General features: G+C 45.0%; 105 protein-coding genes and 7 pseudogenes. 59 read left to right on the forward strand and 53 right to left on the reverse strand.

Annotated features, from left to right (window positions below):
* The 11 genes from AB5903_RS03300 to AB5903_RS03350 form a co-directional block, all read left to right on the forward strand.
* On the forward strand, window positions 1-471 hold a 471-nt coding region (locus AB5903_RS03300), incomplete at its 5' end, for a transposase (protein WP_368117649.1).
* A gap of 476 nt (window positions 472-947) precedes the next feature.
* Window positions 948-1112, forward strand: coding sequence for a hypothetical protein (locus AB5903_RS03305; RefSeq protein WP_272709930.1), 165 nt, complete (start codon window positions 948-950; stop codon window positions 1110-1112).
* A 188-nt stretch (window positions 1113-1300) separates the two neighbouring features.
* A complete protein-coding gene (locus tag AB5903_RS03310) occupies window positions 1301-2344 on the forward strand; it encodes a DUF3871 family protein (RefSeq protein ID WP_272198110.1) in 1044 nt (347 codons plus the stop codon).
* Window positions 2345-2440: 96 nt separating this feature from the next.
* A complete protein-coding gene (locus tag AB5903_RS03315) occupies window positions 2441-2935 on the forward strand; it encodes a hypothetical protein (protein WP_272198109.1) in 495 nt (164 codons plus the stop codon).
* An 8-nt stretch (window positions 2936-2943) separates the two neighbouring features.
* Window positions 2944-3225, forward strand: coding sequence for a hypothetical protein (locus AB5903_RS03320; RefSeq protein ID WP_272709931.1), 282 nt, complete (start codon window positions 2944-2946; stop codon window positions 3223-3225).
* Window positions 3226-3469: 244 nt separating this feature from the next.
* On the forward strand, window positions 3470-3970 hold the full coding sequence (locus tag AB5903_RS03325) for a hypothetical protein (protein WP_272198106.1): 501 nt from the start codon (window positions 3470-3472) through the stop codon (window positions 3968-3970).
* 157 nt (window positions 3971-4127) lie between these two features.
* On the forward strand, window positions 4128-5741 hold the full coding sequence (locus tag AB5903_RS03330; protein ID WP_368117650.1) for a hypothetical protein: 1614 nt from the start codon (window positions 4128-4130) through the stop codon (window positions 5739-5741).
* Window positions 5710-6693, forward strand: coding sequence for a hypothetical protein (locus AB5903_RS03335; RefSeq protein ID WP_272198104.1), 984 nt, complete (start codon window positions 5710-5712; stop codon window positions 6691-6693). The genes AB5903_RS03330 and AB5903_RS03335 overlap by 32 nt, the downstream gene beginning before the upstream one ends.
* Before the next feature lie 134 nt (window positions 6694-6827).
* The gene (locus AB5903_RS03340) at window positions 6828-7181 is read left to right on the forward strand and encodes a hypothetical protein (RefSeq protein WP_272198103.1); all 354 of its coding nucleotides are present in this window, start codon (window positions 6828-6830) and stop codon (window positions 7179-7181) included.
* Window positions 7182-7348: 167 nt separating this feature from the next.
* On the forward strand, window positions 7349-8035 hold the full coding sequence (locus AB5903_RS03345) for a recombinase family protein (RefSeq protein WP_272198102.1): 687 nt from the start codon (window positions 7349-7351) through the stop codon (window positions 8033-8035).
* 4 nt (window positions 8036-8039) lie between these two features.
* Window positions 8040-8273, forward strand: coding sequence for a hypothetical protein (locus AB5903_RS03350; protein WP_272198101.1), 234 nt, complete (start codon window positions 8040-8042; stop codon window positions 8271-8273).
* A gap of 485 nt (window positions 8274-8758) precedes the next feature.
* On the opposite strand, the gene AB5903_RS03355 is transcribed toward AB5903_RS03350, so the two are convergent.
* Both AB5903_RS03355 and AB5903_RS03360 read right to left on the reverse strand, forming a co-directional pair.
* Window positions 8759-10657 (reverse strand): ATP-binding protein, encoded by a 1899-nt coding sequence (locus AB5903_RS03355; RefSeq protein WP_272709933.1) that lies wholly within the window; start codon window positions 10655-10657, stop codon window positions 8759-8761.
* A gap of 623 nt (window positions 10658-11280) precedes the next feature.
* Window positions 11281-12231: a hypothetical protein gene (locus AB5903_RS03360; RefSeq protein WP_272709934.1), complete on the reverse strand. Its 951-nt coding sequence runs from the start codon at window positions 12229-12231 to the stop codon at window positions 11281-11283.
* Window positions 12232-12610: 379 nt separating this feature from the next.
* Here AB5903_RS03360 and AB5903_RS03365 point away from each other — a divergent pair, with 379 nt between their 5' ends.
* The 9 genes from AB5903_RS03365 (at window position 12611) to AB5903_RS03405 (ending at window position 20887) form a co-directional block, all read left to right on the forward strand.
* Window positions 12611-12919 carry a hypothetical protein gene (locus AB5903_RS03365; RefSeq protein WP_272709935.1) on the forward strand — a complete coding sequence of 103 codons (309 nt, stop codon included), beginning with the start codon at window positions 12611-12613 and terminating at the stop codon, window positions 12917-12919.
* Window positions 12920-14552: 1633 nt separating this feature from the next.
* Window positions 14553-16058, forward strand: coding sequence for an energy transducer TonB (locus AB5903_RS03370; protein ID WP_368117651.1), 1506 nt, complete (start codon window positions 14553-14555; stop codon window positions 16056-16058).
* Window positions 16055-16846, forward strand: a complete 792-nt coding sequence (locus AB5903_RS03375) for a TonB family protein (protein WP_368117652.1) — start codon at window positions 16055-16057, stop codon at window positions 16844-16846. The genes AB5903_RS03370 and AB5903_RS03375 overlap by 4 nt, the downstream gene beginning before the upstream one ends.
* A complete protein-coding gene (locus tag AB5903_RS03380) occupies window positions 16813-17322 on the forward strand; it encodes an immunoglobulin-like domain-containing protein (RefSeq protein ID WP_272709938.1) in 510 nt (169 codons plus the stop codon). Before AB5903_RS03375 ends, AB5903_RS03380 begins: the two co-directional genes overlap by 34 nt.
* Before the next feature lie 53 nt (window positions 17323-17375).
* Window positions 17376-18731 carry an immunoglobulin-like domain-containing protein gene (locus AB5903_RS03385; RefSeq protein ID WP_272709939.1) on the forward strand — a complete coding sequence of 452 codons (1356 nt, stop codon included), beginning with the start codon at window positions 17376-17378 and terminating at the stop codon, window positions 18729-18731.
* Between the two features lie 85 nt (window positions 18732-18816).
* Window positions 18817-19083 (forward strand): HU family DNA-binding protein, encoded by a 267-nt coding sequence (locus AB5903_RS03390; RefSeq protein WP_272709940.1) that lies wholly within the window; start codon window positions 18817-18819, stop codon window positions 19081-19083.
* 11 nt (window positions 19084-19094) lie between these two features.
* Window positions 19095-19973: an urea transporter gene (locus AB5903_RS03395; protein ID WP_272709941.1), complete on the forward strand. Its 879-nt coding sequence runs from the start codon at window positions 19095-19097 to the stop codon at window positions 19971-19973.
* A gap of 250 nt (window positions 19974-20223) precedes the next feature.
* Window positions 20224-20517 (forward strand): type II toxin-antitoxin system HigB family toxin, encoded by a 294-nt coding sequence (locus tag AB5903_RS03400; protein WP_272709942.1) that lies wholly within the window; start codon window positions 20224-20226, stop codon window positions 20515-20517.
* Between the two features lie 4 nt (window positions 20518-20521).
* Window positions 20522-20887 (forward strand): type II toxin-antitoxin system HigA family antitoxin, encoded by a 366-nt coding sequence (locus tag AB5903_RS03405; RefSeq protein ID WP_272709943.1) that lies wholly within the window; start codon window positions 20522-20524, stop codon window positions 20885-20887.
* Between the two features lie 160 nt (window positions 20888-21047).
* Here AB5903_RS03405 and AB5903_RS03410 read toward each other — a convergent pair.
* A pseudogene (locus AB5903_RS03410) lies at window positions 21048-21355 on the reverse strand (peptidase domain-containing ABC transporter); the annotation flags it as partial.
* 106 nt (window positions 21356-21461) lie between these two features.
* Here AB5903_RS03410 and AB5903_RS03415 point away from each other — a divergent pair.
* The 3 genes from AB5903_RS03415 to AB5903_RS03425 all read left to right on the forward strand — a co-directional run bounded on the left by AB5903_RS03415 (window position 21462) and on the right by AB5903_RS03425 (window position 24554).
* Entirely contained in the window at window positions 21462-22994 is a 1533-nt protein-coding gene (locus AB5903_RS03415) for a hypothetical protein (protein WP_007843127.1), read from the forward strand.
* Window positions 22995-23235: 241 nt separating this feature from the next.
* Window positions 23236-23724: a helix-turn-helix domain-containing protein gene (locus AB5903_RS03420; RefSeq protein ID WP_130054151.1), complete on the forward strand. Its 489-nt coding sequence runs from the start codon at window positions 23236-23238 to the stop codon at window positions 23722-23724.
* An 11-nt stretch (window positions 23725-23735) separates the two neighbouring features.
* Window positions 23736-24554: a hypothetical protein gene (locus AB5903_RS03425; RefSeq protein ID WP_007843124.1), complete on the forward strand. Its 819-nt coding sequence runs from the start codon at window positions 23736-23738 to the stop codon at window positions 24552-24554.
* A gap of 56 nt (window positions 24555-24610) precedes the next feature.
* On the opposite strand, the gene AB5903_RS03430 is transcribed toward AB5903_RS03425, so the two are convergent.
* From AB5903_RS03430 to AB5903_RS03445, 4 genes are all read right to left on the reverse strand, one after another.
* Complete coding sequence (locus AB5903_RS03430; protein ID WP_007843122.1) at window positions 24611-25132, reverse strand: hypothetical protein; 522 nt, start codon at window positions 25130-25132, stop codon at window positions 24611-24613.
* Window positions 25133-25250: 118 nt separating this feature from the next.
* Window positions 25251-25784, reverse strand: coding sequence for a hypothetical protein (locus tag AB5903_RS03435; protein ID WP_007843120.1), 534 nt, complete (start codon window positions 25782-25784; stop codon window positions 25251-25253).
* A 22-nt stretch (window positions 25785-25806) separates the two neighbouring features.
* A complete protein-coding gene (locus AB5903_RS03440) occupies window positions 25807-27066 on the reverse strand; it encodes a hypothetical protein (protein ID WP_007843118.1) in 1260 nt (419 codons plus the stop codon).
* Window positions 27063-27512, reverse strand: a complete 450-nt coding sequence (locus AB5903_RS03445) for a hypothetical protein (RefSeq protein ID WP_007843116.1) — start codon at window positions 27510-27512, stop codon at window positions 27063-27065. Before AB5903_RS03445 ends, AB5903_RS03440 begins: the two co-directional genes overlap by 4 nt.
* Window positions 27513-27534: 22 nt before the next feature.
* On the opposite strand from AB5903_RS03445, the gene AB5903_RS03450 reads away from it, so the two are divergent.
* Window positions 27535-27672 (forward strand): hypothetical protein, encoded by a 138-nt coding sequence (locus AB5903_RS03450; RefSeq protein WP_281695827.1) that lies wholly within the window; start codon window positions 27535-27537, stop codon window positions 27670-27672.
* Window positions 27673-27792: 120 nt separating this feature from the next.
* On the opposite strand, the gene AB5903_RS03455 is transcribed toward AB5903_RS03450, so the two are convergent.
* The 8 genes and pseudogenes from AB5903_RS03455 to AB5903_RS03490 all read right to left on the reverse strand — a co-directional run.
* Entirely contained in the window at window positions 27793-28239 is a 447-nt protein-coding gene (locus AB5903_RS03455) for a hypothetical protein (RefSeq protein WP_258885749.1), read from the reverse strand.
* A 283-nt stretch (window positions 28240-28522) separates the two neighbouring features.
* On the reverse strand, window positions 28523-29014 hold the full coding sequence (locus AB5903_RS03460) for a hypothetical protein (RefSeq protein WP_270593262.1): 492 nt from the start codon (window positions 29012-29014) through the stop codon (window positions 28523-28525).
* A 36-nt stretch (window positions 29015-29050) separates the two neighbouring features.
* Complete coding sequence (locus tag AB5903_RS03465; RefSeq protein ID WP_032948138.1) at window positions 29051-29284, reverse strand: excisionase family DNA-binding protein; 234 nt, start codon at window positions 29282-29284, stop codon at window positions 29051-29053.
* A gap of 309 nt (window positions 29285-29593) precedes the next feature.
* Window positions 29594-30526 (reverse strand): hypothetical protein, encoded by a 933-nt coding sequence (locus tag AB5903_RS03470; RefSeq protein ID WP_007843104.1) that lies wholly within the window; start codon window positions 30524-30526, stop codon window positions 29594-29596.
* Between the two features lie 15 nt (window positions 30527-30541).
* Window positions 30542-31693, reverse strand: a complete 1152-nt coding sequence (locus AB5903_RS03475; RefSeq protein WP_007843103.1) for a site-specific integrase — start codon at window positions 31691-31693, stop codon at window positions 30542-30544.
* Between the two features lie 19 nt (window positions 31694-31712).
* A complete protein-coding gene (locus tag AB5903_RS03480) occupies window positions 31713-32825 on the reverse strand; it encodes a site-specific integrase (RefSeq protein WP_007843101.1) in 1113 nt (370 codons plus the stop codon).
* Window positions 32826-33044: 219 nt separating this feature from the next.
* Window positions 33045-33284: pseudogene (locus tag AB5903_RS03485) on the reverse strand (conjugative transposon protein TraK); the annotation flags it as partial.
* 27 nt (window positions 33285-33311) lie between these two features.
* Window positions 33312-33770, reverse strand: a pseudogene (locus AB5903_RS03490) (hypothetical protein); the annotation flags it as partial.
* A gap of 191 nt (window positions 33771-33961) precedes the next feature.
* On the opposite strand from AB5903_RS03490, the gene AB5903_RS03495 reads away from it, so the two are divergent.
* From AB5903_RS03495 to AB5903_RS03540, 10 genes are all read left to right on the forward strand, one after another.
* Window positions 33962-35332 (forward strand): site-specific integrase, encoded by a 1371-nt coding sequence (locus AB5903_RS03495; RefSeq protein WP_272194177.1) that lies wholly within the window; start codon window positions 33962-33964, stop codon window positions 35330-35332.
* 10 nt (window positions 35333-35342) lie between these two features.
* Window positions 35343-36536 (forward strand): hypothetical protein, encoded by a 1194-nt coding sequence (locus AB5903_RS03500; protein ID WP_272194178.1) that lies wholly within the window; start codon window positions 35343-35345, stop codon window positions 36534-36536.
* A 170-nt stretch (window positions 36537-36706) separates the two neighbouring features.
* The gene (locus AB5903_RS03505) at window positions 36707-37018 is read left to right on the forward strand and encodes a helix-turn-helix domain-containing protein (protein ID WP_055256885.1); all 312 of its coding nucleotides are present in this window, start codon (window positions 36707-36709) and stop codon (window positions 37016-37018) included.
* Window positions 37019-37051: 33 nt separating this feature from the next.
* Complete coding sequence (locus AB5903_RS03510; RefSeq protein ID WP_272194179.1) at window positions 37052-37771, forward strand: hypothetical protein; 720 nt, start codon at window positions 37052-37054, stop codon at window positions 37769-37771.
* Between the two features lie 176 nt (window positions 37772-37947).
* A complete protein-coding gene (locus AB5903_RS03515; RefSeq protein ID WP_117596317.1) occupies window positions 37948-38298 on the forward strand; it encodes a mobilization protein in 351 nt (116 codons plus the stop codon).
* Complete coding sequence (locus tag AB5903_RS03520) at window positions 38295-39368, forward strand: relaxase/mobilization nuclease domain-containing protein (RefSeq protein WP_272194180.1); 1074 nt, start codon at window positions 38295-38297, stop codon at window positions 39366-39368. The genes AB5903_RS03515 and AB5903_RS03520 overlap by 4 nt, the downstream gene beginning before the upstream one ends.
* Complete coding sequence (locus AB5903_RS03525; protein ID WP_272194181.1) at window positions 39365-40153, forward strand: hypothetical protein; 789 nt, start codon at window positions 39365-39367, stop codon at window positions 40151-40153. The genes AB5903_RS03520 and AB5903_RS03525 overlap by 4 nt, the downstream gene beginning before the upstream one ends.
* A gap of 5 nt (window positions 40154-40158) precedes the next feature.
* Complete coding sequence (locus AB5903_RS03530) at window positions 40159-41370, forward strand: site-specific integrase (protein ID WP_272194182.1); 1212 nt, start codon at window positions 40159-40161, stop codon at window positions 41368-41370.
* Window positions 41371-41621: 251 nt separating this feature from the next.
* On the forward strand, window positions 41622-42638 hold the full coding sequence (locus tag AB5903_RS03535) for a restriction endonuclease subunit M (RefSeq protein ID WP_272194183.1): 1017 nt from the start codon (window positions 41622-41624) through the stop codon (window positions 42636-42638).
* Between the two features lie 6 nt (window positions 42639-42644).
* Window positions 42645-46646 carry an Eco57I restriction-modification methylase domain-containing protein gene (locus tag AB5903_RS03540; protein ID WP_272194184.1) on the forward strand — a complete coding sequence of 1334 codons (4002 nt, stop codon included), beginning with the start codon at window positions 42645-42647 and terminating at the stop codon, window positions 46644-46646.
* Window positions 46647-46717: 71 nt separating this feature from the next.
* Here AB5903_RS03540 and AB5903_RS03545 read toward each other — a convergent pair whose 3' ends face one another.
* From AB5903_RS03545 to hxsD, 25 genes and pseudogenes are all read right to left on the reverse strand, one after another.
* A complete protein-coding gene (locus AB5903_RS03545; RefSeq protein WP_272194185.1) occupies window positions 46718-48568 on the reverse strand; it encodes a UvrD-helicase domain-containing protein in 1851 nt (616 codons plus the stop codon).
* The gene (locus tag AB5903_RS03550; RefSeq protein WP_272194186.1) at window positions 48546-50744 is read right to left on the reverse strand and encodes an ATP-dependent endonuclease; all 2199 of its coding nucleotides are present in this window, start codon (window positions 50742-50744) and stop codon (window positions 48546-48548) included. The genes AB5903_RS03545 and AB5903_RS03550 overlap by 23 nt, the downstream gene beginning before the upstream one ends.
* A 28-nt stretch (window positions 50745-50772) precedes the next feature.
* Window positions 50773-51381, reverse strand: coding sequence for an RloB family protein (locus AB5903_RS03555; protein ID WP_272194187.1), 609 nt, complete (start codon window positions 51379-51381; stop codon window positions 50773-50775).
* A gap of 4 nt (window positions 51382-51385) precedes the next feature.
* The gene (locus tag AB5903_RS03560; RefSeq protein WP_272194188.1) at window positions 51386-52684 is read right to left on the reverse strand and encodes an ATP/GTP-binding protein; all 1299 of its coding nucleotides are present in this window, start codon (window positions 52682-52684) and stop codon (window positions 51386-51388) included.
* Window positions 52685-53045: 361 nt separating this feature from the next.
* Window positions 53046-53729 (reverse strand): annotated as a pseudogene (locus AB5903_RS03565) (hypothetical protein); the annotation flags it as partial.
* A gap of 13 nt (window positions 53730-53742) precedes the next feature.
* Window positions 53743-54504 (reverse strand): DUF5045 domain-containing protein, encoded by a 762-nt coding sequence (locus AB5903_RS03570; protein ID WP_149923446.1) that lies wholly within the window; start codon window positions 54502-54504, stop codon window positions 53743-53745.
* A 76-nt stretch (window positions 54505-54580) separates the two neighbouring features.
* Complete coding sequence (locus AB5903_RS03575) at window positions 54581-55339, reverse strand: site-specific DNA-methyltransferase (RefSeq protein ID WP_149923445.1); 759 nt, start codon at window positions 55337-55339, stop codon at window positions 54581-54583.
* Window positions 55340-55495: 156 nt separating this feature from the next.
* Complete coding sequence (locus tag AB5903_RS03580) at window positions 55496-56218, reverse strand: hypothetical protein (RefSeq protein WP_007569256.1); 723 nt, start codon at window positions 56216-56218, stop codon at window positions 55496-55498.
* The gene (locus AB5903_RS03585; protein ID WP_192910180.1) at window positions 56215-58770 is read right to left on the reverse strand and encodes a hypothetical protein; all 2556 of its coding nucleotides are present in this window, start codon (window positions 58768-58770) and stop codon (window positions 56215-56217) included. The genes AB5903_RS03580 and AB5903_RS03585 overlap by 4 nt, the downstream gene beginning before the upstream one ends.
* Before the next feature lie 33 nt (window positions 58771-58803).
* Window positions 58804-59214: a DNA-directed RNA polymerase subunit alpha C-terminal domain-containing protein gene (locus AB5903_RS03590; RefSeq protein WP_149923443.1), complete on the reverse strand. Its 411-nt coding sequence runs from the start codon at window positions 59212-59214 to the stop codon at window positions 58804-58806.
* 23 nt (window positions 59215-59237) lie between these two features.
* Window positions 59238-61943, reverse strand: coding sequence for a DUF87 domain-containing protein (locus tag AB5903_RS03595; RefSeq protein WP_149927841.1), 2706 nt, complete (start codon window positions 61941-61943; stop codon window positions 59238-59240).
* Between the two features lie 106 nt (window positions 61944-62049).
* Window positions 62050-62346 carry a DUF4133 domain-containing protein gene (locus tag AB5903_RS03600; protein WP_007569249.1) on the reverse strand — a complete coding sequence of 99 codons (297 nt, stop codon included), beginning with the start codon at window positions 62344-62346 and terminating at the stop codon, window positions 62050-62052.
* Between the two features lie 12 nt (window positions 62347-62358).
* Window positions 62359-62724, reverse strand: coding sequence for a DUF4134 domain-containing protein (locus AB5903_RS03605; protein ID WP_149923442.1), 366 nt, complete (start codon window positions 62722-62724; stop codon window positions 62359-62361).
* Window positions 62725-62798: 74 nt separating this feature from the next.
* The gene (locus AB5903_RS03610) at window positions 62799-63125 is read right to left on the reverse strand and encodes a DUF4134 domain-containing protein (RefSeq protein WP_149923441.1); all 327 of its coding nucleotides are present in this window, start codon (window positions 63123-63125) and stop codon (window positions 62799-62801) included.
* Window position 63126: 1 nt separating this feature from the next.
* A complete protein-coding gene (locus tag AB5903_RS03615) occupies window positions 63127-63576 on the reverse strand; it encodes a hypothetical protein (protein WP_149923440.1) in 450 nt (149 codons plus the stop codon).
* A gap of 241 nt (window positions 63577-63817) precedes the next feature.
* Window positions 63818-64705, reverse strand: coding sequence for a toprim domain-containing protein (locus tag AB5903_RS03620; protein WP_149923439.1), 888 nt, complete (start codon window positions 64703-64705; stop codon window positions 63818-63820).
* Window positions 64706-64786: 81 nt separating this feature from the next.
* Window positions 64787-65911, reverse strand: a complete 1125-nt coding sequence (locus AB5903_RS03625) for an AAA family ATPase (protein ID WP_022347367.1) — start codon at window positions 65909-65911, stop codon at window positions 64787-64789.
* Window positions 65889-66263, reverse strand: coding sequence for a helix-turn-helix domain-containing protein (locus AB5903_RS03630; protein ID WP_004294465.1), 375 nt, complete (start codon window positions 66261-66263; stop codon window positions 65889-65891). Before AB5903_RS03630 ends, AB5903_RS03625 begins: the two co-directional genes overlap by 23 nt.
* A gap of 197 nt (window positions 66264-66460) precedes the next feature.
* Window positions 66461-67105, reverse strand: a complete 645-nt coding sequence (locus tag AB5903_RS03635; protein ID WP_149923438.1) for a hypothetical protein — start codon at window positions 67103-67105, stop codon at window positions 66461-66463.
* A gap of 257 nt (window positions 67106-67362) precedes the next feature.
* A complete protein-coding gene (locus tag AB5903_RS03640) occupies window positions 67363-68493 on the reverse strand; it encodes a site-specific integrase (RefSeq protein WP_007569236.1) in 1131 nt (376 codons plus the stop codon).
* 210 nt (window positions 68494-68703) lie between these two features.
* Window positions 68704-69390 (reverse strand): glycosyltransferase family 2 protein, encoded by a 687-nt coding sequence (locus AB5903_RS03645; protein ID WP_368117653.1) that lies wholly within the window; start codon window positions 69388-69390, stop codon window positions 68704-68706.
* A gap of 78 nt (window positions 69391-69468) precedes the next feature.
* Window positions 69469-69717 (reverse strand): His-Xaa-Ser repeat protein HxsA2, encoded by a 249-nt coding sequence (gene hxsA2, locus AB5903_RS03650; protein ID WP_007843129.1) that lies wholly within the window; start codon window positions 69715-69717, stop codon window positions 69469-69471.
* A 37-nt stretch (window positions 69718-69754) separates the two neighbouring features.
* Window positions 69755-70894: a His-Xaa-Ser system radical SAM maturase HxsC gene (gene hxsC, locus AB5903_RS03655; protein ID WP_007843130.1), complete on the reverse strand. Its 1140-nt coding sequence runs from the start codon at window positions 70892-70894 to the stop codon at window positions 69755-69757.
* Window positions 70895-70900: 6 nt separating this feature from the next.
* Window positions 70901-72325: a His-Xaa-Ser system radical SAM maturase HxsB gene (gene hxsB, locus AB5903_RS03660; RefSeq protein WP_007843131.1), complete on the reverse strand. Its 1425-nt coding sequence runs from the start codon at window positions 72323-72325 to the stop codon at window positions 70901-70903.
* A gap of 2 nt (window positions 72326-72327) precedes the next feature.
* A complete protein-coding gene (hxsD, locus tag AB5903_RS03665; RefSeq protein ID WP_007843132.1) occupies window positions 72328-72660 on the reverse strand; it encodes a His-Xaa-Ser system protein HxsD in 333 nt (110 codons plus the stop codon).
* A gap of 495 nt (window positions 72661-73155) precedes the next feature.
* Here hxsD and traK point away from each other — a divergent pair.
* From traK to AB5903_RS03735, 14 genes and pseudogenes are all read left to right on the forward strand, one after another.
* A pseudogene (gene traK, locus AB5903_RS03670) lies at window positions 73156-73557 on the forward strand (conjugative transposon protein TraK); the annotation flags it as partial.
* 13 nt (window positions 73558-73570) lie between these two features.
* The gene (locus tag AB5903_RS03675; protein ID WP_149923624.1) at window positions 73571-73954 is read left to right on the forward strand and encodes a hypothetical protein; all 384 of its coding nucleotides are present in this window, start codon (window positions 73571-73573) and stop codon (window positions 73952-73954) included.
* A gap of 72 nt (window positions 73955-74026) precedes the next feature.
* Window positions 74027-75175: a conjugative transposon protein TraM gene (gene traM / locus AB5903_RS03680; protein ID WP_055171907.1), complete on the forward strand. Its 1149-nt coding sequence runs from the start codon at window positions 74027-74029 to the stop codon at window positions 75173-75175.
* A 4-nt stretch (window positions 75176-75179) separates the two neighbouring features.
* Entirely contained in the window at window positions 75180-75974 is a 795-nt protein-coding gene (locus AB5903_RS03685) for a site-specific DNA-methyltransferase (RefSeq protein ID WP_149923623.1), read from the forward strand.
* Between the two features lie 25 nt (window positions 75975-75999).
* The gene (locus AB5903_RS03690; protein ID WP_149923622.1) at window positions 76000-76575 is read left to right on the forward strand and encodes a tRNA (adenine-N(6)-)-methyltransferase; all 576 of its coding nucleotides are present in this window, start codon (window positions 76000-76002) and stop codon (window positions 76573-76575) included.
* Between the two features lie 34 nt (window positions 76576-76609).
* Window positions 76610-77455 carry a conjugative transposon protein TraN gene (gene traN, locus AB5903_RS03695; protein ID WP_054350256.1) on the forward strand — a complete coding sequence of 282 codons (846 nt, stop codon included), beginning with the start codon at window positions 76610-76612 and terminating at the stop codon, window positions 77453-77455.
* On the forward strand, window positions 77452-77964 hold the full coding sequence (locus tag AB5903_RS03700; protein WP_054350257.1) for a hypothetical protein: 513 nt from the start codon (window positions 77452-77454) through the stop codon (window positions 77962-77964). Before traN ends, AB5903_RS03700 begins: the two co-directional genes overlap by 4 nt.
* 7 nt (window positions 77965-77971) lie before the next feature.
* Complete coding sequence (locus AB5903_RS03705) at window positions 77972-78643, forward strand: DUF1566 domain-containing protein (protein WP_149923621.1); 672 nt, start codon at window positions 77972-77974, stop codon at window positions 78641-78643.
* Between the two features lie 13 nt (window positions 78644-78656).
* Window positions 78657-79400 (forward strand): DNA-directed RNA polymerase subunit alpha C-terminal domain-containing protein, encoded by a 744-nt coding sequence (locus tag AB5903_RS03710; RefSeq protein ID WP_149923620.1) that lies wholly within the window; start codon window positions 78657-78659, stop codon window positions 79398-79400.
* Window positions 79401-79404: 4 nt separating this feature from the next.
* Entirely contained in the window at window positions 79405-81591 is a 2187-nt protein-coding gene (locus AB5903_RS03715; protein WP_149923619.1) for a type IV secretory system conjugative DNA transfer family protein, read from the forward strand.
* 229 nt (window positions 81592-81820) lie between these two features.
* The gene (locus AB5903_RS03720; RefSeq protein WP_149923618.1) at window positions 81821-82585 is read left to right on the forward strand and encodes a type IV toxin-antitoxin system AbiEi family antitoxin; all 765 of its coding nucleotides are present in this window, start codon (window positions 81821-81823) and stop codon (window positions 82583-82585) included.
* Window positions 82578-83489, forward strand: coding sequence for a nucleotidyl transferase AbiEii/AbiGii toxin family protein (locus AB5903_RS03725; protein ID WP_149923617.1), 912 nt, complete (start codon window positions 82578-82580; stop codon window positions 83487-83489). Before AB5903_RS03720 ends, AB5903_RS03725 begins: the two co-directional genes overlap by 8 nt.
* 72 nt (window positions 83490-83561) lie before the next feature.
* Complete coding sequence (locus tag AB5903_RS03730; protein WP_117858349.1) at window positions 83562-84011, forward strand: GNAT family N-acetyltransferase; 450 nt, start codon at window positions 83562-83564, stop codon at window positions 84009-84011.
* Window positions 84008-84871: an AraC family transcriptional regulator gene (locus tag AB5903_RS03735; RefSeq protein WP_149923616.1), complete on the forward strand. Its 864-nt coding sequence runs from the start codon at window positions 84008-84010 to the stop codon at window positions 84869-84871. Before AB5903_RS03730 ends, AB5903_RS03735 begins: the two co-directional genes overlap by 4 nt.
* Before the next feature lie 14 nt (window positions 84872-84885).
* Here the strand turns inward: AB5903_RS03735 and speD are convergent.
* From speD to AB5903_RS03760, 5 genes and pseudogenes are all read right to left on the reverse strand, one after another.
* Window positions 84886-86397 (reverse strand): annotated as a pseudogene (gene speD, locus AB5903_RS03740) (adenosylmethionine decarboxylase); the annotation flags it as partial.
* Window positions 86398-86674: 277 nt separating this feature from the next.
* Window positions 86675-87052, reverse strand: a complete 378-nt coding sequence (locus AB5903_RS03745; RefSeq protein WP_149923614.1) for a hypothetical protein — start codon at window positions 87050-87052, stop codon at window positions 86675-86677.
* 32 nt (window positions 87053-87084) lie between these two features.
* Window positions 87085-87357, reverse strand: coding sequence for a hypothetical protein (locus AB5903_RS03750; RefSeq protein ID WP_007569311.1), 273 nt, complete (start codon window positions 87355-87357; stop codon window positions 87085-87087).
* A gap of 10 nt (window positions 87358-87367) precedes the next feature.
* Entirely contained in the window at window positions 87368-87640 is a 273-nt protein-coding gene (locus tag AB5903_RS03755; protein ID WP_172681100.1) for a hypothetical protein, read from the reverse strand.
* An 11-nt stretch (window positions 87641-87651) separates the two neighbouring features.
* Window positions 87652-87849 carry a hypothetical protein gene (locus AB5903_RS03760; RefSeq protein ID WP_032953696.1) on the reverse strand — a complete coding sequence of 66 codons (198 nt, stop codon included), beginning with the start codon at window positions 87847-87849 and terminating at the stop codon, window positions 87652-87654.
* Window positions 87850-88219: 370 nt separating this feature from the next.
* On the opposite strand from AB5903_RS03760, the gene AB5903_RS03765 reads away from it, so the two are divergent.
* The gene (locus AB5903_RS03765) at window positions 88220-88534 is read left to right on the forward strand and encodes a helix-turn-helix domain-containing protein (protein WP_149923613.1); all 315 of its coding nucleotides are present in this window, start codon (window positions 88220-88222) and stop codon (window positions 88532-88534) included.
* Window positions 88531-89811 carry a type II toxin-antitoxin system HipA family toxin gene (locus tag AB5903_RS03770; protein WP_149923612.1) on the forward strand — a complete coding sequence of 427 codons (1281 nt, stop codon included), beginning with the start codon at window positions 88531-88533 and terminating at the stop codon, window positions 89809-89811. The genes AB5903_RS03765 and AB5903_RS03770 overlap by 4 nt, the downstream gene beginning before the upstream one ends.
* Window positions 89812-89880: 69 nt before the next feature.
* On the opposite strand, the gene AB5903_RS03775 is transcribed toward AB5903_RS03770, so the two are convergent.
* Window positions 89881-90357: a hypothetical protein gene (locus AB5903_RS03775; protein WP_149923611.1), complete on the reverse strand. Its 477-nt coding sequence runs from the start codon at window positions 90355-90357 to the stop codon at window positions 89881-89883.
* A 137-nt stretch (window positions 90358-90494) separates the two neighbouring features.
* On the opposite strand from AB5903_RS03775, the gene AB5903_RS03780 reads away from it, so the two are divergent.
* Window positions 90495-90692, forward strand: a complete 198-nt coding sequence (locus AB5903_RS03780; RefSeq protein ID WP_162487389.1) for a hypothetical protein — start codon at window positions 90495-90497, stop codon at window positions 90690-90692.
* Window positions 90693-90816: 124 nt separating this feature from the next.
* Here the strand turns inward: AB5903_RS03780 and AB5903_RS03785 are convergent, their stop codons facing one another.
* From AB5903_RS03785 to AB5903_RS03810, 6 genes are all read right to left on the reverse strand, one after another.
* Complete coding sequence (locus AB5903_RS03785) at window positions 90817-91332, reverse strand: DUF4313 domain-containing protein (protein WP_149923610.1); 516 nt, start codon at window positions 91330-91332, stop codon at window positions 90817-90819.
* Between the two features lie 412 nt (window positions 91333-91744).
* Window positions 91745-91912, reverse strand: coding sequence for a hypothetical protein (locus AB5903_RS03790; RefSeq protein ID WP_165450460.1), 168 nt, complete (start codon window positions 91910-91912; stop codon window positions 91745-91747).
* A 60-nt stretch (window positions 91913-91972) separates the two neighbouring features.
* Complete coding sequence (locus AB5903_RS03795) at window positions 91973-93727, reverse strand: ParB/RepB/Spo0J family partition protein (protein WP_149923609.1); 1755 nt, start codon at window positions 93725-93727, stop codon at window positions 91973-91975.
* Window positions 93728-93778: 51 nt separating this feature from the next.
* The gene (locus AB5903_RS03800; RefSeq protein WP_149923608.1) at window positions 93779-94030 is read right to left on the reverse strand and encodes a hypothetical protein; all 252 of its coding nucleotides are present in this window, start codon (window positions 94028-94030) and stop codon (window positions 93779-93781) included.
* A gap of 466 nt (window positions 94031-94496) precedes the next feature.
* Window positions 94497-94748: a plasmid partition protein ParG gene (locus AB5903_RS03805; RefSeq protein WP_149923607.1), complete on the reverse strand. Its 252-nt coding sequence runs from the start codon at window positions 94746-94748 to the stop codon at window positions 94497-94499.
* Between the two features lie 6 nt (window positions 94749-94754).
* Window positions 94755-95510: a ParA family protein gene (locus AB5903_RS03810; RefSeq protein ID WP_149923606.1), complete on the reverse strand. Its 756-nt coding sequence runs from the start codon at window positions 95508-95510 to the stop codon at window positions 94755-94757.
* Window positions 95511-96565: 1055 nt separating this feature from the next.
* Between AB5903_RS03810 and AB5903_RS03815 the strand changes: the two genes are divergently transcribed.
* The 8 genes and pseudogenes from AB5903_RS03815 to AB5903_RS03850 all read left to right on the forward strand — a co-directional run.
* Window positions 96566-96859 (forward strand): hypothetical protein, encoded by a 294-nt coding sequence (locus AB5903_RS03815; RefSeq protein WP_149927842.1) that lies wholly within the window; start codon window positions 96566-96568, stop codon window positions 96857-96859.
* A gap of 10 nt (window positions 96860-96869) precedes the next feature.
* Complete coding sequence (locus AB5903_RS03820; protein WP_013616425.1) at window positions 96870-97046, forward strand: hypothetical protein; 177 nt, start codon at window positions 96870-96872, stop codon at window positions 97044-97046.
* Window positions 97047-97059: 13 nt separating this feature from the next.
* Window positions 97060-97389: a molybdenum ABC transporter ATP-binding protein gene (locus AB5903_RS03825; protein WP_149927875.1), complete on the forward strand. Its 330-nt coding sequence runs from the start codon at window positions 97060-97062 to the stop codon at window positions 97387-97389.
* A gap of 700 nt (window positions 97390-98089) precedes the next feature.
* Window positions 98090-98470: a single-stranded DNA-binding protein gene (locus tag AB5903_RS03830; protein WP_087397948.1), complete on the forward strand. Its 381-nt coding sequence runs from the start codon at window positions 98090-98092 to the stop codon at window positions 98468-98470.
* 361 nt (window positions 98471-98831) lie between these two features.
* Entirely contained in the window at window positions 98832-99146 is a 315-nt protein-coding gene (locus AB5903_RS03835; protein ID WP_087397947.1) for a hypothetical protein, read from the forward strand.
* A gap of 11 nt (window positions 99147-99157) precedes the next feature.
* A complete protein-coding gene (locus tag AB5903_RS03840; RefSeq protein WP_149927844.1) occupies window positions 99158-99679 on the forward strand; it encodes a hypothetical protein in 522 nt (173 codons plus the stop codon).
* 406 nt (window positions 99680-100085) lie between these two features.
* Window positions 100086-100400 (forward strand): hypothetical protein, encoded by a 315-nt coding sequence (locus AB5903_RS03845; RefSeq protein WP_149927845.1) that lies wholly within the window; start codon window positions 100086-100088, stop codon window positions 100398-100400.
* A 23-nt stretch (window positions 100401-100423) separates the two neighbouring features.
* Window positions 100424-100558 (forward strand): annotated as a pseudogene (locus AB5903_RS03850) (LPD11 domain-containing protein); the annotation flags it as partial.
* Between the two features lie 243 nt (window positions 100559-100801).
* On the opposite strand, the gene cysK reads toward AB5903_RS03850, so the two are convergent.
* Complete coding sequence (gene cysK, locus AB5903_RS03855; protein ID WP_368117654.1) at window positions 100802-101713, reverse strand: cysteine synthase A; 912 nt, start codon at window positions 101711-101713, stop codon at window positions 100802-100804.
* Window positions 101714-101715: the final 2 nt, after the last annotated feature.

Genomic DNA, 101715 nt, shown 5'->3' on the forward strand with positions numbered 1-101715 from the left:
ACCAAACGTGACAAGACAGCGAGTGGATACATCACCGAAAGTGCCCGGTATAAAGCAAAAAGATGCGAAGGTTGCCCTTTGCGTGGCAGTTGTTTTAAAGCTCGGGGGAACCGTATTATAGAAGTCAACCACCGATTAAATCAATACAAACGGCAGGCACGGGAAAGATTGCTCTCAGAAGAAGGTATCAAGCATAGAGGCAGGAGGTGTATAGAACCAGAAGCTGTGTTTGGACAAATGAAATACAACATGGCATACAGAAGATTCCGGCATGTGGGAGAAGACAAGGTTACAATGGACTTTGCTTTCTTTGCTATAGCCTTTAATATCAAAAAAATGTGTGCTAAACTGATAAAAGAAGGAAAGGGGCTCATTACAGTTGCCAAATATATGTTTATGGGACTATTTATAACCCGATATAATTGGAATATAGCAACTTGTTGCCAAATGCATGAGGAAAAAGTAGCATAGCCAAAAGAAAATATAGCAGAACTTAAAATATAAATGAGGTTGTGCCAACGTTTTGACACAACCTCGTCTTGTTTTCCCTCTCCAAAGCCTTCAAACTCTTATATATGAGAAAAAAGCTTGGAGCATTATTCAGCACTGCAATGAAAAGTGCGTACGGCTTCAAGCATTAATGATAAAAACAATTACCGGGTCACGCTTATTTTCAGACGATGGATAAGATGGCGATTCGATGATGCGTAGCAATTCCAGTATGTGGACAAGACATAAAAGTTCCCCACGAACGAATGTATGCCGCATGATAGGCCAAGTAAATGCGAGGAGCTATTTACAACGGTTCAACTATCACAGCCAGTCGAAAGATTGGTTTATTTTTTTCTTCTTCTCCCCTTCCTTGATTTCCCCTCAAAGCCTTATATATGAGAAATATATATATAAGAATAGAAATAATAACTAACAATTTAAAACAACTAAGAGACATGGGAAATTTAATTAAAGGATTGAAGGTCGCAGCTTATGTGGCCGAGATTATCGTGGCAGGTTCCGTAGTAATCGAGCTTGCGGAGAAGTATAGTGGCAAATTCGGAAAAAAGAAGATTGCCACGGGTGAAGTCAAGGCCGTTGATGTTGCGACTGAAAACTGATAGTACGTCTGATGAATGGATTATGACAAGAAAGCAGACGTAATAATAACCGTATTGGAGGTAGCAACTTCAATACTCAAAGGGATAAAGAAGCTAAGAGGTATATTCATAAAAGCAAAGAAATGACACCTCTTGGCTTTTTGTTTTTTCATCGCATTTTATTAACCGACCAAAAAATAACAAAGAGTATGGAAACAATGACTAATGAACTTACTGTCATTCCAGGGACAATCGGAATGATGGGCGGAATGGGTATGCTTAAACCTGAATTTATCGAAGACGCAGTAATCGTATCGGAAGAGGAACAGGAGGAGCATCCCAATTTTATTGAAAGTAACACTTCGGGTATTACGCTTGAAGAACTTGAAAGAAACTGTATCGTACCCAGCTTCAGTGACAACCAGCTAACAATCAGCCACCAGACATTCATACACCGGATCGAGGATGCTGCAAGGAGCTATTTTACAGGTGAGAACATTGGAAACACAGAGATCAGAGTTTCACATAAAATCCTGGGCAGGGTGCCGAGTGCATTGACCAAAAGGAAGGAGGAGCTTAAACCTGAGGACGAGACCATCTATTATCAACGTATGGCTTTCTGTTTTCATATCCGTTCCATGAGCAGAATGATGAACGGCGAGGAGGTACATTTATGTATCGGCGGTGTAAGAAGTCTGAACGAGGAGAACCTGTATACCCGAAAATCACCTGAAAAATTCAAGATATTCATAGGTTGGCGTGTGCGTGTATGTTCAAATCTAATGCTGACAAATGATGGCTTGACCGGACGACTGGAAGTGATGAGTGACACTGATATTTACAATTCGGCGCTACGGTTATTCCAGGACTTCAATCCGGAACACAATTTGAGACTACTTGAGAACTTGGGAAGAACCAAGGTTTCACAGGAACAGTTCTGTCAGATTATAGGCAGATTGAGATTGTATCAAGTCTTGCCTGCATCACAACTTAGAGAACTGCCGAAGGTGATTTTAGGTGATTCCAATGTCAATGCGGCAACCAAAAACTACGTGGATAATCCTAATTTCGGGTTACGTGGCAGAGAGAATATTACCTGTTGGGATTTGATGCAACTTCTTAATGACGCCGCCAAACAATCCTACATAGACAAGTTCCTGGAGCGAAATCAGAACTGCACTGATTTTGCAGTTGGTATCCAGAAAGCCTTGAACGGTGAGGATACGGAGAATTACGGATGGTTTTTGAGTTAGGCCTGAAAATAAATTAACTCACAAGGGAGAAAGATCAGAATATAACAAACATGGTCTTTCTCCCTTTTTTGTTGAACCCTTTTAAAAATAAATGATATGAGCAGATTGGATATACTTAAAGCTTCCCTGGAAAAGAAGCAGGCTAGATTTAATAGAAAACTGAACGAGCATTTTTCCGATGTGAAGAGTGCCAACGGACAACCCCTTAACGACAAGAGAAACGGATATTCAACGATGAAACGTTGGGACAGGCAGAATGAAACCCTTTCCAAAATACAGAAAGAGATTGAAAAGACCCGTACAGCGATTGAACGTGAAGAAAGCAGAATAAGATGTATTGACCGTAACAGAAATTCAATGCCCGAAGAGATTCAAAAGCTTATCAATGACGGCACTTTAAAGCAATGGGGCAAATATCCCCATATCATGTTTGTGGAAGGTGTGGATAAAGCACGTATCATATGGGATGACAGGAAGAAAGTGGTGATGCACAAGTTCGTAAGTTCCATTACCGATACAGAGCAGAGAAGGAAGTTTGCCCGGGTGTATAACTCACTCAATGCATCAATCAATAAACAAAACAAGAAATAAAAAACACTATGGAAAGACAAGAATTGGAAAACAGCAGGGAATTCAAGGCTGCAAAAGAACTTGAACATGCCCTGAACGATTACGGGTGGAATGAAAAGAGGTTCGCTTCGGCAGTAACTACATTCCACAGGACCCTGCAACAGACCTTATTCAGAAGTATGGTTGAAGTGATAAGGATCATGGGAAGTGAAGGTTACGGATATGACCTGAGAAACAAGTCTTCCCATGAGATATGTAAGAAGATAGTTGAGTCCGGAGCTTTGGAGGACTGTCATTTACCTTTTATTTAGACCATGGTTTATGAGTGTTGCTGTTCCGATATGACCCTGGCGGAATGGAACAGGAAAATGAAAGGAATAAAGCCTGTCAATTACAGATGGCTGATTAATAAGATCAGGAAGCATGTACCTCAGTTGTACGGGATGCTTGCTTTACAGTTTTATAACCCCTATGAGAACAGATGTGGAGTGACGAAAGACTACTATATTCTGGTTCATTCCGGCATTGAGTATTTCATAAAAAAATAGAGACAATATGGCAATTAATATCAATGACGAGCTTTTCAAGAGATATGCTCCAAAGAAGAAAATAGAGATCATAAAGAATCTTACTTCTTCCGAACTCCTGGCAACAACTCCTGCTACTATGGAAAGAATCATAAAAGAAGCAGGTCGGTATCAATATAAATCCGTAGACAAACGCCTGTTCATCAGCCGGGACAGACAGGAAGGTAATTCCTGGAACAGTATGGTCGAGGCGGTAGAACTGATGAAAGGCAAGCTCTATCTGGACATTTATTTTCAGACGGATTCGACGGACGGAAACATTACGGAACAATACAACAGCTTTTTCAACCGTGGAGAATACAGGGGGAAGGTCATTCTTACAAACAGATATGGTGATCAGGAACCCTACTACTTCATCTACTCTGAAAAAGACAAGACGATGGTTTTAAAAAGTATTCTTCTTGAATACGTTTACACCAGGTACTCTTCAAATCTACAAGAAGATGGCCGAAAAGGAAGTTTACTATAAGATTTCCAGAGAGATAATGGGATCAGGAATACTGGATAACGACAGTATTTCATAACGGTTGAAACATACCGAACTAATATTCCGGGGAGGGATATTTCCGATTAAAAGGAAGTATCCCTCCTTTTTTATTTACTGACAATTTAAAATTCAGAAGATTATGTTATACTATAATTTTTATGGTTACGAAGGATTCAAGGCCTGTTTCGGCCTTGAAAAGAGAGACAATGGCACGGTGGTAAGAAAGAACAGGATACTGCTGGGCCATCTGAAAAACCCTGCACTACTCAAGTATTGCAGGGAACATAACGACTATGCCCTGCTGCGTATATGTGATATGGCTGACCTACAGAAGAAAACGGTTGAAGCCATTTTGAGTTCGGGAAAGAATGATGAAAAGCTGCCCCATAAAGTGGAACTGATAGGTGAAACATACTATTCCTCCAAATATGAGACCGACGAATTCAGAGGCTTGTGTGAGGACCTTGACAAACATTCAATCCGTTATATCAACGTTGAACGTAACCGAGTCTTCAAGATGAGGGCCGGCAAGTTCATGAGGGAGCTTATCCTTGAGACAGAGATAGGGAAACTTCTTTCTCCCTGTGTGGTAAACTGGATTGCCGGGGATGTGTTCACCCAGCATTGGTGCACTTATACTCATGGCTATACTTCCGGTATAGAATTACATGTCAACGATGAGTTTGAGAAGATCTATGACAGTGATTACTGTAAAGGTGATTTCAATTCATGTATGGTGGACAGGAACCGTACTTCATTCTATCGTGATTCGGTAAAGTCCAAGGCTGCTTACATAACTGATAAAACAGGTCTGATTGTAGCCAGGTCCATTCTGTTTACCGAGGTTACGGATCAGGATGGCAGGAAATGGAGGCTGCTTGAAAGACAGTATTCCTCGGAAGGCGATGATGCATTGAAACGCCTGCTGGTGGATAAACTTATTCAGGAAGATTATATTGACGGCTATAAGGTGATTGGCGCTTCCTGTCATGATGCAAATTCCTTTGTGGATGTTTGTGGCAACTCTCTGTCTGATAGAAAATTTGAAATAGATTGTGATTTGGACATGGAAGACACGCTTTCCTATCAGGATTCTTTCAAATGGTATGGTTATAATCAGAACAAAGCCTATAACTACGAAAACTCCAGCTTCTCATATACCCTTGACACCACAGACCTGAACCTTTATGGCGATACTGATGAAGATGAGGATGAAAGTCTATGGGATGAATATCACCAATACGACTGTGATGATACCACACTCTGCTACCTGCATGGAAATGAGATAAATGTAGATTCCGAAAACCTGGATGATTTTGTATGGATAGAATCCAAAGAGGAATACCACCATAAGGATGACTGTGTATGCTGTGACAATTGTGGGGAGAACCTGCTGGAAGATGATGCGGAGTACTCCGAAGTGACAGAAGAGCATTATTGCTGCAAGGAGTGTATGGAAAAAGCGGAGGATGAGTTCAAGCGGAAGAACTGGTACTATTCAGAATATGACGGTGAATGGTACGAGGATTACACCGATATAACCCGGATTAATATCTGGAATGAATCGGAAGGTATCTATGAGGAGAAGTCCATTAGTATAGACACATTGGATGGATTGATTGAGAATGAAGATGTATGGGAGTTCGGTGAGGATGTATTTGACAAAGTAAATCCGAGTACCAATCTCCCGTATGGTTATAAACTTAAAAAAGAGATGAATCATGAATACGCAACTGTTGAAGAGACTGTATAGTATCTACAGTCCCAGTGGAAAGGAGCGGAAGATGGTGAAGTTCCTCTGTTCCTATATAAGACAACTGCCCGGAGACATATCCGTGTCAAAGGATAAATTCGGGAACCTGTATGTAGTAAAGGGAGAAGCTGAGACCTATCCTTGCTTGGTGAGCCATATCGACCAGGTATCACACTGCAACCATTCAAAGGATTTCAAGGCGTTAGAGACAAGGGAAATCATATTCGGTTATTCGCCAAAGAACAGGAGGTTTGAGAATTTGGGAGCCGATGACAAGAACGGAGTGTTTATCTGCCTTGAATGCCTGAAGAAATATGATGCCGTTAAAGTAGCCTTTTTCAGGGAAGAGGAAACGGGATGCAGGGGAAGTTCTGAAGCGGTGATGTCTTTCTTCGAGGATGTAAGGTTCGTTATCCAGCCTGACAGAAAGGGTGATTCGGATCTGATTACAAGTATCGGATATTCTGACTTGTGTTCCGAAAAGTTTATAGAAGCCCTTGAACCTGAAAAATGGGGTTACATGGAGGAGAACGGCTTGATGACCGATATTCTGACTTTGAAAGAGAAAGGGCTTGGGGTCTCCTGCATCAACGTCTCATGCGGTTATTATAATCCTCATACTGATGAAGAAATCACTGTCAAGAAGGACCTGATGAAGAGCCTGCTGTTTGTAGAGCATATCATAGAGGAGTGTACCGATGTATATCCCCATACGCAAAGTGACCCGTATTTCAGTCCTTATGAATTTGAGGATGAGATTTACGATATGCTGAACTATGACCCGACTTTAACTCCCGAAGACCTTTATGAAATGTATTCCACAGATTTTCCACACTTGAGACTGGATGATTACGAGAGGATATGCAGGGATTACCGGATGCTTTGGAAAGAATATGACGAATATAAACTGATAAACGGCAACGGATATGAAAACGAGAAGGTTCTGTCCTAAATGCGGACGTATGCTTTTAAAATCAAGGATTGAAGGCTATGTATTCCAGTGTATGAACTGTGACGAGGATTTCTACAGGTTTGAAGTCCTTACGAAAAAGCAGAAAAGAATGATGGATTTAAAAACACAGAGTCATGGAAAGAGACAAGAATAATGATTTGGAATTGGCCGTATATATCTGGTCAATCCTGAAATCCAATCTCCCCGTCCTTATGTCTTGGGGAGTTGAGATTGAAACAGTGAAAGTAATAACATGTGGTCTTGAATTCAAGGTCAGCGGATTCAAGCACACCGGAAAAGTTCAGATAGTATTGAATGAAGGTGTGGACCTGTTTGAAGTCTGTCTTCTTGGTGAGGATGGGGAAATCAAAGACAAGAGAGAGGGCATCTGCTTTGACATGCTTGTTTCTGAGGTGGATGAACTTGTAGAGAAAACGGACGATTATGAAAGGAGGATTGCTGAAACATACAACATCATAAGGTATTAGCTGTTCTCTGAGAAATCGGAATATGTGATAATAGGCTTTCTGGGAGGGAGTAGAATTTATAAGAACTCGAAATCTCATGGAAAGCCTTTTTTATGAACCAATGTGAATGGTTCCATAGATTAGACGAGCATCTAACTTGTGGAACTATTGTTAAAAAACGAATAACAATGAAGAACAACAACCAATACGTGGCTTATCTCCGGGTAAGTACACAAAAGCAAGGATATTCAGGATTGGGAATTGAGGCACAGAGGGAGATAATACAAAAACATCTTCATGACAAAACTCCGATTGCTGAATATGTTGAAATAGAATCGGGTCGGAAGAAAGACAGACCCAAACTTAAAGAGGCGTTGATACTTTGCAGGAAAACAGAAGCCATATTGATAGTAGCCAAACTGGACCGGCTGGCAAGAAATGTTTCATTCCTATCCAACCTATTAGAAAGTGATGTGGATATAGTCTTTTGCGATTTCCCTGAGGCTAACAAAATGGTGCTGCATATTCTGTCTGCAATATCTCAATACGAAGCTGAATTAATAGCAGCCAGAACGAAAGCATCATTGCAGGCTAAGAAAAGCAGAGGATTTAAATTGGGTAATCCTGAGCACTTGATGGATAAGCATAAGCAAGCCATCCGGAACAGTATCAGAAGTTGTAAGGAGAAAGCTGACAACAACCCTAATAACAAAAGAGCCGTTGCGATGCTTCGGACATTAATCAAGGAAGAATATACCCTGAAAAGCATGGCGGATACTTTGAACAAGGAGGGTTTCGTTACTTCTCAGGGGTGTAGTTTTTCAAAATCAACTGTATATAAACTGATTAAAAGGTATAACTTAAAAGAAGATTGAAATTATGGAACCCAAGTATGTATTGATTTTAGATTTTTGTGTCGGCTGTTTGAATATCATAAAGCTGACGGATGAAGAACTGAGAGAATCGGAGAATTACGAGGATTTTGAAGATTTTCTCTCAACCATCGAGGAGAAATACGGATTCAGACTTAATAATTGCCAATGGATGACTACTGAAAATTTAGACATCTATTGCTATCAGAACGGAGAAGAGACAGACCCTAATCTGTTATAACCAAATTAAGAAGAGAAACTGAGGTAATACTTGGTTTCTCTTTTTTTCTTTTTTTGGAGTTGGTCGGAGACGAAAGTATGAAACGGAGTGTAATGTAATACATAACTGGAAGACAAGGTGGAATAAATATGAATTATTTTATTAAGCTCTGAAGTAAATAAATTGTGTCATGCGCTGGCTCATTGGTCTATTACTGATTTTACATATGCAACATTTTTGGTATTCAATTTGAACAATGGAGAGTTAGCATTTAACTTTAGCATTGTTTGGCAACAACTTGAATAAGTCACATTTACCTCAAGAATAACCTTTATAGATATAAGGAATGCTTTGTTGGGTTAAGCTGAAAATTGCTTTTAACCGCTTAATACTCACAAACATTGAAAATTAGAGGCTTTTTTAAATGAATTATATTATTTATGCATGCAAATATAACTGATTCATACTTGTCTTTATTGTTAAAATTAACACTTTTAATTATTAAATTATATGTTTAACTTAATTTGTGCGTATAAATCCATGCCAGGGACATCGTCATACCGAGATGCTATCTTTTGTCTAAGCCCAAACATTCGCCTTTCTGCTGTATCCACTAATTGATCAAATGTTGTAACAAAAAGAGTACCTCTACCATTTTCTCCGATTTTAGTAGGTGATGTTAAATTGTCAGCAATAGAATCACCAACAACATAAGCTGTAATCTGGCAGTCAACACCTAAATTAGAACTTAATAAATCCTCTACATATCCTTGTGCTTGATTGCGTTCTTCTCTTTTAATCTTAAATCCTCCTTTTTTAAGTTCAATAAGTAACAACTTACGCACCTTGACTAATCCTAGGTCTGATGGTATGTCTTCTATTCCAGTTACTCCAACAGTACTATCAGGCAAACAAATTAAATCTGGTCTCTTTTTGTAATTTGCATCTGACGTTAAATATTTGACATCTGTAAATATCTTCTCAACAGCAGTCTTCATTTGTTGATTGAATATATATTCAGATGACTCATATTCAGGGCCAAATAACCATCTTGATTCAGCGATCATTGGATGTAAAACATGTAGTTCATCCGTTGTTTTGTCTTTTCCGAGTTTTCTAATAGCTGTTATTATTGAAAGTCTTCTGTCAATTTCATTAAGAACAACTAACGCGTCACTTACTGTCCATTTGCTTAACAAACTATTTAAACCATCAATATCATCTGAACTTAATGTAGATAGTTTCTCCAATAATTCATGTCCGTTTTTGGAGTTTTCCATATTGATAATAGTCTGAACAACAAGATTAACAGATTCTTGTTTAACTTTAGGATTCGTCTTAACTATTTCTGTTATTACACTTTTTACCTCCTCTCGGACTAAAGGATTAACTTTTTTAAGTGACTGCTTAATAGGAATATCCAGATTTTCTGTTACATTTGAAATTGTAGCGAGGGCAACACTCTCAAACGAATCATTTATAAAGTTTTCTACTACTTGATACACCTTTTCAATTTCATCTGATACTTTAAAACCGCTCCAATCTTCTTTTATGTATTCTGCTAAATCGTTTGACTTTATAATAAATGTGTATCTTTTAGCTAAAGAGGTTCTTCCGTCTAAAACTAAATTTCGACCAAGGGACCAAGATGGCTCACCCACAAGTCTTCCTGACTGCCAAAAAGCAATTCCTTGAAATATGCTTTTTCTTCCAGCTTTTGTAGAGTCAATAAAGTATGCTGTAAGGTGAATGTTTGTTCCTTCTATGTCTATCTCCGCAGGTTCTGTTTCTCTTGTCAAGTCTTCCAATTCTAAGGTTCTGTGATTTACGGTAATCTTAAACTGTGGATCGTGAAGAAATCTTGCAGATAAAATTTCAGAGATTTTGTTAATTGCAGGAAGATTCTTGGTAACAACGACCTCCAGTCTTGTTCCATTTCCCGTACTAGATTCTTCATTCTTTTCTATAACCGCAAATGGTTGAGACTTTACATTAGGCTTTATTTTAAATGTTAGTTTTTTACCATCTTTTATGGTAATTACTTTGTATTCATTTCCGAAACAGAATAAACCATGTCTTCCAACACCATTTCGGCCAAAGGCACATCTATTACCCTTTTCTCCATTAGGGAATATTACATTCCGCCCTTGCTCTTTCAAACGGTTATAACGCAGTGTCATCCAATGGTGTTGAAATTCTGATTCAGACATACCAACACCATCATCCTCAATATATAGTAATTGATTCTTTTCCTCAGGGATGGATAATGTAACATGCGATGCACCAGCATCCCATGCATTTGCAACGAGCTCTGTCAATGCCACATCTGGCTGAGTTACAATGCTTCCCAATGAGCGAAGAATATAATCTTCTTCATATAGTGAAGGGAATAAAACATTATCCATATGCTACTTTTACTATGATTTACTGAACAATAAATTTAATACTACTACAAAGTTAATGATTTTTAGGGTTTGTGAATTGTGTGTACCTATGTTTTTTGTTAAGGTTGTTTCTTTTTATTAAATTCGCTGTTTAATTCAAAAAAGATATTTATCTTTGTATTAATAATAAAGCGTTCTTTTCAATAATGCAGAATAAGACAGATAAGGGAACTTCGCTTGTTTCTAAATCGTTACCTGCCGTAATTTATGATTCTGTAAATCGTTTGTTATCAGCGAAAAAAATCAATAATATGTCTCGCAAGATGATAGCTGATGTTTTATCTATTTTGGCTTTTACCGCCATCTTCTTAAGATGTTTGTTACAATTGCCGATCCCTGTCAATCTAAAAAACTTTATCCTGGCTTGTTTCCGTTCCTTTCCGGCAACCATTTCAATGCAGACTAGTTCAGTGGAATTGTCACTTGTTTCCCTGTATTTTGCATTGCATGGATTGAAAAGTAAACTGGAAGCAGATTATATGATTCACTATTGTTTATATCTTAATAATACTCACTCAGGCGGCGTGAGCCTACAACTAATGCAGTATGTCCCAAAATCAATTTTTTTCTCAAAAATAGGGAAATTACTTATAAATGATATGTTTCAAAGGAAAAGGTTCTTCCGTTATAGGTTGTTTTTCAGACTTGGCAGAAGAAAGAGAAACAGAAGCCTTCTTATCCTTCTTTTTAGGAAGTGGTTCAACAGTATACAAACCATTTTCATCTTTGACCAACTGATAGTTGCCGGTATTCAGCCATTGATTCCACTCTTTAAATAAGGATTGTATAAACAGAAATAAATCATCTGATATATTCAAATCTTTACCACGTTGACAAGGGAAAATTACATGCCCATTCTCTATGGATATTTTCTTTCTTGCTCTATCCAAAGCTTTGAGATAAACGACTTGATTATAGGCATAATGCGGATTAAATCCGTTGCCATTCATAGCATCAATAGCGACATAAGACATTATACCTTTGGTTTTCAAAAAGGTCGTGTCCGTAAGAGTCTTTTTAAATTCTCTCGCTTCCTTCCATAACCGGACAGTAGCAAGTCCTGTCAAACTATCCGAGTAAGAAGGATTGATTTCCTTATTCAGTTCCTCATAAATTCCCGGCAGTAGAGTGTCACAATAAGAGGTTATGGCAAAATTACCACTCTCAATCCTTATATTTACAGTGGGGTTGCTTATCACTGAATCATTAAACACAAAAGCGATCTGTTTTCCAATGGCTTTTTCTGTTTCTTCCGCCCATCGGTTCATATAATATGGATTTATCTGTCCAGAAATTACATATTTACCAAAAGCATCCGAATCTAATCGTAAAACACTGAAATCTTTCGTAGTAACGATAGGCTCTAAAGAAAGGCTGTCATTGGGATTGCCTGTTACATGATACCATCCGTTTTTACGGTGGGTTGCAACAGATTTATGCTGACATCCAGCCAATAAAAGTAGTATGGCAAGCATCGACACGACTGACGGAAGTGTTAATAGGGTTACATGGCAAAAAGGTATTTGCGTTTTCATAGGCTGTATATTGATAGTTTGTCGGTAAAGATACGTAATTTGACGAAAGGCGGATAACCGATTGGCTGATTTATTTCGCCTCAAGGAGGAAAAGAGATAGGGAAATGGGGGAAAAGACTATTTTTTATAACTTTCTCAATTTCATCTATCCAGAAATCAGTAAAAAATTAGGTTTTAGAGGTTCCCCTTTCCGCTTTCCCCTCTTCTCTTGAGGGAGGGAAGAAAGAAGAGAATGAGCCAACTCTAATGTTATAATTCCCAAACTCCGGAATGGATACGAAGCTTTGCAGGTTGAACTATAACAGAAGACCTTATCCATCATCCCCGTTAACATAAAAAATTATTATCTTTGTCTCCCGTTATGGTTACAGTCGGAGATATGAATGAATTGATGTCGGCTTTTAGGATGAGGGCTGACAGTATAATAGTTTCTGACAAGGTTGTCGGAAATTCATTGTTGATAGCCGGAAGGATTCAGAACAGAGTTTTTCCCGAAATTGTTCTTGAAAGGATTGCTGCTACCGGAGGCGTTTGTAAGGTATCTGTCGGTGAAGGTGTTGTGATAGAGATAGATAAGGAGGTTGCTGAAGAAACGGTTGAACTATTGGCTTGTCTTGGGGAGCAGAACATAGAACTTGATATTGAGGAAGTGGGAAAAAGAAAGATCAACCTGTATTATGGGGGCTGATCTTTTTCCGGTTATTTCAGTCCATGATAGCTTTGCCTCAGTACTGGTCGGACGGATGATGTATTTTAATGATATGGCTGCCGAATAATATAACTTAAGAAAATGATATTCAATTAACTCCTCTTATTACCAAAAATCCATTACTCTATATATTAGAAATGATAGGCAAGAAGAAAAAGTAATTCCGTTTCTCCTTAGAAAAATCTATAAATTATAAGTAAAGGGGTAAGGCGGAGCCAATGTAGTGAGAATGTAATACATGACTGGAAGACAATGTGTTATAAATATGAATTATTTTATTAAGCTCTGAAGTAAATAAATCGTGTCATACTGGTCTATTAAATAGTGTAAAATAAACTGTGTCATGTGCTGGCTCATTGGTCTATTACTGATTTTACATATGCAACATTTTCGGTATTCAATTTGACCAATGGAGAGTTAACAGAATGCATCAATATTTTTCCTTATGCAATCTATTCCTTTTAAGTAAAATCTCTCATTTTAAGAAAAAAAGTTGCATGAAATTATTGTATATCTTTCTTCTTTCGTTTGTTGTAGGCTCACGCCGCCTGAGTGAGTAGTATAATAGACATCTTATAGTTATTATACAATTGGCTTTCAGTTAACTCTTGCATGAAGAAGCTATCAATGTTTATTGATGAGGTAGAGGATATTCTGTTCTGGGTGTGTGAATACTAATTCCAAGGGGGTAAATATAGCTTTCAGGGGTGTAAAACCTTCAAAGTATCAGTTGTCGCAGAATTCAGCATACTACGGTTATTGGATTACACACCAATGATTTACATAATAAAAGCTATCTATCCTTAGAGTGTGTAAAACGCATACACACCATATATGACATAGAGAAGCCTGTTCCTTCATGATTCATCGGGTACATACGGCATGGAAAGGATGATAAAATATTCAACAACACACTATGTATCCGTTCCGGTCCATGATGAACAGTTACAATAGAGAGTCCGGTTAAAAGTCCATAATCCGGAAGTATACAGTATCATATTTTCATAGCCTTTTTTATGACCAGCCGTAGATACCATAAATCCTGACCTGCTGCAAATATCGGATAGGACAGCAGAAAACCATTGTATTTTATCGGCTGAAGACAGGAAGGCATGGGACATTATGTGATTATTGCATTCCCATCCATCAGGTAGAAACAGTTGAGGAAAGAGAATAAATGTCAATTGGAGAATAGAGGTCTTAGGGTACTTCGTTCCTTCTACAGTGGAGAAGATGAGGAGGTCGTTTTGTCTGTTTGCTGTTTAATTGGATATAATAAGTCAAGCCTGCAATGTTTTTGGTTAAATCTGTATATGATTTGTAACCTCTTAGAATAAAAAAGATTAGAATAATCACCCCATTTCAGGTAATGAGTTGGCAACCGTCTCTGTTGCCTTGTTCTGCTTTGTTTTACTTCTGATGGTTATGTATTACATTCCACTTCGTTCCATACTTCAGGCTCTGCCAAACTCTTGATTATATCTTATTCCTGCTAAAAAAAGAACTGTTTTAAAGCAGGATATTGAGAAATAGAAATTAAAATTCAGATAATATCTCTATCTTTAAGGACGTTTCATAGATCAATGGGAGGTAGCATTAATACTATAGACATATGAAAACAGAGATGCTATATATTCTAGTATGTTGTCTTTTTCTGACCGGTTGTAATGGAAAAAGTAATAAAGAGAACCACGCTGATGTTACCGACACGCTCTTTGAGGAAATATCTCTTATAGATGATGAAACGGACAGCCTGATAAAACTGGAGGGAGAGAATTTATGGAAAGAGGCGAACAGGTATAAGGCTTCCATAACCGATACCACTTTCCTTAGAATAAGAGGGATAATGTCCTATGCTGCAATAGATATGTATACAGGAGAAGGTTTCAATAAGAACTACGCCTTTAACCAGATTGTTTATCTGAAAGCGTTGGATAGATGCAGGAAGTTTCTTACTGTAAAGAATGACAGACTGAAATTCAATATCAAATCCGGTAAAGATATTCATATTTCAGAAGAGTTGTACCTGTTCATATCCGATTTGTTCAATGAGTGGAACAAATGGCTGGAATCGGGCAGTCATAAAGTATTGAAAGATGAACAGGGGCTCTATACTGTATTACCTGAAGGAAACAGCCGGACTCAACCCATAATAGTTGAAGAAGGGCCTAAGCAAGTTCCCCAAGATACAGTTGTAGAGATTAAGTATATCCCTTCTGCAAATGCTACCCCTTCCACAGAGAAAGCAGTATCAGGCTTGAAATGGGGTTATCTAATAGATGATACAGAAGGAGTGTTCAAAGCTTCTTTTGGCAAGCATAAAAACCGGATAAACCGTGAAAGAAGTGAGGATATCATAGTAAATGGTACAAGCATTTCCGGAGGCAAGGTTTATATTTCCATTGTCAGTCTTAAATATAATCTGATATATAAAGGTGAAGCTGATTTCTATCTGGAGGGCAAACAGAAGAATTTACATAAGATTCTCGATAAGGACGTGGATAAGGAGTCTGTCGTCCTTTGTCTTGAAAAAGGGGAAACAGCAGAGATAGATGTTGATTTCCCTGATAACTGTCAACCGGGTGATTATCTTCTGAAAATCAGGGTCTATAATGAGAACGAGGAATGTTATTATACAGTCCAACAATGGTTTGAAGCCTATACCGCTCATCAGGTTTCATACAGAAACAAACCTGTTCCAGTAGGCCCCGCACGGTCTTCGGATTATAAGGCACCTTCAGGCGAGGATGATATATTTGATGTTGTTCGGAATATGCCTGAGTTTCCTGGTGGTATGCCTGGACTGATGGAGTTTATAAGACAGAATATCCGGTATCCACAAGCTGCAAGACAAAGCAGACTGGAAGGCAGGATTATTGTACAGGTTGTTATAGACAAGGATGGAAGTGTGATACAGCCCAAAATTCTCCGTAGCATCAATCCTGTACTGAGTGCTGATGCTGCTTTATGTGAAGAGGCATTACGTATCGTTTCGATAATGCCAAAATGGAAACCCGGTAATCAGCATGGAGTGAATCTGAAAGTAAGGTTCACGTTCCCGATAAGATTTGAATCTCCCACCAGTCAAATTACCCGAAATAATGAAAGTATGCCATGAAAACGATATTTGTAATCATACTGCTCTGTGTTTTGATGGTCGGGTGTACAAGCAAGCCTAAACATAATCCGATTGTAGATACTATAAACAATAGCATAGGAATAAATGATACCCTCGGATTGTCATTGCATCCCGAATACCCTGTATATTCCACCAGACAGAAACAAGTGACTTTTGTATTACATAACAATAGTGGTACTGACATTAGCTTTGGGGGATATTACAACTACACTTATGAGGATGAAAAAGGTACATGGAGAGAAGCTCCCATGCAGCTTGTTGCATTTGATGTAGAAACTGTACTTTTTCAGGGCAATACACATTATTATAATGCGTATTTGTTCAGACATGCTCCCGGCCGTTATCGCTTCTTTCTTACAATAAGAAGATATAACAGGAAATATACTTTAATGGCTGAATTCCAATTGCAGAATAATACTATTGAATTTTTGGGAAGGCATTCCGATAACCGGCAGAAAGATACTTTACCGCCGGAAGAGGAAATTGTAGGGCAACCAATCTATAATGTAGTCGACCAAATGCCAGAATTTCCCGGTGGTATGGATAAACTGTTGCAATTCATCAACGGTAATATGCAATATTCGGCAGAAGCACGAAAGAAAGGAATACAAGGAAGGGTTACTGTTCAATTTATTGTAGATGAATACGGTCACATAACAGAACCTAACATAGTGAGAAGTGTTGATCCTTTTTTAGATAAAGAGGCATTACGTATCATAAAAACGCTTCCTCAATGGAAACCCGGAACATTGAAAGGGAAGCTGTAAAGGTGAAATATACAGTTCCGGTAACTTTCAGGCTGGATAAAACAAAAGAGATTCCCCAAACCCCACAATCAATGACACAGACATTGCATCCGGTACCCCGTAATATTCCAATCGGGAAAAACATGAATCCCGATTCGCTTTCCATGAAAACTGAATATGCCTGCTATCCGCCGTCAACTACAGAAGTGAGGATATTTGTCACCAATCACTCCCGGCAAAAGTACACTTGTGGAAATGACTACAGCCTTGCTTTTTATAATGGCAGCAAACGACAATGGGAAATATTATCTGCCAATCCAACTATTGAGGATATTGGTTGGGCATTGCTTCCCCAATATCCCCCTCATCAGCAGACAATCAAACTCCATACTTCTGAAATACCCAATCGTCCGGGGAAATACCGAATTTATAAAACATTCTGTAGAGATGCCAAAGAAGTAGCCTATGCGGAATTTGAAATAACCTCATCCGGGTGACATCAGAAATAACTTGATAAGGCGATGTGATATTAACCCAATGGAAGATAACGATGAAATATTTACTCTTTATATCATTGATACTATTTTGCTCTTGCCATTCCGGTTCTTCCAGGAAAGGACAGGGAGATAAAACAGACAGCATTCGTTTGCAAAAGGAACTATGTGCTTTACATCGGTATGTGGACAGCATTATTAAATCCGATACCATCCTGCAACAACGCTTTCATTGTTCAGGAGCAGGTCTGACCAAAGACAAAGTAACCATTGACTTCCTGGATATACCGGAAGATTCTTTTGAGGTTTTTAAATCGGCATTCAAGAAGAACGTTTTTGCTTCCCCACTGTTGGAATTCAATATAATGTCGGATATCACATTCGGCCCTGAAATCATTCCGATAAAAGAGGATTCTCTCGGACGGACTGCAAATATAGTGTTGAGTCCTATACCACGGGATATTCCTCGAGGAGAAGCCATAAGCCCTGTTTTCCTTTCAATGCGTGCTGAATATGACTATTATCCGTTATCGACAACAGAAGTAAAAGTATTCATAACCAACCACTCCCGTTATGAATATGGCTGTGGTGAAGATTACAGTCTTACCTATTACAATGAAAGGCTGAAAAAATGGGAAGCACTACCGACCAACCCAATCAGGAATGATGTTTTATGGATATTTCCATTGGACTATCCCACTCATGAGCAGACAATCAGGCTTTATACTTCTGAAGTGCCCAATCGTCCAGGGAAATATCGTGTTTACAAATCCTTCAATAGGAATACGAAAGTGGCTTATGCTGAATTTGAAATGGTGGATACGAAAGGAGTTGAACAAATCAGAAAACGGATTGATGATTATTGGATGGACAGAATGAATGATGAAAAAGATACTACAGCACAAAACATTCAAAGTACAAGTATTTATGACAATGATACTATTGGAGTATCATTAATGAACAATTCACTGTATTTTCAGGAAATGTTCAGGCGAAAAGTTGTTAGTTATTCGGCTGTCAATCATGGAAGAATTCAATCGGCAACACCTTTTACAGCACCTGCATTCTTGGATACTCTGCAAATATCTATGAAAGCAGACAGAGCTGTTTATCCGGTAGGCACGAAAAATGTGTCGGTGAGTCTGAATAATAATAATTCCAAAGTCCTGTTCTTTGGAGAAGATTATATGGTGGCACGTAAAGAAGGCAATCAATGGCTGTTACTGAATGGCAACAATGCTTGGACTGATATAGGCATTGGAGTTGGACAAGGGGAAAAATATCAATTTACAGCAAGTCTTTATCCTCTTTTTAATGATAACAGACCTGGAAACTATAGGGTATATAAGGAAATAGGTTTTTATGATTCTAAAGAAAAATGGTTTATGGTGGCAGAATTCAGAATAGAGTAAGTAAAACCCTTATCATATCCGGATATTTTCTGGTATTGGATGAAATTCAGTATCTTTGCAATCCCTTTTAATGTAGAACTTGATTATGACAAAAGCAGAAATTGTAAATGAGATCTCCCTGAAAACGGGAACAGACAGAAAAGAAGTACTTCAGATAGTGGAAGGATTCATGGAGAGTGTTAAAAAGTCACTGGTCAACGGAGAAAATGTATACCTGAGAGGGTTCGGTTCCTTTACATTGAAACACCGTGCTGAGAAAGTGGCCCGGAATATTGCAAAGAATACTACCATAATTGTTCCGGCCCATGATATTCCCCATTTCAAACCATCCAAAGACTTTTCTTTAGATTGATTAATTGATCTATGAAAATAGTTTCGGTGGATAACTCATTGCTTGTTTTGGGTCGTGGAATAGGGCAAGTGATGTTCCAGAATAATGCGTTGTCCGGTCTGTTGATGCTGATCGGGATATTCCTGAATTCATGGGAAATGGGAATATTGGCTTTGGGTGGTAATATAATAAGTACATTGACAGCTTATTTCTCCGGTTATGGACGTGATGATATAAAGAACGGTCTGTATGGTTTTAACGGTACATTGGTGGGAATAGCAGTCGGAGTTTTCATGGAGTTGTCGATTGGTTCCTTATTATTGATGGCAGTGGCTTCATGTATTTCAACCTGGATATCACGACTTTTCAACCTGCAAAGCTCACTTCCCGGATTTACAGCACCCTTTATCCTTTCTGTATGGGGATTATTGGGACTTTGCGCCTGGATAATGCCTGATATTCTGTTGGTTTCTGATGCGGTTAATGATACTACACAAAGGATTAATTACTTTCAGACCCTCTGTTTTAGCATCGGTCAGGTAATGTTTCAAGGGAATATCTGGACCGGCCTGTTCTTTCTTGTCGGTATTCTTGTAAATTCGCGGACTGCTGCTTTCTATACTGTAATTGGAGTACTTCTCCCTATCCCTTTGGCTATCTTGCTAGGAATAGATGCTGATACGGTGAATATGGGCTTGATGGGCTATAACTGTGTATTGTGTGCCATTGCGCTAGGAGATAGAACTCTGAAAAGTCTTGTATGGGCTTCATGCTCAGTCTTGCTGTCCGTTATCTTACAGATTATAGGGATGAACTTGGGGATTACCACTCTGACCGCCCCTTTTGTCGTATCTGTATGGATCATAATGGGAATACAGAAATTGGTGAGTGTCAGAATAGAAAAGAGTTGATTCAGGTATTACGATTAATAATAGAATAAGGAAGCTGGATAATGAAGTACTGTCTCCTTTTTTGTAATCAGCTTCTTAGCCCAAAAGATTATGAGGCTTATAATTTTGTAACAAGAGAAATAGAATAATTAGCGGTGATTTCTCGGAGTGGCCGCTATTTTTTTTGCACCTCAAATTATAAATATTAGAATATTATTTTGAATTATAGAATTATATCATATATCTTTGTCCTTGGATAATTGAGTAACCAATGAGAATATTTACCGAACAAGCATTAAAAGAATATGCAGAGAATCATCCTGATTCAAGGGTTGCTTTGCAAGAATGGACTACTATTGTGAAAAGAAGCAAATGGACTTGTTTTGCCGATATTAAGAAAACGTTTAATAGCGTTGATAATGTAGGTAATCAACGTTATGTTTTCAATATCAAAGGTAACAACTATCGCTTGGTAGTAGTGATTAAATTCACCATTCAGTTTGTGTATATTCGCTTTATTGGTACTCATAAAGAATATGATAAAATAGATTGCTCTAATATTTAGGATTATGACAAAGATAGAAAATCAAACCCAGTATGAATGGGCAGTGAAAAGAGTGGAGGAACTTCTTCCATTGGTGAAAGATGATACTCCTTTGAATGACCCAAACAGCATAGAATTAGGACTTCTGTCTAATTTAGTTGCCGATTATTCCGAAGAACATTTTTCTTTAGGAGAACCTTCACTTGTTGATGTTCTTAAGCTTCGTATGTATGAAATGGGGTTGAATCAGAAGTCACTTGCAAAATTAGTAGGTGTCAGCCCTTCACGTCTCAGTGATTATATTTCCGGGAAGTGTGAGCCAACCTTGAAAGTTGCGAGAGAAATAAGTCGGAAGTTGAATATTGATGCAAATATAGTATTGGGAGTATAAGGGAAAGAATAAACCTCTTTGTATAACGCTTTTCATAAACTGGAAAATTATATTGCTTTCTTCAACATCCAATACCTGTAGCCTTATTTTTGAGGAGAAGTTGGATAAATGGTCTATAATTTCTGAACTGGTTAAATAATTTTGTCTATATAAAGAATAAGGGATCATACTTAAAATCTATATTTTCTATTCGAATAGATTTCTCAAAGTCAATTTTTTTCGCCTGATACATTTGTGACTCTTCATCTTTACTTTCATGAATTTCGTTGATTCGTTCAAGAGAAATTTTTACATCTTGTAAGGAGTATATTAAAGACATAAACTGTTCAATGGGAGAATTTAATTGCCCTATTATGTACTCATTGCACCGAGTGTCATCTGTCCATTTATTACAGACGTTGCAGCAAGTACAGTTATAAGTATGTTCTTTGCTTCATTAATAAGAATAGCGCTAGCTTCCTAAGAACGATAAAATAATATTTTGCGATAGTTTATTATTGCATTTCTTGCTGATTATCGTCGATTTGCGATAATAGTCATTATACAATAAAGCAATTATTGAAAGGGAAATAATATGGAGCAGTATTATATATGCGTAGTTCTGATTGTATTTTTATTCCTCCTATTTTTTCATGAAATTATAAGAGATTATAAGTCTATAAAGCATCCTTTTAGACGTATATTGTTATGTTTGGTTCTCACTCTTGTATTCAAATATAATTATGGCATATTCTTTTATGGATTAGAATATGAGGATGCTTATGTTTTTAGTTTTTGTGCAAGGCAATTTTCATATGATATATTTCCAACTTCTTTTTTAATTGACGCTGTTTCAGTTGGAAGTCTTACCGAACCTTTACTAACCTCAACTTACGGCGGTCATTTTATAATGTACCCAACATATTTATCTCTTTTTACCAAAGTATTGGGATGGTCTCCAACAATTTTGAGTTTAGCAAATACAATCATCGCATTTTTCGTTTTACTCATATTGTCAGTATTCTCTAAGGAACAGAAATTTTGGTTTATACCTCCTATTATTTATTGCTGCGCTCCTATAATAAATTTGTTTGCAACCTGCTTTTTATCTGAAATATTTTCAAGTTTCATTTGTCTGATATTCGTATATACTTATTTTAGAGAGAAAGGAGTATATAACTATATTTTATGCCTCATTTCATTTCTTGTAGCTATTATGTGTAAAAGGGAAAATTTGGCATTATTGTCTTTACCTGCTATTGAATTTATTTATTTGACATTTTTGAAATACAGATGTAATATCAAAAATCACATTACAGAGTTACTGAAATATATTCCATTCTTATTTATCCTATGTATATATTTTATGTGTATTCAGAATGTCTTTAATATAGAAACAATTGAATCTAAAGATATAGAAAATGCTACTTTTTCAACTCGCTATATGGCCATCTTACTGCCTGCTTTTATCAAAGCAATGTTTGGTTTTGAGGCATTCACTTTAGTTCTTATAATTACAATTGCATGGATTGTATATTTCTATATACGTTACAAAAGAATAACAAAAAGTATTGCATTTCCACTCATTTTATTTTGTGCGTATCTTATATTATATACTGCACATTATAGAGGGTACTTTTTTATTCAAGAAAAACAGGTCTCCTCATTTGAAACTTATAGATATATCAATAATTTTTTCTACTTAATACCACTTGTATTTATATCTTTGAGATGCAAGTTCATTAGGCAAATAAAACTAATAGCTTGCATTGTATTGGCTATTTCATTATTTAATACCTACTCACTTCGATTAAAAATGTCTGAGACTGAATATCGGGATCGATTTTATGAAGCACAAACAGTTCGTGATTACATACAGGCAAATTCTACAAAGAGTGTACTTATCTGTGAGAACATTCTTTTATACCAAAATATATGTGATGACAACTTTGATGTATGCGATATTAGACTTTATGATAAACTGGACAAAAACCATCACACGGATTACTATATATTACTGTCGGATTTGAATTACCTTAAAGAAAGATATTCACTAAACATAGATTTACATGATGTTTATCCAGTAATGAGCTTAGGAGAACGAAAATACCTATATAAATGTAAGTAATTTAATATGCAACAGATGATAAACCTCTATCTGTAAGCATTCCAAAAATTCAGGGGGGGGGATTTACGGAATACTTCCAAATTTCCCCTCCTGATATTTTTATGCGATTGCGATTATAATGATTGGTGTATAGACAAAATTTTAATTGTATTATTTGCCAATTAGAAAACTGTTTTATAACTTTGCATCGAGTCAATTTTTTAGAAGTGGCGGCAACACTTGAAAATACGGCATTAAAACGATGAATAAAGAACTTAAAAGGTTTATGAACGCGGAATTCAAATCCAAAGCACGGATTGTGGATTCTAAAATGGTGGAAGTGACTGCGCCAGATGGTGAGGTCTTTCAAGTCCTTTGCCAAGTTGGAGCATATCTAAGTGAAGAAACCCGAAAATTTGAATTGCATCTTATTGAGGCAATCTTTGATAAGAACTTTTCAGAGGACAAGGAACAGATGACTAATAATATCTGGCGTGAATCTTTTGCTCGTGGCGTAGCTTTTCTTGGCATTAGTTCAGGAGATAGACAGGGAGAACGTGTAAGAATAGGTGGGCGTATTCGACAAATCAGAGAAGAAAGGAATATGGAAGCTCGTGATTTGGCTAAACTGGCAGGAATAGATGCTGCCAATCTTAGTAGAATAGAGAACGGCAAATACTCCGTTGGCATTGACATTTTATCCAAAATCGCCGCTGTTCTGGGGAAGAAAATAGATTTAGTTGACCTTTAATTGACATGACTATGACAAAAGAACAAATTATAGAAACCATCCTTTCGATTTCAAGAAATCTAAAACTTGAAGTGGCCACAAAGTGCAAAAGCGAAAAATGGAGTGCTGATATTGTCGTAAATTGTGGCACTTATAAAGTAGCTTTTAATATATGCAAAAGTCCTCGTAACGTAGAAGAAACTTATAAAGCCATGAGAGAGGAACGTATATGCGGATGCTGGCTACTGATGCCTGCGAAAAATAGCGTTTTTCTCCCCAATAATATGCCGTGCTTCAAGTTGTCAGAAAAATCCGATGTCATTCAAGTGTTTCTCAATTCTGAATTTGACGTTGTTAATTCTAATGTTATTGCACTCGACGTTTTTATTCCGTCATTGATAAAAGGAAACATCAGGTTCGCACAAAGAATACTGGTCAAATATATTGAGGTATGCTTTGTTGATATGCAATGTTGGAAATGCCATAAAGAAAACCAAATGTATTTCATCAACCGCTTGCGTTCTTCAAACGGAATATCAGTCCCATATAATAGTGCTTCAATGGATGAATTGGAGTTTAATCCACTGATAATAAAGTCCATTGAGCAATATATAACCGCACATCCGGAATTAGGAATCAAAATGGGTAAAATAAAGCCTCGATTCAGCAAAACTGTTGGAAAATCTTATCCATCGTTTGGTTGTGCTTATTGTGACAGTATTTTTGGAAATCATTTTGTCCAGGAAGCAATGATGGAAATGAGGTATTACTCAAATAGCTTGCCGAAAGCCCAAATAGAAATTCAAGATGAAATCTACATGCCTGCAGATTGTTGGTATATAAAGGAATAAATTCAGGAGGAAATCTTCCTCCTGAACCTATTTGGTGTTGCCCACAGCTTATATGTCTATTTAACTTTCCAGCGGATATAATCTTGAACACACCATTTTTCAATTCTTGCTGTCAGGTATTCATATAATCCGTAAAAGAGATTCGGGAAATAAGTAACACTTACCTTGAATGAAATATTGCACCCTTTTAAGTACACAACTTTTCTGCTGACTTTCTTTATCATAGACACAGGAAGAAACACATCACGGCTTATTTTCAAGAAACGTGGTTCTTTGGAATCGCTAAGAAGTATTTCCAATCCATGAGTGCCAAAAGGCAATGCTATCGTTTCTCCGTTCTTCATGTGCAGGGAAGAATGCTCTGCATTAATTCCTTCAGCCCACAAAATGTCAGAGAATGAAATTTCCGTATCACAGACTTCATCCATTGAAAAACTGTAGCCGTCTGATAGATGTTGTATTGGGCTGTACCTTACCAATTCATCCATTCGAGCCTGCATTTGCGCGATATGACGCAACTCCTCGATTGATACAAGTCTGTCTGTAAGTGCAAATCGCTTGAAATACTTTGTTTTCATAAACATTTGAATTATTATTGTTTTGCATTATTGCTGAACAAAAATAATTATGATGTAAATGGCGCACCCAAACTGTTTTACGAACAACCGAAATTCTTTGCAAACGACAAATTCCATCTTATTTCAAATACGACCACAGCACTATAACGAGAAAACAAATGGCCTGTGTGATTATCATGAACACGATCCAACGACTGGAAAGCCAAATGCCTTCGTTATTACGGAGGTGTTTGGTTAACTTTTTACTATGTTCCTCCAATAATTCCTTCTCGGCTTTGATGTGGTCGGCTGTACATTGATGCACTTTCGTCAGTTCTTCGGTGCAGACTGTGGCACGGATGACAGTGTGTTGTTCCGCCTTGACAATGGCACAGTTGATGCCGTTTACGATATTGTCCGCACTGTCCTTTGCCGCAACCAAGGCATTAAAAGCTGTCCGCTCCCGTTGGACAGTATGCTTCAAGCTGCCGTGTATGTCGTGCAGTTCTTCTTTGAGTGCGTTGATTTCTTTCATCAGATTGCGAAACTCGATTAGCTGATAATTGACTTCCTGAAGCAGTCCGTCAAGTTCCTGTTTGTCCTGTTCCAACTCATCTTCGGGTGTATAATTGGCAAGCCTCTCACGGAGAGCCGCCGTATCGGGTTGTTTCATTGCATTGCTGTTTTTAAGTTTGTCATTTCCGTTTTATTCCGCCCTTTGGATGTCTGCCGATTCTGTTTGAAGCGGCTTGCGCACATCTACGGGCAAACTCAATCTCATCTTCTTTCGGGTCGCGTCCCCATTTCAAGTCTGACTGCGAACCGCCGCCACCTCCGCCTGATGATACCTCATAAGGTGAGGTTATAAGGGTGAAGTAAGCCATCGCAAGATTTTGCAGGGCTTGCCAGTTGGCCAGTTCCCGGTAGTCAAATTCATCGTTGAAGAAGTCCAGCACCTCGTCCGGAAGATAACGCTTGTAGGTCTTGCCATCATGCTCAAACTCCGTGGGCTGACAGTTCGGTTTGTAGGATGTGTAGTCCTCGAATACCGGATTGTTCTGCCGTATAACAGGCTGCGGCTTTTGCATTGTACCATTGGGAACGGACGTTTTCTGTGTCGGTACAACTGGCTGTTTGGCAGTAGTGCGGACTTGTTGCGCCTTGTCCTGATGCAGTTTCTCCCATGTCTGCCTGATGCGGGATGCGGTCAGGTTGCGCCCCTTCCCAAGTTCCGATGCCTTGAACTTCGTGTTGCCTTTGAGAAGCACATAGCCACGAATGACATTTTTCTTATCCTTGCGTAAATATAAGTCATAACCTTTGGCGGCAAGCCGTTCTTGGTAGCCATTCCATGACCATTCGTCAAGCTCGCGCAGGGCTTCCATGCAATCTGCACTGACTTTGGGAATGTTGGTCTCGTGTATGTGCTGTGCCGTAGTCCATCCCCTTTGCCGTGCTATCATTTCCGCCGCCCGTTGTGCGCGGAGGTGTATGGCGTGGTCGTTGTTGATGTTCCCTTTCTCGTCCACACGGCTGACAATGGCATGGAGGTGCGGTATGCCGCTCTTGGATTCCTCATGCAGCCATATGGAGGACTTGCTGCCCGATATGTTCGTCTGCGCGGAAACCACTTTGCCGTCCTTGTCGCGGATTTCTTGAATGTCGAAAGCGGCGGCGAAGTCCCGCCACAGTTCCTGCCAATCGTCCAAAGTGAAGTTTTCGGTATGCTCCATCGCCGGGCTTATCTCTATTCGGATAGCATTGTTCCTGATGTTCGGGTGGTTCATCGTGGCAAACTTCATTTCCGTCCAAATACCCGACGCATCCATACCCTGCGGCATGAAGTTGTCACAGATACGGGTAATCCTTTCGGGATGCTTCTTGTTCCTTGATTCTCCCGACACATAGAGCATCGCCCTTATGCCGTGGGCTACGGCCTTTGCCTTGGCTATCATACGCCGTCCTCCTTTGCTTCTTCGTCTGTTGTTCCTGCCGGATAGCTGTTGGCCGTCTGTGCGGACTGCAAGAAATCGGTGACACGGTCTGTGACATACGCCACTTTCTCGTACCAGTCAAGCATGGTCGGCTGGTGCCGGAAAAGTTTTATCTTCTCGTTGTCGGTCAATCCGTGCAGGGCGTTGGCGAAGTTCACCATGTCCGTCCTGCAAGCCGCAAGCAGGCGCAATCCGTCCAGTTCCGTTTCGGAGAGCCGTTGCCGTGGCTTGTAGCCGAGTGCTCTCGCACGGATGAAGTCGCTGCGCGTCATGCCGCATTGTCCGGCGGAACTCTTGATTTGGGCAAGCTCCTGTTCCGTGACCTTGGTGACAACCACCTTGTCACGCCTTATAACGGGCTTCTCCTGCTTGGCTTTTCGTTGGGAAGTATCTTTATCATTTGCCATAACTAATGTCGTTAAAATAGTCGTGAAACGGTATCTACAAAAGGGATGGTGCGAGCCTGCGAGCGGCAAGGACAACAGCCTGAAAGGGTGTTGCGAGAGTGCCGGGGTGTTACTGTCCGAAGGCGGTAATACCTCGGCATATCTCGTAACTCAACGCTGACGCTCCACGCCATTCCTCCCTTACGTTTGACATTGGATTAGCAAACCTTTGCCAGACGGCTTGCAGATTGGGGAACAACGGGAAAGCGGAAAATCTGCCTGTCAGCCCATTTATTGCCATTCAGAGCGGTTCTATCCTTTCCCTTTGCTTGTGGATGAACGGGTTGGAAACTACGCTGCCATCCTTTGCCATCCATTGCAGGAGGCACGGAAAGGTCATCACGGATGCAACCCTTGAACGGCAGGTGTCTATGAGTTCCAGCCTTGCCAGTTCGTCCAACAGGCGGCGTATGCGCTTCCTACCCATGCACCATTGGGTTGATAGCTGTTCTTCGGAATACTGCGCCTGACCGACTGAAAGCGTGAGCGGTCGGTGGAAACCTTTGGCAGTACCGTCCGCAAGAGCCATCCTTGCCAATAGGTCGGCAAACAATGTGAAGTTGCTGATTTCCCTGCCGTCATCATCGGTTGTTGTTCCGTGCAGCCATTGTAGACCACCCTCGGAAAAGATGAAAGCAAATGTTTCAATTCCTGCCGGGCGCAAGAAACTGTATTTTTCCTTGTCCATAAAATCTTGTTGTTATAAGTGTGATATAAATGTGGTGCTTCTGTTGCAAGAGTGGAATGAAGCCGTACAAGTGTATGCACGGATTTACCTGTTAGGTATTTTGTTGTACCCCTGCACGGCTTCATCCTTTTGCGTAATGCGTAAGCGGAAAACTGTTTTGCCGATAAGCAGCACCCATTCCCAAATATGTTCCAACCCGAAATAAGGGAAGAAAAGGAACGGGATGCAGCCATACCCCTATTGGATTTTACATCGACCATTTGCATTTTTCCATAGCATACGGTCACTTTCCTGCGCCATTGATGCCAGTGCTGTTAGAAAACGGTTGTCCCGGTGCAGGACGCTTGTCAAGTGAGGAAACGGCACGACTGATGTCCGCCGCATCCACGGCGATGGATAGCAACGACCTGTTTACCGTGACCAACTGACGCTTGTCGCAAAACTCAGCCACACGCTCCAGCAGTTGGAACGCACGGTTCAGACGATGTTCCTGCGCATTGTCCGCAGTCATCCGCTCGTTGTCCTTTCCGCTGTTGAGATAGCGGTTGAGCGCAAGGCGGTCGTCCGATGAAATGTTTGTTGCGGTGGTCTTGCCGTCGGCGATGGCGATGCTCACACGCAATGCGTCTGCCTCGTAAACGCTCAGGCTTTCCAGAAACGAGCGGATGGCCAACACATCCTTTCCGCTTGCTTCACGTTTTCTACTCTCGTACTTCTTCTCGGTGGGAACGACCGAAACTGCTCCGGCCTGTTCCATGTTTCTAATCTGTTCCATAATTACATTGGTTTTTGATGTGAATAAAAAGGTTGTTTACTTCCTGCCTGTAAGATAGCGGTCAGCTTCTTCCGCGATTTCCTCTTGGGATGAGATACGGACACCTGTAAGGAAAGCGTCCAAATCCTCTTTCTTGAAGAAACACAGCTTACCGCACGGCTTGTACATCGGGATAACCCGGCGCATCATCAGCTTGCGGAAGTAGGACAGCTTGAAGCCGCAATACTCGGCCGCCTCCTTGGTGCTTAAAAGTTTTCGTTGCTCTGTCATATGCGTATATTTTTAATGGATAATCGACTGCGCCCTTGTCGTGGCGACAATGCAAAGGTATGGCGGCAGATTTCAAGAGCAATCAATGTAAATGACACTATGACAACACTTTGCAGATTATAAATGCGAGTATAAATGAGGCCAAAACGATGTATAAAGGAACTCTAAACACTCCATAATCCTAAATCATCCATACAAGGCAAGCCATCGGTGCGTAAAGAAACGCGGGCGTTCACGGACGGGCATAAAAAAAACCGCCATCGGCTTGCAATGACGGGAACAAGAAAAGTGGGTTATGAAAGTATGCGGTCAGAGTTTCTTGAACTCTTCAAGGTCGTATGTGTCAAGTCTCGGACGCAGCCGCGTGGCCTTGCGCAACAACTTGGCGATATGCCTTTGGTGTTCGGACGGATTGTCTTTGGTGGCGGCTTTGAGGTTGCTCGCCAACTGTGCGCCGTTGTTGAGCGGCCAGAACTTTTCAAAGATTACCCATTTGCCTTTTCTGATTTTGAGGGCGGCACACAAGGCATTGGCGATGTAGGCATAGAGTGTCTGGTTGATTTCGTCATCTTCCTTTTTCATTAGCGGTTGGAAGTCCGCACCCAAATAACCGTCCTCCCGGAACAGCACGAGCAAGAACAGCGCATCGTTGGTCTGCAACGCTTCGGGCAATTTCTTAATCTTTTCCGGCTGAACTTGTGAAATAAGATGGTCGTAGTGCCGGATTTCATCTACCTGCTTCATTGAAACTGGCGGTGTAGGTGTTGAAATCACAGCTCCAATTTGCTTCTCCACTTGTTTGTCAACAGCCTGTCGCTTGCCGGGAACAAACCTGTTCCACCGTTGACGCAACCACGATTTTATCCGTTCCCCGTAAGCCATACCAATGATGCAGGGTAACAGGAAAAGCACGGCAAAGAGTGAAGCCATGACGATGAACGTACTCCAGTCCATGTGTTTGTCAGGCGTGAGGATGAAGGCAATCAACAGTGAAACCACAAACCAAGAGGCGGTCAAAACAGAGCGGTCTTTGGAAAGCCACTTGTCTATGATGATGTCGTACAAAAGGAAAAATTCCACAACCAACCCAATCCATCCGACTATTGACAAGGCGGTAAAGACAAATGCAGCCGTGGTTGCTTCCATACGGAAAGCAACGGCGGCTACCAACCCGAATGCGGTTGCGGCTACCACCGTAAGCGGCAATAGCATCGTTAGAAAGTTATCGGACAATCGTTTCATCGCATACAACAGGGATTAGTCTTTGAAAATGTCATTGACGCGGTTGACAGCCTCGTCTTTCTTTTGGTCGATAATCTTCGCGTAAATCTGCGTGGTGGAAATGTTCTTATGGCCGAGCAGCTTGCTCGTGGTATAAATGTCAACATCCAAAGTCAGCATCATGGTCGCGAAAGTGTGTCTGCTGACATGGTAGGTCACGTGCTTGTTTATGCCAGCCGCCTTCGCCCATTTGTCAAGGATGATGCAGATACGGCTTTCAGACGGAAGGTCGAAAACCTTGTCCTCGTCCTTTGCATCGCCACGTTCCGGCAGCCACTTCATCGCCTGTTTGGATAACGGAAGATAAATAGGGTCGTTGGTCTTTTCCATTACGGTGAACACCCTCCACTGGTCGCCGTCCTTGTGTATGTCGCCCCATGTCAGACCGATAACATCGCTGATGCGCAAGGCGCAATAACAGGAGAACAGGAAAGCCTGCTTCACGGCTGGACGGGTGGGACATTCCGTTGCAATCAGCTTTTTCAGTTCGTCAATCTGCAGAAACTCGCGCTTGCTTTCGGGTCGGTGGATGCGGTCGGCGGCTGCAATATGTGTGAACGGATTTTCTGAAAGATAGTCATTCCGCACTGCCCAATTCAGCATAGCACTAAGCACCGTGACATACCCGGTGGCGGTGGTCATGGAGATAGTGCGGTTCGTCCGTGCCTTGTAATCGTTCCGTAGGAAATTCATAAAAGCCATGCAATAATCCTTGTCAAGCATCCTGATGGGAACATCGCCACGGAATTGGAATGTCGCTTTCCGTATGGAATTGACCCCACGAATGGAAGATTTTTTACCGTTGTCCTCCAGCCATCTTGCATAGAGGTCGAGCAATTCAGACAACTTGATGCGCCCACGCAATGTGGCGTTTGAAACTCCCTTTTCGCTGTTGGTAAGTTCTATGATACGGTCTGCCTTAATCTTGTTCGCCAAGGCCATGTTGTGTTGGTTCATGGCGCGGCTTGCCGGGTCAATCTCCGGCACGATATACAATTTAAGGAACTCATACGTCCGCTTCCCATTGCGGTAAATATCCAGGTAGATGGACTTGTTTCCGTTCTGCAACTCCTTGAATCGGATGCGGACAGGCTCTTTCGCCTTGATAACTTTCTTCGGTCTGGGCATGGTGTTATGTTTTTGTTGATTATTCGATTTCTACGGTTTCTCCCTTATTCTCAATGCGAGTAGCGGCAACCATTTTCATATATCCTTTCATCGTCTTGGGTGTCATTCCAAGCATACAACTGATAGTTCCGATGTCGGTGCCAGTGGTGAGCAACAGATATATAAAGGTATTTTGCGCAAGCCTGAAACTCAATGGCTGTTTTATTCCGGCGTTCTTCCCCCATTTCAACAGGATGTTCCTGATTTCAGTACCTTTCGGCAGACCTTTGAATACAAGCCCTCGATGGTTTGTTGTTTCGGGTAGCCAGCGCATTGATACGGAAGTAAGGGGAATGGATGACTTCCTTGAATGTACTTCGATGGTTGCCCTGTCTCCATCCGTCTTAATGTCTTTCCATTTGAGAGAGAGGACATCGGCAGAAGACAAGTATGTGAAGATGCTCAGCATGAAAGCCTGTTTGACTTGCGGCCTTGACATTACAGGGCATGGGGTATTCATCAAAGAGCGTATTTCATCAACGGTCAGAAACTTTTTTAGCGGACGTTCCCTTGTGATACGACCGTGGATGTTCACGAAGCGGAGCGGGTTTACACATATCATACCATCGGCCACCGCTTTGTTGAGCGTGCTGCTGAAAAGATAGATGAACGCCCTTGCTGTGGTCATGCTGATTTTTCCGAATTGTGCCGTGTAGTCCTTATGCAGGAAGTCAACCAAGCCGTCACAATAGTTTTCGTCAATGTCAACCACTTTCGTGTCCAATCCCCGGTAAGCGTTTACAGCCTTTTTCATACACCTTATATTATTGGCTGTGGAAACATCGCCCTTGCCAAGGATGAATTTCTCGTATTCGTCAATGGCCTCTCCAATACGTATGGTTGACGGCTCTTTGGTATCTATACCGAATCGTACTGCAAGCAGTTCATCTTCCTTGGCGGCACGGGCAGCTTCGGCTTCCTTCATCGTCCGTTTGTTTGCTGCGATATTCCTCTTGGAAGTTTCGGGTAACAAATAGAGGTGGAGGGCTTCGCGGATGCGTTTGCCGTCCTTGTAATAGTCAAGGTAGGCAGACTTCTTCCCGTTATCTATCTCCTTGTATTTAAGTGTGATATGCGATTTCTGTGTGGTCATAAAACTCTATTTTGTTACTATATGGTCATTTTACAGATACAAAACTACAAACTATTTTTCAAAGTAACAAAATAGTCGCAAACAAAGTAACAAAATTAACCCGATTTAGCGAAAATGAGAATCTATAGTCTTTTGAGATAAATCACATAAAGTATTGATATATAGCAATAATAAGTTCTTTTCAGTTCTCATCTATTCCAATGGAAAACTAATATAAAGATAATGGTGGAACATCTCGACATGGCTCTTGGCTTCCACGTCAAGCGTTTCCTCCATCGTCGTGCGGCGTACCAGTATAGGCACGTTGCTGTCCAGCACATACACCTTCTTTTGAGCGTCCGTAACCATCATGCGGGCCGTCCAGATACTCGACACGCTGATGATGACGCACCCCACGAGAAAGGCGGTGCAGATAATTCCGACCAGTTTGATTTTGTTCTCTAAATTCTTGATGACCATTTTGTTTGAATATTTATCGTTACTTTGTTATCTCATTACCGTACCCATTGCGCCCGTCGCCGTCATTTTGGCCTGCTGCGCCACGCCCTCGCCGAAGTTTCGGGTCGAGAACGCCGTGTCACCCTCCGGTATCATCCATGCCGCAAGGTCGGGGACGAGGTTCAGGCATTTCAGGGCCACGATGCTTGCCGCCATCAGATAGCCGGCGGAGAAGAAGCTGTTTTGCAGGTAAGCCGCCATCGTCTGCTCGCTCGCCGTGATTGCCGTCAGGTTCTCCACCTGTATGCACAGCACGATGTCGAACAGCAGCAGCACGTAGAAGCCCACGAAGTAGAGCATCGCCCCGTAGAAATGCACCGTCAGATACCTCGTGAGCCACTTCGCCCATGCACCTTCCCACTTGGGCAGGAGTGAGAACGCCCATTGGATAGGTCCGAACACGGTGAGCATTCCCAAAAGAATTTGCTGACAATAGATGGTCGCCCACTATTCACTAAATATATTCAGTGAAATTCAGTTTTGCAAGTTATCTTTGTATATCAGTTATTTGCATATGTTTTCATTTGGTTTGAATACTCACGGAATTTCACGGTTTTAGAAAATATTGGTACTATTTGATACCATATTTCGGGATATATTTTGTACCTTTGCATCACAGTAACCAAGATATATCGCGTATGGATTTCATCTTCATCAAATCATCCAAGGCAGGAAAGGAGGACTATGGTTCCATCTATGCCCGTGTGCGCAGCGGAAAGGCGAACATGAAAGTCGTGACAGGCTTCACCATCAAACAGCTTGAATGGGAAAAGTACCGCAGCCTGCAATACACCTCGTCAGCCCTGATGTCGAGCATCGGGATAAAGTACGGGCAGTTCGCCCAAGTCCTCGCGAGGATAAAGGCGGCATTCGAGGCGAACGGCTTCAACCCCAAGGAGGCCAAGAACATCATCGAGAGCGTGAAACACGACGTGCTCAACGGAATGATGCAGATTGTGGAGGTCAAGCCCAAAGGCAGGATGCTGTTCGAGGATTTCCTCACCTCTTATATAGAAGACATGGAAACCGGACGGCGCACCAAGAAAGGCCGTACCGTGAAAGTATCACCTGCCTATATAAAAGGTCTGCGCATTATCCAAAAACAGATTCGCAACTACCAAAAGGAAACCCACCGCAAACTCGGACTGGATGACATGACGATGGAGACACGCAACAGCCTTGTCGGTTACTGGAAGGAACGGAGCTTGATGCCCAACGCCATCAACTCGTACATGACCGATGTCCGCACGGTGGCAAAGGCGGCCTACGAGGACAAGCTGACCAAATGCGATGACTTCCGTCATTCCGACTTCGTGCCGAAAAAGGAGGAAGTGGACAACATCTATCTCACACCGGAACAGATACAGGAAATGCTCGACCTTGACCTTTCCACCAAGGAAGCTGTGAAAAAGAGATTGGAATCACTTGACATCAGCGAGGACGAGAAATTGGCACAACTTTCCAAATGCCGCATCACCCATATCAGGACACTGGAGCACGTAAGGGACATTTTCATCGTGGGCTGTCTGACCGGGCAGCGTGTTTCCGACTATTCAAGGATATGCGAGGACATGATAACGGAAATCGGCGGCACGGAGTTCATACTCATCACTCAGCAGAAGACGGAAAAGAAAGTCTATATCCCCGTTGACAGGCGCGTGAGAGCCATTCTCGCCAAGTATGACGGCAAACTGCCCCCGGTTCATCCCAATGAAATGAACAAGCTGGTGAAGACCATCGGCCTGTTGCTCGGCTGGACACATGACTGCGGCTTTGACGAGAAGCGTCTCAACCCCAAACGGGGAAGGAGGTTCTGCGACATGCTCCTTTCCCATACAGCCCGGAGAAGTTTCGCCACCAACGCGTACAAGGCTGGTGTCCCTCTGCCTTCCATCCAAGCCATCACCGGACACAGCAGCGAGGCGCAACTGCGCCGCTACCTGAAACTGGACGCGGAGGAAAAGGCCGTCATAGCATTAAAGGACTTCAAGGGTATCATCAAAATATAAGAAGGTGCTTATGGAAAAATCAAGGTTTGACATCATCAGCGATCTGTTCAAGCTGTCCAACGTAATCAGTGGTAGCCTGAAACTTGCGGAATCGCTTGCCGACAAGTCTTCCGGCAGTGACGAAACGGATTGCAAGGATATTTGCCGGAACATCAGATACAACTTAAAGCCCCTGTCTTTTCTTTTGGCCGGCATCAGGGAATATGTCACCGAACACGAGGATAAGGATCTGGCACGGAAATTCGTCGGGCTGCACGATGACACGAAAAGACTTCATGGCATCTGCTCCAAATATGCGGACTTGAACAAGGCGGCTTTCCGTACAGGGGTGGCTTACCTGAGCATGGAAGTCATAAGTCAATACTTCTTTCCCGAAAAAGAACAGGAGCAAGTATCGCCGGAAGGTTCTGATATTTCTCCCAAACCAATGACACGTACCGAAGCCACCGACTGCATCGACACCATCCGTGCCGCCATACGGAAGTGTGCAAAGGATTCAGACGGGAACAGAGGGAAAGAAATGTATGCCATGCTTGCCAAAGTGGACAAGGCGAAAATCCAAGCCGTCAAGGAGTATATTGTCAATGCCAACGACAAGGATTTGGCGCAACTCTTCACGGAATATTTTGCGGAAGCCGTCCACCTTTCCATGCTGCCCCAAAATGATGATGTGAAAGCGCAGTCCGCAGGAATAAAGATGTTCCATATCGCAATGACGATGGGATATGTCAAGAGGAACGTGCTGCATGAGAACGAGTCCAAGTCGGCAACATCACAAACAATACCCTCTTGTACGGAAGAAGCGTCATCCGGTTTTACCGCCACAGATACAATGCAAGGCGGTACGTTCAGCACGACCGCGCAAGTTCCCGTTTTAAGGCTGTACCGTTTCCTTACCACCTATACCGTACAGAGTGGCCCCGACAAGGGCAAGCCTCTATTGGACGGCAATGCCGTTTCCGACCGGGACTTCCTCCGTGCCGTCATGCGTGCCGACTATTCCACGATATACGGCAGTTGCGTGAAGGGCAAGATGCGCTGTGTCGCCATCCTGCTGTCCAAAGCATACTTCAAGGACTGGAAAGGTTACAGGGCATCCGCTGCCCGTTCCATGGGGCTGACCCCCGAAAGCCTCGCCAAGTATAACGTGGAGAAAACCTTTATAGCGAAGCTCAAAGAGTTGCTTCCCATGATAAAATCGTGACATAACCCACAGGTGGCTACAATTCACCACAACCCACAGACTTCCACAAGCCGTTAAGCACCAGTTGTTTGACGGCTTTTTTCATGCGGTGTCATTTCACAGAATACCACAAATTCACAGGTTTTATTATTGCCATACCTTTGCCTCCATGAACTTAAAATCAGTGAATTATGACAGATAAGACAGAAATGGTACTGGTATCGCGCGACGAGCTTCAACAGCTTATCGGCGCAAGCGTGAGGTGCGCGTTTGAGGAATACCGGCAGGAACAGGCACCACAGGACACGTCGGAGTATTACACCATCCGGCAACTGGCGGAGAAATGGGGCGTAAGCATAGCGACCATCTGGCGGCACGAGAAGTTAGGACACATCAAAGGACAGCGGATAGGACGGCGTGTCCTGTTTCCCAAGGAACAGATAGACCGCATCAAGAGCCTGAAAGCCACCAACAGGAAGGCCGACAAGAATACCAAGGAATAATTTGTAAAACGCACAACAAAAGAATCAAGACTTATGAAGAATTTGAAGCAGCTTGTTTTGCCGTGCTACAAATTGGAGATGGTAATGCCTGTGGAGGCATGGTACTTCCTGCACGGGAGCACGGACGGGGTATGCAACCTTACCTATCTTCTTTCCCTTTTGTCGAAGATGGCGGTTTCGGAAGTACAAAACACCAAACGGGGATTGGGCTATGCCGTCCATCCCGGACAGGTGGATAGATCTATGCTGGTACTGGCCAAGGAATGGGGCATCGGGCGCAAGGCGGTGTCCCGCCTGTTGGAGGATTTCTCGGAACGCGGGCTAATCCGTGTTGATTCCAATCCCGTGACTTCCATCATAGACATGGTGTGCGTGAAGTCGTGGATGATAGCAGGGCGGCTCATCGAGAATCCGACATACCGCCAGACAATCAAGGCATACGAAGGGGTACGGATTTTCCTTTTCAACGGGCAACAATTAGAGACCTTGCGCCGCAGTTCGGCAAGGAAGAAGAAAGAAAAACCGATAGAAGAAACACCAGAGGAAACGGATGGCTTACCGTCCATGAATCTGACCGGTTCCAATCCTATTATAGAAGGTACAGGAACAGCGGAAACCGAAACGGCAGCAACAACCGAAAGTGAAGTGGAAAGCACTGTGGAAAATGCCGTTGTGGATGCCGACAACACACCTGTTTTAGAGGATGGCAATACTCTGTCCGGCTCACAGAAATGGAAACAGCCACAGGAATGAAGCGGCAGGAATGGCAAGCGACAGCGTTTTAGAAGGGATAATTTTTAGGGCTGGCAAGTTAATGTTTTCGTCCACGAAAACCACGCCACCAATGGCGACCCGGCCACACGGGAAACGGCAAGCCCGGATTACAGCCCTAAAAAACAGAACGGTTTGACGGATAAAAGAAAACGGATATGACATATCAGGAGAACAGGAACAAGGGAGGCCGCCCCAAGGCGGTGAAAGGCAAGGCGCGGACAAAGACCATATCCACACGGCTCACGCTTGCCGAATGGAAAGCGGTCATGAAACGGATAACAGGTGCAGGCAAGAAGCCGTCACACTTCCTGCGTGATTTATTACTATACGGCAAGGTCGTGTCTGCACGGACACAGGAGGACAGGCAGCAGATAAGGATGCTGGAGGGAGGATGCAACAACCTGAACCAGCTGGCGAAGATGGCGCACCAGCAGGGCTTTTCTCTTTTGAAAGGCAAAATCATGGACTTGCTGGACGAGTTCAACAAAATCATAGAGAGGATATGATGGGCGACTTGAAAAAACGGGCGAGTTTCGCCAGAGTGGTAAACTACGTGAACAACCCGAAGAAGGCACGGCTCATCGACAGCAAGGACGTGAGGCTGGATGACAACGCCACCATAGCAAAGAGTATGCAGGGGCAAGCGGACGACAAGCCGGGGCGCAAGTTGAAGAACCCCGTGTACCATATCTCGCTGGACTTCGCACACGAGGACACACCCAAGCTGACGGATGAGCTGATGGTCGAAATCGCCCGTGAGTATATGCGGCGCATGGGCATAACGAACATCCAGTACATCGTGTGCCGCCATACCGACAGGGAACACCAGCATCTGCATATCGTAGCCAACAGGGTGGACAATGACGGGAACACCATCAGTGACAGCAACGATAATGTGCGTAATGTAAAAGTATGCAAAACTCTCACGAGGGAATACGGACTGCACTTCTCCAAGGGCAAGATGAACGTGAAACGTGATCGCCTGCGTGGTAAGGACAAGGTGAAATACCAAATCTATGACGCTATCAAGGCGGCATTACCCTGTTGTAACTGCTGGGCGGATTTGTGCGAGAAACTGGCAAAACAGGGTATCGGGGTACACTTCAAATTAGACAGGCGCAATGGCAACATCCTTGGCGTGTCATTCACGAAGGATGAAATCTCGTTCAGTGGCTCACGGATAGACCGAAGCATGAGCTTTTATAAACTGGACAAGCTGTTTGGAAGCTGTATTGCCGAGGGAATGGAATGGAAGCCCGATGTATCGTACAATGGGAATGGAGTTGAAAAACAATTACAGCTAATGAGGGAAGATATAGCTACAGGTAACACCATAACAAATCCTTTTATAACCCAATCATCAGCAATCGGAACAGACACGGACGGCAGTGTTGGCGGTTCTGTTGAACCCGGTTCAAACATCGTCCAAGTGACCATCGGCGTACTCATGGAGTTGTGCGTTCAGCCACAGCAAGCCAAGGTTTCATCCGGCGGAGGCGGTGGAGGAAACGAAAGCGGCTGGGACGACAATGACAACGAAAAGGACAAACATAAACCAAGGAGGAGAAGAAGATGAAGGACAACAAGCAGAACTTAACCGACCTTATCGGGGCATTGGCAGTGGACATCGAGGAAATCAAGAAAAAACTGGACGCAAAGGATAGCCCGGACAAGAACGAGGCATTGAAAAGGCTGGAAGCGAAGTTGGAGCCTGTTATACGGTTCTTCAATGGCAATGCACCGGAAAATGTCAATGCCATTTTCGGAAGCAAGGAAGCCATCGAGGAATACAAGCAATCAATAGGTGATGAAGCGGTAGCAAGTCTGCGGTTATACACCGAAGCCAACGAGAAGGATATGCGCAAACATGGTGTTCTCACCATCAAGGAACAGCTCAACAAGATATTGGAAAGGCTGACAAGCCACATTGAGAATGACAAACTGGCTTCGGAAAAGTCACGCCAAAAGCAAAGTGCCATATCGGAACTATGGCAGATAATCCGCCCGGACAAGGCAATAAGCACAATAAGGCTGTTATGGAGCAAAGTTCCCGATGGCTGGCACAAGAACCCTTACGCATGGGCTGGTATCGGTTGTACGCTCGTATTCTTTGCCCTGTTTGCCGTCAGTTGGGTACAATGGCATGACTACCGGGAAGAAAACAGGCGGTTGAGAACGGTTGCTGACAAACACCTTGTGACTACGTTCATGCTCAACGAACTGCATCCGGGACTGGCTGTGACCGTCGGAGCTTACGAGAAACTGGTAGATGTTGTCGGTGTGGATTCCACGCTGGTCATATTCAACAGGCAGGTCAAGACAGTGAGAGAGGAAGAAAAACAATCCAAACAACAAAAATAAAGTGGATGGCATCCATAAAAGTGAAATTTCGTCCTTCCACCGCAAGCGGCAGGGAGGGCAGCATCTATTATCAGGTAATCCACGGGCGCATAGTCCGCCAAGTCAAGACGGACTACCGCATATTTGACACGGAATGGGACAAGAGAACTTCCTCTCTGAAAATCCTGCCCGAAATCGGTGAAAACAGAAAACGGTATCTCCGAGAAGTGACGGAACATATCGACTGGGACACCAGACGGTTGAAAGCCATAGTCGCCAGATGCGACAGGCAGGGAGGAATTTATTCCGCTGACAGCATCGTCGAGAAGTTCAACGGGCAAACGGGCGAACAATCGCTGTTCCGTTTCATGCAGGGTGTCATAGGACAGTTGAAGCAGCTTGGCAAAGTCCGCACATCAGAAACCTACACGGCGGCATTGGCCAGTTTTATGAAGTTTCGTGAGGGGCAGGACATACTCTTGTGCGAGATTGACGGCAACACCATGATGCTTTACGAGGCCTGGCTCAAAGGCAAGGGCATCTGCCCCAACACGGTTTCCTTTTATATGCGCATACTCCGTGCCGTTTACAACCGTGCCGTGGAAAAGGAGCTGACGGAACAGAGACATCCTTTTAAACACGTTTACACGGGTATCGGGAAGACAGTAAAACGAGCCATCCCATTGAAGTCCATCAAGCACATTAAGGAACTTGATTTGACTTTGAAACCGCATCTGGACTATGCAAGGGATATGTTTCTCTTCTCCTTTTATACCCGTGGCATGTCATTCATTGATATGGCCTATCTAAAAAAATCGGATTTGAAGAACGGAATCATCACGTACCGCAGAAGAAAGACCGGGCAGCAGCTCACAGTCAAATGGGAAAAGTGCATGGAAGACATCCTCGCCAAGTATGGAGAGAATACGGCCACCCGCTACCTCCTGCCGATAATCACAAACCCCTGTTCCGATGAGCGGACACAATACCGTAACGCCATCTGCCGCATCAATGTGGCGTTGAAGGAAGTTGCCGGTCTGGCAGGATTGAACATACCGCTGACTATGCACGTTGCCCGGCATTGTTGGGCGAGCGTTGCCAAGAGCAAGAACATCCCTCTTTCAGTCATCAGCGAGGGCATGGGGCATGATTCGGAAGAGACCACACGCATCTATCTCGCATCGCTTGACACAAGCGTGGTGGACAAGGCGAACAGCCTTATCCTGAAAGATTTTTGACCGGATATTTATGGTGAAATGTGTTGAGCGAAAAGACGAATCTCTTGATAAGAGATATAGTTTATTTCGCAAAGGTACGCATAATATTTCAAATTCCGTGTTTAATCCTCATTTATAATGATATATGAAAGGCATTTTGTGAGAATCTGTTTTGTAAATCCGTCAAATCGGGTTCCTATAACACTGATTATTAGTGCTTATTTCTTCGGGATGGCTCTCTTATCAAGAGATACTCATAAACCCGATATAAAATGCCTGTTGAAGTTGATATATTGGAAGATAGTATCTTTCGGCTTTCGCCCGAACTGTTGAATATCCTGCTCAAAGACCATACAACGAGCAAGAAGGATATTCAGCGCAATATCTTTTGGGCTACTTCCGATTATGAATATCTGGGCGAAGGGTATCAATATGATTCGCCAATTCTTCCCTGTCTTATTACCGGAGATAACGGGCATGTCATCATGCCGCGTATCCTCAAAAGTCGTGACACCCAAACCGCACGTTCGCGAGAAATGGCAGAGGTGTTCACTCCGTCATGGATATGCAATGCGCAGAACAACCTAATCGATGAAGCATGGTTTGGAAGAAAGGATGTGTTCAATACGGAATACACCAACGAACAGGGTTGTCATCGGTGGAGACCCAACTCAGAGAAAATTCAATTTCCGGAAGGTAAGACTTGGAAAGATTATGTACGTGACAACCGACTGGAGATAACCTGCGGGGAAGCCCCTTATATCGTCAGTCGCTATGACACCACAACGGGAGAGACCATTCCTATTAAGGAACGCATCGGTTTGCTTGACCGCAAGTTGCGGGTTGTAGGCGAAAATACGGAAACTTCCGGTGAATGGTTGGAATGGGTACAGGAAGCGTATAAGAGCATTTACGCCTACGAATGGCAAGGTGACAATTTGCTGATTGCCCGTGAATCCATGCTTATCTCCTTTGTCGAATACTATCAACAAAAGTTCGGCAAGCGACCCTTGTTGAAATCCATCAATTATATCGCTTACATCATTTCATGGAACGTCTGGCAGATGGACGGGCTTAAAGGTGTCATCCCGAACAGCTGCGGTGAACACCGGACTGTTGTAGCTGATTTGTTCGGGACAAGGGAAGAAGTCAGTCAATGCGAAGGCTGTCAGAAAGATGACATCCGCAGGCACAACGGTATCTATTGCCAAATCAAGGACTGGCGGGCCAAAGACCCTAAAACGGGAAAGATGGGAAAACGAATCCGATTTATCGACCTCATAAAATAGTGCAGCATGAAATTCACATCTTCACTAAAATTAAAACTGATATATGTGTTCCGCATCAATGATGCCGCACACAGGGGATGTCTGAAAGTAGGCGAGGCCACTTGTGACAATGACAATGTTTTCGGTCTTGCTCCGAACAGCAAGGCTCTCAACGAGTCCGCGAAGAAACGCATCAACCAATATACGCAGACGGCTGGTATCGCATACGACCTCTTATATACGGAACTGACGATATACAACAGCAAAAAGGGCTTGTGCTCTTTCAACGACAAGGAAGTGCATAGTGTTTTGGAACGTTCCGGCATCAGAAAAAAGATATTCGATACCGAGAACAAGGCCAACGAGTGGTTTATTACCGACCTTGAGACTGTCAAACGGGCAATAGTTGCCGTAAAGGAGGGACGGGAATCGTTGTCTTCGGCCGAGGTCTCACACGACCAAACTCCGATTGTATTCCGTCCCGAACAACGGGAGGCAATTGAAAAGACCAAAAAGCAATTCAAGAAAAGTAACCAGATGCTTTGGAACGCCAAGATGCGTTTCGGCAAGACATTGTCGGCCTTGCAGGTGGTGAAAGACATGGATTTCAGCCGTACTTTGATTCTTACCCATCGCCCCGTGGTGGACAGTGGCTGGTTCGAGGATTTCGGCAAGATATTCTATGACAGTCCCGGTTTTGCATACGGCTCAAAGAACAACGGTGACAGTCATGCTTTACTTGAAGCGAGAGCGAAGCAGGGTAAATGCCAATATGTGTATTTCGCTTCCATGCAGGATTTGCGCGGTTCTGAACTTGTGGGTGGCAACTTCGACAAGAACAATGAAGTGTTTGCCACCGCTTGGAATTGCATCATCGTGGACGAGGCGCACGAAGGGACACAGACGGAACTCGGCAAGGCTGTCATGCAGGAACTGACAAAAGCAAATACCAAGATATTGCGACTTTCCGGCACTCCGTTCAACCTGTTGGATGACTTCAAGGAGGACGAGATTTATACCTGGGATTATGTGATGGAGCAACGGGCAAAGGCTTCATGGGATTTGACCCATTTCGGTGATCCGAATCCATACGCCTCTCTACCTACGATGAACATCTATACATACGACCTCGGACGGTTGCTCCATGAGTTCGTGGATGAAGATGTGGCTTTTAACTTCCGTGAGTTTTTCCGGGTAAATGATAACGGAACTTTCATCCATGAAAAAGATGTGAAGGCATTTTTGAATCTTATCTCCAAGGAGGACAAGGACAGTTGCTATCCGTTTGCCAACGAGGAATATCGCAACATCTTCCGTCATACGCTATGGATGTTGCCGGGTGTGAAGGAGGCTCGTGCCATGAGTGCTTTACTGCAATCACATCCTGTATTTCAGCATTTCAAGGTGGTGAATGTGGCAGGAGACGGTGACGAGGACGAAGAGAGCAAGGATGCGCTTGCTGCGGTGGAAGAAGCCATCGGCAAAGACCCTGATGCCACCCGTACCATTACCTTGTCTTGTGGACGATTGACCACGGGTGTCAGTGTCAAGGCGTGGACGGGCGTATTCATGTTGTCCGGCTCTTATAATACCGCTGCATCAAGTTATATGCAGACCATCTTCCGTGTGCAGACGCCAGCCACCATCAACGGACGCGTCAAGGAACAGTGTTATGTGTTTGACTTTGCACCAGACAGGACACTGAAAGTCATTGCCGAGACAGCAAAGATTTCTTCCAAGGCAGGAAAGACCAGCGGGAACGACCGCAAGATTATGGGTGAGTTCCTGAACTTCTGTCCGATTATCTCCATCGAAGGCTCCAAGATGAGCCAGTTCGATGTACCCAAGATGTTGGAGCAACTCAAACGTGTTTATGTGGAAAGGGTTGTCCGCAACGGTTTCGAGGACAGGAGCCTGTATAATGACGAGTTGATGAAGCTCAACGACTTGGAATTGCAGGAGTTTGATGACCTGAAAAAGATTATCGGCCAGACCAAGGCAATGCCAAAGACCAATCAGGTGGACATCAACAACCAAGGGCTGACCGATGAGCAATACGAGGAACTTGAAGACCTTGAAAAGAAATCCAAGAAACGCGGCAAGGACAAGCAACCTTTGACGGAAGAGGAAAAGAAACGTCTTGAAGAGCTGAAAAAGAAAAAGAACAACCGCGAGGCTGCTATTTCTATTCTTCGGGGTATCTCCATCCGTATGCCATTGCTGATTTATGGAGCAGAACTACAAGACGAATCACAGGAAATTACGATTGATAACTTCGCTTCGCTCATCGACCCACAATCATGGGAGGAATTCATGCCCAAGGGTGTTACCAAACAGAAGTTCAATAGCATCAAGAAATACTATGATCCGGAAATATTCTGTGCGGCAGGCAAGCGCATCCGTGCCATGGCTCGTGCTGCGGACAAACTGAGCGTGGAGGAACGCATCGGGCGTATAACGGATATATTCAGCACATTCCGCAATCCCGACAAGGAAACGGTGCTTACGCCTTGGCGTGTCGTTAATATGCACCTTGGCGATTGTCTGGGCGGATATAACTTCTTTGAAAAGGGTTATGAAACCACCTTGTCTGAACCTCGTTTCATTGACCGTGGCGAAGTGACCGCCAATGTGTTCGCCCCAGATTCCCGAATCCTTGAAATAAATTCTAAGTCCGGATTATACCCTTTGTATATGGCATACAGCATTTACCGTACAAGGGTCAAGAACTCTTTGTTTTCGGTGTCCAGCATTGAGGATGAACAGCGTATATGGGACAAGGTAGTGGCTGAAAACATCTTTGTCATCTGCAAAACTCCTATGGCAAAGAGCATCACCAAACGCACGCTTATCGGCTTCCGAAAAGCAAAGGTAAACACTCGATACTTCGAGGACTTAATAAATCAAATCAAAAACAAACCTGAACATTTTATCAAGCAGGTAGATAAATTCATCACAGAAAGAACAGGAATAAAGAATATGAAAATCAATGCGATAGTGGGGAATCCACCGTATCAAGAGGTTGTTGCACAAAAAGAAACAACCAACGGCCAAAAACGAAGTTCAAGTATATTCCAACATTTCCAAACAATAAGTGACAGATTGGGCAGATACACTTCACTAATTTATCCTGGTGCAAGATGGATTCATCGCTCAGGAAAAGGACTTGAACAGTTTGGACTTTCACAAATCAATGATCCTCATTTATGTTTCCTGAAATTTTTCCCTGATTCAACAGATGTGTTCAAGGAAGTCGGTATTGCTGATGGCTTATCTATTGTGATGAAAGATACACAGAAAGGAAGTGGTGGTTTTAAATACATCTATTCTATCCATGGAAAAGATATAATAGTTAATGCTAATAACCCCAAAGAAGATTTATTCCCATTAAATCCTCTTGATAATGAAATTGTTTCTTGTTTAGATACTATTATTGCCAGATACAAATGCTTGCACGATTCTGTCTTATCTCAGAAACTCTTTTCTATTGAAAGTGATTTTGTCGAACGGAATCCAACGCTTGTAAGAGAATATAACGATGGAGATTATTTTGACCCAAAATCAGAAATAAAACTCTTCACAAATGACAAAGCTGGCAAGAGCGGCAGAGCCCGATGGTACATCGCAAATAAAAATGTTATCACAACAGGGTTGGAACACTTGAATAGATGGAAAGTCATCGTTTCAAGTGCCAATGCAGGAGGACAAAAGCGTAGCAATCAAATCGCAATCGCAGATAACCATAGTGCATTTGGCCGTTCTCGTGTAGCATTGAAAACATTAGCTACAGAACAAGAAGCCAAAAACTTTTTCAAATATGCTACAAGCGAGATAATCCGCTTCGCCTTTTTACTTACCGATGAATCTTTGACCTCTTTGGCAAAGAAGGTTCCTGACTTATTGGACTACTCCGACGCCAATGGCATTATTGATTACAATAGTGATGTGAACGACCAACTTTATAAATTATTTGGCATTGACGATAAGAATCAACAGTATATACGAGAGGTTCTTACCTCAAAAGAATAATATACAGAAGAGAGGCTGTCCAGTAACTCACAATTGGCACAGTCTCTCTTATTGTGCATATTATCCCAATATTACATTACAATAATTTCATTCTCTTCAAACCAGCCTTTTCTGATAGTTTCAGTTTTTACTCTCTCTGGATTATTTGTATACATCACAACAGCCAATGAGTTCTTTGCTCTAGTACATGTAACATAAAATAATCTTTGAGTTCGTTCAATGGAGGTTTCCTTACCATTTTCTCTATTTTTCAAATCTACATTAGATAAATCTTTAACACCAAATAGTTTGTCATAGCTAAATAAGAATCCTTTTATTTCAGAATCATCTATAATAACCATTACTCGATCAAATTCGAGACCTTTAACCCCTTGGTGTGTATCGAATTGTGAACGGTGGTTCACATAATCATCATAGCTGCGTACCATGTTAATTGGTAAATCCATTACTTCTACCCAGGCACGTAGTTCTTCTTCTACTGTATCTTCTATGTCCGATGGGCTCAACATATACGCTTGTCTTACAACATCCGGTACTGTTAATAGTTGAGATTTTATAATTTCATCTACCACGACACGGATAGTTCCATTCTCATTTACAAGATTAGCAACCTTTATTGCTTCTTCTCTGCATTTCAAATAAAGTTCATATGGTTTTTCTGTATTCTGTCCGCTCAATAATGGCGAGTATTTTTTCAAAATCTCTAAAGCAACTCGTCCATCTTCTTTTATAGATTCTGCAATTGGTAGCACTTCCTTTGTGAAAAATTCTATTTCTGATACAGAACCCTGGAGGAATGTCATCTGATATTTTGAAACTTTATAAAGTGGAGCAAAAAAACGAGAAAATCCTAACCTTCGTGCAGCCATCATGTGTTCCAATGTTAGAACTTTAACTTCAGTACCTATGGTCGTCCATTTTGCATCTTGGGTTTGCTCACTCATAATCCTCATCACATTTTGCTCTATTTCATCTTTATTTAGTCCCTCACGTTGTTGTATAACAAAAAGCCTAATCAAACCATCATTAGCATCTTCACGCGGTCTTTGTTCTGCATGAATATCAATATCCTTTCCAATATTGTTAGCCAACTGGATTATCCGTTTAGCACAGCGATAATTCATCCTCTTTACCGGCTTCTCCCACCCGATAGGAATAGAATCTTCTATATTCTCCTTCCCATCTGCATAAATTCGTTGCTTCTGATCTCCAAGTAAACCTAAAGTAAAGATATCAGCAAAGTTTCTTTGAATTTCAAAGAAAGTATCAATTAGTTCTTTTTTCGTATCTTGACTCTCATCAATCAATAGTATCGGATATCGTTGTGCTATGATTCGCTGTAACATTTTGTTCTCAAGAATCATTTGAGCAGATATTTTAATAACCTCAGCATGCTTCAATGCATTATATTCAGGATTACTGCCATTGGGATTATACACAAACTTTTCTATTATCTGCGCTTTTGCTAACCGTTCTTTCTGGTATTCAAACTTTTCTACGTTGGAAAGATATGTTTTGGTAGTCTTTTTTTCTGTTTCTTCTAACTTCTTTTCCAACGCTTTTAAATCTTCTTCAATATAAAAACAATACAATCTTTTTATATCTGCCTGATAATACTTTATAACATCCCAAACAAAACTATGAATTGTTGAAATATGAAAAATAGGACTATAATCCAATCGGTTGATTATTTCATCTGTGGCAGCATTCGTAAAGGTAATAACAGCTACATTCTTTCCTTGCAACAAAAGGTCTTTACCAATACTATTATGTATTTTTTTCAAAAGAAAAACCAAAGAGTAAGTCTTCCCTGAGCCTGCTCCAGCAAAAAGAAAGAAACTTTTACGCGGTGTTGAAAGAATGCACTTTTCTAGTGTCTCATCTACTTGAAAGTCTATATTATTCTCCATTTCTGTTTCCATTAGAATCCAAATATGACTTCATCCATTCAAGCCCTTCCTGAATATATACTGGGGCAACCAAATCGACAAAATCGTCTTTATAAAGCAGAGAAATAGCAAAGTCAGCCTTCTGAAAACCACTCTTGCTTTCCAACTTTTTAAATATCTTATTTTGTAATTCATTAGCAGAATTACTATGTTTCAACAGATTCGCTATTGTGGTAATAGTACCCATTTTCTTTAACCCTTCCTGTCGAAATAATTCAAGATTGGTAAATATCAATGCATCTTCAAATGTATAAGGACATACTTCAGTCAAGTCATCTTTATTCTTATCCCACTTGACGTTTACCGGTGTTTGGAATGCTATCCTTACATTATTCACAAACTTTTCTTTTCCATCCAATGCCAACAAATCGTCTATTTGTTCTTTTCCTGAAAGCCAACTTTTAATGGAGGGATTACCTGTCTTATAATCATTTCCTTTGGCTGTAATCACGGACGGATGTTTTTCTTTTCCGTCTTCTATTTTTGTGTCAGTCGCATCTATATCCGTCACAATCAAGGTTGCAATTCCAATTTTTTCAATAAGTTTACGGAAACTATGCGCATGACGACCATTTACCTCTATAACAGAAATATAATAAGAATCTAATCCGGATTTTGCGAGAAAGCTGGGAACAAGTATCTTTTCCGCAGGGCCTTCAACAAAAATAACAGCATCCGAGAAGAATATATCGCAGTGAGTTAAACGTATATATCTTGTTACAAATTGCTTTGTTTCATCGTCTGTTCCGAATGTACTAGATAAGTTTACAACTTTTGAAACAGGTATCTTTTCGCCAACATCTATTACTCGTTTGAAGTAGCGCATACAATTCAAGTCAAGTTCGTTGACAACATGATTTGAATGCGTACTTAACACAAGTTGTGTGCTTAGCCAAGGATTTTCTTCAATTAGTTTATTGTTACACAAGGCTTCAAAAGCTTTCTTTACAAATACTTGTTGTGCTTGGGCATGTAAATGCGCTTCTGGTTCCTCTACAAACACTATATGAATAGGCTCAATATTCATTCCTTCACTTAATTCTTTCAGCCATTTTTCCCTGAAGTCAATCAACTTCAAATAAATAGAGATAAGATTTCTATAACCAAGCCCATTGTACTTCTCAGGAAGTACTAATTCCTCCATACCTTGAATAGCAAATTGAACTGCTGAGTCATGTTTTATGGATTCCTCAATCTGAATCTTACTTCGTATTCTTATCTCTGGATTCTGGAATCCAGGGTAATTGATGTTCTTCAATTCTCCAACAGGAACCTCAAAAGTCTTTTTTAATTTTTCATCATATGTTTTGTTCGCTGTTACAATACCTCCAAGGAGTTTCAACCCTTCACAAGTCAATTCCTCATCTTCTTGCCCACTGCTCTTATAGTACTGTTGAAACTGTTTAGACAACGTATCTATATCACTGTCTGTTTGTCCTTCCGGATCTGAAAAATCTCTTGATGCCAGTATAGTATCTACTTTGATTAGTCCGTCAAGTGGATTGTTGCCTATCTCATTGTCTGGCGTTGATTGCACTTCGTCTTCGTTATCAGGATCAAGAGAAGGATCTATGATGTAGTATTTCACATCAAAATACTCTCTAAGATTTAGACCTTTGCCTAAAAAATCGCATAAATTTTTTGGATATAAATCTGGAGAGCCAGCTTTCTCCCATTCTTCAGTACCCTCTAAAGTTTTTGCCTTTATTTTGGCATCCTTGTAAACAGTGTAGAGCTTTTTTACATCTTTGGGTTCATATTGTCCACGGACACCAACCTTTTTACCATCCCAAGAACTAAGTGATGGTATCAAGTGATTTACTCGATATTGTTCTCCATCTTCGACATTTATCCAAACATCCATTGATGGCACAATGTTATCCCATTGATGAGAATCCAATAATGCTTCATCTACAGAATCATGTTCGAGCCATTTCTCGCCAATCTCATTAATTGCTGCCCAATTTGTTGCGGTAAACTCTTTTAAAGTGAATCTATCTGTGTTTTTTAGAAACCAAACAATAGCACTAATAGCGGAAGTCTTGCCACTATTATTTGCACCAACTAAAACTGTTTTCTTCTCGTCAAAATCTATATGACAATTTTTCAATTTTCGGTAATTCCTAATATGAACAGATTGTATTTTCATGCGCTACTTGCTTTTGTAAATGTTAAATCTATAACTCTATTTCATTGAGCAATCTTATCACCTTATGTACCTCCGAATATGCCTTCAAATCCTCTGGCGATTCCTTGCAGAGTTGGCATAACTTTTCTGAGTTTGATATAGCTCGTTCCAAATCACCATTCTCTGTCAGGTATTTATAGAGGTTGGTGCGTATGAAATATCGTTTTGTCTTTTCATATCCCGGCATATATTTCTGCAATTCGGGAAGCAATTGTTCGTAACTTTCGTATTGCCGACAAACTACATTTGGTAAGAAGTGGAGTAAGAACCAAAATTCCGTACAAGGATTCGTCTCTACAAACATAATCTTTCCGGCATATTTTTTCTTGCTATACTCTTTCTTTGCTCGTTGGTACAGTTGCATTTCGGAAGGATATTGATACAGCCTGTCCATATCAAACAGGCATACAATATAATCATATTGCTTGTTCAAGTAAGATTCCACCAGTTTCAGTATATGATTGATGTCGCTGTGCTGCGGAAAATCCGGAGCGACCTTGAAAGGATAGCGACACGCAATTCTCAGAGAATCGAAATAGAACCATTCCGTTTCTCCTTCGCCTATGATGGCGATACTTTTTGTTACTGTCCGTCCCATATCATTAGTCATTCAGGTTGATATACTGACTACCCAAGAACGGCAACTTTACCAATTTTCCCTGCTTGTAAGCATTGTATGGGGAAAGATTCTTATGCAGTCCCAAAGAAGATAGGCGTACTATTTTAGTTTCGCCAAGTTCGTCTTTGTCGGTGAACCATATCGTATCACGGCGAATAAAATCCTCGTTGAGAAGATTGATGTCGTGTGTGGTCAGAAGCATTTGGGATGTTCCACTACTATTTGCCAGAAAGACTTTCAGGAAATAAGCCAACAGTTCATAATGAATACTTGTCTCCACTTCATCAATGGGCACAAACCGATTGGTCTTTAACAAGAAATTCAGTATCACCGCCATTCCCAAGAACCTCATGGTGCCATTGGACTCGTATTCTTCCGACAAATCATATACTTTATCGCCTGCCTTATGCCTGAAGGTCAATTCCGTATTTGTAATTTTCCCCTTTCTAAGCATTTCAGCCTTTGCATCTTTATCAATAGGGGCATTCTGAATCAGTTGTTCCAATTCAGGGGTAATCAGCTCTTCCTCTTCGTTTAATACCACATCTTCTATATTGAAATCGGACGCTTTCAGGAAATTTAAAATGAATTTCTTCAAATCTCCTGCCTCGTCTTTATCCAATCGTGATTTGACATATCCCGAAAGCAACATACCGGGAGCCAATACATCTTTTACCTGCTTGGCAAAATAATCGTACACATCATTCAGCCTTGTCCGTTCCACGTTGCTTTTGCCAAACGCGGCAAGCACACTGCAATTATTGATAGTGTTGCCGGAAATCACATCCTGGCTTTTCTTCGTCATTTTCAGATTTACGCCAAAGTCAATGGTCGTGGAATCTGTTGCGGCATCATAACTTCGGTTGTACAGCTTGGTCGGGCGAATGGAATCATAAACAATCAATGTCTCGGAATAGATATGCTTTGCGTCCAATTCAAAACTAAGGATGTACTTCGACTGGTTGATATAGAACACCATTGACATCTTTGTCTTCTCGTTCCTTGAGGTGTCATCCAACATGAAAGGGACAACTCCGGTTTTCTCAGTCCTGTCTTTAGGCATTCTCAAAACCAGCATCTTGAAGAATTCAATGGCATTTAATATATTCGTTTTACCGGAAGCGTTAGCACCATAGATGATGCCCACTTTCAGTAATCTTACACCGTCCTTAACTTCATACGAGTACTCATCAGACATAAAAGTATCTGCCGATGGTTCAAAACTGATTTTCTGAACCGACTTAATGGAGAAAAAATTCTCAATGCTGAACTCTGCTATCATAATCGTTGATTTTATCTATTGTATGGTGCAAAGATACAAATAAAATCTCATACAACAAATTATAAATACGATTATTGTAGAAAAACTACGCAATACAAATATAAAATCAGTGAATATCTATTTGTTGTGGTTATAAATTAACCGTCTGATTATCTCCGGAAGGTGTTGACTGATTTGAGGACGGTAAACGAATGTGGATTATGCAGCCAAAGAAGTTAATTGTCCTATGCCATTTGCGCCATCTCTTGATTCTATTTACGATGGCTAAATAGTGATGCTAAAATGGTACTAAATTACAAAACTACTTTTTTATACACGCTATAAAATATAGTAAATCAGTTTATTATATAATTTTATATCTTGTCGCCCACCAACCGATACGGAACACCACCAAGGCGATAAGCATGATGATTTTGTCTATTCCCACGATGACACCCGAAGTCAGCGAGGTGAACCACAGCTTCGCCGCATCCTTCTCCATGTTCGTTACCTCGTCCACACCCGTCTGTTCCATCGTCGCCTCGATAAGGTTTGGGTCCGACGTACCCGTATGGGCGACATCGGCCTGTGCCTGCAGGGCAGTGTACATCGTGTCTCGCACGTAAATCAATTCCTGCACCTCCTCGAACTTGTCCGAGATTTGCGAGGCTTCGGCCTCGTACAGGTCATGGGTGTAACTGCCGACACAGTTCGGTATGTAGGAGAGGAAGTCCAAAAAGCACCAGTTGCTCCCGCTGTTTGCCATGCCCGTATCTGCCGGAGGATACCACCAGCAGAGGATAAGCGACACGGCCAACGGCCGGAAGAGTTTCATCACGTCCAGCGGCTCGTGTTTGACCATCATCTTGTACGCCATGCCTGCCGCCATGATGATGGCGAATAGGGCGGCCAGTGCCATGCACATTTGAAGAATCCACCAGAATGGACCTTGCGAGCCGGTAAAGGTCGCATCGGTCAGGAACTCGTTGGTCTGAAAAATCACGTCGTCGATTTCCTCTTCCAAGAGGTCGATACCGAAATCCGAAAGAATATTTCCGTCTGCCATACGTTGTGTGTTTTTAGTTCTTTACCGTCTCGTCTCCGTTTCCCGTATCCGTGTCACCGCCCGATTGCGCTCCTCGCACAGCGAAACGCGATTCGTTCCACCGGCCCATCGCCTCGCGGACGATACCGCCCTTGTCCAGTCTCCGGTCGGCGGTTGCATTCAGCAGTCCGTTCGCAACTGTGGCGTTCTGTCTTCGGGCAAGGTAGCCGACCAGAATCTCGTTCTGCCGTACCACGTCCTCGTAGATCCGCAGGTACTCTTTCTTTCGTTGCGCGTTGGGCATGTAAGCGTCCTTGGTGGCGTCGATGGCACACTGGTACACGTGGTAGTATTCCGTCCACCGCTCCCTGTCGTCCGTTGTGCCCCCGGCAAGGAGAATCCGGTCTATGTTGCACTGAAACCGCTCCATTTGAGCGTTTATCTTATCGCCCTCGGCCAGCCATGCGAGGTCGATCTGCCGGTCGGCCACGTTCAGCGCCTCGATTTCGGCCCGCTTGACCAATGCCGAGTCGATGGCTTCCGCTTCATCCGTCTGATTGTAGAGATTGACACCCGCCAGCGTGCGGAACGACAGTTTGTTCTTGCTTGCCGCCGACTTCTTGTACTTGTTGTGCAGCAGCGTGTAATAGAGGTCGGGCGAGAGTGCGCCCGTGCCGGTCTCCATGACCGTAATCTGGTTCTGTTTCGGCGAATCATGGTTGTAAGTAACCGACTGCGCCTTGACACCGCTCGTTGCAGCAGTTGCGACTGCCATGAGTAAGAGTATTCTGTTCATATAAACTTCCGGTTATTCGTTATGTTACAGTTATTTGTATCGTATAGTCATACTTTTTTTTGAGTTTCCTTTACAGTCATAGATATTGGTATTCATTCCTGACCCGTTTCTCTCCCAGCGAGAAATGTGTCTCGTCTTTTTCAATGCAAATACATTTTCTATTCGTATAGATACAGGCGATTGCGGTGCTCATGCTCCCCGATGCAAAATCAAGGACAGTATCTCCTTCCTTTGTGTATGTTTTTATCAGATACTCCAATAATGCAATCGGCTTTTGGTTGACATGAATCGTTTTGCCTTCCGATTCCGCTGTCTTGAAGTATATCACACTTCGTGGATACCTTGTCCCTTTGTTTTCATTCCTAAATGTAGGATTGGGTACATTGTTTATTCCTGTCCAGTTGCTTCCTCTCTTCGTGCGGTTCCCGTAAGGCTCACCTTCCTCCATGATTGGATAATAAGGGGTGCTGCCTTTGCCAAAGACACTTATTAGCTCATGTGCTTTTAGAGGTTGTTTTTTAGCGAGAAGAAAATTGCTTGCCTTTGACTTTTCCCAAACCCAGTCATATTTAAATTCATCTAAATTGCCGCAGCGTAGAAGGCTGCTGAACGGTTCGCTGCCAAATAAGACCGTAGGTGCATTTTCTTTCCTGACTCTCCTGATCTCTTTCCACATTTCCGGGAACGGTATTATTTTATCCCACTGTGAAGCTGTAATTCCAAAAGGGGGATCGCATAAAACCAAGTCGATACTTGATTCCGGAAGAAAAGGCATTACTTCAAGACAATCGGCCTTATATAACGTAATGTCTTTCGCAAAAACAATCTTTTCCATTGCATCAATCTGAATGTCTTTTTATCCCTTGGTTATAATCCCAATAGGCTTGTTCGTACTAAAAATTCTTTCTCTGTTTTTATTTCCCGATGTCGATGGCATGGAAGTCAAACTCCAACCTGTAGATGGTTTGCCTTCTTTCCCTTTTATCGTTCATTAATAATCCAGCCGTCCCGCTTTGCGCCATCGTCCGAAAGCCCCGTCAATAATCTCCTTGACCTTGGGACGGTAAATCTTCGCTTTCCAGTAACCGATACGTACCTGTATGTACCGCCACGTCTCGATATACGCCCGGTTCAGGTGCCGCTCGATGTCGTCCAGCGACGTGTTCACCGCTTCCAGCACCATCAGCAGGTCGGAGGTCGAACATTCTGCCGCCCCTGTGGCATACAGCACGAGGTCACTGACCGATTTGTAAAGCTGTTTCCCGTCATCGGCGATGTCCCGTATTGCCTTTTCGTTGATGGCCAGTATCACGGCATCGCCGGGGTCGATGCGCCCCCGTTTCACGATTCTATCGTTGAAGTCCTCCAGCAGTCTCTTGTAATCGCCGATACGGTCGCTGACCGCCGTATAGGTGCTTTTCACGTTCAGCACCGTCCGCAAGGACTGGTACATCACGTCGATGACGTCGAAGGCACGGGTGTAGCGGTCCAAGTCCACATTCAGTTCCTTGTACTCGCCGACCTCTTTGCGGCTGTACTCGTGCAGCAGCTTGTTGCTGTATTCCAGCGTACTGCGGGCCAGCAGCAGACTGCGTTGCTTCTTGTGGTCGTTGATGTAGGCTTCTACCGACACGATGTCGAACGTCCATTGCGCCTTGGCAATGCCGGGTAGAAGTGCCAGCAGCACGACTGCCATCAGCAGGGCACGTTTCATGGCCGCACCTCCTTTCCGCTGTCTTTGCCGTTCCTGCCGTTTCCGCTCCGCAGGTTTCGCGCATTCTCCACCCAGCGTTCGTGGCATTCCTCCACGAGCGTCAGCCTGCGTCCCTCGTCCATATCCAATTCGGGCAGCACGTCTTTCAGCACATCGATGATGCTCCGTTTGTAGTGCATCATCTTCTCCAGCGACACGAGGTCGGCATATATCATCGTAATCCGGGAATCCACTTCCCGTGCGATTTCGAGCCGGTCACTCGACCACAGCAGATGGTACACCTCCCCGGTCGGAGTCTCTTCCAATGGTGGGGTACGGGCATATTCCGTCGTGATCTTGCACGAAGGATGCTCCCGTGCAATCTCCGCAATACGGTCGTTCACCAGTTTCGTTTTCTCCGCGTCCGACAGGTTAGGGTCGAGCGTCAGCACGTCGGCCACATACGTGTCGGTGTATTCCGTGGTCAGTTCCCAACTGATCTGCACGATGGCACGGTGTATCTTGATACCGAGGAAATATTTCGGTTTGCGGGCTATCGAGACCGTCGCCTTGAACGTGATGACCCCGTTGATGTTCGGCATGGTCGCCTTACGGACATAGGTGTAGCCGTTCCACGCCCCGCCGTCCTGCCACGACAGGCTGTAAGCTGTCTTGCAGTCCTGCATGATGGCCGGTATGCGGTAGTAGTCGTCCGTCGCCACGTCGTTATCGCCCGCCGCCTCGGTTTTCGCATCGGTGTATTCCCGTTGTTTCTTCTGCCATTCGGACAGCTCGCTTTTCAGGCGGTCTATCTGTGTCTTGTTCGCATTGTACTGCTGTCGGTACACCGCCGCATCTTCCACGCTCGCCTCGGAGATTTTTTTCAGCAGGTCGGCATTCTCGCTCTCCAACGCGTTGATTTGCGACTGGATGGCGGCTACCTGATTCTCTGCCTCCTGCAGCATGGTGTCCAGCTCGGACAAGTCCAGTTCGTTTTCCGTGACCGTGGTCTGCATGGCACACTCCTTTGAATGGGCGTTCAGGGATTTGCCGCACGTTCGGCACTTGTACTGCGTCGTGCCCTGACCGAGCGTAGCCCCGTCCGAACAGGTTACACTGATGGTCACGCTCTCGCAGCCTTGCAATTTCGCGGCGTCCGTCGCCTGATAATAGTTCCGCGCGTCAGAAGCTATATAATAGGTATAACCTTCCTCGTTGTCGTTGAACTCCGAGAGTCGGGCGTTAAGCCCGGCTTTGAACGTGTTCAGGTCCATCGAGTAGGAATCGAACACCTCTTCATAGACGACCTCTTCCCGGTTCCAGCTTTTCTTCACATGGATTTCGTAGGCGTATGCCTTCTTCGTCTGTTTGCCGCCCCGGCTGATGATATAGCCGTTCTGCCAGTAGTTGATACTATAGGTATAGCCGTCGTTCTGGTTGTTGAGCTGCTGTACCCGGCTTCTCGACCAACCGGCATACCGTTCCGAATTGGCGAGCGCCTGCTCCCGTTGCGAGGCATTGGGATAGAAGTCGGGATCGGTTGTCTCGAAACGCGTCCATTCGCCGCCGTTCAGTATGCTGTTATCGTCCGTCGGCGGGTAGTAGTCGCACAAGGCGATACTCCCTTGCTCGCGCCGGGCGATATACCACCGTTGCGTGTAGTAGTTTCCCGCCGTCTCGTCCAGATAGTCCGTCATCCAGGAGGTAAGGTCGTAGTTGCTGAAATCGAACAGTCCCGCCACGTTGTCCTCACCGCCCACCATGTCAATCAGCAGGCCGCCGAGGTCATGCTCCGCCTGCTCGAAGAGCGCACCGTAATGGTCATACAGGTCAATGACCTTGCTGACCCTGCCGCCCATCAGCTCGTGGAACGAACTGGTCTGCAGCAGGGCGTCGCCGATATTCCCGATACCTGCCGAGGCGAGACCGACGCCCATGTTGTAGAGGTTGTCGATGTCGTGTTGCAGGTTCTCCTTGGTGAAATTGCCCGGCACGCTGGCGATGTCGTCCAGCATGTGCTGCCAGTCGATGTCGCCTATCTCCGAGAGTTTCAGTAGAGGGGCGATGTTCCGGTTGATTTCCAGAAACACGATGTCCGAAAAGCCCAACGTGCTGTTCGTCACTACACTCTCGAACTGCATACACAGACTTTTCGTCTCGTCACAGATTTTCATCAGGTAGCTGCCCCAGTAGATAGCCGTTTGCGGTGAGCGGAGCATCAGTTTAGCCACCACCCATATCTTGGGTATGATTTTCTCCGAGACCATACGGTAAATGCGGCGGTAGTAGTAGTTCTCCGTACTGCTGTTCCAGATACCGAGGTCGGAAAAGGCTTTATGCTCCAAGAACTTGGAGGCAAAAATCCCCGCCGTGGCCACTTCCGCCGCATTGTAGTGCTTGAGTATGTCATCGACCTGCTCCCGGTAATAGCTTTCCGCCACGGCTTCCGTACCGAAAGCGGTAGCCATTGCCGCCACGGTACGCGCATCGTAGTTCACGCTGTAATACTGCGCGTGGATGTGCTGTACGACAACGAGCGACAGGAGCATAAGGATAAGTGACAGCCGTTTCATCATGGATTCCTCCCCGGTTAAAAACAGCCCCCGTCAACGGCGCGTCATGCCTCTTAGTGCACGTATCAGTTCGTCGGCCTCATATACGGCGGAATTTGCCACCAGACGGTGATGTATGAATACCTCCTTGGCTATCTCGTACCTGCGTTGTTCCCACTTCGCTTCTTCTTCCTCGTCCTGTACGGAACTTTCTATGCCGGCGTATTCGTCCAGTTCCTTACCGAGCATCCCCAACCGGAGATTGTATCTTTCCAGAACATCCTCTATTTCCTCAATGCTTTTTCTACCCATGTCGCGTACCCTTACCAAGTCCTTTCCGGGCCATTGGCACAAATCCCGGATGGTCTTGATGTCGAACTCACGGAATATCCGCTGGATACGGGCTTCATATTTGCTCCCGAACTCAAGTGTCTTTACACTTTGGCTAATGTCTATCTTTTCCATTTTCTGTAATTGATAATTGATTGTTATTGTTTTACATGAAGGTTCAATACCTGCCCGGCCTCGTTGACCTTTTGGGCGAACGGTAGGGACTTCCCGATACCGCTGGCGTTCCAATCCCGGCAGTACGCCTCGATAGCTTCCTGATGACTGCACCGCAGTTCCCGTTTATAGAGTTTCAGGGCTTCTTTCTCCGCCCGCTCCGTGGTGTAGGTCATGTAACATTCTCTTGGTTCTTCCACGCCGTACACGCCGCTGGTCGTCCCCCGGCGGATGAACACCTCTCGGAAGAAGCTGCGCCCTTCCTTGTTTTCCAGCCGGTTGATGGTGAATATCTTTTTGCAGTCCACGTCGGTAAGTCCGAGAATAGCCTTGATTTCATCGAACCGCTCGCGGAACTTGCTCTGGTCAAGCAGCATCACCACGTCCGAGTTGTTGATGATGGCTTCCTTGACGATGGGGCTGCCGATGATGTCCTGTATCTCCTGTGTCACCACACCGACCGAGGCCCAGAACTTACGGGCCGTCTTGTACATGAATTTGATGTATTCAGCCATCAGCGGGCTGGCAATGGCCTTCCATGCTTCCTCTATGACCAGGACTTTGCGGTTCTTCTTGATACGCATCTTCTGTAAGAATACGTCCATGATAATCAGTGTGACAAGAGGGAACAGGAGAGGATCATCTTTTATACTGTCGATTTCGAAGACGATGAACGTCTCATCGAACAGTGAACTGTCCATGTTCTCGTTCAGCGTCTTTTCATGATTGCCGCCCCGGTAGAAGTCCTTCATCATGTAACGGTACGTCGATATGTCGATGCCCGAAATGTGGTTCTCGGTACAGATGTCGGGGATGCGCTGTACGGAAAACTCATAGAACGAGTTGAACGACAGCTCTTCCACTTTCAACTCCTTACGGCGGCGTTCCATCTCGTCAATCATGCGCTCGATACGCCCGGCACGCTCTCTTTCGTCCTCGTCCCGCTTCTCGGTACGGTTGCGGTCGTCGATGAGCAGCCCCTTACGCAAATCCTCCCGTTGTAGCGGCGTGAAGCCGTCGAAACCGTTGAAAAAGGTGTCGTAATACTCCGTGATGACCTGTTCTATCAGGCGGTCCTCCGTCTTCGTGACCGTACCCTGCGAGCCTTTCCAGATGAGCAACACGAGGTTTTTCAGGAAGCCCGTTTTCTCCACGTTCATCTCCGCCCGGTTGATGCGGAACGGGTTCATCGTGATAGGCCGCTCTTCCGTATAGCTGATGTATTTGCCGCCCAGATACTCGCAAAGCCCCTCGTAGCTGTTACCCGTATCGACCATCACCACGTCCGTGCCCTGCTCGTAAAGCTGGCGCACGACCGAGTTCATGTGGAAGCTCTTGCCGCTGCCCGAAGGACCGAGACAGAAAAAGTTCGAGTTGTCCGTCAGCTTGTTTTTCCCCTCCTTTCCCGTGATGTCGATAGCCACCGGCACGCCTTGGCGGTCTGTGTAATAGATTTTCAGCGGTGTCTCCTCGCTGTGCTGTATGTGCTCCTTATACATCAAGCACATCGCCGCGTCACCCAGCGTCAGGAAGCGGTCATAGTCCTCGTTCATGCCGTAGCAGTTGCCCGGAAACGAGTTCACGAACAGTTCCAGTTGGTTGTACGCCCTTTTGGAAATATGGATACCCATACGTCCGAAAGCATTCTCCAAGTGGTTCGTGCATTTTTGCAGGTCCGTATCGGCCGGTACGGCGACGATCAGGTTGAAATGGGTGTACACGAGCTGCTTGCTTTCCCGTGCGATGACCTCCTGCACCCGCTTGATGTCCTCCACGGCCATCTGGTTGCTCGGATTGGGAATACTGGCGTGCCGGTTCTTCTTTTTGTCCAGCAGGGCCAGTTCCCTTTTCTGATTGGGCAGGAAGACAATCTGGTTATAGACGACCGTCTCCGCATTCGGAATGTTGTCGATGGCAGCCAGCAGGTCCACGGGCATATCCGTGTTATTGACCTCTATATTGGTGTAAGGCCGTATCAGTGAAGGCAGTGCGGCGCAGTCCACATCGACAAGGCTATATACCTTGCAGCGTTTGTCGCCCATCGAGACCGTTTCGTCGTCCGCCTTGAAGTTGGTCATCGACACGACCCGGTCCTTAAAGTTCATGGCGAAATAGCGGTCCACGTATTCGCTCGCTTCGGCTTTGTTCAGGAACCTGGCCTGTACCCCGGCATCGTGCAGCTGGTCATGCACTTTGCGTATCTTGACCAGAAAGTCGCGCCACTTCTTGTTGTCGAACGAGAACAGGCGGCTCTTCTTCGCCTCCTGCGTGATGGTCAGGTAACACACGCTGTCCGTATAGTTACGCCCCTTGAAGTAACGGAAGTAGGCCGATGAGAGGAACTCGTGTTTGTCCCCCGTCTCGTTCTCGAACTGTTTCCGGATGAAGATGTCCTGTTTGTGCAGGGCATATCCTTCGCCGAGCGTCTGTGCGAGGGCGGTGAAAAGGTGCGTGAACTCGTAGTAGCTGTCGATGTTCGCACAGTATTTCTGCACGGGATTCTCTATTTTCAGGATGGCTGAATATTCGCCCGTCTTGGTGTACAGCACGCCCACGCCGTTCGTATCTTCCACGGAAAAATAGATGTCCTGAAAGATACGCTTACGCTTGCCTCCGGTACCGAACGTATAGACCGACAGGGCCATGCCGGCACACAGGGCGATAAAAAGTAGAATGATGTACAAGGTCATTTCAAAATACAATAAAAAAGGCCGGTCCGCCCGGATTTCAGGCGGCCGGCCCGCGTTCAACATTCAACAAGACCACACGTTGCCCGTGATGGTTTTTCTTTTCTTCTCACAGTTTCTTCGAGTGGGCGTAGATATACACTCCGCGACCGTCTTTCTTGGTATGCAGCCCTTTCCGCTGTTTGAGCATGATAAGCGCAATACCCGTCGAGACGACCGCAACCAGCACGACCAATCCGGCCACGAAACCTACAAGACAGTAGGCGATGATAAAGCCGACGATGGCTCCGCCGGCAACGCCCGCCGCCCAGTAGATGTAGCGTCCCTGGATGCCCATGAACTCCAAAGGCCGTTGAAGGCCCTTGAACAGCGGGTAGTCGGGATAGCGTTCGTCCTTGCCTTTCATCGTGCGGGAGGTTTATGCACCGATACCGAAGAACATCGGAAGTGCTTGTGCGGCAGCGATTAAGAAAATACATGCGCCAACGACCATCATAATCTTCTTCTTCACGTCCTGTTCCTCGTTGTTCATGGCGATGTACACCGAGATAGCGCCTACGATAGCCACTACACCGGCAATGGCGTAACACAGTTTGACCATGATGGGGACGTACTTGGCGATTTCCTCGGTCACGGTCGCCAGTGCGGTCGTACCGGCGGAGTAATCGCCTGCGGAGTTTTGGGCCATGACGGCCGTCGTGCCACACAGCAACATCAGTGTGAGCATCTGTACCTTTTTAGCAGAAAACATTCTTTTCATTTGTCTTTTTGTTTTTTGAAACATGATTATTTATTTTAGGGTAAGTATTGCAGTTCTTTCGAATCGTTATGGCGGCACCTCATTCCTGCATCCCGTTTCTATATGCGATAGCCGAAAAAGGCAGGAAAGACGAGGAACGCACCGATCAGGAACAGGCACGCGCCCACAAGCGTTACGACGGACTTGGTAATGCCGTCCTCGCCCGTGTTTATCTTTACGTAAATCTGGAATCCGGACACAATCACACAAATCCCGGCGATAGCACAACAGAGAGCTTGGACGTAGAACATCATCGTTACCACGTAGTCGTGCATCGTCGCCAGCGCATCCGCCCCCCAACTGTAATTCACACTGCCGCTTTTCGCCAGAGCCGAACAGGGGATGATGGAACAAAGCGCACATAGTATCTTCTTCGTTTTCGACATCTTACAGCTTATCTTTGACAGGTCTCCATTTCAGGCTGGGACGGTTGTCCAAGCGTCCTTTGGAAATCATTGCCTTATACATCTCTTCGTCGGTAAAGCCGTCGGACAGGTAGGGTGCGACTTTTTCCATCTGTGCCTCTGCCTTGGCTTTCAGCCGTTCGAGCCGATCCTTGGCTGTTCCATCTTTTTTCCCGGTGTCGCCGTTTTGGGCGGCAGGCGAAGCGGCAGGTACGGCCTCCGTGCCGTATGTTTCATTTCCGATTTTGAACCCGGTCTCGTTCTCCGAAACCTCGACACTCTCTTCCGTGGCATCCATCGGACCGAGGTCGAAAACTTCTTCGTCAGTCTTCTCCGTTCCCTTCTTTCCATACAGGTCACGGGTAATATTGACCGCGTAATAGACGATGTACAGCCCCGTCAGTACAAGGGCGAATATAAAGTATGAACTCATCTGTTTTTAAGTATGAAATTAAACTTTGATTAAACTTTAAAAGTACGGTTGCAAAGAAAAATATTATATTTGATGTAACAAAAACTCTTTATATCAAACAGTATTTTATTACATAGAAATAAGTTTGAAATACTAAAATTGAACTTTAATTTCGTACTTTGAGGTATCGAAGCAGAAAAATCGAGCATAAAAAAAGCCCTCCGGAAGGAGAGCTTTCAAGGGAGAGGGTAACGATGATGCCTTACCGTTTCTTTCCGCGCAGGTAATCGTTCAGGTCCTTGTATTCGAGATAACGGGGTGCTTCGTTGCGTACCCGCCCGCCATACATGCCGGCGATGGTCTCTTCCGTTTTCTGCCCGGCGAGATCATTGTCGAGATAACAGTGGATTTCCTCGTACACCTGCAAGTGTTCCAATGCTTTTTTCAGGTTGTTCACCGAGTTCATCACGAGATAATCGCAAGATGCGTCGATGCAGACCGTATCATCACCCGTCTGTTTCAGCGTCAGGTAAGAGAGAAAATCCATGAAGCCCTCGAACACGCAAACCCGGTTCTGTGTTTCATCACGAGAATGCCTGATGACAGAGATGTCCTTACACCGGATACAGCCCTTATAATAAGGATTGCGCACCTCGTACCCGCCCGCCGCGTTACCGAAGGCAAGGGCGAAGTAGCGCCGTTTACGTAATTCATAATGGACCTCCCGGCAGAACATGCGGCCGATGTCCCCGTGGATTCCACGGGATTGGAGGTACGAGAGTAGCGCATGGTGCTGCAACGGCACGACGAGCACGTCCTTCATGTCGGCTTCGACGGGACGGGGTGTTGTCCCCGGAATCCGCACTCTCTGTATCGGGGCAGCATTTTCATGCCTCCCGATACAGGCAAGCACTTCGCTCACGCTGTTCGTCCGGTACAGGTATTTGCCCAGTTCCACAAGGTCGCCGCCCGTCGCTGCGCCAAAGTCATACCATTCGTTGAGCCGGTCGTTGACCTTGAACGACGGAGTGCGTTCATCGCGCAGCGGTGACAGATACCAGTATTGTTTCGATGTCACACTCTGGGGATGGTAGCCGAGACTGGCGAGATAGTCCACGATACGCAGTTGTTTTGCTTCCGCTATGGTCATGTCATTTTCTTTTCACTTGTTTTCAAAAAACAGTTTACTTTGGTTTTTCTCCTATATATACCCGGACCAAAGTAAACTAAATTATTTTTCACCTTCCGCGTCCTCGCATTCTTCGTCGAAAAGCAAGGCTTCGGTCGGGGTCACATCGTAATAAAAGAGCTTGTCCCGTTTGACGATCAGCTTCAGGTTTTCCGTCAGGTATTGCAGCAGTTTTATCATGACGCTGCGTCCCCGTTTGAACCCGATAGCCTCATAGGAAGCCATGAGAGCCTGCAGCACGTTCTCGAAACCTTTGATGGGCCTGTCCCCGAAAGCGGCGGAAAGTGCCTCCCGGTGCTGTTCGATGGACAAATCCATGAAGCTGCTCCGGGCTTTCGGTCTTACGCTGCCGTCAAACGAATAGTTATCCACCATGACCGGCAACCCTTCGTCATCAACGGAAAAGGCGAACGGTTTGAACTCCTTCTCGCGGATATGCAGCGCATGAACTTCACTGATAACGGGATTCTCCGCACTTTTGGTGATGACCAGCACCGTTTCCGCCTTATTGCTCATTTCTGTACCGATATGCCCGCGCACATTGTTGTCACCTTTGTTCAGGTGCAGCACACAATGGATATGCAGGTCGTATTTCGACGACCACTCCATCATCTTATTGATGACCTCCACCGATTCGCTGGTGCTGTTGATGTCAAGCATCAGGTCTCGGATGCCGTCTATGATGACCAGCCCATACCCCTTGTTCTGACGCAGGGCATAGTCGATAACCCCGATACGGACGGCAGGAGTGTATTCCCGCAGGCAAATGAAATCGAGATTCTCGTTGTCTGTCGTGGTGGGCAGCCCTGCCAGGCGGAGAATGCGTTCCAATACGTTGTGGCAATGGAAACGGCTCTGTTCAGTGTCCACGTACAAGATCCTACGTTTGCCTTCGGGCAGGTGCGCCCGGTAGTTCAAGACCTGCCGGCCCGCCAGCGACGCGGCGACGATGGCCGAGACGTTGAACGTCTTTTTCGCTTTCGCCTTACCCGTCGAAGCGCTGAAATTACCGAGCGTCGCTATGGTGGAGTTGTCAATCCATATAATCTGGGGCGGAGTCTCGTAGGTGTCCGTGGCCTTTATTTGCGACGCCGTGAGGATATCCGACAGGCGGTTCTCGTCCAGCTCCGCCCACGAGTTACGGTCAGTTCTTTTTTCGTTTTCCATAGCGCTTCTGGTTAAAGAACGGTTGGGTTGCGGACACTTCCGTCGCCATACGCATGGCATCGTCCACCGTAGGTTCGTAGTTTTGCAAGAGCCACGCGTCCAGCTCTTCCTTCGCAAAGTAAAGCATCTTGCCGCGAGGCTTGTAGTGCGGGATTTCCTTGTTCGATGTGAGTTTGTACAACATACTTTCGGACACGCCGATATACATGCACGCCTCTTGAAAAGTGAAGACCTTCTTGGTCGTGTAAATGGTATTTTCCAGCAAAGCCACACGCTCCAACAGACCTTCCACCGGTTCCAACTTCTTGAGAACCGCTTCTATGGCGGTCAGCCGTTCGCTCAACCGCTCCATAAATGTTGTTCTGTTTTGCATAAATACATGTTAAAATTAGACAATGGAGAGTTACCTCCGTTATGCAGCGCGCTAACGGAGGTCAAAGTTATGTGATGTGAACCGGACAGCCGGAAATACCGGCGTGATACTATGCACGTATCACGGCAACTGTCACTGTTTTATCTTTCACATACTTGGCTTTTTGGCACTTCGTGTCATATTTTCAGCCGGCTGACGGCTTTTCGTATGCCGAGGTTTGCCGATGTAATGTTGTTCCTCGCCGCAGACAGGGCGGACGAGAGGCTTGAAGCGGTAACGTATCTTGTGCCGTCTTTGGACAACAGGAACCGCCCCTTGTCGAGAACCGACTGCCAGTGAGGCAGGATGAAGGTGTTTTCGAGCAACGCGTCGAACAGGACCGCCACATGGCGGATATTGTTCACACGTATGCAGAAGTCCTTCTTGCAGGCAAAAAGCGCTTCCATGTCCTCAATGCGGAGTGTGGAAACGCAAAACAGATGATAAGCGTTGGCGCAAGCCACAATACCTGTCATCTGTTCACGGGAAAAATTACAACCGAAGGAGAGAGGTGGATCGTTTCTGGAATCTTCTATACGTGAAGAGCCGAACCATACTCCGGCAATGTCATACTTTCGTTTCAAGGCCATGCACTCCTCGAAAGAAAATGTTTCTGCGGTAAAGAGGCTTTTGACGAGACTTGTGCAATCGATCAACAGCCCTCTGATGATATGGATGTTCATTTCATGGCAATTCCTGCAAACCGCACTGTTGCAGTCGATGTACCGGTGACTGTTTATAAAGTCATCCACATAGCGGCCATACCGTTTGCCGCCTGCCATGACGTCTTGAAGATAAAGCTCCCTCGCTTCGGAGAGCAACTCGTAAAATTCTTCCGCTACATCCTGTTCCGTAGCGAAGTGGTGCAGATGTGGTCTCCCTTCAAAAAAAGAGAGGACCTGTTGTTTTGTCCTTTCATGTCGAATTGTTTTTATGGGTTTATACTTATTATAATAGTGGCATTACTTCGACTATTTGAAAAGTCGGAGAAAAGCCGGAAATATTTACCTGTAAATTGAATTTGACATGTATAACTACATCAGTCGAATAGCCCGTTGACCAAATTGACTGCTTCGTCTTTTTTCTGGTTGATGATTTTGGCGTACACCTGTGTCATTCTCACGGAGGTATGACCAAGCAGCTTCGATACGGTATAGAGATCCGCACCGAGCGTCAGCATCATGGTCGCGAATGTGTGCCGGGCTGTGTGAAAAGTAAAACGTTTGGTGATTCCGGCCGCTTCGGCCCACGGCTTGAGATACTGGTTGATGTTTGAAGGCAAGCTGAACACATGGTCATCCGCCGCCTTGTCCTCACGCTCCGGCATCCACTTCAACGCCTCGTTGGAGAGTGGCAGGTAGATCGGTTCTTTGGTCTTCTGCATAGCCACCGCCAGACGGTATTGGCCGTTATCAACAAAGACATTCTTCCATTTCAGGCCGACAATATCACTGATGCGCAGTCCGCAGAAGCAGGAAAACAGATAGGCGTTTTTAACCCTCCCATCCTGTACCGGAGTGGCAATCAACGCCCGTACCTCTTCGATGGTCATATAGGACCGCACGCTCTCCGGCATTTTGGGCTTCTCCGATTTTTCCATTTCATTAAATGGATTTCTCAACAACCGTTTAGCCCGGACGGCAGCGTTCAGGGCACCGTTGAATATCTGATAATAGGTATTGCGTGTAGATGCTGCTATCGGCTTTCCTTTGGGGCGGAAGGTCGTCAGCATGTAGTCGATATAGCCTTGGCAAAAAGCGAGGTCAACCCGATCCAACAAAAACCTTTCCCCTGCATATTCTTTCAGGATATGGGTAACGGCCTTGATTTGACCGATGCCTTTCTTGTCGCGTTTCTCTTGGTACTCCAAATAGGTTTGCATCCAGTCCAGCAGATAAACCTTATCTGTATGATTCACGATACCGGCTTCGCCGCTGGTCAGTTCGATAATGCGTTTCGACTTGATGGCATTCGCAGCGGCCATTGTTATTTCATTTTGCCGACGGGTATTGTTGTCCGTTCCCGGGATAAGATACAGCTTCAGGTACTCGTATGTCCGCTTGCCATTGCGGTATATATCCAGATACAGACTTTTGCTGCCATCGGACAAATCCTTCATCCGAAGACGGATGGGTTCTTTTACTTTTTTAGGCTTCTTTATTCGTGGCATAATCGTATTCTTTCATTCGTTCTTTTTCGTATGCAAATGTACGAATTAAAACCGAAATCAAGAAACAAACAAGGAACAAAAATGTACCCAAAAAGAACTAATTAACAGAAAATAATGAAAACAACTGAAAGAAACGATTTCTTTATAAATATCTGATATAAAGCCTATTTACTTGTACTTATTTGGATTTTATTTTCATCTTTAATATGTCTATTTGTTTATTGTATAATATACTATTTGGAATCCGTATTTTGTAGAACGTAAAAGTTTTATTGACGATGAAAGGTTGTCATATCTCGCAGGACAATATATTTCTTGTATTTCATATCCTTTAGAAAAGGCCGCTATAATAATCTGATTGTCAAATATGAAATCATTAGAGAAATCATGATACTTAATTGAGACTAATACATTCTTTCTGTATGCCCTATAACCTGTATGATATTCTGACAAATGTTTCTGAAAACAGAAATTTTGAAATTTTGTGAGTATTCTATTGCAGTAATACTTATATAGTGGCATACCATTTCTTACAGCTTCAAAACCCTTCATCATGCGAGATGCAAGAACAATGTCCGCTCCTTGTTCGATTTTTCTAATAAGTGAAGTTATCAAACGCGGGTCATACTGATAATCGGGGTGCAGCATTATTACGATGTCTGCATTTAATTCCAGCGCTTTATCATAACATGTCTTTTGGTTGGCACCATATCCAAGATTTTTGTTGTGCTTTACGATATGCTCAATACGACATTCTTTAGCTATTTTCAATGTATCATCAGAACTAAAATCATCTACCAAGACAATTTCATCAACAATCTCATTAGGTATTTCTGATATTGTCTTTTTTAGAGATTTCGCACAATTATAAGCTGGCAGAACCACAACGACTTTCATAACTACATTATATTTTTAAGTTTCAAAAAGTGCGCCCGATATAAAATCAGGCGCACCGAAAATCATTTAGCTCACAACTCATCTGCTCGAATAGTGAGAACTATGCGAACGATGCGAACTGTGAGAGCTATGTGAGCTGTGGGAACTGTGACTTGCGAGCAGATTAAACTCGGCAGAAGACTGTTCCAACACCAATGTCTGTTCTTGCTGTTGTTCGATTTGAGTGTCGCTGTTTGTCACTTTGGCGACAATCTTTTCTCCAACAGAAGTACAGTAGCTCGCTCCTGCAAGAATTGCAGAGACCGCAAAGAACAAGAGTTTCTTCATTGATACCTCCTTCTTTTAAAGTTTGACAATCAGTTAACTAACACAATATATCGGATGATATATGCTTTACTTTTTTAATATGGGAACTATGTGCATTTCTATTGGATTCAAAGAATCCTCCACATTGACCTCTCAATACACATCCTTCACATTCCGGAATATAAATATCCTTCCAGTCCGAAATAGATTGCTGAGCGTAACGTCTGATGTCTTCGGGTAAAACGCATAACTGCGCATTATAGATATAAGGTTTCATTCCTCTGTCTGCAAGTAACAAAACCGCTTCCCTTAATTCCGTATTATAGTCATAAGGGTCTATCCAAAGTTGGTCGAAATTTTCTTTTGCCAATCCGGTTGTTTCCATCTGCATAAAAGCAACCTGTGCAACGAAAGGAAAGTTATGGTAAATGTAATCTGCAAACTGAGGCAATCGTTTATAGGTTTGCTTATGAACGACTATTCTAATTCCTATCCTTTGGTGGAACAAAGCAAGGTTATATAATCCTTGAACGGTCTTATAAAATGTTTTTGCGCCAACAATACGATTATGTTCTTCTGCAATATCTGAGAAAAGCGGAATATCAATCTGCAAATCATGGTGTCGGCATTTTGCCAGTTTCATTGCATATTCCTTATCAGCAAACTTAACTCCATTTGAAAGAATACTGATAGCTGTTTTAGGAAGCTCTTTCTTTATATGGTTTATTAAGACAAATAAATTGTCTCCAATAAGCGTAGGCTCTCCGCCAGTTATACCTATTTCTTGAGTGTGTTTATCAAACAAAGAAATCAGTTTCAGATTGAATGGCGTTTTGTCCTTTTCTTGCAGTATCGGTGGTTGTGGACACATTATACAACGATGGTTGCAACGTTCAGTCGCCATAATTGCATTATGATTGGATTCAATTTCATACACAAAGATTATCTCTCCCTGCTTATTGATAACGACGATATCTCCCTCGTGAAAATCGGTTATGTCATTAACCACACAATAAGGCTTCCCATTATCTGTAATGGTTTCCTTTGTCGTAATTGTCGCAACATATCCAAACGCAGGAATTGATGCGTCTTTATTAACCCATATTTCGTTGGAACGCTGAAACATATTTTTGCCGAAAGTTACTCGCCCAACAATGTCTTCTTCTATATTAACCGGCTTTCCTTTAATCTGCTTCATAACTGTTCAATTTAACCAAGACCAAAAAATTTTGTTTATCTCCGGGTCGTGTTTGTGCAACAATTCAAACAAATAGTGTATGATGGATTTTGTCTTTTTGCACATTTCATTGGTAGGTCTGAAACCTACCATATCCCCTTGTTCGGACATGTTGCGTACAGGATCAGCCCCACAATAAGGTTGGAACACGCAATCAGCACAGGCTGGCAAACATTCAGTGCAAGCTGAAGAAATAATGTGATGTAAAAGCTCTCCGTTGAACATTTCCTGATAGCTGTTTTCATTCACGTTGCCCAACCTAAAATAATAGTTCTTGAAACGTGCCATCATTCGGGCCTCGTCAGACACATATACACTTCCGTCATAATCATAGATAACTCCTGCAATGCCAACGCCTGCAGGAGATTGCAAATCGACAAAACCTGTGGCAAAAGGCGTGAGCATCCTTCTTAAGAGCAGAGCGGCAAATCCCTCTACAAAGAAAGTTCCTTTCTTATTCAATTCTATGATATAGTCAAGTCCTTCTTTGTAGTTCTCTATGAAATCTTCTATGGGGTAAGCTATCTTTTCCTTGTATTGCTTTGCAAATCCGTATGGATTCAGAGACCGCAAGAATATACTGTTGAAACCTAAACGGATATATTCGTCAATAATATCCTTAAAACGTCCCAAACTATATTTTGAGGTTGTCATAAGCGCAGACGCACAATCATTGTTTCCCCATATTTTGCGTATCATCGCAAGGTTCTTTTCAAATATAGCATGATGGTCTAACGCTTTATCCTGCAATGGACGGTTAGTGTCGTGCAAATCTTTTGGACCATCCAGCGAGGTTGAAATCATACAGTTGTGTTTCTTCAAGTACCTCACCATCTTTTCATTCAACAAAGTCAGATTGGTACAAATAACAAAATCCAATTCTTTCTTCTTGAAAAGATTTTGCCATTCGGCTTCTTCTATGATGTATTTCACCATATCAAAGTCAGTTGAAGGGTCTCCGCCTTGAAACTCTATCTTGATACATGGTGAAGGTGACTGGAAGATTGTTTTGACCACATTCTTAGCAGTCTGTTTTGTCATATCGGCAGAATGGTCATCCCTGTTTTTTCGCGCAACCTGACAATAGATGCAACTGGAATTGCAGCGTAATGTTGGAACTACCATATGCAAAGAGGTAAAATCACGAAGTATGCTTTTCTTCGTACGAAATTTTGTGGCAAGCATTGAGACTACATCTTCCACCTTGTCTGTCGTAGCGATTTGTTTCGATTCAATGTCATAAAACAATTCACTATGTATGTCCAACTCTCCATTCACAAAGCGATGAAAATCTTCGTTTTGCAGAAAGATATATTCTCCTACTTCATTTGTAAGGAGATACTCATCTTCATTAAACCGCTCAAAACGAAATGGTAATAATTGATAGTTCATAGTCATTTTGAGTTTACAGGTCTAAATGCTTCTTCTACAATCATATCTCGAATATGACCAAATTGCTCATTGACATTATGTCGAAGTTGTTGGTCTATCAACTCATTGCAAAACTGTTTGGGTATATCCACGGTTAGAATGTTACCATCTTTGGATTCAAAGATGACTATCACGATATTGGGGTTATTCCCATCTATTTGCTGATGAATATAAAACAAATGTGAAAACTTATAGATAGCCGCTGTAATCACGTCTTTAGAGTACAAGGCTAAATCCACTGATACTTGAAATTTGCTATTTTCAAGCTCTATGACTGGAAATTGTATTGTTGCCATAACTGACCCTCCGTCTTCCAGCCCCTCGAAGACCTCTTATTATTAAACACCGAAGCGTGGAACTGCAGTGCTACCACATTCTGATTTGGAGGTCGTAGGAAAAACCTTTAGCACGGATATGGTAATAGCAGCCCACGCTATAGCGTGAGAACCACTATGCCTTCCTTGTGCTAAATTTGAAAGTTTCCTACGTTTCCAAATCACAAGATAAGCATAACGCTTCTTCTTCTTTTCGTATGTCTTGGAAAGAGATGTCTCAATCCGGCTACAAAATTAGATAAATTCGGCGATAATCTTCTTAATTATAATGGTTTTCTTTTTGTCTGTGGCAAAATTTATATATAAACCAAATATTGATATGCTTTTATTCTGAACGAATGTAACTCACACAGAGAGTGTGTTCTTTTTAATTCTTATAAATTACTCTTTACGTGGCTATTTTGTTACTCTTGTATTGTTGTACTGCTTTTATTATTTGTATTTCAGATATTTAGCAATAATATAAAGAAAGTCCACCACTACTTCTTTACCCTCGCTCCCGATGACAAGTACATCCGCTATACGATGGAGAAAGCGATGTACCTGGTGGACGAAACGGGCTTGGCACAGTACAACACGCTCAAGGAAAAAGGCTTCTACTCGAACATCTTGGGAACGAGTGCCGTCTTTTCGATTTTCTGCGACAGTATCGCCTTCAACAAGGAGAAGATGGAGTTTACCTACTACGGGAGGCAGCGTATCGAACGGCGCAGCAATATCCTGATGCGCGAACTGGTTACGGCGGGACAGCTCAAGCGTGTACCCCGGACGGAGAACAACCCGCACGGGCTGCTCATCGTGAACTGGCGCACACTGCTGAACAAGGACATCGAGCAAAAGACGAAAAGCAACTATTAACACCATCAGCCCTATGAATATCAAAGGATTCAGACGTATGCTGTTCGGCGAGAAGATGCCGGACAGGAACGACCCGAAGTACAAGGAACGCTACGAACGCGACGTGGACGCCGGACGACGCTTCGCCAAAGCGACACGCATCGACAAGGCAGCGGCCAAGGTGCAGGGCTTCGCCAACATGCACCGGACGCTGTTTCTCGTCATCGTATTCGGCTTCGCCATTTGCGGGCTGACATGGAATATTTACCGCCTGACGGTGGTGTACCGCCATCATCCGACCCGCCGGACGGCCACAGAGATGCAGGATTCCGTGCTCCGGGAACGGCATAAGATGCTTTCCGCACCGCATGTACGAAGATTCGATACGAAGGAAAGCGGTACGGAAAGGCCGGAATAGAGCGGCAGGTTTCTGAATATGCCGTTCGAGAGAACTATAAGCAAGTATGTGCAACTCAATTAAAGGGAAACAATGGACAATATCTTCAAGAGAATCAATTTCAGGCAGCCGAAGTATATGCTTCCGGCTATCCTCTATATTCCCCTTCTCGGCACGTCGTACTTCTTTTTCGACCTGTTCCATACCGAGAAGGCAGAGGTACAGGACAAGACGCTCCAGACGACCGAGTTCCTGAATCCCGAACTGCCGGACGCCCAAATCAAGGGCGGCGACGGTATCGGCAGCAAGTACGAGAACATGGCCAAATCGTGGGGCAAGATACAGGATTATTCCGCCGTGGACAACATAGAGCGGGACGAAGCGGACAATAACCAAGAGGAATATGAATCACAATACACCGAAGAGGACATCGCCCTGCTTGACCGGCAGGAAAAGGAGAAAGATCTGGCAGCGGAAACGGCCGACGCCAAAAGGCGGGAACAGGAGGCTCTCGCAGAACTGGAAAAAGCACTCGCCGAAGCGAGGTTGAGAGGACAACGGGAGGTCATGCCGTCCGAAACGGACAGCACCGCAACAGCGGCTCCACCGGACACGATAGTGCAGGCCAAGGGAACCATCGACGAGGAGAGCCGTTCGGTCAAAGCTCCTTCCGAGACAGACAAGGCGAGCGAAGTGGTGAAGAAGGTAAAGACGACCTCGGACTACTTCAACACACTGGCGAAAGACGCACGGGAACCGAAACTTATCAAGGCGATCATCGATGAAGATATCAAAGCTGTGGACGGGTCGCGTGTGCGGCTGCGCCTGCTGGACGACATCGAGATCAACGAGAGCGTGGTCAGGCGTGGTACTTACCTGTATGCCACGGTCAGCGGTTTCTCATCCGGACGTGTAAAAGGAAATATCAACAGCATATTGGTGGAGGACGAACTGGTCAAGGTCAGCCTGTCAATCTACGATACGGACGGACTGGAAGGACTTTACGTGCCCATCAGCCAATTCCGCGAGACGAGCAAGGACGTGGCGAGCAGCGCCATGTCGGGCAGCATGAGCATGAATACGGGAAGTTACGGGAACAGCCTCGCCCAATGGGGTATGCAGGCGGTGAACAATGCCTATCAGAAGACGAGCAACGCCATCAGCAAGGCTATCAAGAAGAACAAGGTGAAGCTGAAATACGGGACGTTCGTGTATCTGGTGAACGGACGGGAAAAAAGGTAAAGCCATGATAGAAACAGACAAGATATACCACATGGAATGTTTAAAAGGAATGAGCCTGATGGCGAACGGCAGCGTCGATGCGGTGATAGCCGACCTGCCCTATGGGGTACTGAACCGCCAGAACAAACACGTGAAATGGGACAACACCATTCCGCTGGAGTCCCTGTGGGAACAATACCGGAGGATCACCAAACTGGACAGCCCCATTATCCTGTTCGGACAGGGCCTCTTTTCCGCCAGGCTCATGTTATCCCAGTCCAAAATGTGGCGGTACAACCTCGTGTGGCAGAAAGATCGGGTGACGGGGCATCTCAATGCCAACCGTATGCCCTTGCGACAGCACGAGGATATTCTGGTATTCTATAAGAAACAACCGGTATATCATCCGCAAATGAGTTACAAACCCGGTCAAAAGAACCATCCCCGTGGAATGTTCAAACGAATGACGAACCGCTGTTATGGCGCAATGAAACCTACGCCCTCGCGTATCTCTGATTGGAAATATCCTACATCGGTCATCTATATGCCCAAAGAATTTCGGACGGGAATGTTCTACCATCCGACACAGAAGCCGGTGGCATTGATAGAATACTTGATACGGACCTACACCGACGAGGGTGATGTCGTACTGGATAACTGTATCGGTTCGGGGACAACCGCCGTGGCGGCCATCCGTTCGGGACGGCACTACATCGGATTTGAAATCGAGCAGGAGTACTGCGAGATTGCCGAGCGACGGATTCGGGAGGAACTGGAACGCAGGAACGAGACGAAAGAGGAAAAGGGAAAAATAGATTGAATATAACCCTATCAATCATACGCTTATGAAACCTTCAAATTACTTAAAAGAGCTATATAGAAATCCAACGGACGAAAAATACACGCCGGGGTATGGCGTGCTACCCATCATCAAGTATATACCCGAAAACAAAATCATCTGGTGTCCGTTCGATACAGAGCATAGCGAATTTGTGCTGAAATTCAAGGCTGCCGGATTCGAGGTCGTGTACTCACATATCTGTAAGGGACAGGATTTCTTCGAATACGAGCCACCTCAATGGGACGTGCTCGTGTCCAATCCCCCTTTCAGCCGGAAAGTGGACGTTTTCGACCGTTGCCTGAAATTCGGAAAACCGTTCGCTTTACTGATGTCGAACTACTGGTTGAACAACGTAGCACCATGCCGGCTTTTCCTGAATACCGAGCTGGAATTGCTTATGTTCGACAAACGCATTCAGTTCGGGGAAGGGAAAAACGTGCCGTTCAACAGCAGTTACTTCTGTCATAGGATACTTCCGAAGCCCATCATATTCGAGCAGATGTATATTGCGGACAAGTCGCCGAGCCGTATGCAGGAAGACTTGCCTGAAACGGACGGATGCCAGTCTGCAGGAGAATAAGACAATCATGTATTAATTATAATTCTGAACTTCAATGAAAAAGAATCTACTTGGCATTATGCTTCTGATAGGCATTTTCATTTTGCCGGAAGCAAAGGCGCAAACGACTTATGAGGAAATGGAGCGACTGACGGTGAATGAACAGGTAACGACGGTCATCACGGCCTCGGAACCGGTACGCTTTGTGGACATCTCCACCGATAAGGTTGTCGGCGACCAACCGATAGACAACATCGTCCGCCTGAAACCGAAAGAGGGCGGACACGAAGACGGCGAGGTGCTGGCCATCGTGACTATCGTAACGGAACGCTACCGCACGCAGTATGCGCTGCTCTACACCACACGGGTGCGGGAGGCGGTAACAGACAAGGAAATCCAGTTGCAGGAACGGAACGCCTACCACAATCCGGCGGTCTCGATGTCCACCGTGGAGATGACACGCTTCGCCCGGCGTATCTGGAACTCGCCCGCGAAGATCCGCAACGTCGCTACCAAGGCGCACCGCATGACCATGCGGCTGAACAACATCTACTCCGTGGGCGAGTATTTCTTCATCGACTTCTCGATAGAGAACCGGACGAACATCCGCTTCGACATCGACGAGATACGGGTGAAGCTGGCAGATAAGAAACTGGCCAAGGCGACCAACGCACAGGTCATCGAACTGACCCCGGCACTGGTGCTGGAGGCGGGCAAGACGTTCCGGCACGGCTACCGGAATGTGGTTGTGGTCAGGAAAATGACGTTCCCGAACGACAAGGTGCTGACCATCGAGATGACGGAGAAACAGATCAGCGGGCGTAACATCAGCCTGAATATCGACTATGAAGACGTGCTGTCGGCCGATTCGTTCAGCGCGTCATTGTTGGAGGAGGAATGACGATGAGAAAGACGATTATCCTGACGATTGCCTGCATATGCCTCGCCGTAGGAGCGTATGCACAGCGAGGCAGCGGCCGCCTCTCGCTCGGTGCGGGGCTGCTGTACAAGAACGGACTGGACGTGACGCTTGCCTACGAACACGAGATGAACTACCGCCATGCGTGGGAGTTCTTCGCAAACGGCTACCTGCAATGGGCGGAGTGCGAATCATGCAAGCATGTCTGCCCGGAATCCTTCTGGCGGAACTACCGCACCTACGGTTTCGGCGTGGCTTACAAGCCTTGTGTCACGAGAGGGCGCAACCATTACGGAAGTCTCCGTATCGGAGCTTCGGGCGGAAGCGACACGAATAAATTCCTTGCCGGACTACACTTCGGCTACGAACACAACTACGTGCTGCGGTCGGGCTGGACGTTTTTCTGGCAAGTCAAGGGAGACGTGATGATAAAGGGGGCCGATGTGCTGCGTACAGGGGTTGCCCTCGGTATTAAACTACCTATAAAATAAGGGAAAGATGAAACAGAACATTATCAGAAAAACGTGCCAGGTAGTGCCGGCTCTCCTCATAACCGGGGCATTGGCTGCCTGCGACGCACATATAGAAGAACCCGACAAGACGGTACGTCCCGGACATGTCCTCTGCGTGGACGGCAAAGCCGTGCCGTACAGCGAGTACGAAAGTTATGGGGAACAGGCGATTGCCGTCGTCTTCCATACCTATTCGGACGGGGAAACGGAAGGAAACGGCTATGCCGTCTATCTGTGGGACATGACGCCGAAGGCTTTTGCCGACAGCCTCGGTATCGAGCAGGGTACGTCGGCGGACATTGCTGCATACGACGGGAATGAGAACACGTTCGCCCTGTACGATACGGAAGAAACGGACTCGCCGATGGCTGAAGACGTTTTTGCCTTGTGGAAATACGGACAGAGCGCCTATATCCCCTCGGTGGCACAGATGCGTCTGCTGTATTCGGCACAGACCGTCATCAATCCGATTATCGAGAAATGCGGCGGCGACCCGCTGCCGACCGAGGCCGACGAGTGCTGGTACTGGACATCGACGGAGGTGGAAGGACAGCAGACAGTCAAAGCATGGCTCTACTCGACAGCCAGCGGAGCCATGCAGGAAACGCCCAAGACGCAGGCGCATAAAGTGCGTCCCATTATAACCATCAACAACTAAAATAATAACTTATATGGATACGATAGACCTAATCATGCTTGCCGGACTGGTGCTGATGATAACGGCACTTGTCCTGATGTACAAATGTGCGAGAGGTAAATCATGCCGACGGAAAATGGAAAGTCTCGCCGATTCTATCACTTCGGACAAAGAAGAGATTGATTTTCTGGTTAAACGGTTCGGCTATCTTTTCGAAGAAATGTCTGCCGACCACAGAAAAGAATCCGTTCTGAAAGACCATGCCGCCAGACTACAGGAACTTATCAATGAATTGGAGTACCAGCAGAACGGACTGGAAGCGGACAACCGGTCGATGACGCATATTAACGACGAATTGAAGCGGAGCAATACCGAGCTTGTACAGAAAGCCACCCGGCTGCGTGATGAAATATCATGCGACGAACAAACCATCCGGGATATGGGTAAATACATCGACTCCCTCAAAAGAATCAGGGAGGGGCTTGAGATAGCCCTGAACAACCTGCCGGCTGAAAAGGTGCATTACCTCTCGGAACCGATATTCAGCTTGGGAATTACGCCGTCCATCCGAAGCCATCTTGAAGCCCACGGGATATTGTATATCGGGGACCTGATTCATCTTGACGAGTCGTACCTCATGGAAATCTGGGGTGTCGGCCCAGTGACCCTTGAAAAGATAAAAAGCAAGCTGAACGAGAACGGTGTGTGGTTCGGCATGGACGTTATCCGTGTCGGCAATCACTGGTATCGCCGGAAACAGGAACTAAAAACAGACTGATTCAATGGAAGAGAGCAAGGAATTACAGGGATTTTACCGGATATTCCGTGCGGTGGTGTATGTCTCCGTACTGATGGAGTTTTTCGAGTATGCCATCGACCCGGCCGTGCTGGACCACTGGGGCGGCATACTCTGCGACATTCACGGACGTATCAAACGGTGGGCCATCTATAACGACGGCAACCTCGTGTACAGCAAGGTCGCCACGGTGCTGCTGATCTGTATTACCTGTATCGGCACCAGAGCCAAGAAACATTTGGAGTTCAACGCCCGGAGGCAGGTCTTATACCCGCTCGTGAGCGGCTTTGCCCTGTTAGTGCTGTCCGTATGGCTGTTCGGCCATCCGATGGAGACGCGGTTCTACACGCTGCCGCTGAACATTATCCTATACATGGCGGCCTCGCTCACGGGGGTTATCCTCGTGCATGTGGCACTGGATAACATTTCAAAATTCCTCAAGGAGGGACTGATGAAGGACCGTTTCAATTTCGAGAACGAAAGTTTCGAGCAATGCGAGGAACTGATAGAGACTCCGTACAGCGTGAATATCCCCATGCGGTATTACTACAAGGGCAAGTTCCGTAAAGGCTGGACCAATATAACCAACTGTTTTCGTGGAACATGGGTAGTCGGAACACCGGGGTCGGGCAAGACATTCAGTATCATCGAGCCGTTTATCCGGCAGCACTCGGCCAAGGGATTCGCAATGGTGGTCTATGACTACAAGTTCCCGACGCTGGCCACGAAGCTGTACTACCACTACAAGAAAAACCAGAAGCTGGGAAAGCTGCCCCAAGGCTGCCAGTTCAACATGATCAATTTCGTGGACGTGGAGTACAGCCGCCGGGTAAATCCCATTCAGGCGAAATACATCAACAACCTCGCTGCGGCGAGCGAAACGGCGGAGACGCTGCTGGAGAGCTTGCAGAAAGGCAAGAAAGAGGGAGGCGGCGGCAGCGACCAGTTTTTCCAGACTTCGGCGGTGAACTTCCTTGCCGCCTGCATCTACTTCTTCGTGAATTACGAGCGCGAGCCTTACGATGCCAAGGGAAACAAACTGTACGCCGAAAAACGGCAGGACCCGGAGACGAAATTCTGGAAACCGACGGGTGTGGTACGCGACAAAGAGGGCGGGGTAATCGTTGAGCCTGCCTACTGGTTAGGCAAGTATTCGGACATGCCGCACATCCTGTCATTTCTCAATGAGAGTTACCAGACCATCTTCGAGGTACTGGAGACCGACAACGAGGTTGCCCCGCTGCTCGGCCCGTTCCAGACCGCTTTGAAAAATCGCGCGATGGAACAGTTGGAAGGTATGATCGGTACATTGCGCGTCTATACCTCTCGTCTGGCGACCAAAGAGAGTTACTGGATATTCCACCGTGACGGTGATGACTTCGACTTGAAAGTGAGCGACCCGAAGAATCCGAGCTACCTGCTGATAGCGAACGATCCGGAAATGGAAAGCATTATCGGAGCGTTGAACGCCCTTATCCTGAACCGCCTCGTTACCCGTGTGAATACGGGACAGGGCAAAAATGTCCCCGTGAGCATTATCGTGGACGAGCTACCGACGCTCTACTTCCACAAGATAGACCGCCTGATCGGTACGGCACGAAGCAACAAGGTGAGCGTGACGCTCGGCTTCCAGGAACTGCCGCAGCTCGAAGCGGATTACGGGAAAGTGGGTATGCAGAAAATCATCACGACGGTGGGTAACGTAGTGAGCGGTTCGGCCCGTGCCAAGGAAACGCTGGAATGGCTGTCGAGCGACATCTTCGGCAAGGTGGTACAAATCAAGAAGGGTGTCACGATAGACCGGGACAAGACTTCCATCAACCTGAACGAAAATATGGACAGCCTCGTACCCGCCTCGAAAATCTCGGATATGCCGACGGGCTGGATCTGCGGCCAGACGGCACGAGACTTCATCCAAACAAAAACCGGCATAGGCGGCTCGATGAACGTGCAGGAAGCGGAGGAGTTCAAGACCTCGAAGTTCTTCTGCAAGACGGATTTTGACATGAAGGAAATCAAGAAGGAGGAAGCGGCGTATGTACCGTTGCCGAAGTTCTACACGTTCAAGTCGAGAGAGGAACGGGAACGCATTCTTTACCGGAATTTTGTGAATGTGGGAATGGAGGTGAAAGAAATGATAAAGGACGTGCTGAACAAACGCGGGGCAAAATAGAAAGCCGGATTCCGATATGAGGGAAAGTAGAAAAACGCCTGCAATGATTCATTGATTATTGCAGGCGTTTTGGTATTCCTTGCCTATTGCTGAAAATCTTGTGGAGTTGGTCTTGCCATTCAATACTATACAAAAAGTATATTATCCCAAAACAAAAACAACTCTTATAACTCTTGAAACGGAAAATAATGTTACCTTTGCAGTTGAAATAAAATACAAATAATATACTGTGGATATAGAACAAAAAAGCAAAATAAACCAACTGTTGCTTTCCTCCACTCCAAAAGGGCTGTTATTCTCCGAGTGGCTGAAAAAGAACGGCTATTCCGACCAGTTGATAAAAAGATACCGGGAATCCGGTTGGCTTGCGATGTTGTCAAAGGGGGTCATGTACCGCACGGGAGACAACCTGTCGGCATACGCTGCCCTGTCTTGCTACAACAGGCAATTAGGCAAGAAGTTCCGTATTGCGGCGCATTCCGCATTGGAACTGTTCGGCTTCAATCATTATGTGCCTATGGGTAAACCGTTGCTGATGGTGGCACATGGCAAACAGCGTGTTCCGGAATGGATACGCAACGATGTTTTCGACAGGATGATAAAACCGTTTTCCACCGATACCTTTTCAGAACCGCAGACCACAACGATTGTGAAAGACGAAGTGGACCTGCTGGTTTCCACGCCCGAACAGGCATTCCTGGAATGCCTTCTGCTCGCACCGCAGCAATATTCCTATATGGACTTGTTCTACATGATGGAACAACTGACGACGCTGCGTCCCGAAATGCTACAGCGACTGCTCGAAACGACCAAGAGCCTGAAAGTAAAGCGCATGTTCCTTTACATGGCGGAAAAAGCGGGACACTATTGGCTTGATGCTCTCGATATGTCAAAAATAGAATTGGGAACCTCCAAATTGCAGTTGGCAAAAAACGGGGTCTACATCTCCAAATATAAAATAACCGTACCCAAAGAACTGAACGAATATGAATGACATCTATAAAAAACAGGTGGCATTGCTGATACGCATTATGCCGTCCGTGTACCGCATCAAAGATTTCGCCGTGCATGGAGGTACGGCTATCAACCTGTTCCATAAGAACATGCCTCGCTATTCAGTCGATATAGACCTCACCTATATTCCCGTGCAGGAAAGGGCCGAGAGCCTGGAAGCCATCAACTCCCACCTGCGAACCTTGAAAAGCAGCATAGAGAAATCCATATCGGGCATCAGGGTGATCCACAAGCCTGATGTCTGGAAATTGCAGTGTACCTTGGACGGTGCTACCGTCAAAATCGAAGTGAACGGAACAAAGCGGGGCATCATCGGAGAGACGGAGGACAGGAAACTGTGCGAACGGGCTGAAACGGAGTTCAATATGACCTGCAAAGCACGTACCGTCTCTTATTCGCAACTGTACGGTGGCAAGATTGCAGCGGCATTAAGCCGCCAGCACCCACGAGACCTGTTCGATTGCAAGTATATGGAAACGGTGTCGTTCCATGATGTCAAGAACGGCTTCATGCTTTGCCTGTTGGGGAGCGACAAGCCTGTCATTGAATCCTTGCAGCCGAACGCCATCGACCAGACGGAAGCTCTGGAAAACCAGTTCGAAGGAATGTCCGATACTCCATTCACGTATGCGGATTATGAAGAGGCAAGGCGTAACCTTATTCAACAGGTAAACGACAGCCTGACCGAAACGGACCGGGAATTTCTTCTGTCATTTGAGAACGGCGAACTCGATTGGGAAAAATGCTGTGCCGGGGATTTAAGCCGCTATCCGTCCGTAAAATGGAAATTGCAGAATATAGCCAAACTGAAAAAGAGCAATCCCCGAAAGCACAAGACGGGAGTGGAAAAGCTACGGGCATTCTTGTTTCCGGAGAAACGATAAGAAACTGTTTTGATTTTTTATGGGCATTATGCCGGACAGATTGGTGTTAACGAAAAAACAATATTTGGAATCATGTACAATATGCGAGAAATAAAAGAGGAAGACTTTGGGGCGGTGGCAAAATTTGAAATTGAAATTTCTGAAATCTCATTCGGAGAAAAGGCTATTACTGACCTCGAGTTCCACTGCAAGAAATTAGCCAAGGCAAAAGACCGACGCGGAATGACCGTGATAGAAGATACGGAATCCGGTAAAATTGTGGGCTGGGTATGGATGGAGAAAAAACGGAATAGCCTGACCGGAGAGGTTTATGCCAACTTCAAGTCCATTTATGCGGATGAGTGCATCCGAGGAATGCAAATCGTAGACGACCTGTTTGAAAAAAGCATAGAATATGCGAGAGAGTGCAAGGCGACTTATATTGTCGGTAAGGTTCATGCCGGGAACGTACCGATGCGCTCTTTGTATAAAAAGCATTGCTTCGAGCCAACCCATGTAACGATGGAAAGGAAATTGTTATGATAACGCCCGGCATACAAAGTTTTGCTCTCTCGCATGGCGAACAATACAAACACGGAAGAACAAGCCTGCGTGACTTGTCAGGGAAATTGCCTTTCGTGGCAAACGGGTGTACCATGCTGTTATGCGTTGAAGGCCGGGCTGTCGTAACCACCAATACACGAAAACGGACATTCCGCAAAGGTGATTTGCTTGTGTTGTTTTCGGACACCTTATTTGCACCGCTGTGTGTTTCTCCTTCATTCACGGCAGAATATATATCCTTGTCATTGGAACTGACAGGGGAGATTTTCTACAAAATGACTTCCCCCGCATTTTGGGACGGACTGTATGAATACCCAGTCTGCCGACTTTCGGAAGCACAATACTCATTGGCAGACGGAGTGTTCAAGCAGATGATATGGGCGATGGAGAACGGTAATGAAGAAAGCCGGAAAAACATCCTGCAAAATTGCATTTACAATGTTTTTCTGGCTTTAGATATTGTGTTCAAGCCGATGTTTCCCGACTTGGGCAAGTGCTATCAAAAGGATCAGTCAAGGGTGCTGTTCGGCAAGTTCATGTCACTGCTGGCTAAGAATTTCCATGTAAAAAGAGATGTACGATATTATGCGGACAGGCTTTGCATCACGACCGATTACCTTTATAAGATAACCTGCAAAATAGAACAGCGGACTCCGAAGGAAATCATTGACCTGTTTGTCGTAACGGAACTCAAACGCTATTTGGACAACACAGAGCAGTCCGTCAAAGACTTGGCCCGTCTGTTCCATTTCGAAGACGCGTCGTACCTTTGCCGCTTTTTCCGCCGCATGGCCGGCTGTTCCGTTTCCGAATACCGCAACAGGCTTGGTCGCTCATAGGCTCCCCGCATCAAATCGCTGTATTCCACTTTCGCACATCCGAGCCGCTCCTGCAAATAGTCGAAAGCAGTCCACGGACGGACATTGGTGCCGCATGTGAACAAATCGACAGCGGCATAACCACACTCCGGCCACGTGTGTATGGTCAGATGGGATTCTTGGATGACCACGACGCCACTCACACCTATAGGAGCATATTTGTGAAAGTTTTCCTGCACGATGGTCGCTCCGGCACTTACTGCCGCTTCGTGCATGAATGTGCGAATCTGTTCCACATCGTCCAGTTTTTCCGGGTCGCAGTTGTAAAAGTCTGCAAGGATGTGATGCCCCAAGGGAAGGTACTGCTTTTTATCCGTATTCCCGTTTTTATGCAGTCTGTCGAAAACCGTAGCTCCACATACACTGCAGCCTTGTTTTTTCAACTCCCTGATGGTCTGATATTCCGCCTCTTTCCCCACGGCATAGACTTTGCTGCATTGCCGGCAGCGGTAACGGTTTTGCCGGAAATTGCGGTCTGCGGTGTAGATGTCATCGCGTCCTCGTTTTTCGAGAGGGAACAAGGCGCGTGTACGTTCTGTCGTTTCCAAGACAAAGAGCTGTCCTTTGTTGCCCAAAAGAGATGCGCCCATGTATTCATTGAACCGGGTAAACATATCTTTGATGGCCAGTCCGTGCAGTTGGAAACATTTTTGCAGAAAGTAAACCTCCGTTGCCGACTTGTTCCCGAACGAGAAAAAGATTCTCAATCCGGACTCTTCTTTCAGTACGCTAATGGCACGTGACAGGAACAAGGAAGCTCCCTCTTGCGTATAAGGCGGATCGGTGAACAGGCAGTCGAAACGCCCGCACAAATGCGGAGGCAAAGGCATTCTCAAATCCACTTGCTCGCAGCTTATCGGGAGGGAGAACCGCTCGGAGAGCCGGTTCAGACACTCGATATAACGACCGTCCATCTCAAGTACATGGATGTGTGTCGGGCAGATGCTTGGACCGGGATAAAGTTCTTTCAGCAGAAACCCGATGGCAAGGCTGACAAAATCATCATCGCCCATGCATACGATTTGTCTGCTTGTCAATGTGCCGTTTGCCAAGCAGAGCAAAGCCCTGCGGAATGCCGTCTGTACGGTACATTGGGCTTGGTCCAGTGCTACATCCGCTACGGGGCGTTCGTCGAATGCCGCACGGTATTTTTTACTCAGCGCGTCAGCGTATGCGTCCCTTGCCTGTTCGCTTTCCGCCAGTCGGCGATACAGGCAGAGGTCAATTCCCTTGAATCCAAGAGCTTGTTCCACATAGTCCTTTCCGTTATGAGTAAGCCCTACGCCTCTGCCGCATTGTTCAAATATGCCCAGCTTGATACCTTCGTTCTTTATGGCGGTCACGATAGGTACCGGCAAGAGTAATTTTTGAGACAGGGTTTTGTTGGAAAGTGGCGCACAACAATACAATTCCTGAAAATAAAGTTCAATAATCCGTCGGTTATCCTTAATTGATACTGTCTTAAATATTTTGTTGATATAATCCATTTATTACATATCGTTGATTTACAGGCTGCAAAAATAGAACAACATCATTAAGTAATAGAGAGCAAAATCCTGCTGATATGGGTACTTTTCAATACAAGCCCGACGGACTGTCACACAAACAGAGTTTATGAACCGGCACTCCCAATATAAAAGGGAGCGATTGCCACAGATAATCTGTTATACGAACAGCAGATTTTTATTTCTGTATTATGCACAGAAAAAGCCGTACCCTGTTCGTTTTCCGAAAGGCACGGCTTTCATCCCCCAAAAAGAGGAATCAGACAGTGACAACAGTTACATATAAATTCTGTCGCTCCTGTTCGCAGAATTTGTCGTACTCGGCTTTGTCCGTGCCGCTCTCGATAGCCCGGTCGATCACGTCTCCCAACTCGTCGAAACAAACCTCTTCGTTCACACATTCCACTTCCATTCCTTTCACAAGATAGACCTCGTAATAATCCGATCCGTTGAGCGCGACGATGACGTACCCTGCGTGCAGCCGTCCGTTCACCTTGATGCGGAGCGCCGGCAAATCCCTGTATAGGGTGGCGGCAAACTCTTTGATATCCCACGACATGAGGACGGTCATGGGGGTTAACGCTACTAACTGTTCCTTAATGGTCTGTGCGACCTGCATTACATATTCTTTTTCCATAACTCTAAGTTTATAAATTATTATTCCATGATTTACTCGAACCAATCGGGGTTATCCTTCTTGAGTTCGGCTATCAACTCGTTTTCGGGAAGCTGAAGCGTTCTCTCGTCGGTAAAGAAGAAAATCTCGTCATAAATTCTTTCGGCTTCTTTACTGGCAAAACCTTCGTTCTCGTCATTGAAACTGCCGGGCTGCAAGGCATCGAGCAGGATTGTCGAACCGATAAGCAGTTCTTCGCCATCGACGGATTCCACGATGCGGGAGTAATAAGACCTGCCGTTGAATTGAATCTTAGTTGTTTTCATATTGTCGTTTTTATATTAATGGTATATTTTTTCCGTGTTCATTGAGGTATTCCATGATATGCTTCGCTTCCTCGTGCGATGCCCGGTTCCGGTCATCGTAACGGCGTGTTTCGTCCGCCATGACCTTGATACACGCCTTAATCAGGCGATAGAGGCTTTGCTGGTTTGTAGGGTGCATGTCGGGGATTGCCGCCGCAAACCGTTCGGGGTTGAAACTGAAACTGTTCACCGCCATTTCCCAATCTTTGGCGAGGCGGTACTCTTTGCTTTCTTTAATGTCCATATTCTTGAATTTTAATAGTTCTCGTTGCATATTCTGTCAAGTTCCCTAATTATGGGTGTCACCTCTTTGCCTGTAAGCCTTTCTATGTCATACAGCAAATGCTCCAAGCGGTCATACGCCTTTTCTCCCGCTTTTGTAAATTCTCCGGTGCTGTCGAATGCGTTACCTTCGCACCCCAGTTCTTGCAATAATTCTTCTAATGTCTTCATTTGTTAAATTTTTAATGATTGTTTTTCTTTCCCTCTGTTCGGCTTCCTTGTTGCCGGAGCCGCTTCGGGTTTTATGGTGCTTTTCAGGGCTGGCGAAAAAGCCCTTTCCGACGTTTTTTCTTGCCAATTACGCTTCGCAGAAGGAAGAATTTGCAAGAAATGCACTTCAAAACGACGGAATCAGGCGCGACAGCCCATATTTGCACCGATAAAAACCGGTGCGGTGACGGACGGGAAAGCCAGACGGGGGAGAATACGGAGACCTGAAAGCGGTAGAAAAGGACGGCTGGAAGCTAAAAAAGAGAAATTATATATCTATATATGGATAATTATTGCTATATTTGCATATAAATAGTGATATATTGATATTATGGAGGCAACAAACTATACCACAAACAGCGATATGCTGACGCTTCTGGCGCAGCGGGTCAAGGAGTACCGTCTGGCCGCCCGCATGAGCCAGAAGGAGCTGGCCGAACAATCGGGTGTAAGCCAGACGACTATCAGCCATTTCGAGCAGGGGGTCAGCCGTAACCTGACCTTGGCCAATTTCATCTCCCTGCTGCGTGCGCTCGGTCAGGAAGAGCGGCTCGCGGAGATTCTGCCGGAACTTCCCATGCCGCCGATGGCGCTTCGGAAAATCGAAAAACTGATACCTAAACGAGTAAGGAGGAGCAAGAAATGATAGAGAGTCTCGATGTGATACTGTGGGATAAAAAGGTCGGTACGCTTGTCGCCAGCCGGGAAGGACACCGCAGCAAAGCCTGTTTCTACTTCGACAGCGATTATGTCCGCGACGGCTACGACATCGCCCCGCTCCGTGCGCCGGTAAAAGGGGTTGCCGCACAGCGCGGCCTGCCGGTCTATCCCGATGAAGAGCGGCTTTTCGGTGGTCTGCCGTCGTTCATCGCCGATTCGCTGCCCGACCATTGGGGAAACACCGTGTTCAACGAATGGGCCAAAGTGCATCATATCCGTATGAGGGACTTGTCCGCCCTCGACCGTCTCGCCTATATCGGACGGCGTGGCATGGGGGCATTGGAGTTCATCCCGCCCACTGCCGAGGAACTGGAGACACCGTTCAAGGTGGAGATCGCCGACCTCTACCAACTGGCCCGGCAGGCTTTCGAGGAAGCCGGACGGTTCAACGTCCCGGTATCGGGCAACCTGATGGTCGAAAGCCTGTTCAAGGTAGGAACGTCCGCAGGAGGACGACGGCCCAAAGCGGTGGTCAACGTCAATTTCGAGGAAGGACAATGTTACTCCGGACAGGTGGCGGCCCCTTATCCGGGCTACACGCCGATGATCGTCAAGTTCGACGAACACCAGAAGATGCCGACGACACGGATAGAATACAGTTATTACCTGATGGCCGTAGACGCCGGGCTTCAGATGATGCCGAGCCGCCTGCTGGAAGGTGAGCAGACAGCGCACTTCCTGACCGAGCGTTTCGACCGCCGGAACGGCAAGAAGGTGCATATCCAGACATTGGCTGCCATGAACCCCTCGGCGGATTCTTACGAAGCACTGTTCGAGGCGGCCTGCCGTATCGGCGTGCCGCCGGGGGAACTCCGGCAACTGTTCCGCTCGATGGTGCTGAACGTGCTGGGCGGGAACGTCGATGACCATAACAAGAATTTCAGTTTCCTGATGGGCGACGACGGGCGTTGGCACGTTGCTCCGGCCTACGACTACACGTTCTCGGTCGATCCGGACGCACCGTATTACGTCAACCGCCACAGCATGACTATCAACAACCGGACAGAGGGTATTACTGCGGCAGACCTGCTGGAAGTAGCCCGCCGGTACGGTATAAAGGCCGCAGAACCGTTCATAGAAAAGGCCATAGGCATCGTCTCGCGTTACCCGGAATACGGCCGGGAAGCCGGTGTCGGAGAGGAATGGATAGGAACGATAGAAAAGGAAATCGCTGCACGAGTGGAGTGCGTGCGGGTCGATTAAAATAGAGCATGGGATTCCATGCAAGGGAAATGAACCCACCCGTTTTTGTGGCGGGTGGGTTTGTCGTTGTCATTCCGCCCCTTTCTTGCTTAGGAGGGTCAACTGGTCGGGACGGTCGGGAAACCAATAGGCGTCGCTGTCAAGATACACGCATCTGTCACCATTCCAAGGCTTCCTGAAAGCTAATACCTCCTTGGGGCCGAATACTACTCCATAATCGTTTGTAAATGCTACCATGTCGCCTACGGCCAAATCGTCCTCCGTTCCCATGACTTCGGAAAGGCGATTGTAAAACTCCATACCTTCGGCTTCCCGTTCCGCTTTCCAGCGCAAAAAATCCTCTTTATGACTTCTGCCCGTGCTTATCGGCGATAATTCCGAAGGCAAAACCTCCGCTTCCGAAGTTCCGGACGAAATCAGAATAATGCTGTCGTCTTCCATGTTTTCCGGTGCAGAAATCACTCGGTAAGCCCCATCGGACAAACCGTTGTCCGGGTCATGCCAATAAAGCAGATTCCCGGTCTTGATAAAATCGTATTTTCCCATTGTCTTGTGAATTATTGATTATTTATTTCCCTTTTTTCGATCCCTTTCCTTCGGAACCGCTTCGGGGTTTTACTGATGCAGTGCACGGTCGTCGGCACAGCTTCATACGACGGCTCTTCTTGCCAATTACGCTTCGCTTGGGAAGGAAGAATTTGCAAGAAGTGCACTTCAAGCCGGCGAATCAAGCGCGACGACCGACTTTCGCATCGGATAAAACCCGCGCGGTGAGGGACGGGAAAGCCGGACGGGAGAAACAGGCGGCTCGTGCCGCTACAAAAGGGAAAGAATGCAATTATAAGAGGAAACGGGCGGTGGCGGGGTATCCGGGAGGCTGACTATAAAAGGACGAAGGCGGGCGATAAAGACAAAGGAGATAGCGCACTGACTGTGTTATCAGTACGCCATCTTGTACATTCAATCTTCGGAACCCGACACTTTCAAGCGTTGGAACAATCCTTTTCAAAAGCATTCTTCTCCGAATGGCTCGATGTTCGCTTTTTGGAAAATTTGCGGGTTATGCTGATAAAGAAGCGGCAGGTTCAACATAGCCATAGGGTATTCCACGAAGCCGCTCCTGCGCTTATATTCGGAATCGGTTGCCAGTCCGTTTTTCACCAAGAACTCCATTGCTTCGGGGTAATGATTGACGTCGATAAATGTACGGTCCGGCAGACCGAGTGCATCCATTTTCTCCAAATTAACGGAAAGCACGATATATTCGTCTTCATCTTCCACCATTACCAAGGTGAGAGCTAACCAACCATTGCGGTAAAACTCTGGTACGAGGTAATATCGTTCGCCTCTGAACTCGTATTCTTTCTGTCTGAAAGAGCTGTCCGGCTCTACGATTTCAAATTCATCTTCGCCTGCGGTAAAGGCAATCATAGGGTTGCTGGCATCTACATACGCTTCACCTGCTTTGTAGCACAAATACTCTCTGTTTTCGGAACGCACGATAGCAAATTGAATTTCCATAAAATCTTAACATTAATCAGTTGAACAATCTGTTTATTTTTTCCCTCCTTTCGGAAGCCTTCAGGCTTCTCCTGTCGGGATTTGATTTTACGTGCATCAAAGATTGCCTTTCAGGGAGAAACAGGCAAGGAATTTGGGCAGAATTTTATAGTTGCGGTATTGAGCGTCCGCGAAATATGGACGATTGAAAATCGGGAAAGCTGCTGAAAAATTGTGTTCAAATAGCGTAGCGGTACTTGAATGTTCCTCCAAGGCAATACCTTTGCACCGGAAAAAGCATGTCCCGACAGGCAGAGCCGTTGGCGAAGGGATTTCCGTACAAAAGGAAAACGAAGGGATAAAAAGGGAGATCTGCCAACGGCAGTGCTAAAAAAGACAGCCGCTCCTGCGGCTCTCTCTCTGTAGCGTTGCGCTATTTCTTCCCGGTCTTGCTATCCGGTTCGTCTTGCCGTTTTTTCGGGGTGAACAGTCCGTTGAAACAGACCGTCGTGGCAAAAGTACGTGCCTGCGTGGCATTGCACAATCCCGTTCCGGGCATTGTCGCACCGTTGTAATGTTTGCAGTCCTTACATTTCATCATTACCTCTTTTGATTGGTTAGACAGTAGGACGGATTTCTCCGTCCTACTATTGAATTATGGTCAAGCTGCGACCTCTTCGGGTTGCGTATGTTCTTCGGGTTGTACCTCTGCCGTGGGTTGTGTATTTTCTGCCTCGGCGGCTTCTTCGGGCTTTGTCTGCCGTTCCTTTGCCAACAAGGCGGCTTTGCGTTCCTCGATACGTTTATGGCGTTTCTCATACACCTCATTATATCCATTTTCAATTTCGGCGAGCGTGTCGGGCATGTGCTTACGGGCAAAATCAAGCAAGAGGGTGGCAGCAGCGTTATTGCCGTATGCGCCTTTGAAGTTGTCTATCAAGAAATCCCTGCGGATAACGGCTTTCTGCTTGGCCGTGAGGTTGGCGATGATGTTCATTTTTTCTTCGTCCTCAAGGTGTTGGTAGGCTTTTTTCTCCCCGATACCGAATACCCCAAAGTGTTCCCTGCGGAGAGACGACAGCAGGAAGAAATATATCATCTTTTCCTCGTCCTGCGTAAATTTGCTTTCAGACGTATCAACGTCCAAAATCTGTTTCTTAGCGTCTGCAACGGTTTTCTCGACGGCTATTTCCTTGTTACGTTTGTCCTGCTGTTCCAATTTTTCCACAGGGGAGAGTTGTTTTTCGGTAGCCATGTCCGTATTGGCGGCGGCACTTGCCATATAGCACAGCGTAATTTCATTCTGTCCGATACGGATATAAAACGTGAGTTCGCCCGTGTCGATTCGTTCATGGATTGACTTGCATTTTTCCATATAGTTGCTGAAATCCTGCTCGTACTCCTTGTATGCCGTCTCGTATTCCTCGATAGTGTCGTATTCTTCCTTTTCGGGTGCTACCGGCGTTTCGGGGTATGCCGTGGCATAGGTATTGAGGTGCTCGACCTCGTACCCCATAGCGGTAAGGCGTTCCACCGCAACCATGTTATTGTTGAAATCTTGGTAGCATAGCGATACGGAGGGGTATTGCTCCACGAACTGCACGGCTTTCTCCACGAGATAGGAGGCGTTCATCTCGGCCAGACAACTCCGGTTGGCGCAATTTCCACAACCGCCCTCGCAGAACAACATCATGTTGTTGGTGTTGTGGGGGCATGAGGCGCACAGGGTCTTGTCGAATGCGTAATGGTTAAGGTCTGTCGTGAAATCCCGTTCGATAAACTTTGCCACATCGGCGGCTTTCAGTCCTCGCCAACTGTCGTACAACATGCTGTCGCTGTCTTCCAAGTGTCTATAGTACACCTCTTTCTGAATATCCGTACCGTACCGGCAGATTTCGCTCGCCACGCTGATTGTGATTTCGTCCTTTTCCAGAAGTTCGGCGATTTCGGGTATCAGTGAGACGAATTTCAAGCGTGTACGGATATAATTCTCGTTCTTGCCGAACTGCACGGCCAACGACTGTACATCGTAGCGACCGCTTTCCATGAGTTTTTGGTAGGCGTTGGCTTCCTCTATGGGGGTAACGTCCTTGCGTTGCAGGTTCTCCGTCACGGCCATTTCGGCGGCGGTCTCGTCCGAAACATGCAAGATGACGGCTGGGATTTCGGCCAGTTCTGCCATGAGGGCTGCACGATACCTGCGCTCGCCGAAAACTATCTCCATGCGGTCGATGTCGGCAAGGGGGCGTACACCAATGGGTTGCAATACACCCTGTCGGCGAATGCTCTCGGCCAGTTCGGCAAGGCTTGTCTCGTCAAAGTGCTTGCGTGGGTTATAACTGCTCGGCTGAATGTTTGCCAGTGCTACCATAGTGATGTCTTTCTCCGTCATGTTCTGAATGTTCGCTGTTTCCATAATTCATTAATTTTAAGTTGTTATTAATTGATTGTTTGATTACTGCCGTTTTTATCGGGTGGTGTCATACTCGTACATCTGCGGATTGTCGTACCCCTCGAACGATAGCCGGAATGTGTCGAAATCTTTTCTGCCTGCCAGTCTGACGGTATCGTTTTTTCTGATGAAATAGGGTTCAAACATTGTCCGAAACGGTGCGCCGAGCGTTACCCTGTCTACCAACGTGCAAACCTTGTCGGGTTGTTCGGGCATGATATAACCCAGTGCGTACTCGTTGTAAACTACCAATTTGATTTTATCCATATCGCTGTCAATTTTACGTTATTTTTTTTCTTTCCCTCCTTTCGGTTCCTTTCTCTGCCTGAACCGCTTTGAGGTTTTACGGATGCGGTACACGGCTGTCGGTACAGCTTCATACGACGGCTTTTCCTGCCAATTACTCTTTCGTAGAAAGGAAGAATTTGCAGGAAATGCACTTCAAGCCGCCGTATCAAGCGCGACAGCGGACCTTTGCATCTGATAAAACACAACGGTGACGGCAGAGAATGAAGCCGGGAAAGCGGTAAGGGAATCGGTAGAAAAGGAATATGCCCGTCAGGGTTAGAATAGGGATAAAACGGGCAATGTGCCTGTACTTGCGGGCAGGTAAAAAGAAAAAGATGGTAAGACTATAAAGGAGGAATGCGCCCTATGGAAACAGCGGGCGGATAAAAAAGGACGCATGGCTACCGTCTCCGGGGTGAGCAGACGCGGCAGCCATGCCTGTTTACTATTCGTTCTTCTCCAGATACTCTTTCATTGCCTCGTTCACGATGTCTTTCAGCGACATGCTCTTCTTGATGGCGAGGAATTTCATACGAGTATGAATGCTTTTGTTGATGACGAAGTTGCAATGAACCGCCGTTTCTTTTTCCGTGGGGGCTGCTACCGGCTGTTTTCCGCCGGTAGTCTTTTTCGTGGGTGACAGCAACCCGTCCAGTCCGCCTTTCATACTGTCTTTCAGTAAATCACTCTTGCTCATATCGGGTTATTTTAATTTCAGTACCTCTTGCGCCAGAGCCATGTAATCCTTGGCTCCGTTGCTGTTCCTGCTATACTCGAAGATATTCTTGCCCTTTATGGGAGCTTCGGCCAAAGATACGTTGTCCCGTATTACGGTCTTGAACACCTTGTCGCAGAATGAATCCTTGACGAGTTCGGCCACGCTTTTGTTCAGCGTCTTGCGTTTGTCGAACTGGGTAATTACAATGCCGCCGATGGCGAGTTTCGGGTTCAGGCGTTCCTGGACGGTGGCAATCACATTCATGATCTTGGCCATGCCGCGCATGGCGAGGAACTGTGCCTGTACCGGGATAATCAGATAGTCTGCGGCGGTAAGGGCATTCAGCGTCAGCAATCCCAGCGAGGGCGGGCAGTCGATAAGGATATAATCGAATTTCCGACTATCGAGCGATTTGGCTATCAGCCCGCTCAATATCAGTTCCCGCCCCGGCTCGTTGATGAGTTCGGCCTCGGCTGCCGAGAGATCGAGACAGGACGGTACAACGGTTACACCGCCTGCCGTCTCAACTAATGGTAAAGGGTATTTGCCTTTCATCGCCCCGTACACCGTCTGTTCCTCCTCAATGGAGAGGCCGAAGGATTCCGTAAGGTTCGCCTGACCGTCCATGTCGATAGCCAGCACGCGCTTTTTCTTCTGCTGCAGGGCCGCAGCCAGATTGATGGTGGTGGTCGTCTTTCCGACCCCGCCTTTATGGTTCAGAACCGCAATTATTTTTGTCATAACATATTGCCTTTAAATTCAATACAAAGATAATACTATTTTTAGTAATTACTAAATTTAGTATGTACTATTTTACTACAATATATTATTTTAGTATTATAGTTTTTACTACTATGCTAATTTACTAAATGTAGTATATGATGTATTATTCAGAAAGGCAGATTTGCTTTGTGCTGCAATACTTTTTTAAGGCAAGGATTAAGTGTATTCCATTATAAAAATCCTTCGAGTACACTTTACAAATAAGCACAAAAAAACAAGAGAATCCATAGCAATTATTGTATCAATAGATTCTCTTGTATAATAAGGTTTAGTTTATTTATCTGGAAAATTTCTATATATCCGTTGTAATATATTCAAAGTCAATATTATACAAAATTCATGTTGCTTCTAAGAAACAAATTAGAAACAAAACTGTCTTTTTTGATAATTCTGTGTTTTTTTCTTTTCATTTGATTTCATTCTTTGCACTTGGTAACATTTGAGTGTCTCGACAAGCAGACTTACGGCTCAAACATCCCCTTGCAAAATCGTCTGACTTTCCCAATGGCTATTTTTGCAGCCAAAAGAAAAAAACACATTATATGGTTCAATGGCGACAGGATAATGCAAAGATACAACTTTCCATCAATAGGCAGTCACATTTTCCTGCCTAAATACAGTTTAGTTTAATTTAGCCTATATATAGAGCTAATAAACCAAACTAAACTGAATTTCGATGCCTTGATCAAATCACCGAAAAACTCTCTTCCCCCTTTTTATTTTTTCGCTGCACCCCTCTTTTATACGGGAAGCATCTTCCGATACTCCGCACACCGATTTTCGACCTTCCTGATAAGAATTATGTCGCGAAGGTATATGTCATGCCCCATTGTTCACAAGGTCAAGTCTGCCGATTCTCACCAAAATCTCCACCTCGATTTCACTGAGGTTGTATTTTGCTGCGAAACCTTGCCGGAATGTTCCATGACACCTTTTGTTGCGCCAAAATTTTATCAAGCCCGAAAATAGCGGATGCTACCAGAGGGAAGAAAAAAACTTAAAATATTGAGATTATGGCAAATTACGCAACAAACAATTTCTTCGCACAGACAGAGAACGAAAAAGACCTTATTACGATTGAGCAGTTCATAGAAGAGAATTTCTGTGATAGCAACATTGCGAGACATGGACAATGTGTCGAGAGTGAATTTTACTCTAAATGGGAATGTCCTCAAAAAGAAATGGATGAATTGATTGCCTTGCTGGAAGTACCTAAGCGAATTTACATTCGCATACATTCTTATGAGCTTGCGAATGAGTATGTGAGCTTCAGGACGTTTTCAAATGGAGTTTGGAACATCAAATAAAGACAGGTTTATGTACGAGAATGAAGAACAGTCCGACATCATAGGTAAGAGCTGCACCTTGCTTACCCCGTACAAGGGTTATACAGAGGGAACTGTTGTCGGCGACTATGGGGACAGAATCATTGTCTCCCTAACCAGCGGAAAAGAAATATCCGAATACCGAGATGAAGTAATCATTTATGAATAATAAGAATATACTTATGACACCGATAGCAAACAAATTTGTCCAGTGGGAAGTGCCTGCACTGGAGACATTGCGGAATAGCCGTGCGTACAAACTTCGTGAGAGCCTCAATAATGGAGGCAAGTTGAGCCGTGAAGATAAAAATTGGATAACCCGCAGCGTGAAGGAAAGCGTTAATTTCAAGCGAGGAATTGCCTTAAATGGCTATCACTTCGATTTCTCGGATGTCCTTAAGCGGTATTTTGTGAAACAACATGGGTTAATCTGTGAATATTATGCCATTGACAAGACTGCATTAAGGTCAATATTGTACGGCAGAATAGATGACATTGTAGAATTAAAATAAGACAGGAATATGTGTGTATCAAGGTCATTTTCTCAATACGGCGTATTGGGAATATGTACCTTCGATACTTTTTATCATGGCTATTTTCCGGGGGCAGGGCTTCCTTTTTTATTTTCTTTTGGCTGCATACCCTTTTATATCACATTCCATTCGCAAAAAAGCGCCTCTCATGCTTTTGCCCGCAAAGGGGGATTTCTGCCCGCTTTCCTGCCTGCCTCCTGCTTCCCATTGCAGCCGGAACAGACACCTGCCGGATGCTTTGCGCAAAGCCGGCTGTCGAACTTCCGGTCATGACCCTCCACGCAGAGCTTTTTGGTCCGCCATTGGCTCCTTTTTGCCGCTTCAATGTCAAGGGTGTGGCTGGCCTGCCGACTTCATGCCGGCACTACGGGGAGAGTGTGCCTGCTTGTGTCTTGCGGAGACGTCCTTCCGAAGCCCGTCGCTTCATGTTCTATTTTTTCACTACTGCTTTTGGGCGAAGTCGCAATCATTTTCCGCCGCAAAGATAGTGTGCGGTCGGGAGCGGCTTGACAAGCCTTGACCAATGCACAGCTGCACAAATCTTCCTTTATCGGGCCTGCGGTTTTGCTTGATCCAAAAATAAAGAGTATTTGCTGGCGGTCTTTGGTGCATCCCTTTGCGGCACCTACTTTTTGGGCATCGTAAAATTGATTTGTTTAACTTCTAAAAGCATTGAATTATGAAAAAGATTGAGAACACATTCACAGTGACAGGTTTCGTAGGTAAGGACGCTGAAATCCGCAGTTTCACCAGCGCAAGTGTAGCACGTTTCTCCCTGGCCGTAGGCCGTCAGGAGAAGTCCGGTGATCAGACCAGCCGGATATCCGCTTTCCTGAATTTTGAAGCGTGGCGCAAAAACGAGAACAAAGGGTCTTTCGACTACCTGGCCAAAGGTACCTTGCTTACCGTGGAGGGCTATTTCAAGCCCGAAAGATGGACAGACAAAGACGGCATCGAGCATAATAGCATCACGATGGTAGCCGTCAAGTTCTACCCGGCAGCGGAAAAGGAGGAAGCTCCTGCGGAACCGGCAGCGAAACCGAAACGGGGCAAAAAATAATCTCCTGCTTCCTGGTCAAAAGCGGCCTTCGGGTCGCTTTTCTTATGCTCATTGTTATTCTCTTCGAGCCTGTTCCTTTTATACTGCATCCATGCCGGTCCCGCCGTCCATTGATTTTCCTGTGCAAAGTTAAGCCGGGCTGGAACCGTCAAGGCGCGGCTACATTTGTGGTTAACAACCATCAACTCGCAAGCTCGTCAATACTTCTTGAACACAAATGCAATCGTCATGGACTGTCCGCTTCCTCCTTGCCTTGTTCCCTCCTTTCCGGCTTGTATCCTGCACATAAAATCAAATCCCGTCGGACGAGGCGAAACCTCCGAAGAGAGGGAAGAAAAACAAACAATTAAAATCATATCAAATGGAGACAATTTACAGCTTCAAAGGATGGGTAAAAGCAATCATCGACAATGAAAACGCAGAAGTTCTGTGTCAGTTGGAAGAAAATGGGGTCGGCAATATAGGGAAAAAGACTCTGGTCGAAATGGCGAAAGCGCAATTTGAACACTGGAAAGAGTTTTGTCAACTACTTGACACAGAGAGTAGAATAGCGGTGCATGTTTGTGTATACGGCAATGACATTCTACCCAACGGCTTACTTTGCCGGAAAGAGCACGAATGTGTCTATAGGGACTTCGTTAAAATTGAGCCGCACAGGAAGAATATTAACTTATAAAATTAAAAGACATGAAACAGATTATTTGGTCGAGCGAGGACAGGTTGGATGACAATGCAAGAGAAAGATACCAGGAATTTCAGCGTGAGGTGCAGGATGACAACACTTACATTGTCAGTGATGAAGAATGGGCGGACGAGGTGTACGGCTATTTGGATGACGAACGGCATAACTTGAACAAGCACATTGACGGCGTTATCATGGTGTTTGCCGATTTAGGGCTGTGGTATGGCCGGAGGCAAGGCTACCAAATACTGGGCAGCAATATCGCCGACATATTGCACTCCCAATGTGATGAAGCCGAGTGGTACGGTGACGGCTACAATATTCGGGGACGCATGATTCACCATGACGGAACAAACTATGTTTTGTACCGTATAGCCAAAGACAGGGACGATGCGGAACGCATTGCCGCCAAAATCTACAGTGGGGAAATCGACGAGGAAGGTTTTCGCCGGAGAACCCGTTCACTCTATCCGTATGTCGCCGATGTTTACGGCTGGAAGACCATAAGCCGAAAAAAGACCGCGTGAGAATGACAAACATGGCAATGGATGCCGCAGCCGTCTATGGGATGTGTTGCGGCATATTCCTTTCATTCTGCATGAAAGACCCTTTTGCGGACCGGGCAACCTGTTCTGACTCATCCGGACTAACCTTTATATATCTTTCCCTTTTCTATTATTCTCTGTACACCTCTATAATCCGGACCGTAAGCCGTCTATTGTTTCTGCAAATTTCGATTGCCGCCTGTCAGTCCGCTCAAGGACCTCCTTGTTTGCTGGCGAAAAATCTTCCTCACCGTCTCCGCTGGCGAGCGTATTTTTCGCAGCATCCTTGTTCTTGGACTGGTCGCCAATCCTCGGGCAGAAAAATAAACAGCCTTCCGGTACAGGATTGTATCAGAGGGAAAAAAATCAAACTTAAAATTGAAGCATTATGACATTCAGAGAATTTATGAGCGAGAACGGCTACACGGTACAGACAACCTTTTGGGAAGATTTCACAATAGCCGACCTGTTTGGGCTTTCGGCTATCCGGGACACATACAACCGTGCTTTCAAGGAGTGGAATGAGGACTACAAGTTTCTGACCGAATTGGTATTAGTTCTCAATCACAAGATTTGGCAGCATCACAAGAGCCGTCCCGAAGTTGCAGCACTTTACAATGACCTATGGAAGCAGGCAGACCTATACGCGGTTGAAAATCTGAAAGATGACGAGTTGAATTATTTTTTTGAGGTAACGGATTAAACAGATATTAAAATAGAAAAGATATGACAAAAGAAGAGGTTTTACAGCATGACAAGAAGTTCCGCTATATGCTCCTGTCCCGAATGCAGTCGGATTGCGAGTATTATCTGAACTATGGCAACAGGAACCCAAAACGCCTGTGGGCTGGCGATGAACAGCTGGCTGTACCTTCCGTTACGCTTTCCACTGAAGGCAGTGCGATTGAATTTGCCGTTTCCGGCGGTGTGGTCGATGGCGATGATGGGGCAGTGAACGAGCCGATGCACTGGGTGGTGGTCGTGCGCAAGAACGGCAAGGAGATAGACCGCAAGACACTGACCTTTGAAGACGGCAAGGAGATTGCAACAGATGATTTGAAACTGTATTATAAATAAACAAAGCCCATTAAGGGCTTTGTTTATTTATATATTCATAGAAAGGTATCTCTCTCCAGTATCAGGTAGCAGTACAATTATCCTTTTCCCTTTATAAGAATCGTTTGAGGCAAGTTTAACAGCGGCTGAAACTGCTGCACCGGAAGATATTCCGACAAGAAGCCCCTCTTTTTTCGCCAAACTGTGCATCATATCAAAAGCCTCTTTATCTTTTACCTGAATAATTTTATCTACTGTGTTTGAATCATAGTTATCAGGGACAAATCCGGCACCTATGCCCTGAATACTGTGCTTTCCAGCCTGCCCTCCTGACAAAACGGCTGATGACTCCGGTTCTACTGCTACAATTTTAACATTCGGCTTTAACTCCTTCAGTCTTTTTCCTGTTCCGGTTATTGTTCCTCCTGTACCTACACAAGCAACAAAAACATCGAACACTCCGTCCGAATCCTCCATAATCTCGTTTGCTGTTGTATTGTAGTGAACCATAGGATTGGCTGAGTTAGAAAACTGTTGTAATATAATAGATCCGGGAGTATTCCTTTGCAGTTCTTCTGCCTTATCCAAAGCTCCTTTCATACCGGAAGCGGCTGGTGTCAGAACTACTTCACACCCCAAGAACGCCAATAGTTTCCTGCGTTCAAGACTCATACTTTCAGGCATTGTCAGTATCGTTCTATATCCTTTTAGGGCTGCAATCCAAGCCATACCGATACCGGTATTCCCGCTTGTAGGTTCAATGATTGTACCCCCTTTTTTTAATTTCCCGGAAGTTTCCGCTGCTTCAATCATCGCATAGGCTGCCCTGTCCTTTACACTGCCTCCCGGATTGAAATATTCCACTTTGGCTATGATTTCCGTTCCGTATTCATCTTTATATATATTAGAAAGCCGCACCAATGGAGTCTTGCCTATAAGCTGCAGCAAATTGTCCTTTATAT

The sequence above is a fragment of the Bacteroides sp. 2201st1_D9_2201SCRN_220225 genome, from assembly GCF_040928965.1.
GTDB classification, from domain to species: Bacteria; Bacteroidota; Bacteroidia; order Bacteroidales; family Bacteroidaceae; genus Bacteroides; species Bacteroides stercoris.

Coding starts and splice junctions, on each gene's coding strand:
- AB5903_RS03305 (WP_272709930.1), top strand. CDS start 948: ATGGGAAATTTAATTAAAGGATTGAAGGTCGCAGCTTATGTGGCCGAG.
- AB5903_RS03310 (WP_272198110.1), top strand. CDS start 1,301: ATGGAAACAATGACTAATGAACTTACTGTCATTCCAGGGACAATCGGA.
- AB5903_RS03315 (WP_272198109.1), top strand. CDS start 2,441: ATGAGCAGATTGGATATACTTAAAGCTTCCCTGGAAAAGAAGCAGGCT.
- AB5903_RS03320 (WP_272709931.1), top strand. CDS start 2,944: ATGGAAAGACAAGAATTGGAAAACAGCAGGGAATTCAAGGCTGCAAAA.
- AB5903_RS03325 (WP_272198106.1), top strand. CDS start 3,470: ATGGCAATTAATATCAATGACGAGCTTTTCAAGAGATATGCTCCAAAG.
- AB5903_RS03330 (WP_368117650.1), top strand. CDS start 4,128: ATGTTATACTATAATTTTTATGGTTACGAAGGATTCAAGGCCTGTTTC.
- AB5903_RS03335 (WP_272198104.1), top strand. CDS start 5,710: ATGAATACGCAACTGTTGAAGAGACTGTATAGTATCTACAGTCCCAGT.
- AB5903_RS03340 (WP_272198103.1), top strand. CDS start 6,828: ATGGAAAGAGACAAGAATAATGATTTGGAATTGGCCGTATATATCTGG.
- AB5903_RS03345 (WP_272198102.1), top strand. CDS start 7,349: ATGAAGAACAACAACCAATACGTGGCTTATCTCCGGGTAAGTACACAA.
- AB5903_RS03350 (WP_272198101.1), top strand. CDS start 8,040: ATGGAACCCAAGTATGTATTGATTTTAGATTTTTGTGTCGGCTGTTTG.
- AB5903_RS03355 (WP_272709933.1), bottom strand. CDS start 10,657: ATGGATAATGTTTTATTCCCTTCACTATATGAAGAAGATTATATTCTT.
- AB5903_RS03360 (WP_272709934.1), bottom strand. CDS start 12,231: ATGAAAACGCAAATACCTTTTTGCCATGTAACCCTATTAACACTTCCG.
- AB5903_RS03365 (WP_272709935.1), top strand. CDS start 12,611: ATGAATGAATTGATGTCGGCTTTTAGGATGAGGGCTGACAGTATAATA.
- AB5903_RS03370 (WP_368117651.1), top strand. CDS start 14,553: ATGAAAACAGAGATGCTATATATTCTAGTATGTTGTCTTTTTCTGACC.
- AB5903_RS03375 (WP_368117652.1), top strand. CDS start 16,055: ATGAAAACGATATTTGTAATCATACTGCTCTGTGTTTTGATGGTCGGG.
- AB5903_RS03380 (WP_272709938.1), top strand. CDS start 16,813: ATGGAAACCCGGAACATTGAAAGGGAAGCTGTAAAGGTGAAATATACA.
- AB5903_RS03385 (WP_272709939.1), top strand. CDS start 17,376: ATGAAATATTTACTCTTTATATCATTGATACTATTTTGCTCTTGCCAT.
- AB5903_RS03390 (WP_272709940.1), top strand. CDS start 18,817: ATGACAAAAGCAGAAATTGTAAATGAGATCTCCCTGAAAACGGGAACA.
- AB5903_RS03395 (WP_272709941.1), top strand. CDS start 19,095: ATGAAAATAGTTTCGGTGGATAACTCATTGCTTGTTTTGGGTCGTGGA.
- AB5903_RS03400 (WP_272709942.1), top strand. CDS start 20,224: ATGAGAATATTTACCGAACAAGCATTAAAAGAATATGCAGAGAATCAT.
- AB5903_RS03405 (WP_272709943.1), top strand. CDS start 20,522: ATGACAAAGATAGAAAATCAAACCCAGTATGAATGGGCAGTGAAAAGA.
- AB5903_RS03415 (WP_007843127.1), top strand. CDS start 21,462: ATGGAGCAGTATTATATATGCGTAGTTCTGATTGTATTTTTATTCCTC.
- AB5903_RS03420 (WP_130054151.1), top strand. CDS start 23,236: ATGAATAAAGAACTTAAAAGGTTTATGAACGCGGAATTCAAATCCAAA.
- AB5903_RS03425 (WP_007843124.1), top strand. CDS start 23,736: ATGACAAAAGAACAAATTATAGAAACCATCCTTTCGATTTCAAGAAAT.
- AB5903_RS03430 (WP_007843122.1), bottom strand. CDS start 25,132: ATGAAAACAAAGTATTTCAAGCGATTTGCACTTACAGACAGACTTGTA.
- AB5903_RS03435 (WP_007843120.1), bottom strand. CDS start 25,784: ATGAAACAACCCGATACGGCGGCTCTCCGTGAGAGGCTTGCCAATTAT.
- AB5903_RS03440 (WP_007843118.1), bottom strand. CDS start 27,066: ATGATAGCCAAGGCAAAGGCCGTAGCCCACGGCATAAGGGCGATGCTC.
- AB5903_RS03445 (WP_007843116.1), bottom strand. CDS start 27,512: ATGGCAAATGATAAAGATACTTCCCAACGAAAAGCCAAGCAGGAGAAG.
- AB5903_RS03455 (WP_258885749.1), bottom strand. CDS start 28,239: ATGGACAAGGAAAAATACAGTTTCTTGCGCCCGGCAGGAATTGAAACA.
- AB5903_RS03460 (WP_270593262.1), bottom strand. CDS start 29,014: ATGGAACAGATTAGAAACATGGAACAGGCCGGAGCAGTTTCGGTCGTT.
- AB5903_RS03465 (WP_032948138.1), bottom strand. CDS start 29,284: ATGACAGAGCAACGAAAACTTTTAAGCACCAAGGAGGCGGCCGAGTAT.
- AB5903_RS03470 (WP_007843104.1), bottom strand. CDS start 30,526: ATGAAACGATTGTCCGATAACTTTCTAACGATGCTATTGCCGCTTACG.
- AB5903_RS03475 (WP_007843103.1), bottom strand. CDS start 31,693: ATGCCCAGACCGAAGAAAGTTATCAAGGCGAAAGAGCCTGTCCGCATC.
- AB5903_RS03480 (WP_007843101.1), bottom strand. CDS start 32,825: ATGACCACACAGAAATCGCATATCACACTTAAATACAAGGAGATAGAT.
- AB5903_RS03495 (WP_272194177.1), top strand. CDS start 33,962: ATGGATTTCATCTTCATCAAATCATCCAAGGCAGGAAAGGAGGACTAT.
- AB5903_RS03500 (WP_272194178.1), top strand. CDS start 35,343: ATGGAAAAATCAAGGTTTGACATCATCAGCGATCTGTTCAAGCTGTCC.
- AB5903_RS03505 (WP_055256885.1), top strand. CDS start 36,707: ATGACAGATAAGACAGAAATGGTACTGGTATCGCGCGACGAGCTTCAA.
- AB5903_RS03510 (WP_272194179.1), top strand. CDS start 37,052: ATGAAGAATTTGAAGCAGCTTGTTTTGCCGTGCTACAAATTGGAGATG.
- AB5903_RS03515 (WP_117596317.1), top strand. CDS start 37,948: ATGACATATCAGGAGAACAGGAACAAGGGAGGCCGCCCCAAGGCGGTG.
- AB5903_RS03520 (WP_272194180.1), top strand. CDS start 38,295: ATGATGGGCGACTTGAAAAAACGGGCGAGTTTCGCCAGAGTGGTAAAC.
- AB5903_RS03525 (WP_272194181.1), top strand. CDS start 39,365: ATGAAGGACAACAAGCAGAACTTAACCGACCTTATCGGGGCATTGGCA.
- AB5903_RS03530 (WP_272194182.1), top strand. CDS start 40,159: ATGGCATCCATAAAAGTGAAATTTCGTCCTTCCACCGCAAGCGGCAGG.
- AB5903_RS03535 (WP_272194183.1), top strand. CDS start 41,622: ATGCCTGTTGAAGTTGATATATTGGAAGATAGTATCTTTCGGCTTTCG.
- AB5903_RS03540 (WP_272194184.1), top strand. CDS start 42,645: ATGAAATTCACATCTTCACTAAAATTAAAACTGATATATGTGTTCCGC.
- AB5903_RS03545 (WP_272194185.1), bottom strand. CDS start 48,568: ATGGAAACAGAAATGGAGAATAATATAGACTTTCAAGTAGATGAGACA.
- AB5903_RS03550 (WP_272194186.1), bottom strand. CDS start 50,744: ATGAAAATACAATCTGTTCATATTAGGAATTACCGAAAATTGAAAAAT.
- AB5903_RS03555 (WP_272194187.1), bottom strand. CDS start 51,381: ATGGGACGGACAGTAACAAAAAGTATCGCCATCATAGGCGAAGGAGAA.
- AB5903_RS03560 (WP_272194188.1), bottom strand. CDS start 52,684: ATGATAGCAGAGTTCAGCATTGAGAATTTTTTCTCCATTAAGTCGGTT.
- AB5903_RS03570 (WP_149923446.1), bottom strand. CDS start 54,504: ATGAACAGAATACTCTTACTCATGGCAGTCGCAACTGCTGCAACGAGC.
- AB5903_RS03575 (WP_149923445.1), bottom strand. CDS start 55,339: ATGGAAAAGATTGTTTTTGCGAAAGACATTACGTTATATAAGGCCGAT.
- AB5903_RS03580 (WP_007569256.1), bottom strand. CDS start 56,218: ATGAAACGTGCCCTGCTGATGGCAGTCGTGCTGCTGGCACTTCTACCC.
- AB5903_RS03585 (WP_192910180.1), bottom strand. CDS start 58,770: ATGAAACGGCTGTCACTTATCCTTATGCTCCTGTCGCTCGTTGTCGTA.
- AB5903_RS03590 (WP_149923443.1), bottom strand. CDS start 59,214: ATGGAAAAGATAGACATTAGCCAAAGTGTAAAGACACTTGAGTTCGGG.
- AB5903_RS03595 (WP_149927841.1), bottom strand. CDS start 61,943: ATGACCTTGTACATCATTCTACTTTTTATCGCCCTGTGTGCCGGCATG.
- AB5903_RS03600 (WP_007569249.1), bottom strand. CDS start 62,346: ATGAAAGGCAAGGACGAACGCTATCCCGACTACCCGCTGTTCAAGGGC.
- AB5903_RS03605 (WP_149923442.1), bottom strand. CDS start 62,724: ATGTTTCAAAAAACAAAAAGACAAATGAAAAGAATGTTTTCTGCTAAA.
- AB5903_RS03610 (WP_149923441.1), bottom strand. CDS start 63,125: ATGTCGAAAACGAAGAAGATACTATGTGCGCTTTGTTCCATCATCCCC.
- AB5903_RS03615 (WP_149923440.1), bottom strand. CDS start 63,576: ATGAGTTCATACTTTATATTCGCCCTTGTACTGACGGGGCTGTACATC.
- AB5903_RS03620 (WP_149923439.1), bottom strand. CDS start 64,705: ATGACCATAGCGGAAGCAAAACAACTGCGTATCGTGGACTATCTCGCC.
- AB5903_RS03625 (WP_022347367.1), bottom strand. CDS start 65,911: ATGGAAAACGAAAAAAGAACTGACCGTAACTCGTGGGCGGAGCTGGAC.
- AB5903_RS03630 (WP_004294465.1), bottom strand. CDS start 66,263: ATGGAGCGGTTGAGCGAACGGCTGACCGCCATAGAAGCGGTTCTCAAG.
- AB5903_RS03635 (WP_149923438.1), bottom strand. CDS start 67,105: ATGGCAGGCGGCAAACGGTATGGCCGCTATGTGGATGACTTTATAAAC.
- AB5903_RS03640 (WP_007569236.1), bottom strand. CDS start 68,493: ATGCCACGAATAAAGAAGCCTAAAAAAGTAAAAGAACCCATCCGTCTT.
- AB5903_RS03645 (WP_368117653.1), bottom strand. CDS start 69,390: ATGAAAGTCGTTGTGGTTCTGCCAGCTTATAATTGTGCGAAATCTCTA.
- hxsA2 (WP_007843129.1), bottom strand. CDS start 69,717: ATGAAGAAACTCTTGTTCTTTGCGGTCTCTGCAATTCTTGCAGGAGCG.
- hxsC (WP_007843130.1), bottom strand. CDS start 70,894: ATGAAGCAGATTAAAGGAAAGCCGGTTAATATAGAAGAAGACATTGTT.
- hxsB (WP_007843131.1), bottom strand. CDS start 72,325: ATGAACTATCAATTATTACCATTTCGTTTTGAGCGGTTTAATGAAGAT.
- hxsD (WP_007843132.1), bottom strand. CDS start 72,660: ATGGCAACAATACAATTTCCAGTCATAGAGCTTGAAAATAGCAAATTT.
- AB5903_RS03675 (WP_149923624.1), top strand. CDS start 73,571: ATGAATATCAAAGGATTCAGACGTATGCTGTTCGGCGAGAAGATGCCG.
- traM (WP_055171907.1), top strand. CDS start 74,027: ATGGACAATATCTTCAAGAGAATCAATTTCAGGCAGCCGAAGTATATG.
- AB5903_RS03685 (WP_149923623.1), top strand. CDS start 75,180: ATGATAGAAACAGACAAGATATACCACATGGAATGTTTAAAAGGAATG.
- AB5903_RS03690 (WP_149923622.1), top strand. CDS start 76,000: ATGAAACCTTCAAATTACTTAAAAGAGCTATATAGAAATCCAACGGAC.
- traN (WP_054350256.1), top strand. CDS start 76,610: ATGAAAAAGAATCTACTTGGCATTATGCTTCTGATAGGCATTTTCATT.
- AB5903_RS03700 (WP_054350257.1), top strand. CDS start 77,452: ATGACGATGAGAAAGACGATTATCCTGACGATTGCCTGCATATGCCTC.
- AB5903_RS03705 (WP_149923621.1), top strand. CDS start 77,972: ATGAAACAGAACATTATCAGAAAAACGTGCCAGGTAGTGCCGGCTCTC.
- AB5903_RS03710 (WP_149923620.1), top strand. CDS start 78,657: ATGGATACGATAGACCTAATCATGCTTGCCGGACTGGTGCTGATGATA.
- AB5903_RS03715 (WP_149923619.1), top strand. CDS start 79,405: ATGGAAGAGAGCAAGGAATTACAGGGATTTTACCGGATATTCCGTGCG.
- AB5903_RS03725 (WP_149923617.1), top strand. CDS start 82,578: ATGAATGACATCTATAAAAAACAGGTGGCATTGCTGATACGCATTATG.
- AB5903_RS03730 (WP_117858349.1), top strand. CDS start 83,562: ATGTACAATATGCGAGAAATAAAAGAGGAAGACTTTGGGGCGGTGGCA.
- AB5903_RS03735 (WP_149923616.1), top strand. CDS start 84,008: ATGATAACGCCCGGCATACAAAGTTTTGCTCTCTCGCATGGCGAACAA.
- AB5903_RS03745 (WP_149923614.1), bottom strand. CDS start 87,052: ATGGAAAAAGAATATGTAATGCAGGTCGCACAGACCATTAAGGAACAG.
- AB5903_RS03750 (WP_007569311.1), bottom strand. CDS start 87,357: ATGAAAACAACTAAGATTCAATTCAACGGCAGGTCTTATTACTCCCGC.
- AB5903_RS03755 (WP_172681100.1), bottom strand. CDS start 87,640: ATGGACATTAAAGAAAGCAAAGAGTACCGCCTCGCCAAAGATTGGGAA.
- AB5903_RS03760 (WP_032953696.1), bottom strand. CDS start 87,849: ATGAAGACATTAGAAGAATTATTGCAAGAACTGGGGTGCGAAGGTAAC.
- AB5903_RS03765 (WP_149923613.1), top strand. CDS start 88,220: ATGGAGGCAACAAACTATACCACAAACAGCGATATGCTGACGCTTCTG.
- AB5903_RS03770 (WP_149923612.1), top strand. CDS start 88,531: ATGATAGAGAGTCTCGATGTGATACTGTGGGATAAAAAGGTCGGTACG.
- AB5903_RS03775 (WP_149923611.1), bottom strand. CDS start 90,357: ATGGGAAAATACGATTTTATCAAGACCGGGAATCTGCTTTATTGGCAT.
- AB5903_RS03785 (WP_149923610.1), bottom strand. CDS start 91,332: ATGGAAATTCAATTTGCTATCGTGCGTTCCGAAAACAGAGAGTATTTG.
- AB5903_RS03790 (WP_165450460.1), bottom strand. CDS start 91,912: ATGATGAAATGTAAGGACTGCAAACATTACAACGGTGCGACAATGCCC.
- AB5903_RS03795 (WP_149923609.1), bottom strand. CDS start 93,727: ATGGAAACAGCGAACATTCAGAACATGACGGAGAAAGACATCACTATG.
- AB5903_RS03800 (WP_149923608.1), bottom strand. CDS start 94,030: ATGGATAAAATCAAATTGGTAGTTTACAACGAGTACGCACTGGGTTAT.
- AB5903_RS03805 (WP_149923607.1), bottom strand. CDS start 94,748: ATGAGCAAGAGTGATTTACTGAAAGACAGTATGAAAGGCGGACTGGAC.
- AB5903_RS03810 (WP_149923606.1), bottom strand. CDS start 95,510: ATGACAAAAATAATTGCGGTTCTGAACCATAAAGGCGGGGTCGGAAAG.
- AB5903_RS03815 (WP_149927842.1), top strand. CDS start 96,566: ATGGCAAATTACGCAACAAACAATTTCTTCGCACAGACAGAGAACGAA.
- AB5903_RS03820 (WP_013616425.1), top strand. CDS start 96,870: ATGTACGAGAATGAAGAACAGTCCGACATCATAGGTAAGAGCTGCACC.
- AB5903_RS03825 (WP_149927875.1), top strand. CDS start 97,060: ATGACACCGATAGCAAACAAATTTGTCCAGTGGGAAGTGCCTGCACTG.
- AB5903_RS03830 (WP_087397948.1), top strand. CDS start 98,090: ATGAAAAAGATTGAGAACACATTCACAGTGACAGGTTTCGTAGGTAAG.
- AB5903_RS03835 (WP_087397947.1), top strand. CDS start 98,832: ATGGAGACAATTTACAGCTTCAAAGGATGGGTAAAAGCAATCATCGAC.
- AB5903_RS03840 (WP_149927844.1), top strand. CDS start 99,158: ATGAAACAGATTATTTGGTCGAGCGAGGACAGGTTGGATGACAATGCA.
- AB5903_RS03845 (WP_149927845.1), top strand. CDS start 100,086: ATGACATTCAGAGAATTTATGAGCGAGAACGGCTACACGGTACAGACA.